Below are 115343 nucleotides of genomic sequence, written 5' to 3'. Positions count from 1 at the left end.
TTCAGCTGTTATGGATAAAAATGATGCGATTCTTTCAGACGAGTTAAACCATGCTTCTATTATTGATGGTAGTCGTCTATCAAAAGCAAAAATTATTGTTTATAAACATTCTGATATGGAAGATTTACGCCAAAAAGCAATCGCAGCGAAAGAATCAGGACTTTACAATAAATTAATGGTAATTACAGACGGTGTCTTTTCAATGGATGGAGATGTTGCAAAACTACCAGAAATTGTTGAGATTGCGGAAGAATTAGATTTAATGACATACGTAGATGATGCACACGGTTCAGGTGTACTTGGTAAAGGGGCAGGAACTGTAAAGCACTTTGGTCTGTCTGATAAAGTTGATTTCCAGATTGGTACATTATCAAAAGCAATTGGGGTAATTGGTGGATATGTAGCAGGGAAACAAAACTTAATTGACTGGTTAAAAGTTCGTTCACGTCCATTCTTATTCTCTACAGCATTAACACCAGCTGATGCTGCAGCTTGCATGAGATCAATTGAAATCTTAATGGAAAGCACAGAGTTGCACGATCGTTTATGGGAAAATGGTCGCTATTTAAAACAAGGGTTAAAAGAACTTGGCTTTAACATCGGAGAAAGTGAAACGCCAATTACACCTTGTATTATTGGTGACGAAGTATTAACACAAGAATTTAGTAAACGTCTAAATGAAGAAGGCGTATATGCAAAATCTATCGTGTTCCCAACTGTAGCTAAAGGAACAGGACGTGTTCGTAATATGCCAACAGCAGCTCATACGAAAGAAATGTTAGATGAAGCAATTCGTAAGTATGAAAAAGTAGGGAAAGAAATGGGCATCATTTAAGTAACGACATCTTTTGAATAGCTTGCAAATGAGGAGTGGGGAAAATGAAAAAAATTCTAGTAACCGGTTCTTTAGGGCAAATTGGTTCTGAACTAGTAATGAAACTTCGTGATGTATACGGCGCATCAAATGTTATTGCAACAGATATTCGTGAAACAGATAGTGAAGTAGTAACGTCTGGTCCATTTGAAACGTTAGATGTAACAGATGGACAAAAACTACATGATATCGCAAAGAGCAATGAAGTAGATACAATTATTCATTTAGCAGCTTTACTTTCAGCAACAGCAGAAAAAAATCCGTTATTTGCATGGAATTTAAATATGGGCGGACTTGTAAATGCATTAGAAGCAGCTCGTGAATTAAACTGTAAGTTTTTCACGCCAAGTTCTATCGGTGCATTCGGTCCATCAACACCGAAAGATAATACACCACAAGATACAATTCAACGTCCTACTACGATGTATGGGGTAAACAAAGTAGCAGGGGAATTATTATGTGATTATTATCATCAAAAATTTGGCGTTGATACGCGCGGTGTCCGTTTCCCAGGTTTAATTTCTTACGTAGCTCCTCCAGGAGGCGGAACAACTGACTATGCAGTTGAAATTTATTATGAGGCGATTAAAAAAGGCACATACACCTCATACATTGCAGAAGGAACATACATGGATATGATGTACATGCCAGATGCTTTACAAGCGATCATTTCATTAATGGAAGCTGATCCAAGTAAGTTAGTGCATAGAAATGCATTTAATATTACAGCAATGAGCTTTGAGCCAGAGCAAATCGCAGCATCAATTCGTAAACACATTCCGACGTTTACAATGGACTACGCTGTAGATCCAGCTCGTCAAACAATCGCTGATAGTTGGCCAAACTCTATTGATGCAACAGCAGCAATGAAAGAGTGGGGCTTTAAAGCAGAATACGATTTAGACAAAATGACAACGGACATGTTGGCTAAGTTAAAAAAAAAGCTCACAGCTGAGTTAGTGATGAATTAATAGGAAGGGTCGATTCTTAGGAATCGACTCTTTTTATTTGTATTTCAGGAATATACAAATAATTACAAGTGTGATAGAATGAGTTAATTTGTGTGTAAAGGGGAGACAGGGAATGGAGAAATGGGAGTTAGCAAAGGAAATTTACAATACGTCACGTTTAACGGGAACATTTAAACTTCGATCAGGACAAGTATCAAATCAATACTTTGATAAGTACTTATTTGAATCTAATCCAGCATTGTTAGTAGAAATTGCTAAGCAATTGAAAGAGCTCATTCCTCCTGAGACAGAAGTGCTGGCAGGTTTAGAGATGGGAGGAATCCCAGTAGCAACAGCATTATCTTTACAAACAGGTATACCAGTTGTATTTGTAAGAAAAGAAGCGAAGAAATACGGTACATGTAAGTTAGCAGAAGGCGTTAATATTGCTGGGAAAAATGTTTGTGTTGTTGAAGATGTTATTACGACAGGTGGTCAAATATTATTAAGCACGAAAGATTTAAGAGAACTAGGTGCGAAGGTACATCATGTTTTAGGCGTAATTGAACGAACAAAAGAGGGAAGAGAAAACTTATTAGAAGATGGCTTACAACTACATTCTTTATTTACAATGGATGAGTTAATTGAAGGAGAAAAGGAACATGCAAAGGGTTGATGTCGTATACGCACTAATACATGACGAAGAAACAGATAAAATATTAATGGTACATAATGTAGAACAAAATGTTTGGTCATTGCCGGGTGGGGCTGTTGAAAAGGGTGAAACGTTAGAGGAAGCTTTAGTAAGGGAAGTAAAAGAAGAGACAGGTTTAACTGCTGTGGCAGGTGGACTTGTTGCGATTAATGAAAAATTCTTTGAAGAGCCAGGGAATCATGCGCTATTATTTACATTTCGAGCGCATGTAGTAAAAGGTGAACTTGTTGCAGCAGATGAAGGAGAAATTTCCGCAATGGAGTGGGTGGACAGAGCAATTGCAAATGAACGATTCCCATTCTACGATGGAGGATTCGATTCATTATTAGAAGTAGCCATTCCATATAAGTTTCAACCAGAAACAAAGTGATTGAATAGAAAAAACAGGAGCGCAAAGCTCCTGTTTTTTCTATTCAATCGTCTTCAGTAATAACTTTTTCAATAGTGGTTTAATCTTCAGACGTAAATCTTCAGCGTGATTTGCAACTAAGAAGTGATGGTTATAAATGTTCTTCATTAATTGATAAGTTGCTTCTTTCGCTTCGCCTTCTTCGATGAAAATTCCGATTACTTCCATACCACTTTTACGAGCAAGTTTGACAGCTTCATGCGTATCTAAAATACCGTCTTGTTGGTAGTCTAGCGCAGAAGGTTCACCGTCTGTGAAGACAAGTAAGAATTTATGTTTTTCTGGTCTTTTTGCAAGCTTTTCAGAAACGATACGAATGATATATCCGTCGCGGTTATCTTCTTCTTCGCGAAGCTGCATAATTTCTGGACCAACGTTTGGTAACGTTGAGTTTTTATACGTTACAACTTCATGGATAACGTTCGGCTTATCTTCAGGTTTAGCACTAGAAGCATCTTCCCAAAATCCGCTAATAGCGTGCGGGATTTTTAAAGATTTTAACGCTTCATGGAATAGGACCACACTCTTTTTCGTTTCTTCCATCTTGTTATACATAGAACCAGAGCAGTCTACTAATAGTTGGAATGCAACGTCGAGCTCTTGTGATTCTTGCCCTTTTTTATAAAACATGCGAGGCTGCTTTTCAGTATAAATACGAAGGAATTTCTTACGAAGTCTTCCGTAATATTTATCACTATTTGCATTCGTTTTATTTTCAATCGTTTTTTCGATAATTTTCTTTAATTCTTTTACATCTTTATTAACGACTGATTTGATAGCTTGGTAATCCTTTTTCTCATCAGGATTTGGTTTACGTGCTTCTTTAAATGTATGAGAAGCGCCAGTGTTATATTTACCATATGCACCATCATTTTGACTAGAAGCGTGAGAAGCTCTTGCTTCTTTTGTGTCAGCACCATCAAAGTTAGATTGTGTACTTTTTTGAGAAGTACCTTGTACAGAGCCAAGTGCTTGGTCGCCATCTTCTGATTCGCGAGCAGTGTCACCCATCATATTTGTTTTTGTTCCGCTTTCTAATTCAAAGCGTAAAAAGTTCTCGTTTTCATTGTTTTTATTTTCACGGTGCCATGTTGAGAAGCTTTCATCCATTTTGTTTTTATTTTCATCGTCATCTATGAGCTGCGTATCATCGTTTGCTAAATCTTCGACGCGACAGTTTTTTTCATCTGCGATGACAGATAAATAAAGCGGTGCATGCCCGAAATAGTTGTTCAGCATATCACTTTCAAGAAGCTCCTCTAAGCGATAGCGAATTTTCTCAACGATATACATAATATCTTCCGTATTACGAGCTTGGAATGTTTCATGCAAAATAGCTTCAATTTGCTCGAAATATTCATTATTAAACATTTCATATTTATCGCTCGTTAATGAAAGATAGCATAGACAAAATAGACGATCACCGTGATAGTTACGAACACGATTGATTTCATTTTGTGAGCTAAAGTAATTGCGATACATTTCTTTTCTTCTTTTAAAAACATGCTTTGTGCCAGGGCGTAAGTTTTTTACGATTTCCTCAACACGTAAATCTTCTAATAGAACAAATAATTGTGTTAAAAACTTTTTTAAGGGTGATTCTTGCAATTCAATTGCATAAGAACGAATTAAAGTCATGTCCGAGTAATGTTTATTACCAAGTGCTTTTAAAAACACTTCGCTTTTTAATCCGATTACTGTATCCTCTTCTTTTCGATCATCCCAAAAGTGACTAATGACAACCTTTTTTTCAATTTCGTCGTAGTATGCTTTATAGCCATACTCAAGGTAGGCATCATCTTCTTTGAGAAGGGCATACATTAAGTTTTCCATTTGTAGAAACAGCGACGCATCAATTTTTTTGTCACTAAAAATTTGTCTCATAAATTATCCCTCAAAGAAATAACTTTCTGCTAATTCACGGACAGTCATTTGTTCTGTTTCATCGTTTAATTTTGCGATAATACTACGTTCAATTGCACGCATAACGGGAATATATACACCTAAATCACATGCATCGATAATGCCACGAATACTTGCTGCTTCTTCACTTATGCGGCCATCACGAGCTAAAGGCATAAGATCGCTTGCAAATGCAACGAACTTTTCAATTGTTGCAGTGTCTTTTAGTTTTGATTCTGCTAATAATAGTTCTTTTAATGTATCACCTTGGATGTAGGGAACTTCAATAATAACGAAACGGTTTTTTAACGCTTCGTTTAGTTCACTTGTTCCAACGTAGCCTTCATTAATTGCTGCGATTACACGATACTCATCATCACCGTATACAACTTCTTGTGTAAACGGGTTTGTAATCATTTTACGGTAATCTAATGCACCGTGAAGAAGTGGTAACGTTTCAGGTTTTGCCATATTGATTTCATCAATATATAGGAAATGGCCGTTCTTCATTGCTTTCATAAGAGGACCGTTAACGAATGTAACTTCAGATGCGCCATCTTTCGTTTGTAGTGTGTTGTATCCTAAAATACCTTCTACATCTAAATCGACAGAACAGTTAATGCTATGCATTGGTTTTTGGAATAAAGAAGAAAGAGTTTCAGCTAGTACGGTTTTACCACTACCAGTCGGCCCTTTTAATAGAATATTTTTGCCAAGAAGAAGTGCTGTAATGGCATCTTCGATAATGCTATTATCAGATGCTTTATATATTTTTGTACCGATTAAATGTGCATTTTCACCAGCTTCTTGTTTATTCTTTTCGTGAATTGTAGAAAGTTGCTGTTTTAAATCAGCATGTATATGAAATTGTTCTAACATGTATGTCCCACCTAACATTATTTTCATAAAGTAATACATCTTATGATAACTTGTTTTAATATGGTATGCAAAGAAAAGGAGAGGGGACAAATATAAAAGAAAAAGCAATCAATAGTACATTGATTGCTTATAGTAAAGGAGAAATGAGCCTCATAAAAGACTCTAATATTCGTTTTTTGATACTTCTCTTTTGGAAAGCGTTCCATTTAATTTCAGTAGAATGCTTAAAGTCATCTTCAAAATCACGTTTAATATCATGAACAGTTTCTGATTCATACAGTACGCTAATAATTTCGTAATTCAATTCAAAGCTGCGTACGTCCATATTTGCTGTTCCGATTGTTGCAATTTTATCATCAACAAGTACAATTTTTGCATGCATAAAGCCATCTTTATAACTATAAATGGAGGCACCAGCTTTTAAAAGTGGAGTGAAGTAGGACTGAGATGCTTGGTCACTAATAATACTATCACTTTTACCAGGATATAAAATGCGTACATCTATGCCAGATATTGCACTTAAACGTAATAATGTTAAAGTTTCTTGATCTGGAATAAAGTATGGTGTAGCAATCCAAATAGATTTTTTTGCCGAGCCCATAACAGCTAATAATGTATTGCGAATGCTCTTATCATCTGAGCTTGGCCCGCTTGCTACAATTTGCACGGCACCTTCTGCACTTGAAATTTCTTTACCTGGGAAGTATTGTCTATTCATAAATTGATCCCAAGAATAGGTTTTCAAACCACTAGATGCATAGAGCCAGTCCTCTAGAAAAATTGCTTGTAATTTATATAACGCTTTTCCTTCGATTTTTAAATGACTATCACGCCAAACGGGAAACTTTTTTGAACGGCCAAGATATTCATCACCGACGTTAAGTCCTCCAGTAAAACCGATTTCTCCATCTACAATGACGATTTTACGGTGGTTACGATAATTGACGGTTTCAAGTAACCAAGCTGAAAAAATAGGATCAAATTCAACAATTTCAATCCCAGCTTCTTTCATAGGTTTTAAAAAGCGTCTTCTTAACGTATTACTTCCTAATCCATCATAAAGGAAGCGTACAATAACACCAGCTTTTGCTTTGTTTATTAAAGCATCCCGAACTTTTGTACCAATCTCATCAGATTTATAAATATAGTATTGAATATGTATATGATGTTTTGCTTGCTCGATCGCTTGCAAAATTGCTGGAAATGTTTGATCTCCGTTTGTTAAAAGTTTTGTAGTTGTTCTATCTGCGGCAGGCCCGCCTCCAAATTTTTGTACAACTTCTGTTAAATGGGTAGAGCGTTCACTTAATGGGACTTTGAGTGATAACTCTAGTCGTTTTCCTTCTAATATTTCACGGAATAATTTTCTTTGTTCTTCTGAACGGTGGAGATGCTTTTTTCTTCTCCAACGGCTACGCCCGAAAATAGAGTATAAAAGTACACCTACAACGGGAAGAAGTGCTAATACTAAAAACCACGCTAAGGTACTTTGAGGAGACCTATTTTCGATAAAAATAACGAATGAAATTCCTACAATTGTGATGGACCAGAGAACGCCGACAAATGTATATAACGAAATATACGATGTATTTAATAGGAAAAGAACGATAGATACAATTGTAAATATTAATAGTAATTGGACAATAGGTTTCTTCATTTCTATATAATTCCTCTAATCTTTCTTCAATATAGACTTCCTAAATAGCGGATGTAATGTGACATTTTTATCCCACTTTAATGGGCAGTAAGCCCCCCACTGATTAAAGTTTCACTTTATTATAAAGTGTTTTCTGTTTTTTACAAAATGTAGGTATTTCCCCATACTTTCCGCATTTGTCCTACATACAGTGTATTGTTACGTTTTTAAAGAGAAAAGGAAGGTGAATAAAATGTATGGTCGTCCAATTGGAGGATTTGGTCACGGTGGTGGTTTCGGTCACGGAGGTTTTCATGGTGGTTTTGGACATTCACCATTTTTTGGTGGAGGTTTCTTCCCAGGTTTTGTAGCCGGTGCATTACTCAGCCCTGGATTTGGTTATGGCGGATATGGTTATCCGTATTACTCGGATTATTCTTATTATACAGGTTACCAACAAGATCCATATTATTCTTACAATACCTATTAAGATGAGAAAATGGAAAAGGAGAGGGGAAATATGAATTATATAGAAAATAACGGATTGTATTATCGTAATCATCATCATGGAGGGCACCATCATAACGGCGGACATCACCACCATGGTGGGCACAATCACCATGATCATCATCACCATCACGGAGGTGGATGGGGCTGGGGTGGCGGCTCATGGGGCGGTGGATTTTTCCCTGGAAGTTTTGCTGGAGGTGTGTTAGGTGGGCTTACAGCTGGCGCATTAACGGGTGCAGCAGGTGGAGGCTACTATCCAGCACCATACCCAGTAACTTATCCAGCGCCATATCCAGCACCATATCCAGCACCGTACCCAGTAACTTATTCAACACCATATCCGTATTAAACAAAAAAAGAGGATATCCTCTTTTTTGTTTAATACAGTATTTATTTATAAAATTCTTCCAAAATCAAGGTGAAAATATGTTAATATTTTGTTATTATAATTCAAAAACTACTATTTATAATCGAAACGGTATTATATTGCTTTTTATTACAAATAATATTATGTTATTTTAATCGACATATTTCAAAACGTGATGTATGTAAAGAACGATTATTAGGAAATGAAATATCTCTATTTCTATGAAAAGAAACAAGTTGTGTTTTAGTCAGATAGGAAGCAAGGAGAGATGCGCATGCTAGAACAAAGAGGTCATGCATTATATGAATCTTCATTGCGAGATTTAAAGTTAGCATTAGATGAGTCTTCAATTGTTGCGATTACAGACCGAAAGGGTCTTATTACATATGTAAATGATAAGTTTTGTGAAATCTCCAAATATACACGAGAAGAGTTAATAGGGAAAGATCATCGTATTTTAAATTCAGGACATCATCCGAAAACATTTTTTCAAATGCTATGGAAGCGTATTTTGAGTGGAAAAGTATGGAGAGGGGAGATTCGAAATCAAGCAAAAGATGGTACATATTATTGGGTTAAAACAACAATTGTTCCATTTTTAAATGAAAAAGGAGAGCCATATCAATTTATTGCGATCCGAAATGATATTAGTAGTAGGAAAGAAGCAGAACAGAGGTTACGGTTAAGCGAAAGTCGTTATAGGGAGCTTGCGTATCATGATGCTTTAACGAGTTTACCGAACCGTTTACAATTAATAACGACTGTTAACGAATTAATTGCAGATAAAAGAGAGTTTGGTATGATTTATTTTGATTTGGATCGTTTTAAATTAGTAAACGATACGCTAGGTCATATGATAGGAGATTTACTTTTAAGCGAAGTTGCTTCACGGTTGCATTATGTGCTAGGAGAGAAAGATGTTCTGGCTAGGCTGGGTGGCGACGAATTTGTGTTGTTAACAAAAAATCATACACAAGATGAGATGAGGCAGCTAGCGACATCTGTGTTGTCATGCTTTCAGGCGCCATTTATACTTGAAGGTCACGAAGTATACATTTCAGCTAGTCTAGGACTGTGCTCATATCCGCAAGATGGACAAGATGTAGAAACTCTATTGAAGAATTCAGATTTAGCTATGTATAGTGCGAAAGAACAGGGAAGAAATGCAGCGTGTTTCTTTACAGATGAGTTACGTGCGAAAATAAATCGTAGAATGAAAATTGAATTTGCTTTGCAAAAGGCAATTCGTGATGAAGAGTTAGATGTGGCACTGCAGCCTATTATTGATTTGAAAACGAAGAAATATACTGGTATTGAAGCTTTAGCGCGTTGTTCGACAGAAGAAGGACCTATTTCACCAAGCGAATTTATCCCAGTAGCTGAAGAATCTGGACTTATTATAAAATTAGGAGACTGGGTATTAGAAAAGTCATGTCGCTTGTTTAAAACATTGCCAGAGTATGAAGAAGGACTAAAGTTATCTGTGAATTTATCCATACAACAATTAATGCAAAAGCGTTTTATTTTATCTGTACGTAGCATTTTAAGGAGAACTGGATTTCCTGCAAATCGTTTAATTTTAGAAATAACGGAAAGCATTGCTGTTCGTCATTTTGATTATATTATTGCTACATTACAAGAATTAAGAAATATGGGTATTTTAATTGCTTTAGATGATTTCGGAACGGGTTATTCTTCCTTATATTATTTAAAACAACTACCGCTGGATATAGTAAAAATTGATCGTAATTTTATTCGTGAATTTCATTATGATCATGCACAGCCAGAGCGAACGATTGTAAAATCTGTTATTGAAATTGCCCATAGCTTACATTTAGCAGTAGTTGCTGAAGGGGTAGAGACAGTAGAGCAAGAAAGCTTATTAAAATCGATGGGCTGTGATTATGTACAAGGATTTTATTATGCAAAACCTTTATCTGTAGCAGAGTTAAAGGAAAAGTTAATTATAGACTTCTAATAAAAAAGAGAAGCCAGAAGCTTCTCCTTTTTTAATTCATTTTTTGTGAGTCTTTCATTAGTACAGGATAAAGAATAAGACCTAATACGAACAATCCGATTCCTAAGAAGAACGTTTTTAAATCAGCAGTTCCCGTTTTGATAACCCAAATAGAATATATGAATGCTAATGTAGTAATGATGCCGTCCTTTATTCGAGAGCCAGGCATTATATCATACGTTTCTCCTGTAATAACTAATTTGAATTGGTACAGCGTAGAAACAAGGTATGGAATTAAATAAGCTAATGTTGCTACAACGATAGCGAAATTATAAGCTTCTGATACGGTACCAGAAATCGTTGAGAATAAGAAAATTTGCGTCATCACATTTGTAATAAATAATGATTTTGAAGGACTACCTTTTTTATTTGTTTTCGCGAAAAATTTAGGGAAAAGCCCATTTTTTGCTGCCTGATAAGGAACCTCTGAACTAACAACGATCCAGCCAACTGTAGATCCAAATAAAGATACAAGTGCAAGTAAAGCCATTATATATGCGCCTTTATTGCCAATTGCTAAATTTAATGCGTCTACTAATGGTTTTTGAGACTCTTTTAAAGCATCTTGCGGGAGAGCGCCCATTGTAAGTAGAGTAATTGACATGTAAATAAGAAGAGCGATAATTAATCCGAAAATAGTCGCTTTTTTTACATCGCGCTGAGATTTTGCACGATTAGAAAGCATGACAGCCGATTCAATACCGATAAATGCCCAAAGTGTTGCAATAGCAGCTGAATTGATTTGTCCACCTAACGAAATTGATTGTCCTGCTTCATTCATAAATGTTTGCCCGTCTCCGAAATTAGAGGCATTGAAAATGAATAATGTGATTACAATAAACATTGTAAATCCGATAATTTTTGCAATAGTAGCAAGAAGATTCATATTTCCAGCACGATCAATATTTTGAGAAAGAATATATTGAATTCCCCATAACATAAGGCTACATACGAGGAACGTTAACCCTTTTCCAAGTTCTAGTGAAAATCCGTTCGTTGAAAAGAGAATTTGCTTACTTTGTAAAACTGGAAAGAATGTTGATAAATATCCAGCAAAGGAAATAATAACAGATGCTGTTGCAGCCCAGTTCGCAGCCCAATATCCCCATGCCATACTATAGCCTGCAACTTTACCCGCTTTTTTTGAAGGGAACATCGCTTGAGCATAGCTTTGTGGTCCCGCTTTTAATTCTGGTTTTCGGATTGCTAAATTTCCAAATACGAGTGCAATCATAAATACGCCAAGTCCTGTAATACTCCATGCAAGTGTAGAACCCATTGGACCTGATACTTGTGCTAAATTTGCTGGGAGCATAAATACGCCACCGCCAACCATATTCCCGATAACAAAAGCTGTTAAAACCCATAATCCCCATTTTTTCGTTTCCATTTTTGTTAACTCCTTTGTAGTAATATTTGCTTAAACATCATTTTTTACTAGCTTTTTGGCAATAAAAAAAGAGCCATGTAGATAAAAAATACCTACATGGCTCTTCGCCAAAGCGTAGGTACAACGGGAATAACCCTTGTACCTACGCGTAATTTTTCCGCTAGGTTTCAAGGGTTACGTATGATGATGATGTTTTTGTGCAAATGTAACTACAATTGTTGTATAAGTAAGCATAGTTCTTTGCTCCCTTTCTCCTCTGATTTTGAAGTTAGTATACTACATGTTTTTTTGAATGAAAAGAAAAATATAAAAATTTTTATAAAAATACGTTTTAGAGATTAAATATTTACCTTTATTTTTCCTATACTGGAAAATAAGTGAGAGATTGGCAGAAGAGTGTAGCATGGTATAATACATATAGAACTAGAAGGTGACAAGGGGCTATTGTAGATGATGAGTAAGTATGAACAAATTTATACAGAAATCAGTAATTCTATTGATAATAGGCAATTAAAAGAGGGATGCAAAATCCCATCAGAAACTGAATTAATGAAGCAATATGAAGCGAGCCGCGGTACTGTAAGAAAAGCTGTAGATTTATTACAAGAACGTGGATATGTTCAAAAAATACACGGAAAAGGTGTTTTTGTTTTAAAGCGAAAAAACATTGAATTCAACTTTGGTGGTATTGTAAGTTTCCAAGAAGAAAATGAACGTTTAGGACGCCATTGTATTACAGAAGTCGTGGAAATGGAGAAAGTAAAAGCGACAAAAGAGGTTGCAAAGCTATTAAATGTGAAAGAGAAAACAGACATAGATCATATTAAACGCGTACGAAATATTGATGGAGAAAAAGTAATTTTGGATATTAATCATTTTGTATCGGAATATATTCCTGGATTAACGAGTGAGATTGCAGCGGGGTCCATTTATAAATATATTGAGAAAGAACTAGGTCTTCATATTAGTTACTCACAGAGAGTAATTGAAGTGCAACCATGTACAGAGGACGATAGAAAGTATTTAGATTTAAATGGAACAGATTATGTTGTTGTCGTGAAAAACTTTACGCATTTGTATGATGGAAGTCAGTTCGAATATACAGAATCCCGCCACCGCTTAGATATTTTTCATTTTTCGGATGTGGCGCGGAGAAAATAAGGAGATGGAACGTAATGTTTCATCTCTTTTTTTATAAAAAAATGACAAACTCGTATATACGAGTGTTGACTAACTTATATATACGAGTTAATATGTAATTGTAAACGGTATCAAAAAAAGAAAAGAGGGACGGGAATATGGGGAAAGACTATCGTAAAACAGCAGAGGAAGTGTTGCAGTATATTGGCGGGAAAGACAATATTGAACAAGCTGCGCACTGTGTAACGAGACTCCGTATCGCTTTAAAGGATGAAAGTAAAATAGATAACGATAAATTGCAGTCTGTTTCATTAGTGAAGGGAGCGTTTCATAACGCTGGGGTATTTCAAATTGTAATTGGTCCAGGAGATGTTGATCGAGTATATGCTGAATTGATAACGCTTGCAGGTATGAAGGAAGCGACAGTAGCTGATGTAAAAGATTCTGGAAACCAAAAGTTAAATCCAGCTCAAAAGTTTGTAAAAGTATTTTCAGATGTATTTATGCCGATATTACCAGCAATCGTAACAGCTGGTTTATTAATGGGTATTAACAATCTATTAGGCGCAAAGGACTTATTTTTTGATGGAAAAAATTTATTAGATGTGTATCCAAACTTAGGCGGGCTTTGGGATTTAATTAATATGATGGCGAATACAGCATTCGTATTCTTACCGGCACTTGTCGGGTGGTCAGCAACAAAACGTTTTGGTGGTAGTCCAATACTAGGGATTGTTATGGGATTAATGCTTGTGCATCCGGCCTTATTAAATGCCTGGGACTATGGAAAAGCAGCGACTGGTTTAGATGGTCAAAAGATTGAGTACTTCAATATTTTAGGGCTGTTCCAAATTGAGAAGGTAGGATATCAAGGACAAATTTTACCTGTTTTAGTAGCAGCATTTGTATTAAGTAAAGTAGAAATCTTTTTAAAGAAACATGTACCAAATGCAATTCAATTATTAGTTGTACCAATTACAACAATCGTTGTGACAGGTGTATTAGCATTAGGGATTATTGGTCCGGTTACACGTCATATTGGAGATTTATTAACAGTAGGATTAGTAGGTGTATATGAAACAGTACCAGTAGTTGGAGCAGTATTATTTGGAGCATTGTATGCACCACTTGTAATTACAGGTATGCATCATATGTTTATTGCTATCGATTTACAATTAATTGCACAACACGGTGGTACATTCATTTGGCCGATGATTGCTCTTTCTAACATTGCGCAAGGTAGTGCGGCACTTGCGATGTTCTGGATTTCTAAAAATCAAAATGATAAAAGTATGGCATCGACATCAGCAATCTCGGCATATTTCGGTATTACAGAGCCAGCTATGTTTGGTGTAAACTTACGAAATAAATTCCCGTTCTATGCAGCGATTATCGGATCGGCTGTGGCGGCGATATTCATTACATTAAATGGTGTATTAGCACCTGCTATCGGAATTGGTGGATTACCAGCATTTATTTCTATCATTCCGAAATCGATTCCAATGTTTATTGTCGGAATGGTTATCGCAATTGTAATTCCATTTACGTTAACGTGGTTATTTGCAAAACGAGTAAAACAGAAGTAGGAGGAAGTTAAACATGAAGGATTGGCATAAAAGTGTAGTTTATCAAATTTATCCGAAGAGCTTTAATAGCTATTACAATAAAGAAACCGGTGATATAAAAGGGGTTACAGAAAAACTAGATTACTTAAAAGAACTCGGAGTAGATTATATTTGGTTAACACCGATATACCAATCGCCACAAAATGATAATGGATACGATGTAAGTGATTACTACAATATTGATCCATCTTACGGAACGATGGAAGAATTTGAAGAGCTTTTAGAAGAAGCAAAAGCACGTAACATTGAAATTATGCTTGATATCGTTGTAAATCATAGTTCGACGGAGCATAAGTGGTTTAAAGAAGCGAAGGAAGATAAAAATAGTCCATATCGTAATTACTATATTTGGCGTGATGAAAAAAATAATTGGCAATCTAAGTTTGGTGGGTCTGCTTGGAAATATGATGAGAAGACAGAGCAATATTATTTACATCTATTTGATGAGACACAAGCAGATTTAAACTGGGAAAATGAAAAACTTCGTGAAGAAGTATATGATATGATGCGCTTTTGGCTTGATAAAGGGGTAACTGGATTCCGATTAGATGTTATTAATTTAATTTCAAAAGATCAACAGTTCTTAAATGATAATGGAAGTACGGCGACAAGCGATGGCCGTAAATATTATACAGATGGCCCACGTGTTCATGAATATTTACAAGAAATGAACCGAAATGTTTTTGAAGGGAAAGATGTAATTACAGTTGGAGAAATGTCATCTACGACAATTGATAATTGTATTAAATATTCAAACCCTGAGCGTAATGAATTAAGTATGACGTTTAGTTTCCATCATTTAAAAGTTGATTATCCGAATGGTGATAAGTGGACGAAGGCTGATTTTGATTTTATTAAATTAAAAGAGATTATGTCTAATTGGCAAATTGAAATGCAAAAGGGCGGGGGATGGAATGCGTTATTCTGGTGTAATCATGACCAGCCTCGTATTGTGTCACGCTTCGGTAATGATGAGAAGTATAGAAATGAATCTGCAAAAATGTTAGCAACGGCTATGCATATGTTGCAAGGAACGCCTTATATTTATCAAGGCGAAGAAATCGGTATGACGAATCCTAATTTTGAGTCTATTGAACAATATCGTGATGTGGAATCGTTAAATATATATGATATAAAGTTGGAAGAAGGATTATCAAAAGAAGAGATTATCGGGATTTTAAAACAAAAATCTCGTGACAACTCCCGTACTCCAATGCAGTGGAATGAAGAGATGAACAGTGGCTTTACAACAAGTACACCTTGGATTTCAGTGGCTGAAAACTTTAAAGAAATAAACGTAGAGAAGGCATTAGAAGATAAAGAGTCTGTATTTTATCATTATAAAGAGTTAATAGAACTTAGAAAAACGTATGATGTAATTACAGAAGGAGAATATGCTATTTTGGATGAAAATGATCCTAAAATTTGGGCATATACTCGTACTACAGAAAGTGAAGTGCTACTTGTTATCAATAACTTCTATGGAGAGGAAATAACGTACTCTGTACCAGCGCACGTTCAATTAGATGGAATGCAACAAGAAGTATTACTGTCGAATTATAAAGATTCCAGCAAGGATATTACAAACCTTGACTTAAGACCATATGAATCAATTGTATATCGATATACGAAATAAAAGGTTGTATGCCTGCGTGGCATACAACCTTTTATTTTAAGACACCACTATACAAAATGCTTACTTCTACCTCAGGCTTAAATTTTACTTTTGCATAATCTTTATTCCAATTTTTTTTCTTCCATAGGTCAGGATGATAAGCGATAAGATGTCTACCAATTCCGAAAGCATCACAATTTGCCTTTTGTAACTTTTTCGTTATTTTTTTCGCTTCTTTCGTGAGCTGTTTGGATAGTTCCTTATTTAGTTTTTTTCTTTCATCCATTTTGTAAAGATTATCTCTCGGAGCTTCAAGGGCTATAACTTTTAATTGAAGCTTAATGTGAGCATAAACATTTCCTTTTTTATCTGTTGTTATTTTTAAGTCTCGTTTTAATTTCCGATTGCTCACTTCCATTGTTAAATAGTCAGATGTCTTCTCGGATTCATCGCTAGTAAGTTTTTGGGTTATACGGGCACTTGTTCCCATTTTTCCAGTTAATAATACGAATAAAACAGATTGTTTTAAAGGTAAATGCCCGGTCAATTTATCATTGTTAAATAAAGCTAATCCGTTTGTAATTACTTCTTTTCCTTTTATTTTTATAGAAGGGAGGGTAAAGTCTTTACCCGGATCTAACATTTTTGTAGCAGCTGTTTCTAAAGTTTCTTTTGGAAATACACTCATATCTTCTAAGCTTTTCACTTTTTTCTTTAGAAAATCTCCAATTAGTAAATTTCCTACTTTCTTTTTTTCTAGTATCTCGGATGTTTCACCATCTACTGCAATAAGTTTTACTAAAGCAGTTGGGTTTGTTGGGTCCCGAAAGCTGACATCTAAATAAGGTAGTATACCTTTTTTTAAAATTTTGGTTCCTAGTAATTGAACACCATATTTAAAATAACGAATATTTCCAGTCACATTTTTTTTCAGTGCATCGCTTGTATCTCTTATGTTATGCCCGGTTGCTGAATGTATTTCATTCTCGAATGAAGATTGTTCGCCGCTTGAACTTTTTACGAGCTCAATTGTTTGCTGGAGTTGATTCTCTTCTGTAATATCAGATCCAATACTATAAGCTAACCTTGCTTCCCTTAATGGTTCTTGATCCCAACAGCCAGCAAGGAATGCACTAGTGCATAATACAAAAAGTAATTTAACTCTTTTTTTGAACATACTGTTCTCCTTTCTTATTTCTTATTACTGAATAAAGTAGAAATAAAAGAGGGAGGACAACGATGAAAATATAGGTGAACTTATCTGTGAAAGTTGCAATCACTTTTAATTCTTCAGGTGTATCGATAAATAGGGCTATACTAAAAGCAATAATACCAACGATTGGGACAGCCTTTTTATGATTACCAAGATTGAATATATGTCCAATTCCTATAGAAGCAGCGCAGTAATAACTAGCGATAGAAGCTACAACTGTTATCATCCAAATTGGTATGAATAGTAAATCAGTTCGGTCTATAATCCCGATATGCAAGGATCGTAATAAGTAAGCAACTGGTTCTGGAATAAGCTCAATTTGTTTTGGACTAAATACGATAAAGCAAATCCAAACAGTAAAAGTATAAAAAAGGGTTACAAATCCATTCGCGATAGAAATTGCCTTTAGTTTTGCGACAGAACTGCCATTTACTTTTGGAAAAGCGATAAGAATGATTTCAAAACCATACATGGCTGTAATTGTTTCCTTGGATGCTTGAATTATATTCCACCATCCGGCTTCTGTAATTGGAAAAATGTAAGAAAAATCAGCCCGTGTAAGCCCCAGTGCAATTAAAAGGGCCATTGGAAAAATGAGAATAGAAGCCATGACATAAAATCGGACGATCACTTTAAACGTATTATAAGCTACATAGCAACAAGCTATTGTAAATAGTATGAGAATTGCGTACCAAGGAGTTGCTTGCAAAATCCATACTTTAATGACATTACAAGCGTTTAACATAACCGTCATACCAATAAGAGTAAAGTAAAAAACATAAGCAAAACCTAATAGTTTTCCAAACTTATTACCAAATAGCATACAAACACTTTCATACATATCTGCATCAGGAAATCGTTTTAAGAAAAGCCACATAAGTAAAATAATAAGCTGAATCGCAAGCCCGGCGATGAGCGCGGAAATCCACCCACCGCCTTTAGCAATCGGGTGAAGGCGATTCGGTAGAGAAAGTATGCCTACTCCGATTTGGCACTGAATAACGAAAAAGGTAAATTGAACTAACGAAATTTTACTTTGCGTGTTTGTCACCGTCCTCATCCTCTCTCGTTACATGTTGGCGCTGCATTTTTTTCGGTTTTGGATCATGTGGTCGTTCCCAAAATGACCAAATTGGTAGTCTGACAAAAGAATCTTTCATATCTTTAATCCGCATTGGTGCAACAGGAGAAAGATATGGTGTATGAAAAGAATGAAGCTGACATAAATGAACGAAAGTTATAATGAGACCGAACGATATTCCTACATATCCGAATAGGGCAGCAAGGAGCATTAATGGAAATCGAAGAATCCGAACTGCTGAACTCATATCGTTTGATGGAACGAGAAAAGATGAGATTGCAGTTAAAGCTACAACGATAATCATTGTGTAAGAAACGAGTCCGGCTTTTACAATTGCATCACCAATTACTAAACCGCCTACAATACCGATTGTTTGTCCAACTCTGCTCGGCAAACGAATACCAGCTTCCCGTAATAACTCGAAAATTAGCTCCATTAAGAGAGCTTCAAAAATAGGAGGAAGTGGTACTTTCTCTAATGAAGCTTTAATTGTATATACAAGTTCGAGCGGCAATACATCAGGATGAAAGGCTACGGTTGCGATATATATAGCTGGTAAGAGAAAAGCAATCAAAAAACTCACTAAGCGAATCATTCGGACGAAAGAACCGACAATCCAGCGGTTATTATAATCATCTGGTGATTGATAGAAAGCGAATAATGTAACAGGAACGATGAGCGCTGTTGGATCTCCATCAGATAAAATAGCAACTCGTCCTTCCATTAAATTTGCTGCGACTCTATCTGGACGCTCTGTATTTAATTGCTGCGGAAATGGTGAGAAAGACGTATCCTCTATAAATTCTTGTATATATCCCGGAGGCATAAGTGCATCTGTCTTAATCGTTTCTAACCTTCTTTTTACTTCTGTAACTAAATCGTCATTCGCTATGTTTTGCATATAAGCAATTGCCACTTTCGTATGCATTTCTTCACCAAGTGTGAAATATTTAACGACGATATTTGGACTTTTTATGAGTTTACGAATGGAAGCTAAATTGGTTGCTAAATCTTCTACAAAACCAGTATGTGGTCCACGTACAATGCCTTCATTATCAGGCTCTGCTATATCTCTCTTTAAAGATAAAGCTGTTTCGAAAATACAAAAACTGTCGACTTGTTCATGAAAATATAATGATTTGCCTTGTAATAAAAGTTGCACACCGTAATTTAAATTTGTTTCTTTCTTCATACTTAATGTGGCAAAAGCTTTATCTAAAGACAAATCCGACCGAGTTAATAAAGGCTCAAGAGCTAATTGGTGAATTAAATTTAAATCTGCTAAAGATTCGATATATAAGATTGTTCCTTTGCCGTTTTGGAAAGGAAGATCTAATTTTTTTATATCGTCTGAATGACAGAGCTTATTTTCGATATAATTAATGTTTTCCGGAAGTGATGGAAACATATGCTTTTGATCCGTACTCTTTTGTTGTTCTTTTTGCTCTGTCATAATTTCCACCTCTTTTAGATAAAGTTACTTCTGTTAATTTTTGCTTTTTGTGAGAAATTTATGCTTGGGTTATATGAGAAAACAAATTCTATTTTATCGGCTATGATTGCCCACGCATTATTCAATTTCATAGCAGTACTTCTCACATTTATGTCGAATTAAGAAGATATATAGGAGGGATACATATGGAAATAGCTGTAGAACGTATTTTTACGAAAGAGATTTTAAAAAGGGCAGCGAGTTTGTTTCATGTAACAGTGGACGAAAAGCCGCTTGGAGATTTTGAGAATTATATTTTTAAGGCGAAGGGTGATAATGATGAAGATTACGTATTACGTTTAACACATTCTTCTCATCGCTCTAAACAAGAGGTAGAGGCTGAACTAGATTTTTTACGATATGTTGCGGAGAATGGGGCAAAGGTAGCAGGCCCCCTTTATTCAGCATCTCAAAATCTTGTAGAAGACATCAGAGCAGAGGATGAAACTTTCTTTTTCGCTTCTTTATTTACATATGCAAAAGGGGAGCAAGTAAAAGGAGCGGAATCGCCTTATTGGGGAGACGCTTACTTTGAAGCATGGGGAAAAGCGATTGGACAACTGCATCGTCTAACAATGAACTATCCTAAAACGGATCATCGTGATACGTGGGAAGAAGATGAGAGTGGGATTGTTAATGAATTAGAAGATGATCAAGTGAAAAAGATTGCTACTGTATTAATGGATGAGATAAAGGCTCTTCCAATTGAAAGAGAAACATTCGGCCTTATGCATGGTGATATTCATCCAGGTAATTTTCATTATGATGGAAAAGAGCTAACAATCTTTGATTTTGATGATGCGGCTTATAATTACTTTATACACGATTTAGCAATGGTTCTTTATTACTCTGTTCTATTTACAACGTGGACAGCGGAAGAGAAGACAGACTTTGCTCGTAAACAGTTACAAGTGTTACGGAAAGGCTATGAGTATGAGCACAGACTGGCGGATAGCTGGTATGAATCATTACCACTATTTTTACGTTTGCGTGACATAGGTCTATACGGCACGCTCCAAAAGAAATTTAAAGGGAAAGATATGCCAGATAATTTCCGAAAGTTATCAGAAGAGCTATACGAAAGAATTATAAAAAAAGAAGCAATTGTGAATATATAATACATTCTGTTCAAAACAAAGTATATAAAACAAATATATACTTTGTTTTTTTATACAAAAATATGTTTGTTTTATTAAAATAATATTGTCATAGATTCGGTATACACTTATAATTTTTATATATTCTGAATATTCTTGATAAAAAGGAGGGGGAATATTGGAAGCTTTCGTAAATTGGTTAAATAATATTGTTTGGAGTCCAGCACTTGTTTATTTATGTTTAGGAGCAGGTTTATATTTTTCTATTCGAACGAGGTTTTTACAAGTAAGGCACGTAGGAGAAATGGTGAAGCTGACATTTAAAGGAGAAAAATCAGAGGCTGGTGTTTCTTCATTCCAAGCGTTAGCACTTTCGTTATCAGGGCGCGTTGGGACAGGGAATATCGCTGGGGTAGCTACAGCGGTTGCCTTCGGTGGACCAGGGGCTGTATTTTGGATGTGGGCAGTAGCCTTTTTAGGAGCAGGATCAGCTTATGTAGAATCAACACTCGCGCAAATCTATAAGACAAAGCATCAAGGACAGTTTCGCGGTGGACCTGCTTATTACATTGAAAAAGGTTTAGGGGTTAAATGGTATGCATTAGTATTCGTTGCAGCGACAATCCTTGCAACTGGGCTTTTATTACCAGGCGTGCAAGCAAATAGTATTGCTGTAAGTTTAGAGACAGCTTTTGGAATTAATACTACTCTATCAGGGGCTTTATTAGTTGTTGTATTGGCTCTTATCATCTTCGGTGGAGTAAAACGAATTGTTAACGTAGCGCAAGTTGTCGTACCGTTTATGGCTGTTGGGTATATTTTAGTAGCTTGTGTTATTGTCGCTATGAATATTGAAAAACTGCCAGAAGCATTTATGTTAATTATAAGAAGTGCGTTTGCATTAGAAGCAGCATTTGGTGGTATTATCGGTTTAGCAATTTCTTGGGGAGTAAAGCGTGGTATTTATTCTAATGAAGCAGGGCAAGGAACTGGACCACATGCAGCAGCAGCAGCAGAAGTATCACATCCAGCTAAGCAAGGCTTAGTGCAAGCATTTTCCGTTTACATTGATACATTATTTGTTTGTTCAGCAACAGCATTTATGATGATTATTACAGGCATGTATAACGTATTTGATGCAAGCGGAAAAAACTTTATCGTAAATAAATTAAATGGTGCACAGCCAGGACCGGGATATACACAGGCAGCAGTAGAATCTGTTTTCCCTGGATTTGGAAACGGTTTCGTTGCAATCTCGTTACTATTCTTTGCATTTACAACAATTATGGCGTATTACTACATTGCAGAAACGAATATCGCGTACTTAAACCGTGATAAAGATCGCCCTTGGCTGTCTATGGTACTAAAGTTTGTCTTTTTAGGAGCTGTATTCTACGGTTGTATCAAAACAGCAGCAACGGCTTGGGCTTTAGGCGATATCGGTGTAGGAATTATGGCATGGGTAAATATCATTGCGATTTTACTATTACAAAAACCTGCATTAGTTGCATTAAAGGATTATGAAAAGCAGAAAAAAGAAGGAAAAGATCCAGTATTCGATCCAGGGCCATTAGGAATTAAAAATGCTGATTTCTGGGAGCATGAATACGGAAAAGATAAGAAAGAAGAAGTATCGTAATGGAATAGAGATGAAAAAGCAAAGGGGAAACCCCTTTGCTTTTTTTATGGGTGAAATGAGGATCAAAGTTATTTTTTTGCTTATTTTTGAATATAAAAAGAATGTACATGCTTTGTTAGGGGAAGGGGGGAGTATGTTGATAGAGTTTCGTAATGTAAATAAATATTATGGTAACTTTCAAGTTTTAAAAGATATTAATGTACAAGTGAAAAAAGGTGAAGTGGTAGTAGTTGTTGGGCCTTCAGGATCAGGAAAAAGCACGTTGCTTCGGTGTATAAACCAGTTAGAGTCAATTACAGATGGAGAGTTAATTGTACAAAATATGGAGGTACACAATGCGAAAACAGATATGAATGAATTACGCCGAAATATCGGAATGGTCTTTCAACATTTTTATTTATATCCACATAAAACGGTTCTTCAAAATATTACACTAGCACCTATTAAAGTAAATAAAATTTCAAAAGAGGAAGCAGAGAAAACGGCGATGTTTTATTTAGGGAAAGTAGGAATTCCGGAGAAGGCCAGTGTATATCCACATCAATTATCTGGTGGACAACAGCAAAGGGTGGCAATTGCTAGAGGACTTGCGATGCAGCCGGAAATTATGCTATTCGATGAGCCTACGTCTGCTCTTGATCCAGAGATGATCGGGGAAGTACTTGATGTTATGAAAACGCTAGCTAAAGAAGGGATGACGATGGTCGTTGTCACGCATGAAATGGGATTCGCGCGGGAGGTAGCCGATCGGATTTTATTTATGGATGATGGCAAAATCATTGAGGATACAACACCGGCGCAATTTTTTGCAAGTCCTGAACAAGAAAGAGCGCGTCTATTTTTAAGCCGAGTGTTAAACCATTAAAGGAGGAGTTTTATGCTTAAAATGAAAAAGTTGTTTACGTTAATCGTATTTTCATGTCTATTCGTACTTGTCGTTGCTGGGTGCGGAAGTAAAAAAGATGAGGCAAAAGAAACGAATACGAAGCAAGGCGGGGCTGTTGAGCAAATTAAGAAGCGCGGGAAATTAGTAGTTGGGGTGAAGAATGATACGAACTTATTTGGATTGAAAAACCCTTCAACAGGGCAGGTAGAAGGATTTGATGTTGATGTTGCAAAGGCGCTTGCGAAAAAGATTCTTGGGGATGAAAAGAAACTAGAGTTGAAAGAGGTAACATCTAAAACGCGTATTCCACTCCTGAAAAATGGTGACATTGATGCAATTATTGCAACAATGACAATTACAGAAGAACGTAAAAAAGAGGTCGATTTTTCAGATGTATATTTTAAAGCAGGGCAATCGTTACTCGTGAAAAAAGGAAGCGATATTAAAAGTATTGATGATGTGAAAAAGGGCGTAAAAGTGTTAGCAGTAAAAGGCTCAACATCGACAAATAACATTCGCCAAAAATCACCAGAAGCGACTGTATTAGAATTTGAAAATTACAGTGAGGCATTTACAGCGTTAAAAGCAGGAAAAGGTGATGTTTTAACGACAGATAATGCAATTCTTTACGGTATGGCAAAACAAGATTCAAATTATGAAGTGGTAGGGAAAATTTTTACGGATGAACCGTACGGAATTGCAGTGCAAAAAGGTGCAGATGATTTAACGAAAGAGATTAATAATTTAATTAAAGACATGAAAGCAAGCGGAGAGTATGACAAATTATATGAGAAATGGATTGGGCAGAAACCAGAGAAGTAAAGTGATAAATAGTAAAAGTGAGAGGATGAGAGTACTCATCCTCTTCTTGTAAAGAAAGAGGGGAGAATATGTGCCTGATTTTTCTATATTAACGAATAACATTGATATGTATTTAGAGGGTTTTAAATATACAGTGTTGTCTAGTGTAATCGCATTAATAGGCAGTTTTATTTTAGGGGTAGTATTGGCGGTAATGCGTATTGCACCAATTCGCATTTTAAATTGGTTGGGAGCTGCTATTGTAGAATTTGTAAGAAATATTCCGCTCGTATTAATTGCATTCATATTCTATTTCGCTTTACCTGTAGTAGGAATTACTTTAAATGGTTTTGTAGCAGGAACAGTTACGCTTACCGTATATACTGCAGCGTTTATTGCGGAAGTCATTCGCGCTGGTATTTTATCCGTTGCAAAAGGTCAAATGGAAGCAGCACGTTCCTCAGGATTAACGTATGTACAGGGAATGTATTATATTGTTTTACCCCAGGCGATGAAAATCGTAATCCCTCCTTTAGGAAATCAATTTCTCAATTTAGTAAAAAACTCTTCTATACTCGGAATTATTGCTGGTGCTGATTTAATGTATCAAGGAGATTTAATTTCAACGAAGACGTTTGTTACGTTCGATGTGTATATATTTGTCGGGATGTTTTATTTAATATTAACAATTCCGCTCAGTATGCTAGTGCGTTATTTAGAAAAACGCTTAGCAAAGGAGGCGGTGTAAATGGATTTTAAGGGAGCAATTACAGGAGATCATATTCTCTTTTTATTAAAAGGATTACTCATCACATTAGAGGTAGCACTCGTAGCGATTGTACTTAGCTTTATTATCGGTAGTGTAATAGGGATTGTACGGTACACAAAAATACCCGTCTTCTCACAAATATTAGGAGTTATCGTTGAAGTAATTCGAAACTTACCACTACTTTTAATTATATTTTTCACATATTTTGCACTTCCAGAAGCAGGCTTGAAATTAGAAATTATAACAGCCGTAATTGTCGCTTTAACAATATTTGAAGCTGCAATGATATCTGAAATTGTTCGAAGTGGCCTATTATCTATTGAAAAAGGACAGATTGAGGCTGCAAGATCTTCAGGATTAACGTATGTGCAAGCACTTTGGCACATTATTTTACCACAAGCATTAAGAAGAATGGTCCCGCCACTTGTCAGTCAGTTTATTTCATTGCTGAAAGATACAGCGCTAGCAGTCGTTATATCACTCCCAGAGCTTATGCATAATGCTCAAATTATTAGCGGACAAAATGTAAATTATATGATTCCAACGTTTATAGTAGTAGCTTGTATGTACTTTATTGTAAACTATAGTTTATCAATTTTATCGAGAAGGTTAGAACTTCGTTAACCCTTACAATATATGTAAGGGTTTTTCCTTGTTTCTCCTTATTTTCCTCTAAATAGAATCTAAATCTTGCAATAATTCAATTTTTTATATTATTTTATCAGAAAAGTTTTAATTTTATATAGAAAATGTAATCGCTTTCGTGTATATTTTTATTATCAGAAAATTTTAACAAGATATAGGGGTATTGGTAGGGGGAGGATTTAGATGCAGCAACCAACGAATGAGAAATTACATCGTACGATGAAGAGTAGACATTTATTTATGATCGCACTAGGTGGTGTAATCGGAACTGGTTTTTTCTTAGGTTCAGGTTACACCATTAATCAGGCTGGACCAGGGGGAGCCATCCTTTCATATTTAGTAGGCGGATTTATTATGTATTTAACAATGCTTTGTCTTGGGGAGTTAACGGTAGCGATGCCAGTTTCAGGTTCTTTCCAAAAGTATGCGACGAAGTTTATTGGACCAGGAACGGGCTTTATGATCGGCTGGCTATATTGGCTTGGCTGGGCAGTAACAGTAGGATTAGAATTAACGTCAATCGGTTTAATGATGAAAAGATGGTTTCCGAATGTTGATGTTTGGGTATGGTGTCTTGTATTCGGTGTTATTTTATATGCTTCAAACGCAATTTCGGCGAAAAGTTATGCTGAATTAGAATTTTGGTTCTCTAGTATTAAAGTAGTTACCATTCTTGCATTTGTTGTTCTTGGTGGTAGTGCATTATTAGGATTTATATCATATGACGGAAAAGAAGCAGCACCTCTTTTCTCTAACTTTGTAAGCGAAGGCGGGTTATTCCCGAATGGACTAGCTGCCGTATTACTTACAATGATTACAGTTAACTTCTCGTTCCAAGGAACAGAGTTAATCGGGATTGCAGCGGGAGAAAGTGAAAATCCAGAAAAAACAATTCCACGTGCAATCCGTAATACAGTATGGCGCATTATGTTATTCTTCATTTTAACAATGACGATTTTAGTAGGATTAATTTCTTGGAAAGAAGCTGGCGTAATTGAAAGTCCGTTCGTAGTTGTATTTGATAAAATCGGTATTCCATATGCAGCTGATATTATGAACTTCGTTATTATTACAGCGTTACTATCTGTAGCGAATTCAGGATTATATGCGGCAACTCGTATACTATGGTCACTTGCAAATGAAGGAATGGCACCAAAGTCTTTCCAGAAAGTAAATAAGCGTGGTATTCCAATTACAGCACTAGTTGTAACAATTGCTGTAGCTGCTTTATCTTTATTAACAAGTTTCCTTGCAGAAGATACAGTATACATGTACTTATTATCTATAGCTGGTTTATCAGCTGTATCAAGTTGGATTATTATTGCCCTGTCGCAACTGCGCTTTAGAAGTCAGTATATAAAAGGCGGAGGAAAGTTAGAGGACTTAAAATATAAAACACCGTTATATCCAATTGTTCCTATTTTAGCTTTAATTACAAATAGTATCGTTGTTATTAGTTTAGCGTTTATTCCAGAACAAAGAATGGCGTTATATTGTGGTATTCCATTTATCATTTTCTGCTACATATATTATTATATAAATAAGAAACGGCAGAAACCGATGAAGGTGGAGACAACAAATGAAACTAACCATCAAACAAGATGATATTGAGGCAGATTTATCGTATGGTCAATTAGCGATTGGAAAAGAAAACGGGTATTCACCGTTACAATTACTTATTTCTTCAATCGCAGGATGTAGTGCAATTGTCTTTCGAACAATTTTAGAAAAGAAACGTATTACATACGATACGTTTACAATTGAAACGGAAATTGGTAGAAGTGATGCTTTATCAAAACCAGTTGAAAGTGTTCATTTGCATTATAAAATTAAAGCACAAAACATTACAGAAGAGCAGTTGGACAAGGCGTTGCAGCTTGCAGTGAAAAATTGCACAATTGTTCAATCTGTAAAGGATAGTATAAAAGTTACGGAAACAATTGAGCTAATAAAGTAAAACAGAAAAACGTGAGAATATGGCTCTCACGTTTTTCTGTTTTAGAGAGGGGGGGAAGTATGATGGAATGTTTAGGATGTAAATTAGCAAACGAAGAGGAAAAAATTTATAGAGTATACGAAGATGAGTATGTAACATGTTTTTTAGATCATGCACCTTTCTATCCAGGACATACTTTAATTGTGCCAAAACAGCATGTTGTAGAAGTAGATGAATTAGATGATGTTGTAGCAAAATCCATTATGGATGCTTCTAAGCTTATTGCAAAAGCGATTAAGGCATTATATAAACCAGATGGAGTTACAGTTTGTCAAAATGGTGGAGTATTTAACGAGTTAACACATTACCATATGCATGTCGTACCAAGATATAAAGAGCGCTCGTTTGCTGAATTTTATACGGTACAATCGGGAGAAAAGCAGAATCATAATTTTGAAGAGACTAAGCGCTTATTAAAAGGGGCGATAGAGCAAATACTGCTTAATGAAAAAGTGTAAGAGGGATGTTTTAAAGAAGTTTTCAGGAAAATTCTAATAAACAAAAGCCCAATTTCTCAGTTAAAATAGAGAAATTGGGCTTTTGTTTATTCTATTATTAAATTTTATCTATAAAAAGATTTTGCAGTGTCACAAAGTATGGTGCTCATTCGTTATATAGAGTGAGAGGAGGAATTATATGAAAGTTACAAACAACGATTATGAAAAGATGGAAGAGCTATATGAGTTGTATGAACAAAAGATTTATTATGTAGCTTATTCTATTTTAAATAATATTCAGCAGGCAGAAGATGCAGTTCAAGAGACGTTTATTACTCTTTATAAGAACTTGGAAAAGCTCCATAGCTTGAGTACTGAAGAGCTTAAACGATACATTTTGAGGGTTGCGAAAAACAAGGCGATTGATAGCTACCGGAAAAATAGACGACATGAAACATTTTTAGAAGAATATGAAAGAGAATCAGCAGAAGCAGTAGATGAAAATATTGAAGAGTGGGAAAAACGTGTAATGTCCGAGGTTCAAATTGATGCATTGTTAAAAGAGTTAAATGAATCTAACAAACAGGTGTTTAAGTATAAAGTCTTCTATAACTTAACGTATCAAGAAATTTCAAGCGTCATGGGGATAACGGAGGCTAATGTCCGAAAGCAGTTTGAGCGTGCTCGAAAAAGAGTCCAAAATATGATAGGAGGTATACAACATGACGAATTCAAAGAACTCCAAAGAAATATATGAACTTGCTGAAAAAATTGCTTTAGATGATTTTGATAAACTCGAAGAACAACATGAATTTTCACATACATATACGCGCAAAAAGAAATTGTTTATGGAAGAAATGAAGCTGAAAGACGAGAAGCCACAGAAAAAGCGTAAAAAACATCGTATGTTAATCGCTGCTGCTTGCTTATTGATTGGTATGCCGACAACCGTTTTTGGTGCAGTGAAAGTCTATAATATGATTGTCCAAAAACAAAATTACGAAGTAAATGTTTCGGTAACAAATAAGGACTCGAAAAAGGCTGATAAGTGGTATAAGCTGAAAATAGGTAAATTGCCAGAAAATATGGAAGCAATCGATGATAGTGCTATGAAATATTCATTTAAAGATAACTACGCAATGGGGGGATTTTCATTCGTTCTTTGGAGAGTAGGAGGGAATTCAGATTTTCCAACTCTGTACTCGAAAAGTTATGAAGAAAAAGAGATAAATGGTAAGAAGGCAGTAATTGTTCATAGAGAAAATGGTAATAAAGATTTAATGTTTAATAGAGTAATTTTTCTCTATTTTGAGGAAGAAGGAATTATGTTACAAAGTTATATTGGAAATGATATAAACGAAGAACAAATGATAGATGTGCTAGGGAGCATTTCACTTGAGCCCACGTCAAAAGAAAAGTCATCATATATAAGCGATTATGATAAAAAGTATTTTAGCCAAGAAAGTAAAACAACTAAGGTAATTCCTTTGAAGAAGGATAGCAAACGACTATTTCATATAGGGCAAAAGGTTCCAGTAACGATATCTATGGATAACAGCCAAATTGAATATGTGATAGAAAAAGTTGAAGTCTTTGATTCAATCAAAGATTTTAAACAAGAGAACTTTAATGAACTTGGCCTAGAGATATTAAGCAAGAATCAAGCTTTGGATCAAGAGGGACAATTGATACCATATAGACGCGATGTATATAAACTTGGAAATGGTAAAGATTCAATTCATAAATTAGTAGAAACAAAATTAGTTAATCCTAAGTTTGTTTACTTAAAAACAACAGTAAAAAATATTGGTAAAAAGTCGACAGAAGAAATCTATATGCATCCATCTATAAAACAGCTTAAATTTGACGGTAATGCATGGAACTACGCTAAAGAAGATGGAATCGCAGAAAAAAATATTATGACAGGCGAAGTTGATTATTTAGAGCCTCATGGAGATGGAAAAAGCTTCTACAATATTGGTAGTATCCGACCAGGAGAAACGGTGAAGGTTAACTTAGGTTATTTTGTAGATGAGGATAAACTAGATTCAATCTTTTTGGATGCTTTCAATTACAGAGGGACTGGCGACACTGAAAATATGAATGCGAAACATCGTTGGTGGATTGATATTCGTCAATAGTAACAAAGAGACTAAAAAGCTGCTTACATCTAGCAGCTTTTTTCGTCTTCATACATATGTAAAATTTCTTTCGCACGTATACGTAAACCATCTATTAATTCTTTCGGTTCTAAAACTCGTGCATCTTTCCCAAGTCTATAAAATAAAGGGGTAATAAAATTAATTTCACCTTTATCAATTGTTGAATGTATATATCCTGTCCCGTCCTCGTTTACTACAACGAATTCTTCAAGGTAAGGCACGCTTTTACATTGGCGCACACCTTCTGTTGTTAGTAAAACATGTAACTGAGTAGGACTATGTATTACGTTAGAGTTAGAGGCAAACCACTCTTCTAAATTCATGAATGTATCTTCATTTTCTTCCGTTGATAATATAGAAAGAATACGATCAACGCGATACAGTAATACTTTTTTTCTACTGAAGTCATAGGATGGTAAGTACCATAGCCCGTCATGAGCATATACACCGATAGGATGAACATGTTTTGTTTTTATCCCCGATTTAGATTCATATTGAAATTGTAAATTTTTATTTTCAATAGCCGCGGTTAATACTTTGTTTAAAAGAGGGGTATCAATTGTACGCTTCGGATTCCAAAAAGCGATATAAGAACGTATTTTATCAACTTTCGTTTTCGCATCATGTTGTAGGGAGCTATACAGTTTATGTGTAACGGAATTGATTTCTGTGTTAAAAGGCAAGTCTCGATAGTAACTTAAAGATTGAAAAGCAAAAAAGATGGAGACTGCTTCTTCTTCCGTAAATAAGATAGGTGGAATGACTCTATTCGTTAATACTTTATAGCCGCCGTTACGACCTTGTTCAGCGTAAATGGGTAATCCCATATCACTCAAGTCTAAAATATATCTATGGACAGTACGAACGGAGATATTAAATTCATCAGCTATTTCTTGCGCTGTAAATGTCTTTTTGGCAGAAGCAAATATAAGAATATCTAATAAGCGTTTAGCTTTTGACAAATGTATCACCTTTTTTCTTTTTAACATGACATAAATTGTCGTGTTTTATTGTTAGTATATTGTTTACATCATATGTTATCAAGATGAGATGCAAGGAGGAAAAGATATGTCACGTGAAATAGTTTTATTTATTGCGGCGAGCTTAGATGGATATATTGCGAAAGAAAATGATGATTTAGAGTGGTTAATGGAAACAGAAGGAGAGGGAGATAACGGTTATACAGAAATGTATGAAACAATTGATACAATAATTATGGGAAAGAAAACGTACGACTATGTAGTAGAGCATACGGAAACATTCCCGTACTTAGATAAATCATGTTATGTTTTTTCTCGTTCAGAAAAAGGTTCAGACGGAAACGTAGAGTTTGTAAATGAAGATGTAGTGGAGTTTACAAAAAGGTTAAAAGCAAAAGAAGGATCTAAAATATGGATGGTTGGTGGAGGGAGTCTACTGAGAGAGTTCTTTAAGAATAATCTAATTGATGAATATGTTGTTACGATTACACCGCATATATTAGGTTCTGGAGTTCCGTTATTTCAAGACAAGAACCCAGAAATTAATTTAACTTTAACGGATACGAAACGTTTTGGGCAATTTGTAAACTTATATTATAAAGTAAAATGATAAAGAAACACGACTACTGATGGTAGTCGTGTTTTTGTATAGATGGCAATGAAATAATAAAGCAAGATCCGTGATCAACTTCGCTCGTTACAATAATATTCCCACCGTGCAGCTCTACAATTTCTTTCACGATAGATAATCCTAAACCAGTTCCGCCTGTAGCTCGTGATCTCGCTTTATCAACTCGATAAAAGCGGTCGAAAATGTGAGGGAGGTCTTCAAGCGGAATACCTTCACCTTCATCTTCAATTGTAATGGAAATACTTTTATGTTCTTCAGTAACAGAAATGTGGATAAGAGAATACTCTTTTGAATGTCTATAAGCGTTATTTAAAATGTTCATCACAACTTGTTCGAATCGTTGTTCATCTAAGTTTACTAGCAGTGTAGGAGGACAAGAGAAAGAAACTTTAATGTATCTTTCTTTATACATGGCGTTTACTTTTTCACATATACGCGTAAGGAAGGTGTGTAAATGCACTTCCTTTACTTGAATAGAAAAGTTATGTTGTTCCATTTGTGCAAGGGAGAACAAATCTTGAACTAAGTTTGTAATGTAATCAGACTCATCTTTTATAATAGATAAATATCGTAAACGTTGCTCAGGAGATGTTGCTTCTTTTGAAGCAATGTCAGCATAACCTCTTACGTATGTTAATGGTGTTCGTAATTCATGAGCAACACTTGCCAGAAATTCACTTCGCTCTGTTTTCATATAATGTAAATCATTTGCGAGTGTTTGAATAGATGATGCTAGTTCACCAATTTCATCATTTCGAGTAGTCGTTAATGAAACTGATAAATCTCCTTTACTCATTTTTTCAGTGGCATGTTTCATGTGTAACAATGGTTTTGTTAATAACCGAGATAAAAGAAAAATGGTAATGACTGTGAGTAGAAACGTGATGGCACCAGCGATAATGAATTGTTTTGTTAATCCATTCACCAACTTTTCAATGGATTCTGTCCCAAGAAACATATACACATACCCCTCATATTTTCCAGCTACTATGATGGGACTAACCGTACATATATAATTAGATGTTTTCCAGTGATTCTCTATAATTGCTCCGTCATGATCTGTCCGCGTTTGCATCTTTTCAATATGCTTTTTTATAGTAGTATTTATTTCATTGGATTTAGCTAGTACTTCCTTATTTGCATTTGTAATAACAACAGTGGTTTCGGCTTCGGATTCCATTAGTGCAACATGGGAGATTGTTTGCTTATCAAAATACTTTTCAAGGACATCTCTGTGACTATTTCCGCGCTTTAATAAAGCTGTCATTTCTTCATTTACTCTATTGTTGACAAGACTATAATAAAGCGAGACAAATAGAACACTTTCGATTAAAAGTGTAACAATTAAAAAATAAAATCCGAGCTGAATAGAAATTCGCTTCATTGCTTTGCTCCTTAATCTAGAGTATCAACCCATCGATAGCCAACTCCGTACACAGTTTTTAAATGATCATCAATAGGGAAATTTACTTTTCGTAATTTATCACGCAAATTACGAATATGTGAATCGACAGTTCTATCTTCTGTATTTGTATTTAATCCCCAAATTCGTTCAATGAGCTGATCACGGCTCAATACGTAGTTCACATGACGTAAAAATAATCCGAGTAAAGAGAATTCAATTGGTGTAAGAAGAAGTTCTTCGTTATAGACAGAAACGAAATGCTTTGCCTCATCCCATAAAATGCCGTGATATTGGATTTGCGTCCGTTGATTCGTTCGCCTTAAAACAGCTTCAATTCTCGCGAAAAGCTCTTCTTCATGGAAAGGTTTCGTTACGTAATCATCTGCTCCGATTTTTAATCCTTGGACAACATCTACCGTTTGATCACGAGCTGTTACCATAATGATAGGAACGTTACTAAATGAGCGGATTTTTTTACACGTTTCCCATCCGTCCATCGTTGGCATCATAATATCGAGTAAAACAAATTTAAAGTTTTGATTTTCTATATGTGAAATCGCTTCTTCTCCGGATCGTGCACATATGCAGTTATATCCAGTGGGAGTAAGATAAAGCGTTAATAATTCAAGCATTCTCGGTTCATCGTCTACGAGCAGTATATCAATCATAGAGAGCCCTCCATATTTATAATCGTTACTTAAATTGTAAGTCAAAATCATGAAGAAATGGTGCAGATTATAATGTGTCTGCATAATTTCTTCAGAATTGCTTGTTATTGTAAAGTTGAAATTCCATTTTAGGTAATGATATTGGCTCGAAAATGATTTATACGGAGGCGGTATAGTGAAAAAAATGACCCGAGTTTTTGGGATAACAATAATTACAGCAGTTGGTCTTGCGGCATGTGGACAAACAAATACAGATCATAAAAATCATGAATCTAAAGAAGAGAAGAAAACAGAGCAGAAGGAAATGAAAATGAATCAGGAGGTAACTGCACCGAAAGAAATGAATCAAGGTGCATCAAATGATTTATTAACAACAAGTTTAAAAAATGTAACGAGATTAAACACAAATGATCCTCTGCAAATGGCAGTATTAACTTCGCAAACGATATGGCCAGCAACGCATAAAGAGAATCAACCCGGTGCTGTTATTTTAGTACCAGTAAATGAGTGGCAATTAGGTATTGCAAGTGCAGACCTTATTCATCATCCGAATAACGGACCGATTCTATTTATAGAAAAAGAAAAGGTACCCGAAATGACATTAAAAGAAATAAAACGATTAAATCCGCTCGGAACGAAAGATGGAACACAAATTATGGTGATGGGGGATGTCGATGCATCTATCCTTGAGCAATTAAAAGAGTATAAAGTAAAGCAAATAAAAGAAACGGATCCATCTACATTTGCAAAAGATGTTGATAAAGAGTATGCGGATATAACAGGTAGTTATCCGAATAGTGTTATTATCGGTTCATCTGAAGAAGAAGGACGTTTATATACAACACCAGCTGTAAACTGGATTTCTCATATGCCAGAACCACTACTTTATACAGACAAGAATAAAGTGCCAAAAGCGACGATAGAGGCATTAAAGATGAGAAAAGATAAAGCGAATATATATGTATTAGGACCAGAAAAAGTTGTTTCAAAAGAAGTGGAAAAAGAGTTAAGCAAATATGGAAAAGTAACGCGTATTAGTGGAGAGAATCCGATAGAGAATTCTATTGCATTTGCGAAATTTAAAGATGAAAGAACAAAATTTGGATGGGGGTTCACGAAACCAGGCCATGGTGTATCATTTGTTTCAAACAAAACACCAGACTTAGCAGTTGCAGGAGCACCATTTTCACATATGGGTAAACATGCCCCCGTTATCTTATTAGAGGAAGGAAAAGCTTCACAACCAGTGTATGATTTCCTTGCTACTATTCAACCGAAGTTTAAAGATGACCCAACACTTGGCCCGTACAATCATGGATTCTTATTAGGGAATACTGAAAATATTTCATTTGAAACGCAAGGAATACTAGATGAGAGGTTAGAAATTGTTCAGGAAAGTGGTCAAGGGCACGGTGGACATTAATGAAATGAGAGAAGACGCTATGAAGGTAGCGTCTTTTTTAGGAAACTTTTACATAGCGCAAAATCCTCTACTCGTTATATAATAGCCTTCGTGCAGTCGGCTAGATTTTCTTATGGAGAAAATCGAATGATAAAGTGAAACTTTAATCAGTGGTTGTTCATCTCCCAATGATTATTAGCCTTCACCAATCGAGCTTTTATGGGCAGTTGATCCCCACCTCACTTCTTTGTTGTCGCTGAATTTTGAGGTAGGGTCTTACTGCCCGGCAAATAGCGGGGTAAAAGAGTAGAGGAGTGGTATTTTGTTTCAGACGATAAAAAATGATTGGTTCTCCAACGTGAAAGGGGATGTGCTATCAGGAATAGTTGTTGCTTTAGCGTTAATCCCTGAAGCAATTGCTTTCTCTGTTATTGCAGGCGTGGATCCGACCGTTGGGTTGTACGCAGCCTTTTGTATTGCCGTTACCATTTCATTTGTTGGTGGACGAACTGGAATGATTTCAGCTGCAACAGGTGCAATGGCATTGTTAATGGTAACGCTTGTTAAAGATCATGGTTTGCAATATTTATTTGCTACAACAATATTAACAGGTATTGTCCAAATTATTTTTGGAGTGTTCAAACTGAGCTCATTTATGAAGTTTGTTCCGAAATCTGTTATGAGTGGTTTTTTAAATTCACTTGGAATTTTAGTTTTTACAGCGCAATTGCCACATTTTAAAAATGCAACTTGGCAAATGTACGCGCTTGTCGCATTAGGACTTGTAATTATATATGTATTTCCACGTATTACGACGGCTGTACCGTCTACACTTATTTCCATTATTATTGTGACAAGTATTGCAATTATGAGCGGATTACAGTTAAAAACAGTAGGGGATATGGGAAGTTTGCCGAAAGAATTACCGTTCTTTAGTATTCCAGACGTGCCTTTTACACTTGAGACATTAGGGATTATTTTACCGTACGCAGTTATGCTTGCAATTATCGGTTTACTAGAGTCTTTATTAACAGCTTCAGTTTTAGATGATATGACGCATACGGAAAGTAATAAACATAAAGAAGCACGTGGGCAAGGTATTGCAAACATTGTTGCTGGTTTCTTCGGAGGAATGGCAGGATGTGCAATGATTGGACAATCTGTTATTAATATTAAATCAGGTGGGCGCGGTCGTTTATCGACGTTTGTAGCGGGCGGATTTTTAATCGTATTACTATTCGTTTTAGGTGACTATGTCGTGCATATTCCGATGGCAGCTTTAGTTGCAGTTATGATTATGGTTTCAATCGGAACATTTGATTGGAACTCTGTAACAACGATTCATAAAGTACCAAAAGGGAATGCATTTGTTATGATCGTAACAGTTGTGATTGTCTTAATTACACATAATTTAGCATTAGGTGTAATTATCGGAACAGTAATTAGTGCGGTTTTATTTGCATTCAATATGGCAAAGATTCACGTGAAACATTTATATATTGAAAATAAGAAAATATACGAAATTCACGGCCAACTTTTCTTTGCATCTACGGCAGATTTTATAAATAATTTTTCATTTGAGGAAGATGTAAAAGACATTGAGTTGAATTTTACTCACGCACACATATGGGATGATTCAGCAGTGGCATCAATTGATAAAGTTATCATGAAGTATGAACAAAGTGGCGTGAAAGTAAGTATAACGGGATTAAATGAACGTAGTGCAAAACTTGTTACTAATTTAGCTACTTATAATAAAAGAATTGCTAGTTAGAAGCCTCCTTTTTAGGGGGCTTTATTATATAATACGAGTAGGATAACGAAAAGGGGATTCAGCATATGTATAAACAAATTATATTAGCATGTGACGGTTCTGAACATGCACTTCGAGCAGCGGAACATGCAACATATATTGCGAAATGTAGCGAAGAAGCAAATGTTGAAGTTGTGTACGTAGTAGATAATAGGACAGCAAAATCAGATATTATACAAGGTCAAACAGATTTAGAAACAATAACGGCTAGTCGAAAAGATAAATTGAAAGAGATTGAAGGTTTATTAAAGAAAGAGAACATTTCTTATAAAATTACGATATTACATGGCGATCCAGGAGATACAATTGTTCAATACGTAAATACAGGAGATATAGATCTTGTTATTGCTGGGAGTAGAGGGTTAAATACATTGCAAGAAATGGTGCTTGGTAGTGTCAGTCATAAAATAGCAAAGCGTGTGAAATGTCCGGTGATGATTATTAAATAAATTGAGTGAAATATTTTGTAGTGTAAGCAAGACCTTGATATAATTCGAGGTCTTTTTTGACGTATAAAAGGGGCGAGTGTGGACATAATAGATACATAAGTTTTAGAAAATATTAACTTACAAATTTGTAAGTTTTTTGTCAGAAAAATCGATGTTATGAAATTTATTCCATTGGTAAAATAAAAATAACGAAGGGGAGATAGGGAGGATGAAAAAGATGAAAGCACTTCAAAATTTATCATATAGCCAAGGTGTCGGTCTTATTTGTTTAGGGGGATTTGCTGCATCTGTTACATTAGCTGTTGTAATAAAGATGATTCATCAAATCTTTTAATTTTAGAGTGGGGAAGGAATTGGTTGTTATTAATAGCACTAAAAAGGTTGTAAATAAAAAATAGCTCCTGGCATGTATGTAGATGCTAGGAGCTATTTTCTTATTTCTCTGTTTCTGCTTTATCGCTTGTTACGCTAACTTTACCCCACTTGTATTGATCTTCTGGTGTGTATTTATAATCTTTTACGCGATTATTTACACCTTTTAAGTCAAATTTATAATGGAGTGGAATTAATGGTACTTCATCATGAACTAATTTTTGCCATTTGTCGTAGACATCTTTACGGTATTTTTCATCAGCAGCTTTTGGAGAAATACCTTGTTTTAATAATTCTGTGTTTTTGTCACTAGCCCAACGTGTATAATTGAACGCTGCATTTTTAGCCCAAATACCAGAAGGATCTGGGTCAGATGCAGTTCCCCAAGCCGCAGAGAAAATATCAACTTTTGGATCATCTTTTTTAATCATATCGTAGAATGAGTTAAATTCATGTAAGCGACCATCAAGAAGTTCTACTTTTAGGCCGATGTCTTTCCAAGATTGGATAAAGAATTTTGCAAGTGGTTCACTTACATCGCTACCACTCATTGATAAGAAATTAGCTTTAAACTCTTTACCACTTGGATCTTCACGGAATCCATCTCCGTTCGTATCTTTATAGCCTGCTTCATCTAATAACTTTTTAGCTTTCTCTACATCTTTATCATAGGAACCAATTTTATTGTTATGATATTTTGGTAGAGATGGTGGGATTGGTGAGTTAGCCGGATAACGTAGACCGTGATATAATTTTTCACCAATTTCTTTTCGATCAATAGCATACGCCATTGCTTGGCGTACACGAACATCTTTAAATTTCTCCTTATCCATTACTACTTCTTCTTTTTCTTTATCCATATGGCCTAATTTAAAACCGATATAACTATAGTATAAATCAGTTTTACCGACTAATTGCGCATTTTTTAATTTACTTACATTTGGATATTGATCTGCACTTACCTCAGCAATGTCAATATCACCATTTTTTAAGGAAGCGTTAACAACGGAAGGGTTAACAACTTTTAAAACCATACTTTTCAGTTTTGGTTTTCCACCGTAATAGTCATCAAAACGTTCAAATTCAACGGATTCTCCTGGTGTGATTTTCTTCACTTTAAAAGGTCCGAAACCAATTGGATTTTTACGGATTTTATCAGATTCTGCTAATTTATCAATTGGTACATCTCCTAAGTATTTCTTATGAAGAGGGTATGCCCAAAGCCCTGTTTTCACTGAAGGATTCGGCTCTTTAAATGTAATCGAAATTGTTTTCGGATCTGTTACCTTAATACCTGAAATTTTTTCGGCTTTTCCATTGTGGTAATCTTCCATACCTTCAATCATTTGCATTTGAGTGTCATAGCGAGAACCGGCATATTGTTTACTACCAATCACTAGATAAGAGTATTCTAAATCCTCAGCAGTAACAGGGTTTCCATCATGCCATTTTACATTATCCTTAATTTTTAGTGTAATTGTCTTTTTATCTTGAGAGATTTCATATGTAGCAGCGCCATCATTCGTATATTCCCAGTTTTCGTCATTTGATAATAAAGATTCATCAAAAATTGTAATGACTTGGTTATCAGGGTCCCCTTCATATACAGCGAAATTTAAAAGTCCTTCAAATGGTGTGTTAGAAACAAGGCCATATGTTAATGAACCATCTTTAATTTCCTTTTTATCATTTTTAACAGATGCACTAAATTTATTTGTATCTACTTTTTTTGTGCTGCTTGTTTTTTCACTACCACCACTGCCCCCACATGCTGAAAGTAGTAATGTTGAAACCGCGAGTGTACTTAATACTTTGAAAAACTTTGGCTTATTTGTCATTTCTTCCACCCCTTATCCTTTTCTTTGTCTTGCGTCGGCCGAACGACGTAGCGCCTGACCAATAAAATTTATACACAGCATCAATGTTAAAATCATGATTGATGCGGGTAACCAAATCCACCACTTCTCTTGTAATACATCTGGATTTCTAGCATAACTGACAAGTGTACCAAGGCTTGGTGTACTCTCTGGTAGACCAAATCCTAAGAAAGTTAGACCAGATTCAATGCCGATGTTTCCAGCAAGATTTAATGTAACGCTAACAATGATAATTGAACTTAAGTTAGGTAGTACTTGGAAAAGAATGATTTTCCAGTTTGGTGTTCCTAAAGTTTTAGATGCAGAGACATAATCTAGTTCTTTTTCAGTTAATACTTTTGAGCGAATTAATCTGGCCTTTCCTGTCCATAAGAACACGCTCATAATTAAAATAAAAGTGAAAATATTGAATGTAGGAACAAGTGTAATAAATACAATTACAAGCATTAAAAATGGTAAAACCATAACAAAGTCGATAACGCGCATAATGATATTATCAATAGTTCCTCCAAAATAACCGGCAATTAATCCAATTGAAAGGCCAATTAAACAAGAAAGAATAGTAATTGCTAATCCAATTGTAAATGAGTTACGTGTACCAATAATAAGTTGACCGAAGATATCGCGTCCTCCGTAATCTGTTCCTAACCAATGTTCAGCAGAGGGAGGGGCATAAATAGCGAATAAATCAACTCGTACAATATCTTCTTGTTTCATAATAAAAGATGTTGCGTAGACTGCTAGCAATAAGATTGCTAGGAAAATAAGTGAAAACATTGCCAATTTATCTTTACGAAGTTCTCGCCACATAATAGAGAAACCAGAAGGGCTTTTTTCGTAATGAATAACTTCCGTTTGTTTTTCAGGGTTTGCTAACATAACGTCATCTCCTTTCTTTAATCAATACGAATACGTGGATCGACGATGCTTAGAATAATATCTGAAAGGAGCGTTCCAAGTAACGTTGCAAATCCAGTAAACATAACGAGTGCAGTTATTACACTAAAATCACGTTGAGAGATAGATTGTATAAATAGTTGTCCAATTCCTGGATAGCTAAAAATACTTTCTAAAAAGATGGCACCGCCAACTAATCCTGTAATTTCATAGCCTAAGAAGGCTGCAATCGGTAAGAATGAATTTCGTAAAATATGTCTAGAATAGATTTTTGACTCTGGAACACCTTTTGCTCGTACTGTACGTACAAAATCTTTATGTTTCGTATCAATAATTTCGCTTCGTAAATATTGAACAGTACCAACTGTTGCAATTAGTGCGCCAGATAAAGCTGGTAGTAGCATGTGATTTAATTTGCTTAAATAGTAAGCGAATGTACCTGTTGCAACTTGAGGATCTACGCTACCACCGGTTGGGAATATTGCAAACTTAAATCCGAATAGGAAGAGCATAATTAATGCAAATATAAATAGTGGTGTAGCAAAACCTAGATAGTTGTAAATGGTAATGAGTCGATCAGACCAGGTATCGTTCCAACGCCCACTTATAACTCCCAGTGGTATTGCAATTAAATAAGTAAGAATAAGAATAACAAGTGCTAAAGATACTGTATTTCCAAGTCGTTCTCCAATTAAATCAGTTACTTTCATTTTATGTGCATAGGAAATACCGAAGTCACCTTGCACTGCATTTTTAATCCAGCGAACATATTGTGTTGTAACTGGGTCATTTAATCCAAGCTTTTCACGTTGTTCTTCAATCACTTTTGGATCCGCTTTTGGATTCATTGCTCTGCCTGTTAAGGCATCGCCTGGCATTGCTTTAGCTAGTAAAAAGACAAGTACACTTAACACGAATAATTGCGGAATCATTACTAAAAATCTCCGTAATATAAACTTCCACATGATTTATCACTCCCTTATGGTAATGCCACCCGGTGAGTTGGCGAGATTGGTTTTAAATCGTAAGCACGTCCATTTTCATTGAAATAATTTTCGTATGATTTTTCGTACTCAGTGCTTACTTCACGACGCAATTTACGCTGTTGTTCGCGGTTTTCCGGACGAATATCAGGAATAGCTGATATTAGGCGCTTCGTATAGATGTGCTGTGGGTTATTATAAATTTCAGCACTAGTTGCTTCTTCCACAATGCGTCCGCGATACATAACACCGATACGGTCACACATATGGCGAATTACACCTAAATCATGACTAATAAATAAGTATGTTAGTCCGAGTTCAGATTGTAAATCTTGTAAGAAGTTTAAAACTTGCGCTTGTACTGACACATCAAGTGCAGATACAGGTTCATCTGCGATAATAAGCTTCGGCTTTAGTGTAAGTGCGCGTGCAATACCAATCCGCTGTCTTTGTCCACCGGAAAATTCATGTGGGTATTTATAAATAGACTCTGGATTTAAGCCAACTTTATCAAGATAATCTTGAACAGCTCTACGCTCTTCATCAGGTGAGAGTTTCTCAAAATTCCGAAGTGGTTCAGCGATAATATCCATAACACGTTTCTTCGGGTTTAAGGATGAATAAGGATCTTGAAAAATCATCTGAATATCTTTTCGCTGTTCTCTTAGTTCTGAGCGACTTAATTTTGTTAAATCTCTATTATTAAAATGAATGCTACCGCCTGTTGCTTTTGTTAAGTGCATAATTGCTTTTCCAGTTGTTGATTTGCCGCTCCCAGATTCCCCAACGATTCCGTACGTTTCGCCAGGTTGTAGTTCGAAGCTTACGCCATCAACAGCACGAACGTAATCTAATGTACGACCGAAAACACCACCTTTAATTGGAAAGTGTACTTTTAAATCTTCTACTTTAAGCAGTGCCATGAGTTACGTCATCTCCTTTCTTATCTTGGAAGTTAAAATGTTTGTAGCAAGTACAACGCACCCAGTGGTCTGGTTTTACTTCATGTAAAATTGGATTTTCCTCGTGCTGATCAGGTCTAATCCATGGAATTCGAGCTTGGAAGCGGCAACCTGTGCGAGGCATCTTCGCTAACGAAGGAACCACCCCTTGAATTACATGCAATTTTTCTTTTTCAGCATACGCAGATGGAATGGAGTTTAATAGAGAACGAGTATATGGGTGAAGAGGGTTGTTAAAAATCTCTTCAACTTTTCCTGTTTCTACAACTTGTCCAGCGTACATAACGACGATACGATCGGCTGTTTCTGCGACAACACTTAAATCGTGAGTAATTAAAATAATGCCCATTTTCGTTTGTTCTTGAATAGATTTTAGTAAGTCTAAAATTTGTGCTTGGATGGTTACGTCAAGAGCCGTTGTTGGCTCATCTGCAATAATAAGTGCTGGGTTACAAGCAATTGCAATTGCGATAACAATTCTTTGTCTCATTCCGCCAGATAATTCGTGTGGGTATTGTTTATATGTAAGTTCTGGTTTTGGAATACCAACTTGATGAAGTAGTTCTAAGGTGCGTTCTTTCTTTTCAACTTTTGAAAGGCTTGTGTGGTAGTCTAAATTTTCTTCGATTTGTTTTCCAACTGTCATAAGAGGATCGAGTGCTGTAAGAGGTTCTTGGAAAATCATACCGATGTTTGATCCGCGTACTTTATTCATCTCTGCGGCTGACATCGTTAGTAAATCCTTATCTCTATAGTTAAGCTGCCCTTGTAATTTTGTATTTGCTTCATTATGCAGTCGCATAATGGAAAGGGCAAGTGCACTTTTTCCGCAACCTGATTCACCAACTATCGCGACAATTTCATTTTCATGGACAGTTAACGAAACATCATCAACTGCGGCATGATATTGATCTTGTATGCGAAAGGAAGTCTGTAAGTTTTCAATGCGAAGAAGTGGATTCTTCATGGCTATCCCTCCATCTTTCTGAAAAGACTAAATATTTTGTATGTTGTTGTTATTTTAATATAAATTGACAATGTTTGACAAGCATAAGTTGAGAAAATATTCAAAAATCTTTTTATATAGAGATTGGATGCATGTATATAAGTAGTTGAAGCGCTTTGAAAACGCTAACATGTATAAGAAAGGGAAATAAATCTTTTGTAAGAAAAAAGTATTATATGTAGAAAAAAGAGAGACATTCTGGAAAGAACAGTCTCTCTTTTTTTGATAAGAATAATATTAGTGCTTAAGCTTGCTTTTGTTTTGGAGATCCTGTCTTTAAAGTAAGAGCAAGGAAGAACATTGCAAGTACACAAGATACAAGTAATAAGATGAATCCGCCATCCCATCCGAATGCATCGACGATAAAGCCCATAGCGGCACTAGCGAAAGCTGCTCCGCCTAAGTAACCGAAGAAGCCAGTTAATCCAGCTGCAGTTCCAGCCGCTTTCTTTGGTGCTAAGTCAAGAGCGTGTAGACCAATTAACATAACAGGTCCGTAAATTAAAAATCCAATTGCAACAAGTGCGATACTATCAACCATTGGATTACCAGGAGGGTTTAGCCAGTACACAAGAACGGCGATAAATACACCAACCATGAATAAAATACCAGCAGGTGCGCGGCGTCCTTTAAATAGTTTATCACTCATCCAGCCGCAAAGAAGTGTACCTGGAATACCAGCCCATTCATATAGAGCATAGGCTGTACGTGAACTACTATGAGTAAAGCTTTTTTCTTCTACTAAATAAGTAGGAGCCCAGTCTACAACACCGTAACGTACGAAATAAACAAAAACGTTCGCAATAGCGATGTACCATAAAAATTTATTGTTTAGTACGTATGTAAATAAAATTTCTTTTACCGAAAGTTCGCGTTCGCGATCTTGTACTTTTTCATCTGGTGGATATTCTCCAGTATGTTCTTCAATAGAAGGTAATCCGCAAGATTGAGGTGTATCTCTCATCGTAATTAATACATAAATACCAACTAAAATTGAAAGAATACCTGGGAAGTAAAAAATACTTTTCCAGTCATTCGCAAAGAAGTATAAGCCTAATGTTACAAGAGAAGGCATAAGCGCTCCGCCGACGTTATGAGCGACGTTCCAAATAGACATTTTTGTACCACGTTCACTAATAGAGAACCAGTGAACCATTGTACGACCACAAGGAGGCCATCCCATACCTTGTACCCATCCATTTAAAAACTGAAGTACAAACATAAGTATAATACTCGTTGTAATGAAAGAAAATGAGCCGAAAATAATATTAATGATACCTGATAAAAATAGCCCAGCTGCTAAAAAGTAGCGAGGATTACAACGATCGGATACGATACCCATAAGAAATTTACTTAATCCGTAAGCGATAGAAACTGCTGAAAGGATAACCCCAAGTTCCCCTTTACTAAAGCCTTGTTCAATTAAGTATGGCATTGCTAGTGAAAAGTTTTTTCGAACAAAGTAATAACCTGCATAGCCGATGAAGATACCTAAAAATACTTGTAAACGTAGTTTACGGTATTCACTATCAACGCGGTCAGCTGGTAAGCGTTCCGCGTGGGGCGCAGGTTTAAAGAATTGTGTAAAAAACATAAAATGAAAATCCTCCCCAAATTAATTCGAAGTGTCGTAAGTCAGAGAGAATATAAAAAGGCCATGAAATATAAAAAAGTTTCCTTTTTTATGATTCATAGCCGTGTACTCCGATTCTCCGTGACTGTCAATATTAACTTCGTCGAAAATTATACAACTTTGTGACAAAAATGTAAACGTTTTTATAAATAAAAACGTTGACGGATTTTATTCGTCGGATTAATATTTAAATACATTAAATATTTTATTGTTTAAATAAGAGGTGGATAACATGCCAAATGATATGATGCATATCGATAAAATTCAAGCTCTTGCCTTTTCGATTGGAAAGAAAATGCAGACAGAGTTATTAGAACAAATGCAAGCAACAGGACTTACACCACCGCAGTTTTATATTTTAAAGATTTTAGATCATTATGGAGCTTCAAGGGCGACAAAATTAGCAAAAAAGATGTATGTAAAGCCTAGTGCAATTACAGTGATGATCGATCGCTTAATTGACCAAGAGCTTGTAGAGCGTTATCACGACAAAGAGGACCGTCGTGTTGTCGTCATTGAGTTAACCAAAAAGGGGAAAGCTAGAGTAGAAGAGGCAATGACCGCTCGTAATGAGCACATTGCAAAATATTTCTCACATTTAGAATTACAAGAAAGAGAAGATTTGTTACGCCTCTTTGAGAAGTTAGAAACAATTATTTGCGGGACACAAGAGAAAAAAGAGAATAACTAAGAGGAATTGAGGAGATTACATGGAGCAACAAGAAAATATAAATAGAAAGTTGTTGTTAATCGGTTTAATCATTGCGATGCTATTTGCTGCCTTAGATGGAACAATCGTTGGTACAGCAATGCCGCGTATCGTCGGTGAACTAGGCGGATTAAGCTTAATGACGTGGTTAACAACAGCTTATATGTTAACATCAACGACAGTTGTACCAATCGCAGGTAAATTAGCGGATTTACTTGGCCGTCGTAACGTATATATAACAGGGCTAGTTATCTTTATGGTTGGCTCAGCATTATGTGGTATGGCAAATGGTATGACAGAATTAATTATTTTCCGTGGTATTCAAGGTCTTGGTGGCGGTATTATGATGCCAATGGCTATGATTATTATCGGAGATATGTTCACGGGGAAAGAACGTGCGAAATGGCAAGGTATTTTTGGTGCGTTATACGGTCTTGCTTCTGTAATTGGACCACAAGTGGGTGGTTGGATTGTAGATGCAGTGAACTGGAGATGGGTATTCTACATTAACTTGCCAGTTGGTATTTTAGCAACAATCTTTATTGCAATGGGATTAAAATCACATAAACAAACAGGACCAATTAAAATTGATATCGCTGGGATCTTTACGATGATTCTCGGTGTTGTAAGTTTATTACTTGCATTAACATTTGGTGGAAAAGATTACGCATGGGATTCTTGGCAAATTATCGGGTTATTTGCATTAGCTTTAATTGGTATCGTTAGCTTTGTTATCGTTGAAACGAAAGCGGAAGAACCCATTTTACCGATGCATTTCTTTAAAAATCGTACATTTACATTACTAAATGCGATTGGATTCTTTATGAGTATTGGAATGTTCGGTGCGATTATGTTCGTACCATTCTTCATGCAAGGAATTGTAGGAGTAAGTGCTGCTGAATCAGGAACAATTATGACGCCAATGATGATTACAATGATTGTGATGAGTATTATTGGCGGGCAACTTGTATTAAAAGTTGGTGTAAAACCACAAATTATTACAGGAATGCTTATAATGGCTGGAGGGTTCTGGTTATTAACAACGATGGATATGCACACAACTAAATTGACTGCTACTTCTTATATGATGGTTATCGGTTTAGGAATGGGTCTTGTAATGCCGACATTAACATTAGCGTTACAAGAAAGCTTCCCGAAAAAAGATCTTGGTGTCGTAACATCATCAAGTCAGTTCTTCCGTCAAATCGGTGGAACATTTGGTATTACAATTTTAGGATCAATCATGAATAACACTTCAGGTACAACGTTAACAAAAAATTTAGTACCTGTATTAGATACATTCCCAAAAGAAGCGGGACAAATGGTAACGAAATTTAAAGATATGATTCATACAGATCCGCAAGGCTTATATTCAATGTTATTTAGTCCAGAGGCATTAAAACAAATGCCAGAAGCATTCGCTAATAGCATTGTACCAATTTTGAAAAACTCTTTAGTAGACTCACTTCATACTGTATTCTTAACAGGATTAGTATTTATCGTAGTAGGCGCTATCTTTACGATTTTCTTACAGAAGATTAAACTGTCAGATCGTAAAAAAGATGCTGAAGAGCCAGCTACAGAGGAAAAAGAACAAACTGTATCCTATTCGTAATGAAAAAGCATCGCCTTATGGCGGTGCTTTTTTGAGTATAACCTTAAAAGCTTTTTCGTGAGAAATGATTGACGTATTTCTAGAAATACGTTATATTATTTTCTGTAAACGGTTACATGAAATGGAGAGGAAAGAAAATGAGTACGATTAAAGACGTTGCAAAATTAGCGGGAGTATCTGTTGCGACCGTTTCCAGAGTGTTAAATAAAAATGGATATGTTCATGAAGATACTTTAAAGAAAGTAGAACGAGCGATTGAGATGCTAGACTATAAGCCTAGTACAGTAGCACGTTCACTGTATAATAAAAAATCTCGTTTAATTGGCTTAGTTGTTCCAAATATCGTGAATCCATTCTTTCCAGAAGTTGCACGTGCCGTAGAAGATGTAGCGCATAAGCAAGGGTATACAGTTGTACTTTGTAACTCTGATGAAAGTTTAGAGAAAGAAAAGCAATATATTGATGTACTTAGGCAAAATAATGTAGATGGATTTATTGTAGCGACAAATCCACAAAATAGTGTGAATTACATGAACTTGTCAGTACCAGTCGTTGCAATTGACCGTATGTTTAATGAGCGTATACCTGCTGTGTATGCAGATAACTATGCGGGAAGTCAGGCAGCGACAAAGTTATTAATAGATAAGGGCTGTAAACATATTGCACATATTCGTGGACCGCGTGACGTAAGCACAGCAAATGAACGTTTTGAAGGCTTTGTAGACGTTATTACGCAAAATAATCTTTCTTATATGATTGCAGAGAGTACATTTAATCCAGCTAATAGTGAGCGTGTAGCGGTGGAACTATTAGAAGAATACCCGCATATTGATGGAATTGTTGCTGGGAATGATTTAATTGCAATAGGTATCGTAAAGGCTGCGCTTCAAAAGGGGATTTCTATTCCGGATGATTTACAAATTATCGGATTCGATGGAATTTCTTTAACAGAGATGATGTATCCATCTATTACAACTGTTGCACAGCCAATTTATGAAATGGGGAAAGTTGCAACAGAACTGCTGTTAGAGCAGATGGAAGGAAACGTATTAGAAGAGAAACACTATCGTTTACCGATTGAAATTATAGAACGAAATACAACGAAATAAGGAGATGAAATAGATGCCAAATATTGCAGTAGTAGGTAGTATTTCAATGGACTTAGTGGCTGTTTCAAAAAAACGTCCGAAAGCAGGAGAAACAGTAATTGGTGAAGCATTTCATACAATTCCAGGAGGAAAAGGAGCTAACCAGGCGGTTGCTGCAGCTAGATTAGGCGCAAATGTAGCGATGGTTGGAGCGGTAGGAGACGATAATTATGGAACTGTAGTGAAGAAAAATTTAGAGAACGAACGCGTTTTTATCGACTATGTGGTACCGGTTACAGATGTAGCGACCGGAATTGCTCATATCGTTTTAGCAGAAGAGGATAACAGTATTGTTGTCGTGCAAGGAGCGAATGCTCTTGTCAATGAGTCGGTTGTAAATCGTTCAAAAGATCTTCTTATAAAAGCTGATATGGTTGTGCTTCAACTAGAGATTCCGCTTGAAACAGTAAAATATGTATTAGCTATTTGTGAGGAACACAAAATCCCGGTTATGTTAAACCCAGCGCCAGCACAAGTGTTATCAGAAGATATTTTAGAAAAGGCAACTTATATTACGCCAAATGAACATGAGTGTCGCATCGTATTAGATGATTTCACATCACCAATTGAAGATTTACTAGCTAAATATCCAAACAAACTATTGATGACAGAAGGTTCTAACGGTGTACGTTTCCATAATGGTACGGAGATTGTACATGTTCCTAGCATTGCTGTTGATGTAGTAGATACGACTGGAGCTGGTGATACATTTAATGGTGCATTAGCAGTTGCGCTTTCTGAAGGAGAAACACTTCAAAAAGCAATTCGTTTTGCGAATATTGCTGGTGGTCTTTCTGTAACGAAACTTGGGGCGCAAGGCGGTATGCCAACGAGAGATAAAGTACGTGAAGTGCAGGTGATTGTCGGATGAAGAAGCACGGCGTATTAAATAGTGAGATTGCATCAATCCTTGCTTCACTTGGGCATACGGATACGATTGTAATTGCTGATTGCGGTTTACCAATTCCTGACGGAGTAAAAAGAATTGATTTAGCTGTTGAAATAGGAAAACCTAGCTTTTTAGATGTATTGCAAGTGGTAGCTGATGATATGGCAATTGAAAAAGTGACGTTAGCAGAAGAGGTTATTAACAATAATGCGGAAATAAATAAAGAGATTGAGCTGAAATTAGTAGAGCCAGCGTTTGAATATGTATCTCATGAACAATTTAAAGAGCATACAAAGAAAGCGAAGGCCATTATTCGTACAGGCGAGGCTACGCCTTATGCCAATGTAATTTTACATGCAGGCGTGATTTTTTAATAAAGGGAAGTGATGGGAATGCGTATTGAAATGAAAAATATTTCAAAGGCGTTCAATGGAAATCCTGTTTTGAAGAATGCACAATTTATGATTGAAACAGGAGAAGTCCATGCATTGATGGGGGAAAATGGAGCGGGTAAATCAACGCTCATGAAGATTTTAACAGGTGTATACAAAAGAGATGGTGGAACGATCACGATTGATGGACAAGAACGAACTTTTAAAAATGCGAAAGAAGCTGAAGAGTACGGTATTGCATTTATACATCAAGAATTGAACATATTACCGAATTTAACAGTAGCTGAAAATATGTTTCTCGGTAAAGAGTTAATGTATGGGAAGACAGGTATTTTACGTACGCGTCAAATGAACGCGATTGCGCAGCAGCAACTAGCAGAGTTAGGATTACATGTAAAAGGCGCTATGTTGGCAGGAGAGTTATCGGTTGGACAACAGCAAATTATCGAAATTGCGAAAGCACTAATGACAAATGCAAGCGTTATTATTATGGATGAGCCTACAGCTGCATTAACAGATCGTGAAATTGAAACGTTGTTTACTGTCATTAATAAATTACGTAAAGAAGGCGTTTCGTTCGTTTATATCTCACATCGAATGGAAGAAATTTTTTCAATATGTGATACCATTACGATTTTACGTGATGGGGAATACGTCGGAAAGAGATCCATTCCGGAAACATCGTTTGATGAAGTAGTGAGTATGATGGTGGGACGCAGCATTGGTGAACGTTACCCAGAACGAAATAGTCAAATTGGCGATGTGATTTTTGAGATGCGTAATGGAACGAAAAAAGGGAAGTTTGAAAATGTATCGTTTCAGGTGAGAAAAGGTGAAATCCTTGGTGTTGCTGGTTTGATGGGAGCTGGCCGTACAGATATTATGAAAGCGATATTTGGATACGAACCTTTAGATTCTGGCCAAATTTTTATAAATGGACAAGAAGTAAAGATTGATAGTCCGATAGATGCGATTAGACAAAGAATCGCTTTCATTACAGAGGATAGAAAATCTGAAGGATTAGTGTTAGATTTCTCAATTCGGGAAAATTTGGCTTTAACGAATTTAGAAAGTCTTTCAAAGGGGAATGTCGTAAGTAACGAACTAGAACAACAGTTTACGGCGGACATGATGAAGCTTCTTAATGTGAAAGCATCTAGTGGAGAGCAAGCGGTAAAATCTCTTTCTGGTGGAAATCAGCAAAAGGTTGTAATTGCAAAATGGCTAGGTATCCACCCGCAGTTACTCATTTTAGATGAGCCAACAAGGGGTGTTGATGTTGGAGCAAAAAAAGAAATTTACTCTATTATGAATAAGCTTACCGAAGAAGGAGATGCCGTTATTATGGTATCATCTGAGCTTCCAGAAGTTTTAGGGATGAGTGATCGCGTTCTTGTTATTCATGAAGGAAAAGTCGGCGGCATTTTAGAGAAAGATGAGGCATCACAAGAGTCTATTATGGCACTAGCTACAGGGGGAGAGTAAGGATGGCTAAGAAGGGGAATGTATTACAACAACTTGGGTCTTTAATTGGACTAGCGCTAATTATTGTAGTAATTACGGCTTTAAATCCAGCGTTTATTGAAATTCCAAATTTATTTAATATACTGCGTCAAGTATCGATTAATGCGCTTATTGCATTCGGAATGACCTTTGTAATTTTAACAGGGGGTATTGACTTATCGGTAGGTTCTATTTTAGCATTATCAAGTGCACTTGTTGCTGGAATGATGGCAAGTGGCATGGACCCGTTCCTTGCGATGGCAGTTGGATTATTAGCTGGTCTTGTAATGGGAATTGTAAACGGTATCATCATAGCGAAGGGAAAAGTAGCTCCATTTATTGCGACTTTAGCAACAATGACTATTTTTCGCGGGTTGACGCTTGTTTATATGGACGGACGTCCGATCACTGGTCTTGGTGATCATTTAATGTTCCAAATGTTTGGCCGCGGTTATTTTCTTGGTATTCCAGTACCAGCTGTTACAATGATGATTGCTTTCGCAGTGCTGTACTTCATTTTGAAGAAAACGACATTTGGTCGCCGTACATTTGCAATTGGTGGAAATGAAGAAGCAGCAGCATTATCAGGTATTAATGTTACGAGAATTAAAGTAATGATTTACGGTCTTTCCGGAATTTTGGCAGCGCTTGCAGGTATTGTCTTAACATCACGACTAGATTCTGCACAGCCGACTGCAGGTACTTCTTACGAATTAGATGCAATTGCAGCAGTTGTATTAGGTGGAACTAGTCTTTCTGGGGGAAGAGGATGGATTGTTGGTACATTCATCGGTGTACTTATTATCGGTGTACTAAATAACGGTTTAAATTTATTAGGTGTATCTTCTTTCTTCCAACAAGTTGTAAAAGGACTTGTAATCTTACTAGCTGTATTAATTGATCGCCGAAAAGAAGCGTAATGGAGGGACAGTTCATGAAGAAATGGTTACTTATACTCGTTGCATGTATTATGGTCATTACTGCTGGTTGTTCAATGGAACCACCAGAATGGGCAAAGGATTCTAGCGATAAAGGTCGAAATAAAACTATTAAAGTTGGATTCTCTGTTTCAACTTTAAATAATCCCTTCTTTGTAACTTTGAAAAAAGGTGCAGAAAAGAAAGCGAAAGATAGTGGCATCGAATTGATTGCTGTTGATGCACAAAATGATGCAGCAAAGCAAACAAATGATGTTGAAGATTTAATTCAAAAAGGTGTCGATGTAGTTGTTATTAATCCAACCGATTCAGATGCTGTTGCTTCAGCAGTAAGTGCAGCAAATGCAGCGAATGTTCCTGTTATTACAGTAGACCGCGTTGCGAATTCAGGTAAGGTTGTTTCTCACATTGCATCTAATAATATCGAAGGTGGTCAAATGGCTAGTGATTACATTCGTGAATTAGTCGGCGAAGGAGCAAATGTTGCTGAGTTAGAAGGAATCCCTGGATCGTCTGCTGCTCGTGAACGTGGGAAAGGATTCCATAACGTAGCCGATAAGTCTTTAAAAGTAGTTGCTAAACAAGCGGCTGATTTTGATAGAGCAAAAGGATTATCTGTTATGGAAAACATTTTGCAAGCAAATGGTGATATTAAAGCGGTGTTTGCGCATAACGACGAGATGGCATTAGGTGCACTTGAAGCATTGAAGTCTGCTGGAAAAACAGATGTAGTCGTCGTTGGATTTGATGCAACTGAAGATGCTGTGAAAGCGGTTAACGATGGGCGTATGGCTGCAACAGTCGCTCAAAAACCGGAATTAATCGGAGAGAAGGCGATGCAAACAGCAAAAGAGATCACGCAAGGTAAAAAAGTGGACAAATCTATTCCGATTGAATTAGAGCTTATTAAGAAAAATAAATATAAAATGAAAATTAGGAAGGAAGAATAACAAATGAAATTCTTTATTGATACAGCAAACATTAACGAAATTAAAGAGGCAAATGCATTAGGCGTATTAGCTGGAGTAACGACAAATCCATCACTTGTAGCAAAAGAAGGCGTAGATTTTCACGAGCGCATTCGTGAAATTTGCAACGTTGTAGAAGGACCTGTAAGTGCAGAAGTAATTAGCTTAGAAGCTGATAAAATGATCGAAGAAGGAAAAGAATTAGCGAAAATTGCTCCAAACGTTGTTGTAAAAGTTCCAATGACAACAGAAGGTTTAAAAGCAGTAAAAGCATTCTCTGACTTAGGAATTCGTACAAACGTTACATTAGTATTCTCAGCAGTTCAAGCATTACTTGCAGCTCGTGCTGGTGCAACATACGTTTCACCATTCTTAGGTCGCTTAGACGATATCGGTCATAACGGTATGGACTTAATTCGCCAAATCGCAGAAATCTTTGCAATTCATGGTATTGAAACAGAAATTATCGCAGCATCTGTACGTCACAGTGTTCACGTAACTGACGCAGCATTAAACGGTGCACATATTGCAACAATCCCAGCAAACGTAATTGCTTCATTAGTGAAGCATCCATTAACAGATCAAGGAATTGAGAAATTCTTAGCTGATTGGGAAAAAACACAAGAGAAATAATAGAAAATCAAGAATCCTAGTTTAATTGACTAGGATTCTTTTTTTATTTAAAAGAATTTTCATGCAATTTTGCATATTGTCTTTTAAATTTGTTATATAAACTATTTAATATATACAAATCACTCTTTATTTTTCATATTTTGATATAGACAGATAGAGAGTCTGACCAGAAAACTGGAGGGCATGATTCTATAACAGAAAGCTTAATGTTTATAGAATTATGCCTTTTTATATAGGGAGGGCAGAAAGTAGAGCTTTTGATTTAAATGTACTTATTTATCCCACTTTATCTGAATTTTAAGTTTTATAAAAGGAGAGAAATGAAATGAGAAGAAAAGCGCCATTTAAAGTGTTATCGTCATTAGCAATTGCGGCAATTATCGGATGCACATCTGTAATGAGTGCCCCATTAGTATACGCAGAAACACCAGCAAAAGAGAAAGAAAATGTGTCTACAACACCAATTGATTACAATTTAATTCAAGAAGATCGTCTAGCGGAAGCTCTGAAAGAAAGAGGAGAAATTAATCCAGCATCTTCTAAAGAAGAGACGAAAAAGGCTGTAGAGAAATATATTGAAAAGAAACAAGGGGACCAGGCAAATAAAGAAATTCTTCCAGCTGATACTGCTAAAGAGGCATCTGATTTCGTGAAAAAAATAAAAGAGAAAAAAATGGAAGAAAAGGAAAAGGTAAAGAAACCTGAAAAAAACGTTAGCCCTGAGCAAAAGCCTGAACCAAATAAAAAACAATTGAATGGGCAAGTTCCAACATCTAAAGCAAAGCAAGCGCCGTATAAGGGATCTGTTCGAACGGATAAGGTATTAGTGTTACTTGTTGAATTTAGTGATTATAAACATAATAATATTGATCAAACACCAGGGTATATGTATTCGAATGACTTTAGTAGAGAGCATTATCAAAAGATGTTATTTGGTAATGAACCATATACGTTATTTGATGGTTCGAAAGTAAAAACATTTAAACAATATTACGAAGAGCAGTCTGGCGGTAGTTATACGACAGATGGATATGTAACGGAGTGGCTAACAGTTCCAGGAAAAGCATCTGATTATGGAGCTGATGGTAGCAGTGGTCATGATAACAAAGGTCCAAAAGGCGCACGTGATTTAGTGAAAGAAGCTTTACATGCAGCTGCTGAGAAAGGGTTAGATTTATCTCAGTTTGATCAGTTTGATAGATATGATACAAACGGGGATGGGAATCAAAATGAACCTGACGGTGTAATTGATCATTTAATGGTAATCCATGCTGGTGTTGGTCAAGAAGCAGGTGGTGGTAAATTAGGTGATGATGCGATCTGGTCACATCGTTCAAAATTAGCAGTAGATCCAGTAGCGATTGAAGGTACAAAATCAAAAGTAGATTACTTTGGTGGAAAAGTAGCAGCACATGATTACACAATTGAACCAGAAGATGGAGCAGTAGGTGTGTTTGCGCATGAATTTGGACATGATCTTGGATTACCAGATGAATATGATACGAAATATACTGGAACTGGTTCACCTGTCGAAGCTTGGTCATTAATGAGTGGAGGTAGTTGGACAGGGAAAATTGCAGGAACAGAGCCAACTAGTTTCTCACCACAAAATAAAGATTTCTTACAAAAGAATATGGGTGGCAACTGGGCAAAAATTTTAGAAGTAGATTACGATAAAATTAAGCGTGGTGTAGGAGTTCCTACATATATTGATCAAAGTGTTACGAAATCAAATCGTCCAGGTGTTGTACGTGTTAACTTACCAGGCAAAAGTGTTGAAACAATTAAACCGGAGTTTGGAAAGCATGCATATTATAGTACAAGAGGCGATGATATGCATACAACATTAGAAACACCGTTCTTTGATTTAACAAAAGGAACAAATGCAAAGTTTGATTATAAAGCAAATTATGAGTTAGAAGCAGAGTGCGATTTTGTTGAAGTGCATGCAGTAACAGAAGATGGAACGAAAACATTAATTGATAGACTTGGAGAAAAAGTAGTCCAAGGAGATAAAGATACAACAGATGGGAAATGGATTGATAAGTCATACGATTTAAGTCAATTTAAAGGGAAAAAGGTAAAACTGCAATTCGATTATATTACAGATCCAGCAGTAACGTATAAAGGTTTCGCGATGGATAATGTAAATGTAACAGTTGATGGACAAGTAGTGTTTTCTGATGATGCAGAAGGAACATCAAAAATGCAGTTAAATGGATTCGTTGTTTCTGATGGAACAGAGAAAAAAGCTCATTATTACTACTTAGAGTGGAGAAACTATGCGGGATCAGATAATGGTTTAAAAGCAGGAAAAGGTCCAGTGTATAATACAGGTCTTGTCGTTTGGTATGCAGATGATAGCTTTAAAGATAACTGGGTTGGGGTGCATCCAGGTGAAGGATTCCTTGGTGTTGTAGATTCGCATCCAGAGGCACTTGTTGGCAATTTAAACGGAAAACCAACTTACGGTAATACAGGTATGCAAATTGCAGACGCTGCATTTTCATTTGATCAAACACCAGCATGGAGTGTAAATTCATTAACACGTGGACAGTTTAACTATTCTGGATTACAAGGTGTTACAACTTTTGATGATTCAAAAGTATATAGTAATAAACAAATTGCAGACGCAGGAAGAAAAGTTCCGAACCTTGGACTTAAATTCCAAGTTGTTGGACAGGCAGAGGATAAATCAGCAGGCGCTGTTTGGATTAAACGTTAATAACAGAAAAGCACATTCTTCATATGAAGAATGTGCTTTTGAATTTGTACAGTAAGTTATTATTTTAGCTTATGTAATACAAGTGTCTGTTTATATGTAGTGTATCAAATTATGTAGGGAAAGGAAATATTTCCGAGGAAATTGTCGAAGTATCGTTGGTATTGATAAACTTTTTTTGTAAAAGAAGAAATGTAGTATTGCCTTTACCATTCAATTTATTTACATTGTTACTTAGCTACACACAAAAGTAATATATTCGGCAATAAAAAAGCGCTATTGGATAGTGCTCTTTTTTATGGATAGAAAGGAGTGAGTTACATGAAAGAAGTAATTGAATGTCCACAGTGTGAAGGGAATATTACTGCACAACATATTATGGAGCTCCCGCATCCTTTTTCATTCAAGTGTCCACACTGTAAGGTGGGGCTAAAAGAAATGAGGATCACACCATGCTTAATATTAGCGGCAATTTGTATCATTCCACTGTTTATTATAATTGGAGAGAGTATTAAGGAATTGCTAGTAAAATATTTTTCTATTATAGACGATGTCCCAACTGTATTTATTTTCTTCTTATTTTGTTATCCATTGTATTATCTCTATGAAAAATATAATGCCATATTGTTTATTAAATACGGCTTATTGAAAGTTAAAAGTTGAATAGAAGTTTATCATTAAAAAAAGACAATGATGGAATTATCCTATCATTGTCTTTTTTACTTTGTCTCTGCCTTTTACTTTGCTTCTTACGTAAATCATTCCGGCAAATGTTAATAAGAATGCAGTTCCGATAACGAAGCTAACGCTAGGGGATGCCCCGATTGCTCCAACTGTAAAGGATCCAGCAACAACGCCTAACGAGAAGAAAGCATAAAACAATCCGAATGCTTTTCCGCGTTTATCATCTGTCGTATTTTCAACAAGTAATGCGTTTATCGATGGGAAAAGGATAGCGAATCCAATGCCATAAATCATCATAACGATAAAGAGCATGCCTTTTGTTGCGAATAATCCAAGTAAAGATAATGCTAATGCCATTACTGCAATACCAATTAACATTAGTTTTGAACGATTAAATCGATCGTAAATACGATTTGTTGGCAGTAAGAAGAAGAGGATAGCGGTAATGCCGAATACACTTAACATCATGCCTGTTGTAGATGCTTTAAGGGCTAATGCTTCAACCTTTACTGGTAACATATAAGTGACAATTCCTTGTGAAAACATGAGTGTGAAAGCACCAATATATGCCTGTAATAACGGTTCTGATTTCAATAGTTCAAACATATCTTCTTTGTTCATCATTTGTGTTCTTGAAGTATCTTTTCTTGATACGTTATTTGGTAAGAAGAAGAGAGATACAATTGTACCAAGAACCATTAAAATAGAAATGGTAATGAACACCCACTCTATACCGGCAGTTGCTTTCATAATTCCGCTAAAAGCAGGTCCTACAATTGCCGCTGTTCCAACTGCAGCCCCAGATAGAGCCATTGCCTTACCTTGCCTTGCTGCATTTGTTTGTTTGGATAAAAACGTAAAGGCAGCAGGAATTAAAAATCCATCACTAAAGCCATGCATAAAGCGCACAACTAATAGTTGTTCACCACTTTGAACAACAGTGTATAACAAGACTATGAAACTCGTAAGTCCCATGCTTATATAAAGTATTTTTTTTGCACCAAATTTATCGACAGCAGCGCCAGCAATAATATTACCGATCATATTAGCGAATGAGTACATGCCGACAACTAGCCCAATAATAAGAGGGGATCCTCCAAGACTTTGAGCGAACGTACTCATAATAGGTAATTGTGAAAACGTATCTAGAAACGCTACGATAACAATAAAGTAAATAAAATATTTCAAGCGATATTCACCTCTCCTATGCTATTATGGCATAATGCGAATTTCAACCGCAATGAAATTGAATTAACAGATGTGGAAAAAAGTACAAAGTGACAAAATATTGAACGTTATTTGTTAAAATTTAGTGGAAATGAGATTGTTTTTTTGAAATATATGGATAGAAGTATTATAATAGATTTGTAAACTTCACCAGGTTAAGTATATACATAGAGAGGGATGTATAAAATGAAAGCATTACTTTGGCATAATCAACGTGATGTAAGAGTAGAAGAAGTACCAGAACCAACTGTAAAACCAGGAGCAGTTAAGATTAAAGTGAAATGGTGTGGTATCTGCGGGACAGACTTGCATGAATATTTAGCAGGACCTATTTTTATTCCGACAGAAGAGCATCCATTAACACATGTAAAAGCACCGGTTATTTTAGGTCATGAGTTTAGCGGTGAGGTAGTTGAAATCGGTGAAGGCGTTACATCTCATAAAGTGGGAGACCGCGTCGTTGTAGAACCAATTTATTCTTGTGGTAAATGTGAAGCTTGTAAACATGGACATTACAATGTTTGTGAACAACTTGTTTTCCACGGTCTTGGCGGAGAAGGCGGCGGTTTCTCTGAATATACAGTAGTACCAGAAGATATGGTTCACCATATTCCAGATGAAATGACGTATGAACAAGGTGCTCTTGTAGAACCAGCAGCAGTAGCGGTTCATGCAGTACGTCAAAGTAAATTAAAAGAAGGGGAAGCAGTAGCAGTCTTTGGTTGTGGTCCAATTGGACTTCTTGTTATCCAAGCAGCTAAAGCAGCAGGAGCAACTCCTGTTATTGCAGTTGAACTTTCTAAAGAACGTCAAGAATTAGCAAAATTAGCAGGTGCGGATTACGTATTGAATCCAGCGACTCAAGATGTATTAGCTGAAATTCGCAACTTAACAAATGGTTTAGGTGTAAATGTAAGCTTTGAAGTAACTGGTGTTGAAGTAGTACTTCGTCAAGCAATTGAAAGTACAAGTTTCGAAGGACAAACTGTAATTGTTAGTGTATGGGAAAAAGACGCAACAATTACTCCAAACAATCTTGTACTAAAAGAAAAAGAAGTGGTTGGTATTTTAGGATACCGTCATATCTTCCCAGCTGTTATTAAATTAATTAGCTCTGGTCAAATTCAAGCAGAGAAATTAATTACGAAAAAAATCACAGTAGATCAAGTTGTTGAAGAAGGATTTGAAGCACTTGTAAAAGATAAAACACAAGTGAAAATTCTTGTTTCACCTAAATAATATAGAATAGTAAAAAGTAGCTCTTTTCTAGAAATAGAAGAGGGCTACTTTTTTTCTGTACAGAAAGGTGATAGACTTTCCTGTAACTACAGGTATTTTGTTTGGAAGGGGAAGTCTCATGCTTTCATTTATGTTGACATTGAAACGAATGCTAAAAGCTTGTTTACGAGCGTGGAAAGATAAAGAATTTCAAGTATTATTCGTATTAACATTTTTAACATTAACATCTGGTACGATTTTTTATAGTACAGTTGAAGAATTACGTCCTCTTGACGCTTTGTATTTTAGCGTTGTGACGCTGACGACTGTCGGTGATGCGAATTTTAGCCCGCAAACTGATTTTGGGAAGATATTTACAATCTTATACATATTTATTGGGATTGGATTAGTATTTGGATTTATTCATAAGTTGGCAGTTAATGTACAACTGCCGAGTATATTATCGAATAGAAAAAAAGAGTAAAGCATGTGGGTGCTTTACTCTTTTTTTACATTAGTTTAGAGAAGCCTTAATAATAGTTTATTAAAATGAAAGTGTATTCATTCATTATATTCACTGTGTATAAAGTTATAATGATATGAACATTTACATATTTTGATTTAGTAATAGAAATTTCATGAAAGGTGGGATATTCTAGTCATAGGTTAACCGGATGACATTATAGGATCCTAACAAAAAGTTTACAATAATTCGATTATAAAATGGAGGATTTCAGATGAAAAAGAAAGTACTTGCTTTAGCAGCAGCTATTACAGTAGTAGCTCCTTTACAAAGCGTTGCATTTGCTCATGAAAACGATGGGGGAAGTAAAATAAAAATAGTTCACCGCTGGTCTGCTGAAGATAAACATAAAGAAGGCGTAAATTCTCATTTATGGATTGTAAACCGTGCGATTGATATTATGTCTCGCAATACAACACTTGTAAAACAAGATCGAGTTGCACAATTAAATGAATGGCGTACGGAGTTAGAGAACGGTATTTATGCTGCTGACTATGAAAATCCTTATTATGATAATAGCACATTTGCTTCACATTTCTATGATCCAGACAATGGAAAAACATATATTCCATTTGCAAAGCAGGCAAAAGAAACTGGCGCTAAATATTTTAAATTAGCTGGTGAATCATATAAAAATAAAGATATGAAACAAGCATTCTTCTATTTAGGATTATCTCTTCATTATTTAGGAGATGTAAACCAACCGATGCATGCAGCAAACTTTACAAATCTTTCGTATCCACAAGGATTCCATTCTAAATATGAAAACTTTGTAGATACGATAAAAGATAATTATAAAGTGACGGATGGAAATGGATATTGGAACTGGAAAGGTACAAATCCAGAAGAGTGGATTCATGGAGCGGCAGTAGTAGCGAAACAAGATTACTCTGGAATTGTAAATGATAATACGAAAGATTGGTTCGTAAAAGCAGCTGTGTCACAAGAATATGCAGATAAATGGCGTGCTGAAGTTACACCGATGACAGGTAAGCGATTAATGGATGCACAACGTGTTACTGCTGGATACATTCAGCTTTGGTTTGATACGTACGGAGATCGTTAAGTATTTAAAAAAGGTCAAATCTCACAATAGAGTATTTGACCTTTTTATCAATTTAGCCAAGAAGACTCCTTCCTCAAGGAGCGTGAAGGGCGTAGCCCAGCGAGTAGGTGGGAGATGAATTGGCTTCGAACAAGAGATGGCAGGAAGTCATCTTAATTGTTCGACATATGTAAAGTGTTACCGGATAATTTGTCATAATCACTTAACTAACTATCGAATGTGCATTTGGTATATAATGGAAATATATCGAAATGGAGGTGAAATGAAGGATGATCAATAAAGCGTATAAATTTCGTATCTATCCAAATAAAGCACAAGCGATCCTGATCAATAAAACGATTGGTTGTTCTCGTTTTGTATTCAATCACTTCCTATCTCTATGGGATAATGCATACAAAGAAACAGGAAAAGGTTTGACATATGGTACATGCTCTGCCAAACTTCCTGCCATGAAGAAAGAGTTTGTTTGGCTAAAAGAAGTGGATAGTATTGCTATTCAATCGTCTGTTCGCAACCTTGTGGATGCTTATACACGCTTTTTTAAAAAACAAAACAGTGCCCCGCGTTTCAAATCTAAAAAGAACAACGTACAATCTTATACCACAAAACAAACAAATGAAAACATTGCTGTTGTCGGAAACAAAATGAAATTGCCGAAACTAGGTCTTGTTCGATTTGCCAAAAGTCGTGAAGTAAAGGGACGTATTTTAAATGCTACGGTTAGACGGAACCCTTCTGGCAGATACTTTGTGTCATTGTTAGTTGAAACAGAAGTGCAAGAACTTCCGAAAACACATTCTTATATTGGAATGGATGTAGGATTAAAAGATTTCGCCATTTTGTCAGATGGAACAACCTATAAAAACCCTAAATTTTTTCGCTCATTGGAAGAGAAGTTGGCAAAAGCACAGCGCGTTCTTTCTAGAAGAATGAAAGGATCTTCTCGCTGGAATAAACAACGAGTAAGGGTAGCTAGAATTCATGAATACATAGCTAATGCTAGAAAAGATTACTTGGACAAAATCTCAACTGAAATCATCAAAAACCACGATGTTATCGGTATAGAAGATTTGCAAGTATCGAATATGTTAAAAAATCATAAGTTAGCAAAAGCGATTAGTGAAGTATCTTGGTCACAATTTAGAACGTTGCTAGAATACAAGGCAAAATGGTATGGAAAACAAGTCATTCTGGTATCCAAAACATTTGCTTCAAGCCAATTATGTTCTTGTTGTGGGTATCAAAATAAAGACGTTAAGAATCTAAATCTTCGTGAATGGGATTGTCCTGAGTGCAATAGTCATCACGACAGAGATATTAACGCAAGTATCAATCTTAAAAATGAAGCTTTAAGGCTTCTAACCGTAGGAACTACGGGGATAGCCTAATGAATTAGAAGCCATTAGGCTTCTGTACTTAGGAATCTCCCACTTCAAACAGTCCGTAAGGACGTTAAGTGGTGAGTAGTTCAATACTATACACATGGAGGTATGGAACGTGAAAGGCAAATTGCTAAAAGGTGTACTTAGCCTTGGGATTGGTTTAGGAGTTTTATACGGAGGATCTTCAGCTCAAGCAGATACGTCTACAGATCAAAACAACATTTTGAAAGTGATGACGCATAACGTGTACATGCTATCAACTAACTTATATCCGAATTGGGGACAAAGTCAGCGTGCTGATTTAATTGGGGCGGCAGATTATATTAAAAATCAAGACGTTGTTATATTAAATGAAGTGTTTGATAATAGTGCTTCAGATCGCCTTTTAGGAAATTTGAAGAAAGAATACCCAAATCAAACAGCTGTATTAGGTCGTAGTAACGGAAATGAATGGGATAAAACGTTAGGTAGTTATTCATCTTCAACGCCTGAAGATGGAGGCGTTGCAATCGTGAGCAAATGGCCGATCGTTGAAAAGGTTCAATATGTATTTGCAAATGGATGCGGGCCGGATAATTTATCGAATAAAGGATTTGTATACACGAAGATTAAGAAAAATGATCGTTTCGTTCATGTAATTGGGACGCATTTGCAGGCAGAAGATAGTATGTGCGGAAAAACTTCACCTGCATCTGTACGTACAAACCAGTTAAAAGAAATTCAAGATTTTATTAAAAATAAAAATATACCAAATGACGAGTACGTCCTATTTGGTGGTGATATGAATGTGAATAAAATAAATGCTGAGAACAATAGTGACTCAGAATACGCATCAATGTTCAAAACATTGCACGCTTCTATTCCATCTTATACGGGACATACAGCAACTTGGGATGCGACGACAAACAGTATTGCAAAATATAATTTCCCTGATAGCCCTGCCGAGTATTTAGATTATATTATTGCAAGTAAAGACCATGCGAACCCGTCATTTGTAGAGAATAAAGTGTTACAACCGAAATCTCCACAGTGGACTGTTACATCATGGCTCAAAAAATATACGTATGATGATTATTCTGATCATTATCCAGTAGCAGCAACTATTTCTATGAAGTAGTCCTAAAAAAGTTTCTTCTTAAATAGGAAGAAACTTTTTTATTTTGTAGAGGAGATTCCAACTTTCTTTCCAATATGTATAAGACATATAGAGAAGAGGAGAGAAAAAATGTGGATCGAGGAATTTTTAAAGAAGTGCCATTACCGTGTGCATTTTTGGATGAAGTAGCTTTAGATAGAAATATTCAATTGATTATAGAATTAAGTGGCAATAAGAAGATTCGTATAGCGAGTAAATCGTTACGTTCTGTTCCGGTTATGCAAAAGATTTTAGCTGCAAATGAACGATTTCAAGGTATTATGTGTTTTTCACCTAGGGAAGCCTTATTTTTAATTGAACAAGGATTCAATGATTTATTGCTCGGATATCCTGCTTATGATGAAAGAGCGTTACATGAAATAAGTTTGCTAACAAAGCAAGGGCTCATTATAACTTGTATGGTGGATTGTGAAGATCATATTGTTTATTTAGAAAAAATTGCTGAGAAGTCTAAAGGATGTTTTCGTGTTTGCTTAGATATTGATATGAGTAGTCGTTTTTTTAAGTTTCATTTTGGGGTCAAAAGATCACCGGTAAAAGATGTGCAAGGTGCTTTGAAAATAGTAAAAAGGTTGAAAGAATCATCATTTTTAATACTAGATGGTGTAATGGGATATGAAGCCCAAATTGCTGGGGGAGGAGATCACATACCGAATCAACGAGCGAAAAGTAAAGTGATTTCATATTTAAAGAAGAAATCAGTGTTAGAAGTTAAAGAAAGAAGAGGACATATCGTAAAAGAAATACAAAATCTGGGTATTGAACTAAGATTCGTAAATGGGGGAGGCACAGGAAGCATAAAAACAACTGAGCAAGATCATTCAGTTTCAGAGATTACAATAGGTTCGGCTTTTTATGCCCCGAAGCTGTTTGATTATTATAAAGAGGTGCAATTTCATCCAGCTGTCGGGTTTGCTTTACCAGTTGTGCGTAAACCAGCCCCAACAATTTACACTTGTCTAGGTGGTGGATATATTGCCTCAGGCGCAATTGGGAAAGATAAAGAACCTGAGATTTGGAGGCCGAATGGTGCAAAACTATTAGCTTTAGAAGGCGCTGGTGAAGTGCAAACACCGATTTTTTATAACGGTGAGGAACGAGTAGAGATAGGAGATTCTATCTTATTTCGTCATAGTAAAGCTGGCGAATTATGTGAGCGGTTTCCATTTTTATATCGTGTGAAAGAAGGAGAGATTGTTGGGGAGTATTCAACATATCGGGGGGATGGCCAATGCTTTCTATAAAGGGACAAAAATGGAGAAATTGGACAGGGAATGTAGAAGGAACACCGCATTATACGATGTATCCAGAAAGTATACAAGATGTAGTAGAAGTTATAGAGCTTGCGCGAAAGAAAGGGAAGAAAATTCGTGTTGTCGGTTCAGGACACTCGTTTACACCTCTTGTGCAAACGGAAGAAATTTTAGTTTCTTTAGATGAATTGAAGGGAATTGTGAATATTGATACGGAAGAAATGGTTGCCGAAGTATGGGCAGGAACAAAGTTACATGAGCTAGGGAAGTTACTTGAGGAAAAAGGTTATGCGCAAGAAAATTTAGGGGATATTGATTCGCAATCTATCGCAGGAGCAATTAGTACGGGGACGCATGGAACGGGTATTACCTTTGGAAGTTTATCAACACAAGTTATAGAGATTACGGCAGTTTTATCTACAGGTGAGACTATAGTTTGTTCGGAAACGGAGAATGTAGAATATTGGAGGGCCTTTCAGTTGTCACTTGGGATGCTAGGTATCATTGTAAGGATAAAATTGAAAGTTATCAGGGCGTATTCACTTGTGTATGAAAGTGAAAAACAAGCATTATCTACTGTAATGAACAAATTAGAAGAATATAAGAAGAATCGCCACTTTGAATTCTTTGTTTTTCCTTATTCAGATGAAGTGCAAGTGAAAATTACAAACGAAACAACGGGTAAAAAAAGTGATTTGAAATGGCATAAACTAAAGGTAGAGTTACTTGAAAATAAGATGTTCTCTTTGTTATCTAAAGGATGCAAATGGTTTCCTTCTATAAGTAAAGGAGTAAGTCGATTATCGGCTAAAGCTGTACCGAATACAAAAATAATTGGCCCGAGTTATGAAGTATTTGCTACATCGCGTGCGGTTCCATTTTATGAAATGGAGTATAGTGTTCCTTCAAAGTATATGCAGGCCGTTGTAGAAGAAATTTCAAACCTTATTGAAAAGAAAAAGTATAAAGTGCACTTCCCAATTGAATGCCGTTATGTGAAAAGGGATGATATATGGCTCAGTCCAGCGTATGGAAGAGATTCTGCGTATATAGCTGTTCATATGTATAAAGGTATGAAGTATGCTGCTTATTTTGGTGAGGTGGAGAAAATTTTTCTAAAGTATGAAGGACGCCCGCATTGGGGAAAAATGCATACGTTAACGTACGAAAAATTACAAAATATATATCCAGAATTGCATTCGTTTCTAAAGGTGAGGAAATTATTAGATGAAGCAGAAATGTTTTCAAATCCTTACACAGAAAAGTTATTTACGATTATGAAAAAAAGCTGACAAAGTATTACTTGTCAGCTTTTTTTAGTACGATCGCATTTCTTGTTTGACTAATTCGCTCGTAAAATAGTAACTTATCACGACTAAATACATGTAATAAAACATGAATAATAAATAGACCGTTAATTACGAGTTGGAATAATAATATAACTATTAATACTAAAGGTTCTTTAAGATTTAAGATAGAGCTACTAGAAAGAATATAATTGATTCCACCTAAAACGAAATAGAATATACCATAACGGATGAATAGTTCCTTCAACGTAATACGATCTGATTGTCCTTTCACGTAAATACGAAGCAATGCTTTACCGATTGTCTTTCCATTCGTAAAGTATGGAATGATAATAAAGTAAATAAAGATCGAACACGTTATGAAAATGAGTTCGTATATGTTCGTGTAAGATTGAATATTAGAAACAAAGAAAGAATTTCCTTTGTTTTTAATGACAGGTACAACGATGGATAAGAAAATCCAATCAATTTGCATCGCGATAAAGCGACGAACGAATCCGACTGGTTTCGTTTCCAAATCAATATGACTATCTAATTCGCTTGCTTTCGGAAGGAAGTACGTAAAAATTGGTGCAATGATAAAGCCGATTACGCCGCCTAATGTATTTAAAAACAGATCATCTATATCAAATAAGCGGTACGCACAATTGTATATACCGTATAGTCCAGTCACTTGTGTTAGCTCGAAAAAGAGTGAAAGACAAAAAGAAATACAAATTGTTTGTAAGAAACTACGTCGGAAATAATACCGTAAGTAAATACCGAATGGAACGGTTAATAGAACGTTAAATGCTACTTGTAAAAACGCAGATTCTTTTAATAGGTAGAAATAAGTAGCTGGTTTCGTTAAAATTGCCGAAGTACGATTACTAATTTCTTGTATGAAATAAAATGGTGATAGTTGCATGTGCTGCGTATTAGCCGGTTGTAGGCTACAAGTATCATATGTTTGTGGCAACGGCAAAATCACAAGAAAATAGGCATTTAATAAGTAAAGCAATAATGAGTATAAAATAAATGAACGCCATTTATTTAAATAACCATACTTTCGATAATTAAATATTAAAAAAGGGATTAATAGAAACATTGCTAAAAAAGGAAATAAAATAAATGCTGTTTTTACAGGGAATAAATATGCAGTCAAAATGAAGCTCCTTTCAATGAAAATTCGTTTACCATTATAACGTTAAAAGAACCTTAAAACAAAATTAAAATATTTTGAAATAGAAAAAATTATAAATTTTAATAGAATTAAGTTATACTAAATTTAATATAAGGATATTATGATTATTATAAGTTGAAAGAGGGAACAAGATATGCGATATGAGCTTTTTTCTGTAAGTGGGAATCATATTACAACTTTTGAAAGTGCGTGGCGTTTTCAAGAGGGAGAACAGATTTTTGTTCATGATGATCAAATAAAACGAAATTTTATTATTATCCGCCTAACGCATGATGTATTTCAACAAAATAAACATGTTATTCGTTTGTATTGTCAAGAAAAGAAAGTATATGCATAAAAAAACGAGTCGTTCTAGTGTAATAGAATGACTCGCTTTTTGATTTGTAAGTTTCACCTTATAAGAAAATAAGAGTAAGTACACCTACGATAATGCAATAGAAAGAGAAATATTTTAAATTTCCTTTTGCCATAATGTTCATAAACCATTTTAATGAAATATACGTCATGATAAATGTTGCGATAAATGCAACGATATATGGTACGAATAGTGTATCTAGATTTGGATCTTTTGCAATGTCTGTAATACTTAGTAATAAACCACCTAAGCTAACAGGGATATATAGTAAGAATGAGAAACGAAGAGCCGTTTCTTGCTTCATACCAAGTAACATCGCTGCTACGATTGTTGCACCTGATCGGCTTATTCCAGGAATTAGTGCGCAAGCTTGTGCTAGGCCGACAATAATTGCGTCTTTCATAGAAAGGTCGCCATCATTTTTACGTCCACGCAAGTTTCTAATAATCCAAAGACCGACAGCGGTAATAAGAAGGGAAATCCCAACCATTTTCACACCTTTTAAGTATTGATCGATGTAATCTTTAAATAAAACACCAATAACACCTGCTGGAATGGTCGCAATAACAAGGTAAATAATAAAGAAGAAATCTGATTTTGCATCTTCTGCTCTTGTAAATATATAAGATAGACCATTCTTCGTTAGACGAATTAAATCATTTCTATAAATAAGTAATACAGCTAATAATGAAGCTGAATTAACAAGTAGTTCAAAGCTAAACCCTTCGATTTTTAGTCCTAGCAAATGCTGTGCTAAAACGAGGTGACCGCTTGAAGAAATCGGAATCGGTTCTGTTAGTCCTTGGAACAGACCAAGAATTAAATATTTTAAAATGTAGTAAAATTGTTCCATAATAACCTCCTTGTTTAATAGTCGAAAGAAACAACTTGTCCATTATAACAAAGATACGGATGAATATTGAGAAGAAATAAATATTCGAAATATAATAAAAATCCCTTATAGCAGTATAAGGGATTTTTATTGTTAACGAGAAACTGCTGTTTCTTCAAGACTTTTCGTTAATTGAACATCGACTTTCTCAGCATCATGAATGTGATTCATAATAGTAGTATTTAACTTTTGGAACATTTGTTGTGTAGTAGCGAATTCTCGTAATATATCATCATTACAAGACTTTTGGTTTTCAATAGCTTTAATAACATTAGTAGCACCGTTTTGTAACGTTTGAATCATAATTAAAATATTTTCAATTCTAGCGTTTGTATCGGCACTCATTTCTACACCTTCATCGACTAAATGCAAATTATCTTTTGTATTATCGTATGCTTTTTCAATTTCTTCTTGAATTTTTTTCGTTAAGTTGCCAATGTTTTTTGTACTTTCAGCTGTACTTTCAGCTAATTTTCTTACTTCATTGGCAACGACAGCGAATCCTTTACCGTGTTCACCAGCACGTGCAGCTTCAATGCTTGCATTTAAAGCAAGTAAATTTGTTTGTGCTGCAATGTTTTGAATGACTTCTACAATTTGCTCGATTTCTTTTGAGCGTTCACTTAAATGATTCATACTATTAGACGTACGTTGAGATTGTTCGCCTAATTTGTTAATTACAATAAGTAAACGGTGAACAGATTCTTTTCCTTCATTAGAGCAGTCAATGATTTCTTCAATAGATTGAATTAAGCTTTGTTCTTTTTGTAACATTTCATTATTTAATTCATTGGAATGTGTCGTGCGTGTTGAAACATTTTCGAAACATGAGCTTAATTGTTGAACTAAATTTTGAAGTGTATTGTGCTGGTTATTTACAAGTTGATGCTCTTGAACAACGCTTTGTACACGATCGTGGATAGAAGAAATAGTCTCTTGTTGTTCGATATCCTTTTGTTTTAATTCTGCTTCTAGTTCTTGTATACGACTTTCTAATTGATCAATTTTATGTTGGAGTGATTTCTTTTGAGTAAACATATATTTATTTCAACCGCCTTTAGAAGTTATATTTTCTCTATATTTGGATTTTAGCATCTTTTATAATTTTTAAATATAGGAATTGTTAAATATTTAAGAATCTATTACATTTTATGCATAATTCCCTTTTTTTCGTCATGAAAAATAAACTGTATTTAATGGTATTGTAAACAAACTGTAAAATAAATCATGTATAACTGTATAAGAAGGGAGTCGGATTATGAACTATTTTAAGCGAATCAGTAGTCTAGTATTAGCAGGAATTATAAGTCTTTCTAGTACAGTCGCTGTTAAAGCAGAGTCAAACGACGAGAAACTTAACAACATGCAACAGCAATTGCAGCAAAACGATGCAGAAATGCAAAAGAAAGAGCAAGAGAAGCAAGCTGTTAGTAAAGAAATTCAAGGTATCGAAAACGAACTACATAATTTAAATAATACAATTGCAAAAAATAAAGAGGATCAAGCTGCTATTCAACGTAAAATTGATGAAACACATAAGCAGATTGAGCAAAAAAAGGAAGAAATTGTCGTTTTAGAGGATAAAGTCCTTGCTCGTAAAGATATTATGAGAAAACGTATGGTTTCTGTTCAAAACAGTTCAAATACAAGTTTAGTAGTAGAAGTTGTAGTAGAGTCAAAAAACTTTGCAGATTTCTTACAACGTATGAACGCAGTTTCTACTATTTTAGAAGCTGATAAAGAAATTTTACGTCTACAGGAACAAGATCTTCGTCAAATTGAAGCAGACAAGAAAACAATTGACGAAAAAGAAGCATCTTTAGTAGTAGACAAACAAAAATTAGCAAAAGCACAAGCTGATTTGCAAGATAACTTGAAAAAGCGTCAAGCTAACTTACAAACAGTTCAAGCTAAATATAATCAGGTTGCAAGCCAACTTAATTTAGCTGCAGAAGAAAAGGCTAAAATCGAATCAAACATGAAGGCAGTACAAGAAACGATTGCTCGTGAGCAAGAAGCAGCAAGAATTGCAGCAGAAGAGCGTGCAAAAGCGGAGGCAGCTGCAAAGGCTGAGCAAGAAGCTTTAGCGAAAGCGCAAGCGGAAATTGCTGAAAAGCAAAAGCAAGCAAAAGCTAGTAAACCAGCTGAACCAGTTACTAATAATAATTCGAAGGTAGAACCTCCACAACCTAAACCATCTCCTAAGCCAACTGCTGGTGGGAAAGAAATTTATGTAGAAGCTACAGCTTATACAGCTGATCCAGGGGAAAATGGTTATGCACCAGGTCAACAAGTATTCTCTGCATGGGGACCAGGTGGTAAAGGTTATAATCTAACTGCAAACCCAGGAATGAAATTAATTGCTGTAGATCCAAATGTTATTCCATTAGGTAAAACTGTAAATGTTGAAGGTTATGGAGTCGCAATTGCAGCAGATACTGGTGGAGCGATTAAAGGTAACAGAATTGATGTGTTAATGCCTGATAAAGGGTCTTCTAGTCAATGGGGAAGAAAAATCGTTAAAGTTACAATTTTAAACTAACACGTAATCCAACTTTACAATACGTAGAGTTGGATTTTTTTATAAAAACAATGTTAAGTTGAGTTTACATTTTGTTAAGGATAGCATACAATGATGGTGAGAGGTGGTAAATTTGACCATTTTAAATAGAGTGAAGGAATTAAGAGCTCGGTTTAATTTTTCGCAAAGTGTATTAGCAGAAAAGGTTGGAGTGACGAGACAAACAATCGCGGCAATTGAAAAAGGGGATTATGTTCCGTCATTGTTATTAGCGCTTACGATTTGCGATGTGTTCGAGCTCAAGATGGAAGATGTGTTTGTTTTAAATAAGGAGGGGGAAGAGGATGAATAGACTTGTATTTTCCTATATGTTGAATGTACTTTTAATGGTATTAGCAGGTTGGGCATTTATTGAGTTGTATTATTTTACTATCGAAGTTGCTAATTTTATTCAAACGAAGAGGGTACCATTTGAAGTTTCGGTGAGTTTAATGCCAATAGGATTGCTTTTAATATTTGGTATTGTATCGACTGTTCTTTATAAAATTCAAAAGAAAAAATATAAAGAGCTATCATATTGGATGTTTCCACTGTTATTTCCTCAAGAAGACGAGCGGGAAAAGGCGATTACAGAAAAGGCTTGTCGTACTACATTTATGTCACTATGGTACGTGTTGCCTTGTGCGGTTGGTTTTTTAACGCTTTCTCCAATTGCTAATCTATATGTTCCTGCATATCCAATATATATTGCATTTAGTATTTTCTTTATTCAAATGACAATTTTCCACGTATCTTTATATCGAAATAAAATCGCTTAAAAAGAAACCTTCTTGCATCAGCAAGAAGGTTTCTTTTCAGCTTACACTTGTACATATAGCAATATTATCTTATCATTTTAAATAGAGTAAGATTTTGTAACGGAAAGGAATTGTATATGAATAAGCAAAGAATTTATAGTATAGTAGCAATCCTCCTATTTGTTGTAGGTGGTGTATTAATCGGCAAACCATTTTATGATGGATATCAAGCTGAAAAGAAACAGACTGAAAATGTACAGGCTGTTCAAAAAATGGATTATGAAAAACATGAGACAGAATTTGTAGATGCTTCGAAAATTAATCAACCAGACTTGGCAGAAGTAGCGAACGCATCTTTAGATAAGAAACAAGTAATTGGTCGTATTTCGATTCCGAGTGTTTCATTAGAACTTCCTGTTTTAAAGTCTTCTACTGAGAAAAACCTATTATCAGGTGCAGCAACAGTAAAAGAAAATCAAGTAATGGGAAAAGGGAATTATGCATTAGCAGGACATAACATGTCTAAAAAAGGTGTTTTATTTAGTGATATAGCGTCTCTAAAAAAAGGCGATAAAATTTATTTGTATGATAATGAAAACGAATATGAATATGCGGTTACTGGTGTATCTGAAGTAACTCCTGATAAATGGGAGGTTGTTGAAGATCATGGGAAAGATGAGATAACACTTATTACATGTGTATCTGTAAAAGATAATTCTAAACGTTATGTTGTTGCTGGTGATTTAGTAGGAACGAAGGCGAAGAAATAAAAAAGAAGGTCAACTCTCTAAAGAGTTGACCTTCTTTTTTACTAATGTTGAGAAATAATAGAATATTTTAGTTGGTATTTAAGTATTTTTCTATTTATGTATAATAAAGTTAGAATTCAAGATTTTGGGAGGAACAAGAGTGAAACAACAGGTGAAGAAACTTCTTTTAACAACAAGTGTAGCGTTATTGGTAGCTCCAATTTCAGCCTATGCGCATCCAGGACGTACAGATGCTAATGGGGGACATACGTGTCGTACAAATTGTGAAAAATGGGGATTGCAGTACGGGGAATATCATTATCACAATAAGCCAGCTTCTAGTAGTGGTGCAACAAGTCCAGCTCCTAGTCAAAATAATAATGGTGCTGTAGAAGCTGAAAGACAAGCAGAAGCACAGCGCAATGCTGAGGCTGAAAAACAACGTGCTGCAGAGGCGCAGCGTAAAGCTGAAGAAGAGAGACAACGTGTAGCGGAGGAACAAAGAAAAGCAGAGGCAGAGAGACAACGTGTAGCTGAAGAACAAAGAAAAGCGGAAGAAGCACGTAAGCAAGAGGAAGCACAACGTCAAGCTGATATGGAAAAAGGACAGCTTGAGGGACAAAAAAATGGAGAGATTGATTTTAAAGCAGGGAAAAATGATGCAGAATCACATTTAGCTGGAAAATCAGATACATATAAAGAAGCATTCAAAATTGCTTATGCTGCATCTTGGTCTTTAGAAGAGCAGAAGAAAACGAATTTTGAAAAAGGAAAAGAGCAAGGTTTAGCACAAGAGACGATGGAAGATAGTCAAATTGCTCCAGAGTTTAAGCCGAATTTTGCAGAAGGTTTCCAAGTAGGGAATAAAGAAAGAACAGAAAAAATTGAAAAAGAGCAAGCTGAACTAGGGGAAAAGGCAGGTAAGGAATTAGCCGGAAAGAACCCCGGAAATAGAGAGAAAGATGTGTACGTGAAGGCGTATGAAACAGCTTATGAAAAGGGTTATAAATCTACAAAAAAAGCAGTAGAAAAGGCTGGCTATAAGTATGCATTTGAAAACTATGATTTGAAAGTTCCTGCTAAATATGAAAAAAATGAATCGTTAAAGAAATGGTTTATTGAAGGATTTAAATCAAATAAAAAAGCAGCAGAAATTAGAGAAGAAGGATATAAAAAAGGAGACAGTTGGCTTGCATTCTTCTATAAGAATTTTGTGCCAAGTGAATATAAAGAACATAAAAATCTGTACGAACAAGCGATAGAAAAAGGTAAGAATGCATAAAAAAGATGAGGGATTTCCCCTCATCTTTTTTAATCCATCCATTTCACTAACTTCTTAGAAATTAGTAATAAAACGCAGCCTAATACAATTGCTACAGCGCCAATTACTGTAAATACTTCAGCATATCCAAGTGAAGTTGTGAAGCTTGCAAGTTGTCCACCTAAAATGTTAGCGATTCCTGAGCTTGCTAACCATACTCCCATTAATAAAGAAGCAAGTTTTACTGGGGCAAGCGCACTAACCATTGATAGTCCAACAGGTGATAAGAATAGCTCACCTAACGTATGGAAAAGATACGTAAAGACGATAAATAGTAAGTTTGCTTTTTCTGTAATGTTATGTTCATCACTACCTGTTTTTAATGTAGCAATAACGAGAATGATATAACCGATACCGAGCAAGATCATACCAAGTCCCATTTTAGTTGGGATTTTTAAATCCCCGCGCTTGCGAGTTGCAAGTTTTGCCCATAATGCCGAAATAACTGGAGCAAGTAAAATAATAAATAATGGATTGACCGATTGGAACCAAGATGTTGGAACTTCCCATCCGAACACAGAGCGGTCTACAAATTTGTTTGTATATAATGTTAATGAACTACCAGCTTGTTCAAAGCCAGCCCAGAAGAAGACAACGAAGCATGTTAAAATGACGATAACTGCAGTACGTTGTTTTTCTTTTTTTGTTAAAGGTGTATCTCCTACTGATGGTTGTCCATCTGTTGTTTGTAAATCGCGAGTTGGTTTTTTACCGATATCACCAAGGAAGCGATTGGATAGTGTTGTAAATAAAATTTGTCCAATGATCATTCCGATTGAAGCGGCTAAGAATCCGTAACGGAATCCGTAATGTACAACGCCATCAACCGTTGTTTTGAATAAATTTTCTGATAAAAATCCGCAAACGAGTGGAGCTAAAAATGATCCGACATTAATACCCATATAGAAAATGGTAAATGCACTATCACGTTTTGGATCGTTCTCTTCGTATAATTCCCCAACCAGTGTAGAGATGTTCGGTTTGAAGAATCCATTACCGATAATAATAAGCGCTAATCCGAGGTATAGGCCGACTTGGTTTTGTAAGGCAAATAGTGTAAGGTTACCGATTGCCATTGTTATACCACCAATTGTGATCGCTTTTCGTCTACCTAGAAAACGGTCTGTTAAGTATCCACCAATCATCGGTGTGAAATAACAGGCTCCAGTGTAAAATCCGTAAATAGAGAGTGCCCATCCAGGACTAAACCCAAGACCACCGCTTACTAAAGCTGTCGTTAAATATAATGTTAATAATCCTCGTAATCCATAGTAACTAAATCTTTCCCACATTTCTGTAAAGAAGAGTAAGTATAAACCTGGAGGATGTTTCTTTTTTCTTTGTTGTTCTCTTTCTAGTTGTATCGCTGATTCCATGTTATTTTCCTCCTGACACAAACAAAAACAAAGTTAATAATTTTGTACATTTAATATTTTACTTTATTAACTATTATAAGTCAATAAAGGTTGATTTTTCAGAAGAAATTGGAAAAGGGATATAGCTATAGAATGAGTGTTTCTTTTATGTTAGACTATGGACTATGTTTTCTTTGTAAAGAAGCGGTTTATTGCACTTTTTTATATGTGAAATTGATTTCATAAAAGATGAAATTAAAGAAGGAGAAAGAAATGAAATTGTTACAGAAAAAAGAAATTTTACTTATTAGTCTTATGTTATTCTCGATGTTCTTTGGAGCGGGGAATCTTATATTTCCACCTTTTCTTGGGTATGAAGCAGGAGAACATGTGTGGATTTCATTAGTAGGGTTTATTATATCAGCAACAGGTCTTCCGATATTGGGAGTTATTGCGATTGCAAAAGCAGGAAGTTTTCAAACGCTAGCGGGTAGAGTTCATTCTTCATTCGCCATTATCTTTCCGTGTATCGTGTATGTATTTATTGGACCAGGCCTTGGTATTCCGCGTGCAGGAAGTCTAGCTTTTGAAATGGGACCGGGTCAGCTATTTCCGGAAGCGGGTAGCGTAGTCTTATTATGTTACACAGTTATTTTCTTTAGTATTGTGTACTGGTTAAGTTTATCACCGTCTAAATTAATGGGGTTGTTCGGAAAAGTTTTAACACCGTTATTATTAGGTATGATTGCTCTTATCTTTATAAAAAGCATGTTTACATCAGTAGGTAGTGTGAAAGAGGCTGCTGGAAATTATGGACAAGCGCCTATGTTCCAAGGGTTTTTAGATGGATATTTAACGATGGATGCATTAGCAGCTTTAATTTTTGGGATTGTGATTGCAAATGCTCTTCGTGCAAAAGGTATTGAAGATGATAAAGGTTTAGCGAAATATATGAGTATTGCTGGAATTGGTGCAGGACTATTATTATCTATTATTTATGTCATACTTGGATATGTCGGTTCAATGAGTGGTTCATTGGGGACATTTGATAATGGCGCGCAAGTGTTAGCGCAAGTGATGACTACATTATTTGGGCAAGGCGGGGTCGTTTTATTAGGTCTTATTTTTACGATCGCGTGTTTATGTGTGTCAATCGGACTTGTTACATCTTGTAGTCAATTTTTCGCAAGTGCATTTCCGAAAGTAGCTTATAAAGTTTGGGCATTTATATTAAGTTTGGTTAGTATGATTTTAGCTAATTTAGGATTAACACAAATTTTAAAAGTATCAGTACCGATTCTTGGATTTATTTATCCAGTTGCATTAACGCTTATTATTTTAGGGCTATTCCATAAGTATATTGAGAAGTATGCATACGTATATACAGTAACTGTTGGAATTGTAGCGGTGTTTAGTGCAGTTGATATTTTCAATAAAAATGTGATGATGAATCAGTGGACATCAGTATTGAAATACATTCCGTTTTATATGGAAGGTGTTGGGTGGATTGTTCCAGCTATTATAGGTGCTTGTATTGGTGTTGTATTAAATAAGAAGAAATAAAAGAAAGGTGTTTTCCTATTTTGGAAAACACCTTTCTTTTTTGAAAAATAGTATTGAAAGTGAATAGCTCGATGTTATTACTATTAAAGCAAAATAACAGGTAAAAGTGTATGTGCGTATAACAATTTACTAGGTTGGAATGATAAAGAAAGCTTTTTCCTGTAGGGTTAATATGCTTTATTGGATGCGTTCTTTTATATTTTATGGAAAAAAACGTAAAAAAACCTTGTAATTAAATCGGAATAGTGGCACAATAGGGGGAACAATTCAATATAATCTTATCGAGAGAAGTGGAGGGAACGGCCCAATGAAGCTTCAGCAACCTGACAAAATAACAAGGTGCTAATTCCGAGTAGATAAGAGGGAGAAAACGACAACCTTCTTATATGTAAGGTTGTTTTTTTATTTAGGAGGGAAAAGAGATGAAACGTTTATTTTTAGCACTTGTAAGTATTGTATGCAGTTTGTTTGTTATTACAGGTTGCACACAAACAACAACGGGGGATCAAAAAGAAATTAGTTTAGGGTTTACACCTGGTCCGTATAGTGATCAGGTGAAAAAAGCAATACAGCCGTACTTAGAGAAGAAGGGATATAAAGTTAAAATTGTTGAGTTTAATTCGCCAAACGAAACAAATCCAGCGTTAACAAGTAAAGATATTGATGCAAACATATTTCAAAGCACTGCCTTTATGGAATCTTACGCAAAAGAAAATAATGCGAAAATTAAAGGGGTAATACAAGTCCCTTCAGCACCCCAAGGTGTATATTCTGAAAAACATAAATCATTAGATGATTTGGAAGATGGTATGAAAATAGGAGTACCCAATGATCCTGTTAACTTAGAGCGTGCATTACGAATTTTAGAAGGAATTGGTTGGGTGAAGTTAAAGGACAATGTAAATATTTTAACGGTTTCTGAAAAAGACGTGACGTATAAAAAGAAAAATTTCAAACTGGTTCCACTTGAATCGCCACAAATCCCGCGAGCTATGAAGGATCTAGATTACGGTATTATTAACGGAAATCTTGTTATTTCATCAGGACATAAATTAAAAGAGGCGCTTGAATTAGAAAAAACACCATCACAACACCGAATCATCGTTACTGTTCGTGATGAAGATAAAGAGAAAGCGTTTGTTAAAGATTTAATTGAGGCATATCATTCACCAGAATTTAAAAAAATGATTGAATCTGAAGAACAGTTTAACGGTTTTGTTTTACCTGATTATTTAAAGTAAAAGGAGGCTTCAATATGGCAATCACGTATGTAGAAACAGAAAAACAACTGCTTGTATTAGAAAAGCTAAAGGAGTTAATTCCACAGTTTGCAGGAAGAGAGCATCAACTAAGTGAGCTTGGTTCTTTTCCTTTTGAAAATATGAAAGATTTACAGGATATTGGCTATACAAAACTAACACTCCCAAAAGATGTTGGAGGAGAATCTATTTCTTTATATGATTTTGTTTTATTTCAAGAAAAGATTGCCGAAGGAGATGGTGCGACAGCTTTATCAATTGGGTGGCATCTTGGAATTATTAAGGAACTTGCTGAAAATCGGTCGTGGAAACCTGACATGTTTTCCTGGCTTTGTGAAGAAGTAAAAAAGGGTGCTCTTTTTAACCGAGCTGCAACAGAGCGAAATACAGGGAGTCCTACGCGTGGTGGAAAACCAGAAACATTAGCTGTTCAAAAGGGTGATAAGTGGCTAATAAACGGGAGAAAAACTTTTACAACGATGGCTCCTGTACTTGATTATTTCATCATATCAGCCAGCATAGAAGGGCGCGAAGAAATTGGAGAATTTGTAATCCCAAGACATGAAAAAGGCGTTTTTATTGAAGAGACATGGGATAGCGTTGCGATGCGTGGAACCGCTAGTCATGATCTTGTATTAAAAAATGTAGAGATTGCTAATAAGTATTTAACCGATATAAAAGATTCAAAGACGAAACCAAAAGGAATTGGATGGTTACTTCATATACCAGCATGCTATTTAGGAATCGCACAGGCCGCAAGAAATTATGCAATTGATTTTGCAAAATCATATCAACCGAATAGTTTAACTCACCCGATTAGTTTGCTTCCTAATGTTAGAAGGTTAGTAGGAGAGTTAGAGCTAGAACTCTTACAAGCTCGTACGTTTGTATATCAAATCGCAAAAAAATATGATGATGTAGAAGATAAACAATCATTACAGGCGGAGCTAGCAGCAGCAAAATATATTGCGACAAATACAGCGATATCAGTTGTTGATAAATCGATGCGAATTGTAGGGGCTAAAAGCTTATCTGAAACCAATCCATTACACCGCTATTATTTGAATGTTCGAGCTGGTTTGCACAACCCTCCAATGGATGATGTAACGCTTTCGTTACTAGCAGAAGATGCTTTTAAATCAAGTGAAAAGGAGTGAGTGAAATGATAACATTACGTGATGTAAATAAGACCTTTCAAACGAAAGAAGGCTTATTTCACGGGGTGAAATCAGTCTCTTTGCAAATTGAAGAATATGATATATACGGGATTGCCGGATTAAGTGGTGCCGGAAAGTCTACATTGTTACGTACAATGAATTTATTGGAAAATCCAGATTCAGGTGCAATCATTGTGAACGGAAATGATTTAACAAAGTTATCTAAGAAAGATTTGCGAACGGCAAGACAATCGATTGGTATGATATTTCAGCATTTTCATCTTCTTCATAATAAAAATGTATTAGATAATGTCGCTTTACCATTAGAGCTAAAATCAGTTTCGAAAGAAGAAAGAGAAAATCGTGTAAGAGAATGTTTAGAGATTGTTGGTTTAAGTGATAAAGTACATCATTTTCCTTCACAATTAAGTGGCGGACAAAAACAACGGGTAGCAATTGCTCGTGCATTAGCAAATAACCCTAAAGTATTACTTTGTGACGAACCAACATCGGCGCTTGATCCGAAAACAACACTTTCTATTTTGCAATTCTTACAAAAAATAAATAGAGAATTAGGCGTTACAATTGTAATCGTAACGCATGAAATGAATGTCATTAAACAAATTTGTAATAAAGTCGCAATTATGGAAGATGGAGAAGTTGTTGAATCATTTGATTTGTATGATCAACAATTAAAACCAACCTCAGAAATTGCGAAACTTTTATTAGGCATAGAGCAAGAAGGGAGCATTGCACATGTTCAATAACATCATCCCATTGCTTCCAGAGATTGGGACATCACTTTTGCAAACATTGTTAATGGTTGGACTTTCTGTTGGAGCAGCAATTATTTTAGGTGTTCCTTTAGGTGTTATTTTATATTTTACAAGTAAAGGACAAATTCTGGAACAGAACATTGTTCATCGTGTTTTAAACGGGATTGTAAACATTATTCGCTCGTTCCCATTTATTATATTATTAGTGGCTCTTGTACCTCTTACACGAGCCATATTAGGAACAACAATTGGTCCAATTGCTGCAACAATTCCTTTGTCAGTAGCAGCAATTCCGTATTTTGCAAGACTTGTAGAACAGGCATTACGTGAAGTGCCAAAAGGAGTAATTGAAGCTGCGGAAGCAATGGGAGCAACGCCGCTTCAAATTGTACGGAAAGTATTACTCGTTGAAGCACGTTCGGGTCTTGTATTAAGCTTAACCGTTTTAACAGTAAGTTTTATTTCTTATTCTGCAATGGCAGGTGTTGTTGGAGGAGGCGGTATTGGTGATTTAGCAATTCGATTTGGATATTATCGTTTCCAAACCGACGTTATGGTGGTTACAGTACTTATGCTTGTTATTCTTGTCCAATCTGTCCAATTCATTGGAAATCGGATTGCAGCAAAAATTGATAAAAGATAAGCGGATAAACAGGCTTTTGTATACATGAAAAGTAATAATTTGTTTTAGCAAGCATTACTTCAGCACTTGTAGGTTTCTGCCTTAGTGTAATTGTTAGTATCATTATAAATAAAAAGAAAGGTGTTTTCCAATTTCGGAAAACACCTTTCTTTTTTGGAAAAATAGTATTGAAAATGAATAGACTAAGAGTATGATAAAGGTAATTGGTAATATATAGGTTTTGAACGGATAAGGGGGGAGCGTATGAAGGAGGATTTGAATAAGAAAATAGAAGCACTCGAAACGGCAATTGAAACGATTCAAGAAGCACTTTTTGAATTGAAAGCCAAACAAAGAGAAATAGAAGCAGAAAATGCTAAGCAACATGTTAGTAAGGAAAAGAAAGAATATATTGAAACGGTGACGGAAGAAAAACAAAAAGAAGAAGTAGTTACAATAAAAGAACCTGTGCAAGAACGTGAGGTAAAACAAGTGGATATATCTGCTTTTAAACGAGAACCATTTAATATTATTAAGTTTTGCCAAACGTGGTTACCGCGCATATTTGTCGGTATTATGTTGCTTGGAGTAATTTGGTTATTTAAAGCAGGGATAGATGCGGGATTATTAACACCAGCAATACGAATTGTGTTTGGTATTGTCCTATCAATCGGTTTTTATTATATAGGGGATATTCAAATTAAACGCGAGCGGCAAGCATTAGGGTTAGTACTAGCAGGAGGAAGTATTACGGGTATAGTTTTAACGACATTTGCGGCACATTATTTATATGGATTTATTCCAGCGAGTGTTGCGTTTGTATGTAATATTGCATGGGTCATTTTAGGTATTTATATAGCGAAGAAGTATCAATCGGAATATCTTACTATATTCGTAGCGGTAGGAGCTTTCTTCGTGCCATTCTTATTAAATAGTACGACTCCTAATCCGTATATTTTCTTTGGATATGAGATGATACTAACGCTCAGCTTATTATGGTATGCGTTGAAAAATCGTTATCAGTATTTATATATGATTTCTTATGTTGTTGCTGCTATTGTTCTTTTTGTCTTCTTTGCTGTTATGTCAATGTTAGTAGAGGATTTGCAAGTCCAGTTAACAGTAGTTTATGGTTTAATTCACTTACTATTATTTTGGCATATGTTTACGGAGAGAAGTTTTATAGTAGAGCCACGCTTGGCGATATTTAGTGCGAATGCCGTCTTTTTTATATTAGCTATTTCAAAAATACATGAATTTACAACATGGGGATTAATGATAAGTGCACTCGTGCACGCTATTATGTTCGTGTTTGAATATAGGAAGAATAGACATTCTACATTTACAAATCTTTTATTTGGTTTCGCAATGGGGGCCTTTAGTTTAGCGATTTTATATGAGTATAGTTTAGTGAATGCAGCGATTGTACTATTATTACAAGGCTTCCTCGGTATGTTTACTTCTATTAAAGGAAAACAACAGATAAAATTGTATGTTAGTGCGACGGTTTACGCAATTGGAATGATACAGACGATTTTTAGCCCGTTTGATCAATTTATTTCAGCAGGCTTTGTTGCTCATCTTATTTTAATAGGAACGTTCTATTATTGCATGAGACAAGCGAAAGAAGTATTAGCGAGCTTTGGCAAGTATATGTATTCTATAGCACTCTATTGGTTTATGGTGATTGTATTTATTACAATTACTAGAATCGGTGAAGTTTTGTCCACAGATGGAAGCATAATAAGTGTATCTGTATCGTTATTATGGATGGTGTATGCATTATTTGCAGTTTGGCTTGGCCGGAATAAAAATATGAATGAAATATTATATGCCGGCTTAGTCGTGTTAGTCGTAACGATAGGAAAGCTATTTCTTCTAGACTTACCAGAAGTTTCAATGATGATTAGGGCAGTGTTATTCTTAATAGTAGGTAGTATAGGTATCGTTATTTCAAGAATGTTTTTTTCAAAAGAAGAGAAATGAGAAGAAGGCAATCCATATCCGGATTGCCTTTTTCATTATTTCTTATTAATCGTTACAGTCTCACTATATTTCGCTGTCGTATTTTGACGTAGACGAAGTGTTGCTTGTCCAGTCGTATTTGGATCGATTTGTACGTTCACAATTTTTTCAGCAGAACCTAAGCTGTTTGTTGTGAAAGAAAATGCACTACTATATCCGAAAGTAGATGGCCAAGTGCCGTTTGTATTTTGAACTTTTGCTACTTGTGTACCGCCAGTAGTGAATATACCTAAAGAATAATTATTGTATGTTGTGTTTGGTAATAAGTTATTTACTTGAATTTTGATTTGGAACACTTCATTGTTTGGTAGAGTGCTAGGGTGTGTAACTACGTAGTCATTTGCTGTTACTGCACCGTTATAGCCATATGAACCAGGTTTAAAAGTATTTGTATTAAACCATTGATAACCTGCATTTGGCGCACTCCAAGGTTCAGGTTGTGGCTCAGTTGATAAGCTTGGTTGTTCAAATGTTTGTAAAGTGGTAGGTAAATCAAGTTGTAAACCATTTACTTGGTCTAAACTTGTAAATGTCTCTTTTTTCGATAGCCAATTTACGATATTTTCTAGTAAAATCGCATCGTTTTCTTCTTTATATCCATCGTAAGTTTTCTTTGTTTGGCCAGAGTCTTCACGAACGTATTTTGGCGTAGCATCTTCAACAGGAGAAGAGTCTCCAATAAAGGCAGCTTTTCCAAGCCCTACTTTTGCGATAGCAGCATAAGGACCTTCTGCAACACCACCGCCGTTATACACACCGCTATCAACAGCGTTATTCCATTTTGTTGGGTTTTCTGGAAGATAAACAAGTCCTTTTGCTAGTTTTGGATTTGTAATTGCTAAAGTAGAACCAGCATGCATTGCTACAGATGAAACCCCTTCTGTAATTCCGAATGATTGTTCAGGTGATACAATATTTTTAGCGGAAACATCACCGATTGCATTATAGCGGAAGCGAATACCGAAGTTGTCAGATAGCCAATCAGAGCTTTCTACTCCTTGCATAGCTTGTGAATTGGCTTCTTCGTTAGACATTCCTTTTGCTGGATTATCCCAAGCACCGCGTCTATATCCGTTAAATACTTCAGAAGAGTCCCAACGATTTTTATTACGATCTGCATTATAATGATCGGCAATGAAGAAGATACTACCGCCATTTTTCACGTATTGTAACATAGCATCTTGTTCAGATTTTTTGTAAGGAATATTTGCTTCTGGAACGATAAACACATTGTAGTCTTTTAAATCTTCGTATGTAATCGGTGTTGATTTACGTAGTTCTTTTACATGATAGCCGTTTTGGGCAATGCCGTTTCCGAAATCAGAAAAGCCACCATCGATAACCCAGTCAGCAGTCCCGGCAGTTTGACCGTGTGTATTATCGAATAATACTTTTTTCCCATTGTTTTGATTTACAACTTTTGCAGCAATTTCAGGAGCTGGGTCTACAGAGCTTTCGGCATAAGTAGATGGTATGAACGAAGCCCCTATGCTTAGTGTAATTGCTGTTGCTAAAGAAAATGTAATCCATTTTTTATTCTTCATAGAAGAATCCCCCTAATAATAAATATATGTGCTTTAATAATGTAATTTATTTTTCTGTAAAAATAAAGACGGAAAACATAAAAAATATTAAAAATTTGTAAAAATACCGTGAAATTTGTTGAGAAATATTTATATAGGCATAAAAATATCCCTTCCAAGTAATAAGGAAGGGATGTTTTGCTTAACCAATTTTTGAATTAGGTGTTTCATCAATTTTATGAAAACCTTTCATGTAATACACGACAGCTAAACCGATAAGCCAAATTGGTCCAACAATTAATGCAATCCTTGTATCTTCTGAATACGCCATTATACATAATACGAGTGCAAGGAAAGCAAGTGAGAAATATGAACTTAATGGGTATAAAGGCATTTTATACGATAACTTTTGTTTGTTTTGCGTCGGCAAACTTTTACGGAACTTAATTTGAGCGACTAATATAATACCCCAAGTCCAAATTGCCCCGAAAGTTGAAATACTAGTGAGCCATGTAAATACTTTTGCGGGCACAAGATAGTTTAATATAACACCAACGAGTAAAACGATTGCTGTTGCTACAATTCCTTGACTTGGAATGCCATTTTTATTTAAACGACCGAATCTTTCCGGAGCTTTTTTCTGTTGAGCTAATGTATACAGCATGCGGCCTGTACTAAATAAACCACCATTACAAGAAGAAAGAGCTGCTGTTAATACGACGAAGTTAATAATTCCTGCTGCTTTTGCGATACCGATTTGCTGGAATGTTAATACAAATGGACTTCCTTTCTCACCAAGTTCGTTCCATGGATAAATTGCCATCATAACGAATAGAGCCCCAACGTAGAACAGTAATATTCTCCAAAATACGTTATCAATTGCTTTTGCGAGTGTTTTTTTCGGGTTTTGCGCTTCACCCGCTGTAACGCCGATTAATTCAACGCCTAAATAAGCGAATAATACCATTTGCATGGAGAGTAATAACCCAGAAAAACCATTTGGGAACCAGCCACCATGTGACCAAAGGTTTGAAATGCCAGTAGCGATACCACCGTTTCCGAAGCCAAATAAAATAATACCAGCCCCAACTACTATCATACAGATAATTGTGACAATTTTAATGAGAGCAAACCAAAATTCAAGTTCTCCAAATACTTTTACAGATAAAAAGTTGAAAGCACTCATTAATAATAGAGCGAGTAAAGCCCAAGTCCAGCGCGGAATATCTGGGAACCAGTACTGCATGTAAATGCCAGCAGCCGTAATTTCAGCCATGCAAGTAACAACCCATAAGAACCAGTAGTTCCAACCGGTAATATAGCCAGCTAGTGGTCCAAGATAATCATATGCATATTTACTAAAAGAGCCAGCAACAGGTTGTTCAATTGCCATTTCTCCGAGTGCTCGCATAATGAAAAAAATAACGAGTCCAGCAATCATATAGCCTAGTAAAATAGAAGGACCAGCTAGTTTAATAGCAGAAGCAGATCCTAAAAATAGTCCAACGCCAATAGCTGAACCGAGTGACATTAAAGTAATATGTCGTTCTTTTAAACCTCGGTTTAAAGTTCCAGATTTGTTTGTGTGCTGCATAAGAAGAATCCCCCTTGTAGAGTGAACGATATTTGAATGCGTTTAATAAATATTTAACTATTTCAAATTATAAAACATTTCCATCTGTTATGCTACAAAAATAATCATTATTAACTGTACTACATCTGTACTTGTCAGAATTAAACTTAAAATTCGAACTATTAGCGAATATATTGACTCTTCTTTTTATTGATTGTTAAGATTAAGTATTATATTTTCTCACATACTAGTAAGAAAAGAATGTGTGATAATAATTCAGATGTAGGAAGGGTACATAACCATGTTTCAATTACAAAAATATAACACTTCTGTGAAGCAAGAGCTTTTAGCTGGCATCACAACTTTTTTTACATTTGCGTATATTCTTGTCATCAATCCGAAAATATTATCTGATGCAGGTGTACCATTTGATCAAGCTTTTACGGCAACTATTATTGCGACTGTTGTAGGGACGCTATGTATGGCGTTTTTAGCTAACTATCCAATTGTTATTGCTCCAGCTATGGGAATGAATGCGTATTTTGCTTATTCTGTCGTTCAACAGGCAGAGGGGATTACATATGTTATTGCGTTTTCAGCAGTATTTGTAACAGGTATCATTTTTCTTTTATTATCTTTCACTTCATTTAGGCAAAAGCTTATTGTCGCAATTCCTGATAGTTTAAAACATGCAATTGCAGGTGGAATTGGGTTATTTATTGCTTTTATTGGATTACGTCTATCTGGAATTATCGTTGATCATCCATCTAACTTAGTTACGATTGGTGATTTCCATTCTCCAGCCGTTATTTTAACTTTAATTGGTTTGATTTTAGCGGCGGTATTAATGACATTGCGTGTGAGCGGTGCATTATTTATTAGTATGATTGTGACAGGAATTATCGCCTTCTTTACAGGGCAGCTGAAGTTTACGGATAAAATTGTTGCGATGCCTCATTTACCAGAGGGGATTATCGTTTCAAATCCAATTAACGCCTTTTCAGATGTAATTGAATACGGATTATATGGCGTTGTATTTTCATTTTTACTTGTACTGTTATTTGATACAACAGGAGCATTACTCGGTTTAATTAAACAAGCAGGCTTAATTACAGATAATACAGAGAAACGTTTTGGTAAAGCATTTATTGCGGATGCAATTGGCGGTACTACAGGCTCTATCTTTGGGACAAGCCCAACAGCAGCGACGATTGAATCTTCAGCTGGTATTGCTGCAGGTGGTAAAACAGGATTAACAGGTATTGTAGTAGTTGGCCTAACGATTATAACAGCATTCTTCAGCCCTGTTATTGCTTCTTTATCAAGTGTAGCCGCTATTACAGCTCCTTCATTAATTATTGTAGGTAGTTTAATGGCACAAAGTATTCGTGATATTAATTGGAATGAATTTGAAGATGCATTACCAGCATTTTTAATTTTCGTTGGTATTCCGTTAACGTCTAGTATTGCGAATGGAATTGCAATTGGATTTTTAGTGTATCCAGTCTTAAAAATTGTGAAAGGGAAAGGGATGGAGGTACATCCGTTACTCTACTTATTTACAATTTTATTTGGATGTCATTTATTCTTATAATATAGGAGAGGGGGCTTCTTATGAGGGGCTCCTTTTTTGTGTATAATAAAGTGAAACTATAATCAGTCACGCAAAATATAAATTACTTAATGGAATATATATGTTACGATATGGATGGAGGGGGAACATGAATGGCTGTAAGTAAAATAAAAGTCGCGCGTGTTCAGTTAGATTTAACACAGCAACAATTAGCAGAAAAAGTAGGCGTTACAAGGCAAACGATTAGTTTAATTGAGAAGGGCAAATACAATCCGTCTTTAGATTTATGTTTGAAAATTTGTTATGCAGTAGATAAAACTTTGAATGATTTGTTTTGGGAGGAAAAGGAGTGATTCGATGAAAATTGTGAAAGATGAACGTTTAATGATTGAGGGGTTAAAACATATTAGATTAGTTTTCATCTTATAAAATATTTTCATACTAGGTATTGTTTTTTATCGCTACGTTTTGCAAGATGCAGGATATGAAAGTGTTTCGGATTTATTAATGGTATTTATGGGTGGGATTGTAGTTATTAACTTTTTAAATCTGAAAAATTCAGTGGAAGTGTATGAGCATACAGGGGGAGTATCACGTAGCTATTTTATGAAACTATTATTCATTCCGGTAAGTATTATTATTGGGATTTTAGCTATTTGTATCGTTGTAACACCAGATATTTCGATAAAGGAAATTAGTATGACAGGACTTATTATGTTTGCTTGTTTTTTAGTTCCTAGTCTGTTTATATACATATATATGAAAAAGATAAAAAGTGAAGATTGAAATATAAGAAAAGCTTTCCCGTATTGCGGAAAGCTTTTCTTATATTCTTTTATACAGTACTTTATGAAGGCCAATTGGTTCAATTTCAAAGATTTCACCATGTTCTTGGAAGCCTAAGCGCTTGTAATAGTCAGCTACAGTAATTCGGCCATTACACCATAATATATTTGCTTGACGCTCTTGTAAGATTTGTTCTGCTTTCTGAATTAAGGAGCTTCCAGCGTGGTTGTTTCGAAACTCAGGCAATGTGGCCATTCCTCGTAGACGATAATGCATACCTGCCTGTAAGTCGGGATGCATTTCCTTTGAGAAAGAAGCGATACTAATAAGTTGATCGTTTATAAATGCGCCTAAGTGAAAGGTATCTGTTTCATAGTCAGAAGGGTATTTACAATCTGCTAATGTTTGATTCGGGCGCAAAATTTTTTGACGTAATACGTAAGTTTCAGATCCATCAATATTTTTCACGGTAATCATATTAACATCCTTTCTTATAAGGCTTTTTCTGTTAATTGTATAAAGAAATAGGCAGGTGCGGCGAAAAGTCCGAGTATACTAGCGGTTCCGAGAAGGAGTGAAAGTAAGAGGCAAGAGTATTTTATTCCATTTGATCTTTTCCATCCGTAACTACAAATTTCAATGCTAACACCGATGAGAATAATGGCAACGAGTATTTCTGCTAATAATAAGAGAGCTAAAGTTATAATAGACATAATGTAATCCATCCTCATAATATGTGATAGTAACATTTTACCATATGCAATGGAAAAAAATGCCCCTTAATTATGTAAGGGGCATTTTTCTATTCTAATATGCTTTTTAGTGTATCGATATGTTCCTTTGAGCCTGTTACAAGTAATGTGTCACCGTGTTGTAGTCTTGTATCACCATGCGGGATTAATGCTTTATTCCCACGATAAATTTGAATGACTAGTACATCACCTAGAAACGGAAGGCGACGAAGTGCAACGCCGTTATATTTATTGCTTCGTAGTTCAACTTCACGGACTGTTTCGTTTGCTGTTGTAATTAAGCGAACGAGACTCGGTTTATCAATTAATGCACGTAATAGAATACGTGTAGAGTTAATGGTTGAGAATACGGCGATATGTTCTTGTGTTGCTTTTTCTTGTAGAAGCGGATCTTCTACACTTGCAATAACATGTTCAACACCTAGTTCTTTTGCATGTTCTGCTAATAGTAAGTTTTGTTCATCATCACTTGTTGCAACAACAACGCGGTCTGCATGAAATGCTGTTTGTTCGGTTAATGATGCAATTGTGATGTCATCTAATTTCACAATAGGGAAGTCGTGCGATTTCGCTTCCTCATCATTTATTTTATTTTGACGCATCATATATAGTGTTACGTCATAATCTTCTCGTTTTAAATCAAGTGATAACGGAAGGGTAATTCTGCTCGCACCAATAATTGAAACTTTTGGTTTTGGTGTTTCCACTTTTGGGAACATCTTTTTAAATAATATAGGTGCGAAAATACAAGTAATAACTGCGCTTAAAATAAGGGAGGCAGATAAACTTGGACTAATGATTCCTAGTTTTTCACCAATTTGTGCAGCTGCAATAACTAAAGAAAGTGTCGATGTTAATAAGATGGCACTCCCCAGTACGATATTACGTGGATACCATTTTCGTAAGACGAGTGATGGTATCAGTTTTGAAATAAAGAGTCCTACAATTAAAATTGGGATCATGAGCATGCTAGAAGGTTCTTTGAAAATAGACCAGACCTCTAAATTTACACCAACCATTACGAAGAAAATAGGAATGAAGAAACCGTATCCGATAGAATCCAGTTTTTCAACCATATCTTCATTTGGTGATAATAATGATACGAGTACACCTGCTAAGAAGGCACCTAAAATATTTTCGGCTCCAACGGATTCAGATAACCCAACTAATATTAAGATGAGTGCAAAAACAGCTCTTGTATCAATTTGTACACTACCAGCTTTTAAGCTATCTAAGTATGGAATGTTTTTAAAACGTTTTGCAACGAAGTAAATAACAATACCAGCGCCGAATAGAAGAAGAAGGAGCCACATGCTTTGGCCGCTTTCGGAATTTAATCCGACGAATACAGCAAGTAAAATCATTGTGACTAAATCGGCAATAACAGCGACTAATAAAATGATTTGTCCGATTGCGGTTTTTCCTAAGTTATTTTCTTTTAATGTTGGTACGACAACACCTAAAGAAATTGTTGAAATAATTAAAGTCATAAACATTGCATTATCTACAAATCCTAGCCATACGAATAGTAGTGATAGGGCATAAGATAAGATGAAAATAAATAAGAAGATAATGCTTGCTGCTTGAAATGTGTTTGGTTCGTTTGTCGTATTCTTTTTCCCTTTTTGTTTAAAGATAGAAAAATCAATTTCTAAACCGCTTAAAAACATAAGAAAGATAAATCCTAGTGTCGATAAGACTTGAAGCCACATATCTGGCTCAATAATATTAAACCCACTTTTACCTACAAAGATTCCTGCGATGATTTCTGCAACGACGACAGGAAGTGCTTTTAATTTAAAGCGTTGTAACAAAAGGGGAACGAAAAACGCGATTGCAACGACAACCATAAGTGATAGAACAGAAGTGTGATGTTCCATTGCGTTCTCTCCCTTCAAATAAATATAGTACTTATTTAGCCATATAATAGGTAGAAAAGCAACGCATATGGATTCGATTTCATAAAGAAAGAGTTTTCTTAACATTTGTCATAATAAGTATATTTTTCATGATTCTGTTGTTAATTCCGTAATGTGGATGTAATAGGGGAGGGAATAAAAAAAGACTGCTGAGATTTCTCAGCAGTCTTTTCATGTACATTACATTGAGAAGAAGATCCATACAGTTAAACCAACTGTTGCAGTTGCAACGAAGAAACTGTAAATCATAGTAAGAACTTGAACTCTTCCTTCTCCTTCTTTTAAATGCATGAACATAATTAATTGTAACAAAGCTTGCGCAACAGCCATTACGATAATAGTTGTTAAGATCGTTGAAAGTGGCAGGTCTGAGTAAAGTGCCACGTATAGAGCTAGAAACGTTAGTGCAAGCGATAAAATAAATCCGAAAACGTGTGACCAAGGGAATCCGCTATGCGCATGCCCGTTTGCTTGATTGTTATTTTGACCCATTTACGCCACCATCCCGTTCAAGTAAACTAGTGTGTAAATAAAGACCCAAACTAAATCAAGGAAATGCCAGTATAAGCTGATAATGAATACTTTACGAGCTGTAACTGGTGTTAAACCTCGTTTTAAAATTTGGATAATAACACAAATTGCCCAAATGATACCGCCTGTTACGTGGGCTCCGTGCGTTCCAAGAAGAACGAAGAATCCAGATAGGAAAGCACTTGTTTGAATTGTTGCGCCTTCACCAATATACATAATGAACTCTTCAATCTCGAAGAATAGGAAGCCTGCACCTAAAAGTAATGTAAGGACGAACCATCCAAGCATTGCTTTTTGGTTGTGCTTACGCATTTCGTGAATCACGATACCACATGTGAAACTACTTGTTAAAAGTAATAATGTTTGAATTAAAAGCGTTTTAAGTTCAAACAGTTGTGCTGGTGTTGGGCCATCTGCCGTACGACCAGCAAGTACTAGATAAGAGGCGAAAAGTGTTGCGAACAGCATAATTTCAGCCCCAAGAAAAATCCAGAATCCTAGGATATTCAATCTGCTTTGTTCGGATTGATATTCCAAAGGTAAGCTTTTGTCTAAAGCCGCCATATCATTTCACCTCTCATGCTACATGTTCTGATTTTTTAATTTCATCAACACTAATATAGTAACCTTCATCGTAATCGAATGAACGATAGATTAAGCAAGCTAAAATACCAATGCCGCCGATTGCTGCAAGCCAGAACCAGCTAAATACTAATGCGAAACCTGCAAGACCGAAGAATCCAGACGCAATAATAGGCACACCAGAGTTACTTGGCATGTGAATTGGTTTAATATCTTCTGCTGCTGGTGTAACTGTTTCTCCGCGTTTTTTCATGTACCAGAAAGCATCAGCTTCTTTGATTTCAGGAAGTTTCGCGAAGTTGTAATGTTGTACAGGAGATTGAGTTGCCCATTCAAGTGTACGGCCGTCCCATGGATCTCCAGTTGTGTCACGTTCACCGTGACGAGCACTCCAAATTACGTTGTAGCAAAGAAGTAGGAAGCCGATACCCATCATTACCGCACCAACAGATGCGATTTGGTTTAGCCATCCCCATCCAAGACTTTCAGAGTAAGTGTACATACGACGAGTCATACCGTCTAAACCTAAGAAGTACATTGGGAAGAAACAGATGTTGAATCCGCTCATAAAGATCCAGAATGTCCATTTACCTAGGCGTTCATTTAACATATGACCAGTCATTTTTGGATACCAGAATGTGAATCCAGCAAGCATAGCGAATACTGTACCTGCGATTAATACGTAGTGGAAGTGAGCGATTAGGAAGTAGCTGTTATGGTACTGATAATCAGCTGCTGCCATACCAAGCATAACCCCTGTAACCCCACCGACTACGAAGTTTGGAATAAATGCCAATGACCAAAGCATTGGAACTGTAAAACGAATACGTCCTTTATACAGTGTAAACAACCAGTTAAAGATCTTAACCCCGGTTGGAATCGAAATCGCCATTGTCGAAATCGAGAAGAATGAGTTAACCGCTGGACCTGCACCCATCGTGAAGAAGTGGTGAAGCCATACGACGAAACTTAGTAAAGAAATTGCAACCATTGAGTATACCATCGCACTGTAACCGAATAGACGTTTACGTGAGAATGTACTAATGATTTCAGAGAAAATACCGAATGCCGGTAAAATAACGATATATACTTCAGGGTGACCCCATACCCAGAATAGGTTGGCCCATAACATTGGCATACCGCCGCTCGCCATCGTAAAGAAGTGAGCATCGAATAGACGGTCAAATGTCATTAATGCAAGAGCAACTGTTAATACTGGGAAAGCGAAAATAATGATAATCGTTGTAATTAAGATTGACCAAGTAAACATTGGCATTCTCATTAAAGTCATACCAGGTGTACGCATTTTTAAGATAGTAACAAGGAAGTTAATACCTGTCATTAACGTACCGAGACCTGAAATCTGTAATGCAATTGCGTAGTAGTTATTTCCTACACCAGAAGTAAACTCTGTACCTGCCATTGGGAAGTAAGAAGTCCACCCAGCGTCTGGAGAACCACCGATTACGAAAGCGATGTTGAATAACATTGCTCCGACAAAGAATAACCAGAAACTTAAAGCATTTAAGAACGGATATGCAACGTCACGAGCACCAATTTGTAATGGTACTACAAGGTTCATTAATCCCATAACGAATGGCATCGCCATGAAAAGAATCATAACTGTACCATGTGTTGTGAAGATTCCGTTATAGTGTTCAGCGTTTAAATAAGTTGTTTCAGGGAATGTTAACTGTGCACGGATCATTAAACCGTCCATACCACCACGGAATAACATAATAACCGCAGAGATAATATACATGGCCCCAATCTTTTTATGGTCAACAGTTGTTAACCATTCGTCCCAAAGCCATTTCCATTTTTTATACTTAGTTAGTACGAAAATGATTGCTAATGTCACAAGAACGATAGAAGCGTCTGCACCGTAAATAATCGGGTCACCTGTGACAAAGAATTCATCAAGCTTCACTGTGTTCACTCCAATCTGTTGGAATTATAGCTATTATTTTTTGTTTTTGTAGTAGTTGTAATCACAATATTCAAGTGATTTTGGATCTACATAACTTAAGTGATGGCTAGAGAATGTCATACGACCAACTACACCAGGTTTAACAATTTCGTTGTACTTATCTTCTGTTAGTTTAGGAGCAGTTTGTTGTACTTCTTTAACCCACTTGTCATATTTCTCTTTAGTTTTTGCTTCAACTTCGAACTCCATGTGAGTAAATCCTTCACCAGAGAAGTTCGCGCTACGACCTAGGTAAGAACCTGGTTTGTCAGCTTGTAAATAAAGGTCCATAATCATGCCATCCATTGTGTACTTCATACCACCAAGTTCTGGTACCCAGAAAGCATTCATTGGGCCGACAGAAGTCAGTTTGAATTGAATTGGTACACCAGCTGGGATGTTTAAATAGTTAACGGTTTCAATTTTTTCCTCTGGGTAACTGAATAACCATTTCCAGTTTGCAGATGTAACATAAATCTCCACTGGTTTAATATGTTTGGACTCTTTCGGAACCTCTTCCGAAGCATAAGTTGCTTTTACTGTTGGAATCGATAATGCGATAACGATAATAACAGGAACAAGCGTCCAAATGATTTCTAATAATGTGTTACCGTGTTGTTCAGGTGGCTCATAGTCCATATTCTCTGGTTTTTCACGATAACGAATCAAGATGACTGTAAACAAGATGAATACAATTGCGATAATTAATGACATAAGCAAGAATGACCAAACAATTAAATCATACTGTGCTTTTGCAACAGGTCCTTGCGGATTTAATACTGCGAGTTTTTTATCACAGCCACCGAGGAACAGAAGTAATGATAACGGAAGAAGCGAAGCCAACTTCCAAAACGCTTTCTTTAGTTGCACGATTGAAAATCTCCTTTCTCCTTGGATTGAAACTATGCCAATAAAACAATATAAACCTATTAATTTATAGAAGGCAATAGTTTTTGAGATATTGTTAAAAAATAGACACAAATGCACACTTTTTAAGGTGAATATCATTTGTAACTTGATTACATTGTAAACTATTTTCCAGAGAAAAATGCGATTGTGAAAATTTTAAGATAAATAAAGTTATACCAGGATACCCAAGAAATAGAAAAAAGCTATCTTATCATAAGAAAGATAGCTGAATATTTCGTATATTTAGTTTATTTATTGTGAAATAGTCTGTTGTTGTTCAAATGTGACAATTTTTTTATATTTCACTTGATATAAAATGTAACAAATGACCATAAATGGAATGCCGCAATAAAGAGCGATTCTCTGATCTGGAATGAAAGCTAAACTAACAAATGTAATAAAATTGAGTGAGAACGCTACGATTGGAACGAGCGGATAAAGTGGTGTGCGATATTTTAAATCATTTATGTCACCACCGTTTTTCACGAAGTTTCTACGGAAGAAAAACTGTGAAGCCGCAATTGACATCCAAACGACAACAGCAGCCATTGCTGCGATAGATGTTAAAACTAAAAAGACAGTATCTGCTGCAAATACACTTGTTAATAGGGATAGACTTGCAAAGATTAGACTGAAAATCAATGCGTTTAGTGGTACACCTTTTTTAGTTAATTTCGTAAATGCTGGACTTGCCATTCCTTGTTTTGCCATCGCCCAAAGCATACGCGAATTTGCGTATAGACCAGAATTGGCTACGGATAATACAGCTGTAATAATAACAAAGTTCATAATGTCTGCTGCATATGGAACACCAGCTACATCAAATACAAGTACAAATGGACTTTCGACTAGATTAGCCTCTTGCCACGGGAGTAAACCTACAACAACTGATATTGCTAGGACGAAGAAGAATAGTGTGCGCCAAATGGTATTTTTGATTGCTTTAGGAATTGTTTTTTCAGGATTTTCACTTTCCCCTGAAGCAATTCCGATTAATTCTGTTCCTTGGAAGGAGTAATTTACTGTAATCATTGTAAGAAGAACAGCTAATGCACCATTTGGAAATAGGCCGCCATTTTCAGTGAAATTGTGAAGCATTGGAGCTGGTTTTCCGTTAAAGTCTAGTAGACCGAACATAACTGCACCACCGAGTACGATGAAAACAACAATAGTTGCGACTTTTACACTTGCGAACCAAAATTCTGCTTCTGCATATGCTTTTGCTGATAAAGCGTTTACAAGAAAGAGTGCTGCCGCAAATGTAACACACCAAATCCACGAAGAAACGTATGGAAACCATCGTTTCATTAAAATACTTACAGTTGTTAACTCTACTCCAACTGTAACAGCCCAATTTAACCAATACATCCAACCGACAACAAAACCAAAACCAGGTGAAATAAATTTGCTTGCATAGCTTTGGAATGAACCTGCTTCTGGCATAGCTACGGATAATTCACCAAGACATAACATCGTTAAATACATAACAAATCCACCGACTAAAAATGCAAGAATAGCACCACCAGGGCCGGCGTTATGGACGATTTGACCAGATCCCATAAATAGGCCAGTTCCGATAACACCACCAAGTGCAATCATAAATAGGTGTCTACTTTTCATTGTACGTTTTAAATCTGTTTGTTCTACTTGTTGATTCATATGCCCCTCACCCCGTTATTTTCTTATATGTGTTAACTGGTTTTCATTCTGAGTTTTTAATCATTAGTGGGGGATGTGACACATACTCAGTTTATTTGCTATGAAATGAATGGAGTATGTAAAAAAACGAACTATGACTAAATACTCTAAGAATGTGTTTATTAACAAGGTGATATCTTCACCATGTTAATAATTTTGATTTTAGCAAAATGTTGCTAAAAAGTATATTGTTTTTTCTTTTTATTAAAAATAATTAGAATTTTATAACGATGTAGTTATGAACAATAATTCACAGAATCTTTCTAGCAAACTAGCAAGAAGAAAGGTACAATGGTAAGAGGTATGTCTGTAAAATAATAATTAATGGAGTTTTGTTTAAAATGAAAAAGTTAAAATATCTTTTTGTTTTTGGAATTATATTTGCTGCAGCGTTTTTTATAGGGAAAGATAAGATTATACAAAAGGCACAAGTGCTACGCTTAGATTTTCTATCTGAAATGAAAGAAGCGGCTATGATTGAAAATGTTCCGTTTATAAAGCAGTTACCAGAATTACCTCGTGGATGTGAAGTGACAAGCTTAGCTATGTTGCTACAATATAAAGGTGTGCAAGTAGATAAGATGCAACTTGCTAGTGAAATTCATCGAGTTCCATTTGAACAAAATGGTTTGCGTGGAAATCCGTATGAGGGATTTGTTGGAAATATTTATACGAAAGCTGAACCAGGATATGGTGTATACAATAAACCAATCTTTAATTTAGCAGAAAAATATGTTTCTGAAAAAGTAATTAATTTAACAGATAGAGATGTGAAAGATCTATATAAGGTAATTAGTTCTGGTTCTCCAGTATGGGTTATTATTAATACAACATTTAAGCCGCTAGCTGAAAGTAGTTTTGAAACATGGAATACAAGTTCTGGGGAAGTGAAAATTACATATTTTGAGCATAGTGTAGTAGTAGTTGGATACGATCAAAACTTTGTATATGTAAATGATCCTCTAAAAAATAATCCACGTTTTGCTGTTCCACGAGCAGAGTTTGAGAAAGCGTGGGAGCAAATGGGGAAACAAGCGATTACTATTTTATAATAATGAAAAGGTCATCATTTCGATGGCTTTTTATTTTTAAATAATTATAATAGAAAATTCAGAAGATTCTTTTAAAAGTTAACAATTCACGTTATAATAACATTTAACTTGGTGAAGAAGGGGAGAAGAGAAATGGATGTAGCGAAGGAACTAGTTGTATCGAAAAATCAATTGATTGAGTGGAGAAGGCATTTTCATAAGTATCCAGAGTTATCTTTTCAAGAAGAGAAAACATCGCAGTTTGTGTTCGATATACTTCGGGAAATCCCATGTTTAGAAGTATCAAGACCTACTAAATATAGTGTAATGGCAAGGCTGATTGGAAAGCAGCCTGGTAAAATAGTTGCGGTTCGAGCTGACATGGATGCTCTTCCTATTCATGAAGAAAATGAGTTTGACTTTATTTCTACATATCCGGGTGTAATGCATGCATGTGGCCATGATGGACATATAGCGATATTACTTGGAGTTGTACATAAGTTAGTAGAAGCAAGAGAGAAGATTAAAGGGGAGATTCGTTTTCTATTCCAACATGCTGAAGAAAACTTTCCTGGCGGTGCAGAGGAAATGGTTGCAGCGGGTGTAATGGAAGGGGTCGATTATATTATTGGTGCTCACCTTTGGGCATCGTTAGAGGTTGGAAAAGTAGGTGTAATTTATGGTCCTGCAATGGCTGCCCCAGATGTTTTTAAAATTACAATAGAAGGAAAAGGTGGACATGCTGGAATCCCTCATGAAACTGTTGATAGTATTGCAATTGGTACACAAGTGGTTTCGCAACTTCAGCAAATTGTCTCTCGCCTCACGAATCCGTTAGATTCTCTTGTAGTATCTGTTACGCAATTTCACGCTGGGACAACTCATAATGTGATTCCAGAACAAGCGGAGATTGAAGGGACAGTGCGGAGTTTAAGACATGAGTTGCGAGAAGAAACAGAGAAAAGAATTGAACAGATTGTAAAGCATGTGACGGAAGCTTATGGAGCGAAATATACGTTTTCTTATGAATATGGATATCGTCCAGTAATAAATGATTATGAAGTGACAGAGATTATTGAGCAAACAGCATTACAGCTTTATGGAAGGGAACGAGTTACTCGTTTACAGCCGACGATGGCTGGAGAAGATTTTTCAGCGTTTTTACAAAAAGCACCAGGGACATTCTTTTTTATCGGAGCAGGAAACAAAGAGAAAGGAATTATATATCCTCACCATCATCCTCGTTTTACGATTGATGAAGATGCATTACCAATTGGCGTGCAAGTCTTTGTATCATCGATTATGAATTTCATAAGTAAAGGAGAATGAGATGAAGAAAATACACGTATTAGCGCTTATTCCAGTTTTTTGTTTAGTTGTTGGCCCCGTATTTGCTAATTCAGTTACTCCTTACATATTAGGGATGCCATTTTTATTATTTTGGATATTATTATCAGTGCTTATTACATCTCTTTGTATGGGGATTGTGTACGTATTTGATCCTGCTAATAAGGGGGATGTAAAATGACCGCATTACTTATCATTATTTTATTTTTGTTTCTCGCACTATTTTTGGGAATTCGGGCGCAACATGGAAAAGATATGAATTTAGAGCAATGGTCAGTTGGAGGAAGAGGCTTTGGTACTATTTTTGTTTTTCTTCTTATGGCAGGTGAAATTTATACGACATTCACATTTTTAGGTGGAAGTGGATGGGCGTATAGTAAAGGAGCACCTACTTTTTATATTTTAGGTTATGGTGCGTTAGCTTATATTTTATCTTATTTTTTATTACCACCAGTTTGGAAGTATGCAAAAGAGCATAATCTAGTTTCGCAGCCAGATTTTTTTGTGAAGAAATATAAGAGTCAGGCACTTGGCCTTATCGTTTCTATCATTGGGGTTATTTCGATTATCCCATACCTTGTTTTACAGTTAAAAGGATTAGGAATTATCGTTTCGGAAGCGTCTTACGGAAGGGTATCACCAGTTATCGCAGTGTGGATTGGCGCAATTGTTATAACAATATATGTAATGGTTTCAGGTATACACGGCTCTGCTTGGACGGCCGCTTTGAAGGATATTATGATCCTGTTTATCGTTATGTTTTTAGGTATATATTTACCGTACCATTATTACGGAGGATTTCAGCCGATGTTTGAAGCTGTAGAAGCAGCAAAACCAGGATTTTTATCTTTACCTGATGAAGGAATGAGCATTTCTTGGTTTGTTTCTACTATTGTATTAACAGCTCTCGGTTTCTATATGTGGCCCCATACATTTGCCTCTGCTTTCTCTGCAAAAAATGAAAAAGTATTTCGTAAAAATGCGGCCATTATGCCACTGTACTCTTTAGTTTTACTTTTCGTGTTCTTTGCAGGGTTCGCAGCTATCTTGCAAGTTCCTGGATTAAAGGGAGGGGATGTAGACCTTTCGTTATTCCGTCTGGCTCTTCAAACTTTTGATCCTTGGTTTATTGGGGTTATTGGTAGTGCTGGAGTTTTAACGGCATTAGTTCCAGGTTCTATGCTTGTCATGGCCGCTTCTACATTATTAGCGAAAAATATTTACCGAACAATGGTCCCATCTGTCTCGGATCGACAAGTGGCAAAAGTAGCGAAATTATTTGTTCCTGTAGTAACGCTTGTAGCTGTTTTGTTTACTTTTAAAGGTGGAGAAACGATAGGGGCACTTCTTTTAATGGGATATAGTATAGTGACACAACTTTTCCCGGCACTTGTATGTAGTTTGTTTCCACGTCAGGTTATTACGAAGCAAGGAGCAATTGCAGGGATGGGGATTGGGTTGTTAGTGGTTGCGTATATTACTTTATCTGGTTCAACTATAGCTACGATGTTTCCGGGTTTCCCTCAATATATAAAAGATTTAAATGTAGGTATAGTCGCGCTGTTAATGAATATGATTGTGATGTTTATCGTTAGCGGATTCACGAAAAATGTGTCTATAAAAGCAGACAATATAATAGTAGAAAAGTAATTCGTATGCTAGAGCTATCTTTGAAAAGAGATAGCTCTTTTTTTGTATATATTTTCTTCTATTAGCGGAATCTAACTAAAAACTTGTTGAAAAGGAAGTTAGGTGGGGGACTTGTTAGAGCTAAAAGGTAACTTATTTGAAGTTATGAAAGAAATTAGAGATGAGTTAGGTTCGCCGAATGATTTAACAATTAGGGAAGTTGCCCTTGCCGGTAGTTTTACACGCTGTGCTGTTGTCTTTTTATGTGGGTTAACAGATAAGGATAATGTTTATAAATATGTAGTTCGTACACTTCAATATGAAGAAATACAAAAAGACGAAGCTGTTGTTCAAACATTATTGGATCGCTTTATTTCTATTGCAGAAGTTGGTAAGAAGACAACGTTGCCGGATATTATAAATGCGATTTTAGCGGGAGATACAGTTATATTAATTGATAATATTCAAACCGCTATCGTAATTAATAGTAGGGCTTGGGAAAAAAGAAGTTTAGAACCGCCAGTAACAGAAGATTTAATACGTGGACCGAGAATTGGATTAAATGAAGATATTAACGTGAATAAAGTATTAATTCGCCGTAGTTTACGTGACCCAAAGCTGAGATTTCAATCTTATATTATGGGAAAGAGATCCCAAAAAGAAGTGACTTTAGTATATATAGAAGACATTATTAATCCTTACATTGTAAAAGAGCTAGATCGGCGTCTTCAATCCATAGTGACAGATGTCGTTTTTGAGACGGGTACAATTGAGCAATTAATTCAAGATAATAATTTGTCGCCGTTTCCGCAGTTTTTGAATACGGAAAGGCCTGATAATATTGTGGCCTCATTAACGAAAGGAAAGGCAGCTATTTTGGTGGATGGATCTCCCTTTGCCCTTATAGCTCCGCTAGTGTTTGTTGATATTTTTCAATCTGTGGAAGATCATTATGAGCGTTGGGTAATAGGGACTTTATTAAGAATTTTGCGGATGGGTTCTGGTATAGTTGCAATTTTAATGCCAGCGATGTATGTAGCGCTCGTCTCGTATCACCAAGGACTTATTCCTTCTAAATTGGCTTATTCGATTGCTGGAGCAAGAGAAGGTGTTCCTTTTCCTGCCTATATTGAAACGTTAATGATGGCATTAACGATGGAGTTAATACGAGAAGCAGGAATTAGGTTGCCGAAACCGATGGGACAAACAATTGGGATTGTAGGTGGTCTTGTAATTGGAGAGGCAGCGGTGAATGCAGGAATTGTAAATCCATTTTTAGTTATCATTATTGCGGTTACAGCTATTGCTACATTTTCACTTCCGGTGTATAGCATCACAATTACGTTTCGGATTTTACTTTTCGTCTTTGTATTAGCAGCAACGGCTTTTGGGTTGTATGGAATCATTCTAGCTCTTATTGCGCTTGCTGTTCATATTACAAATTTAACAAGTGTTGGTGTGCCGTATACAACTCCAATTGCTCCCGCATTCTATAAAGATTGGAAAGAAGAGCTTATTCGTTTGCCGAAATCAATGTTGAAAGAGAGACCGGAATATTTACAAACGAAGGATTCTACAATACGTCCAAAGGAGCGAGAATAATTGAAACCATTTGAGTATGGCGATGAAGAGATTGGATCTCGGGAAATTGGGTTTGCGGTATCTTCGACCATTATTGGTATAGGAGCATTGTCTATGCCAAGAGATATCGCTAACCAAACTTTATTTTCGGACGGTTGGATTATTTTGCTTTTGGGTGGATTGGTGTGTGCAGTTTTAGGTTGGTTTGTAACGAGGGTAGCTATTTTATTCCCGAAACAAAACTTTGTTCAATATACGAGTGCGCATTTGACAAAGCCTGTTGCATACACGATTAGCAGCGTTTTAGTATTAACGTTTGCTGCGTTGACAGCATATGAATCGCGAATGATTTCAATTATTTCCCAAACGTATTTGTTTAGTGATACACCAATACAACTACTGTCTTTCTTCTTCTTATTAGTTGTTATTTATGGAATAGCAGGATCTAGAGCAGCTTTATTAAGGTTAAATGTTCTATTTTTACCTATTGTTTTAATTGCGATAGTGCTTCTTTCTTTATTGAATATAAATTTAATGGAAATAAATAATTTACTACCAGCCTTTCAAACGGAAGTGAGTCAATATGCTGTTGGAGTTAAAAATTCTATTTTTACGTTTATTGGATTTGAAGTAGCTCTGTTTTATGCTGTGTTGCTGAATGATAAGGCGGCAAAAAAAGCACCAATGGCAGTTGCGAAAGCGGTAATGGTAAATGTGTTGTCGTACATTTTAATTTATGTAACTTGTATTAGTGTTTTTACGTATATGACAACTCGTGGATTGACGTACCCAACAATTGAATTAGGGAAAGAAATTGAAATTGGTGGAGGGTTTTTAGAAAGATTTGATGCAATTTTTTTTACAACTTGGATTATTACTATTTATAACACTACGGCCATGTATTATGATGTCGCATCATTATTATTTTGCGCTATGTTTCCCAAAGTGAAGAAACATATTTTCATTTTTGTAAGTGCCCCGATTATTTTTATGGTGAATATGATACCTAGTAGTTTAAATGCTTTATCAAATTATGGAACTTATTTAGCTTGGATAGATATGGGGTTTGTCGTGTTAGCACCTTTGTTAGTTTTTATTGTATATAAAATAAGAAGAAGGAATGGTAGAAATGAAACACCTTCTTAAAATTATAATGCTTATGGTTTTAGTTGGATCTATCAGTGGGTGTTCTGAGCTAGAAGAAATAGAAGAAAGAGGATTTGTAGTAGGTGCAGCCTATGATATCGTGAAAAAAAAGAAATCGAATCCGATTATGAAAGGGACGTATCAGATGGTGCTTCCCAGTAAGCTAGCGCAACAAGGGGGACAAGGTGGTGGAGATAGTGAAAATTATATTAATGTGAGTGCGAAAGCAGATAGTGTCTTTGAGCAAATCCGAATTATTGCTAAAAAAATTAGTCGAACATTATTTTTTCCGCATATACAAGTGATTATTTTTTCGGAAGAATTACTGGCGAATCCGTATGTTTTGCAAAATACGTTAGATGTATATATTCGCGATCATGAAATGAGGAGAAATATTCGTTTGTTTGTTTCGAAGAAGAATGCCGAATCTATTTTAAAACAGAGTGCAAAACCTGAAAATTTACCGGCGCAGTATATTGATATGTTAGCTGAACATCCTCCGAAAAATGCCCAAATGATTGAGGCTGCAAGAATTGGTGAGGTTCAGGAAAAGATGATTGCGAGCCGAAGCTTCGTATTACCTATTCTTGAATTAACAAAGCAAGGTGTACAAATGAACGGGGCAGCGTTGTTTCGTGGGAAGGATAATAAGTGTGTAGGTAGTTTGAATGGGGAAGAAACATTAGGAATGAATTATATAGTAGGTAAAAAAATTGGAGGTTTTTTTACTATCCGCAAAAAGAATCAACTTATTACATATGAAATTCATAAGTTGCGTCGGAAAATTAAAGTATCTACAACAAATGTTATAAAACCAAAGTTTAATATTCACTTATTTTTGGAAGGTACAATAGCTGAGTTACACTTTAGTGATCATAAAAAGGTCTTGAATGAAAAACGTTTAGAGAAGGATATTTCGAAGGAAATGGAGACGCGCATCCGAAAATCCGTTCAGCTTGTTCAAAAAAAATATAAGGTAGATGTATTAGAATTAGGGGAAGTGTATAAGCGGCATAATTATAAAGAGTGGAAAAAAATAAGTAAGAATTGGGATCAAGGTGAAAATTACTTTAGTGATGCTGAGGTTACTGTTCATGTTCATCCAACAATTGAACATACGGGTTCAGCTTTACCAAAAAGAGTAAAGTAAGGTGATGGAAGGTGTTTACTGGATTGGGGATTAGTTGCACAATATTAATGGCAGTTCTTCCAGGAGCTATATACTACATTCATAAAAAAATTACAACGTATGGAGCACAGCCTTGGAATACTGATATACAAAAAAAGAAACCTGAATGATTTCAGGTTTCTTTCGTGCAAAGCATATGTGAAGGGGGATACCTTCTATGTATGCTTTGCTTTATACAAGCCCTAACCAATGTACCAATTGTGTAGAGAGGAATGTCACAACAATGGCGATAACGGTAGGGATTGCAAACGATAAGAATGTCCATTTTGCACTTTTTGTTTCTTTATATATGTTAACCAGTGTCGTTCCGCATGGGAAATGAAGAAGTGAGAACAACATTGTGTTTAACGCTGTTAACCAAGTCCAACCATTTTCTAAGAATAAATTTTTAATTTGATTAAAATCATCTATTTCAGTTAAAGCTCCGGTTGATAAGTAAGACATTAATAAAATCGGGATAACAATTTCATTCGCTGGTAGTCCAAGAATAAACGCAGCTAGAATAAAGCCGTCAAGTCCTAACATTTTAGCAAATGGATCTAGAAAATTTACAAAATACATAAGTAAGCTTGTGTCACCGATGAAAATATTAGCTAGTAACCAAGTTAATGCAGCCGCAGGGGCAGCTACAACAACAGCTCGTTTTAAAACATAAACTGATTTATCGAGTGTTGCGCGTACAATTGTATTCCAAACCTTTGGCTTACGGTACGGCGGTAACTCAAGTGTGTAGTGGGTTGGAACGCCTTTTAAAGCTGTTTTTGATAGTACCCAAGAAACAGTTAATGTCATAACGATACCAATTACAACCATTCCAACTACAACGCCGGCAGTAACAAGTGTTTGCATACTACCTGTATAACCAGCAGCCATAAATAATGAGGCCATTAAAATTAACATAGGCCAGCGACCGTTACAAGGTACGAAGTTATTTGTTAAGATTGCAAGCATACGTTCACGTGGTGATTCAATAATACGTGTTGACATAATAGCTGCAGCGTTACAACCGAATCCCATTGCCATTGTTAAAGATTGTTTACCGTGTGCACCAGAGCGTTTGAATAAGCGGTCCATATTAAACGCAACGCGTGGTAAGTATCCATAGTTTTCTAATAGTGCGAACATAGGGAAAAAGATGGCCATAGGTGGTAACATAACGCTAATAACAGCGCCGATACCACGGAATAAACCAAGTATTAAAATGCCATGTAACCATTCAGGTGCGTGTGCTGCTTGGAACCAAGAAGTTAAATATCCTTCGGCCCATCCGAAAAACTCAGCAATCATATCAGATGGTACGTTAGCACCAGCGATTGTAAGATAAAAAATGATAGATAAAATACCGAGCATAATTGGGAATCCCCATATTGGAGATGTGAAAATTTTATCTAGTTTTTCAGAACGATATAATTTATCCGTATTTGTATATTGAACAGATTCTTTACAGATGCTTGCAGATGTTCGATAAATATCTCCGACAATATCATCTCGTATATCTTCTTTTGAAAGTGTTTGAGCGTGTTGAATAATATAGTCTAATGGAAGAGCTTTACTGGCTGAGTGAGATTCCATTGATTACGACCTCCCTTACAAGTGGTTCGTTATGATGTTTTTCAAGTGCAGTTAAGAAATTTTTATCTCCATCTAATATACGTAATGCAATCCAACGTGCTGGATACGTATCACCGAATACTTTATAAATTTGTGGTTCTAATTCTCGAATCATATTTTCGATTTTTTCACTATAAGTAACTTTAATTGGTGCTGGAATTAGCTTTTTATTTGCTACTTTAGCAATGACATTTAGTAAATGACCGATGCCTACTCGGTTACGAGCGGAAATCTTAACTACAGGTACACCAAGTGATTTTGCTAATTTTTTTTCATCGATAACGATGCCTTTTTTCTCAGCTTCATCAATTAAGTTAATACAAATGACTACGTTACTCGTCATTTCCATCACTTGAAGTGCTAAATTTAAATTTCTTTCCATTGCTGTTGCATCTACAACAACTACAGTTACTTCTGGTTTTTCAAATATAATATAATCCCTTGCTACTTCTTCATCCGCAGAATTTGAATATAGTGAGTAAGTCCCAGGTAAATCTATTAATGTATATTTACTACCGTTATGTTCATATTCTCCTTCAGCTTTTAAAACAGTTTTTCCCGTCCAGTTTCCAGTATGTTGTTTTAAACCTGTTAAAGTATTAAATAATGTACTTTTCCCGGTATTTGGGTTGCCAGCTAAAGCAATGCGATATTTGCTCATCTGAAATCATCTCCTATTAATACCCCGAAAATAAGGGAACTTTCTTCCTTGCGTAGTGCGATAGTTGTGTTGCTTACTTGATAAGCGACCGGATCTCCAAGTGGGCTGCGTTGTAATACTTTAATTGTTGCGCCGGGGATAAATCCTAAATCTAATAAACGTCGTTTCATAGTTCCTTCTAATTGTATCTTCTCAATTTGTACAAACTCTCCAGTCTTAAATTCGGAAAGTGGTTTTTTATTAGCCGATACCATAAAAGTTACCTCATCTCTATATTGTTAGTTTAAGTTTAAAAAGTTTCCTTAGGTAAACTTTTTGTTAGTAATATAGTAGACTACATTGGATGATGCTGTCAATTGGTACTTTAAAAATATTCATTTATTTTTAGAATTGTTCCAATTTATTTAGTTGTACTAAAAAATATTACTGAAATTCTGTGTAATGTACATAAATTAGGCGCGTAAAAGTAACAAAATACAACGGAATTGTAAATGTAACTTTAACTAAAAGGGAAAAAGAGCGAAAAACATTTACATTTAATTTACATTGTTAAGAGTAAATTTACATTACAGCTTAATTAGTGTGGATTTTGTTGGGTTCTTCAACTATAAATGTTGGGATTTCTAGTTTTTAAGGGGTATTATCGTCATTTACTTAAAATTAAAAATTGCTTAACACTCACATAATATTATTGTCCTACAATGAATTTGTGTTCGAAAGAAGTAGATAAATGTGAAAAGTGATAATCCAAATGGGGGTACAAGACATGGTCATGAAAAAGGGTATTAAATTTTCTTTAGCAGCTTTAGTGGTAGCGGGTTCATTAGTGGGATGTGGAAAAGCAGAAGAGACATCAGGTAAAGAGGCTAAAGGAAGCGATAATGCAAAACAAGAATTGTCAGGTACGATAGCAGCTGCAGGCTCTACAGCACTTCAACCTCTTGCAGAGGAAGCTGGAAAGAAATTTATGGAGAAAAATTCAAACGTTTCTATTCAAGTGCAAGGTGGCGGTAGTGGAACTGGAATTAACCAAGTAGCTTCTGGTGCGGTCCAAATTGGTAACTCAGATGTTCCATCTGCAGATAAAATAAAAGATGCTGATAAGGCGAAAGAATTAGTAGATAACAAGGTAGCGGGTATTGCATTCGCACTTGTCGTAAATAAAGATGTAAAAGTTGATAATTTAACAGTACAACAAGTACAAGATATCTTCACTGGAAAAGTAACAAACTGGAAAGAGGTAGGCGGGAAAGATGAAAAAATTAACGTAATTAACCGTCCAGCTTCTTCTGGTACACGTGCTACATTTGAAAAAACAATTATGAAAGACGCGAAAATTAATGATGGAACTGGTACTACACAAGATTCTAACGGTGCAGTAGAACAAGCGATTAACTCTACTCCAGGTTCAGTAAGTTATTTAGCAATGTCTTACATGGTTGGCGAGAAAAAAGGTGCGCTACAAACAGTGAAAATTGATGGTGCTGAACCAAAAGTTGAAAACATTGCGTCTGGTAAATATCCATTCTGGTCTTACGAGTACATGGTAACGAAAGGTGAGGCAAAAGAAGCAACAAAAGCTTACATTGACTATGTAAAAGGTAAAGATTTTGAAAAGCAAGTAGAAGATATGGGTTATATTCCAATGTCTAAATTAAATAAGTAATAAAATTTATGGGGCTGGCTGCAAGGCCAGTCCTGTTCATTTCAATTTATGAAGTGGGGTCTGTCCTGTGATGAAGGGGAAAAAACAAATTAATTACGTGAAAAGTGAATATATAGGAAGATCACTTGTTACGTTTTGTGGTATTTTTATTGTTTTAGTTACATTAGCTATTATTGCATTTATTTGCGGTAAAGGAATTCAATCATTTACGCAAAGTGGTATCTCGTTTACTGAAATGTTAACATCGACAAAATGGAGTCCAAATGCTGATGAGGGAACTTTCGGGGCTGTAATTTTTATTGTAGGTTCAACGGTGGTTTCGTTAGGTGCGGTTATTATTAGTGCGCCAATTGCTATAGCTCTTGCTATATTCATGAATTTAATTTCGCCGAAGTTTGGAAATAAAGTATTGAAGCCTGTTTTAGAATTATTAGTTGGTATTCCTTCGGTTGTATACGGATTATTAGGGGTTACAATCTTAGTACCGCTATTACGTGATTCGTTTGGAGGAGTGGGCTTTAGTTTAATTGCAGGTATTGTTGTATTAAGTATAATGATTTTGCCTACTATTGCTAGTATCGCTTCTGATGCAATACGCTCTGTTCCATTTGATTATTTAGAAGCTTCTTATGGTTTAGGATCAACGAAATGGCAAGCGATTAGCCGAGTGATTGTTCCTGCTGCGAAAAAGGGGATTTTAACAGGTATTGTTTTAGGTTTAGCGCGTGCTTTTGGTGAAGCATTAGCGGTTCAAATGGTAATTGGGAATACGGTTAAATTACCAGAAGGAATATATAGCCCGACAGCAACGTTAACTGGTATTTTGACAATGGACATGACAAATACATTAAACGGAACTGCTTGGAACAATGCGCTATGGACTTTAGCAATGATTTTACTTGTTATTTCATTCCTGTTTATTTTAGTAATTCGAGCAATTGGGCAAAGAGGTGAGCGATAATAATGAATGCAAGAACGGTAAATAAAGTTTGGACAGGTATCTTTTATGCGGTTGCGGCTTTAGTTGTAGCTTTACTAGTGTTCTTAGTGTTTGAGATTTTACAAAAGGGATGGGGTTTTTGGGATCCTAATTTCTTGTTTGGAGAACCAAGTAATACAAGAGCTGGTGGTGGGATTGGTCCGCAGTTATTCAATTCTTTCTATATGCTTGTTATAACGCTTATTATATCTATTCCTCTCGGATTAGGCGCTGGAATATATTTAGCAGAGTATGCAAAACAAGGACGTTTTTTAAACTTTGTCCGTTTATGTATTGAGACAATGGCATCTTTACCTTCTATTGTTGTTGGTTTATTCGGTTTGTTAGTGTTCGTTACAATGACAGGATGGGGATACACAGTAATGGGTGGTGCCCTTGCTTTAACAATTTTAAACTTGCCAGGTTTAACTCGTGTTTGTGAAAATGCGATTTCAGAGGTTCCTTCTAATGTGAAAGAGGCGAGTCTTGGATTAGGTGCAACAAAGTGGCAAACGATCACTCGTATTATTATTCCGTCGTCACTACCACAAATTATTACAGGTGTTATTTTAGCGGCAGGTCGTATATTTGGTGAAGCGGCGGCATTAATTTATACAGCGGGTTTAACATCTCCAATTTTAAATTCAGCAGCGGACTTCTCAAGTCCTGCTCATCCTTTAAACCCATTTAGACCAGCTGAAACGTTAGCGGTTCACATTTGGAAGTTAAATTCTGAAGGAATTATTCCGGATGCGAAGTTAATTGCGACAAAGTCTGCAGCTGTATTAATTATTATGGTATTGCTATTCAATGTTATTTCACGCTTAGTAGCATCTATATTGCACAAACGTTTTACAGGAGCGAAAAGAAAAAGTAAAACGACGAAGAAGGTAAAAGCGGCATAAGTTATAAAGAAGAACTCTCTATTTATAAGTAGGGGGTTCTTTTTGCGTTTTAATATAGAAGGAAAAGGTATAGCGATTGTTGAATTTGTAATTCGTTATATAGATAAAGTGAAATTTTAAACAGTGGGGTTTTACTGCTCACAAATAGTGGGATGAAAAGATGAAAATGAGGGAGTGGGTTTAATTTGTTTTTTCTGCAAATGTCAGGTTTTCCAGGATCGGGAAAATCTACAGTTTCTAAGTATATAGGGGAGTTAACAGGTGCTATAATTGTAGATCATGACGTTTTGAAATCAGCATTGTTAAGATCACTAGAAGTGAAAGGTATTGAATCAACGATTATTGGTGGACTTGCGTATGATGCTGAATGGGCATTGATTGATTCATATTTAGAACAAGGACATAGTGTGATATTGGATAGTCCATGTCTATATAAAGGGATGGTTGAAAAAGGAATTAAGCTGTCTAATAAACATGGTGTGAAATATAAATATATTGAGTGTTATCTGAATGATATGGAAGAGATTAATATGAGACTACAAACACGTAAGCGTCTGGTCAGTCAAATTGAAAAGGTGGAGTCGGAAGTAGCTTTTAAAAAGTGGTTAAATGGTAGTAAAAGACCTCTAAATAGTGAATATCTTATTGTGAATTCTAGTGAACCTCTAGAGCGGTATGCAGAAAAAATGATGAATTATATGAGTAGGTAGAGAAAAAAGCGTTATCTTCATTCGTGAAGATAACGCTTTTTCGTTTAAATATCAGGTGTTTCTGTAGAAGTATTTATTTTTCTACGAGAGCGTCTTTTTCTCCCGATTTTATCTAATAGTTCATACATTACAGGAACGACTACTAATGTAAGGACAGTTGAGACTGCTAAACCGCCGATGACAACGACTGCCAAACTTTTCGATACCATACTTCCTGCTTGTGATTGACCAAATAGGAGTGGTAGCATAGCGACGATTGTTGTAATAGCTGTCATAATAATTGGGCGTAATCTAGTGGAACCTGCTTCAAGTAAGGCCTCTCTCGTTTCCATACCGTGTTCTCGGTTTTGTTGTACTCTTTCTATTAATACGATAGCGTTTGTAACGACAATCCCGATTAACATTAATGCGCCGATCAAGGAATTTACATCAACTGGTGTTCCTGAAATGATTAATCCTAAAATACCGCCGACAGCAGCTAATGGCAAGGAGAACAAGATTGCAAAAGGAGCACGCGCCTGTCCAAAGGTAATAACCATAATTAAATATACAATCCCGATTGCAATCCCCATAATCTTGAATAAATCTGTGAAGTTCTCTTGCATAGATTCAGTGGCGCCTGCGATATTTACTTTGGCTCCGCTAGGTAAATCTAAGTCGGCTATCGCTTTGTTCACTTCTGCGCTTACCTTACTTAAATCTTCATTTGAAGCTTCTGCGGTAATTTGAATGGTTTCTTTTCCATCTTTATGGAAGATTTCTGTTTGAAGTTGCTTTTCTGAAATAGTTGCAATGTCTTTTAAAGGAATTGGTCCATTAATAGGTGATAGTATGTTTGTGTTTAAAATGTCTTCTTGTTTCGTAATGCTTTCTTTTTTATGTTCTATCATAATAGTAGTTTTTTCGTTATTGATTGAAACTTCACCAATAGGTGATTTCTTCATAAGGAATGCTACTTGTTGAGCTGCTAATTCTGGTGTTAATCCTAGTTGTTCGGCCTTTGTTTGATCAACATGGATTTGCCATTCTTTCTTAGAGTCTTCTAAATTCGTTTTTACTTTAGAAAGATCATCCATATCTTTTAGTTTTGTTTCGACGATAGTAGCAGCCTTTTTTAAATTCGTTTCGTTAGTGGCTGTTACGTTGAATTGCAAATTATTGCCGCCGCCAGAGCTTGAATAACTCGTTTTTATATAATCAAGTTCAGCGGGTTCAAAAGCGTTATGTTCTTTTTTTAACTCTTTAATATATTGATCAATATCAGAGCCTTTCTTGAAGACTACAAATATACTGGCAAGATTATTTTTCGTCGTTTGCCCCCATTGTGCATCTTCTGCGCTAGATCCCATTCGTAAAATAACATCCGTTACATCTGAATTGGAAAGTAGCTTCTTTTCGAAATCAAAGGCTTTTTGTTTTTGTGTTTCAGGAGCGTAATCAGCTGGGAAAGTCATATTAATAGATAACATTGTGTCGTCTTCAGATTTTATATTCGCTTTCGGTAGTAATACATATGCAGCAATCGATCCTGCGAATAATAAAAAAGAAGTAAGTAGAATAATGAATTTATGCGAAAGAGCCCACTTTAATGTAGCCGTATATCGTGGTGAAGAACTTGGCTTTTTGTGTTTTGTTTTTTTGAGTAGTAAAAAAGCCATAAGTGGAACAACTGTTAGTGCAACGATTAAGGACGATAGTATAGAATATACGACCGCTAATACCATAGGTAACATTAATTTTCCGATTACTCCTGATACGAGGCCGATAGGTAGAAAAACAGCAACCGTTGTTAAGGTGGAAGAAGTAATTGCGACGGCGACCTCTTTCGTTGCATCGAGAATAATATCTTTAGAGAAAGATTCCTTTTGTAACCGGCGGAAAATATTCTCAATGACAACGATGCTATCATCGACGAGACGTCCAACTGCAACGGCTAAACCACCAAGTGTTAGAGTGTTAAGTGTGATGTTAGATTGGTGTAGTAAAAAGAGTGTTAATAAAATAGATAATGGAATACTGACAACAGCGATGAGTGTCGTTCGGAAATTGCGTAAAAAGATTAAGATAATTAGAGTTGCAGCAATTGCTCCAAGGATTACTTCTTTTCCCATGCTAGTAACAGCATTTTCAACTTGTTCATGAGTTGATGCTAAAAGTTTAATAGAAAACTGATCTTTATATTGTTTACTTATATCTTTAATTTTTTTATCGATTTCTTTTCCAATTGCAACTGCGTTTTTACTTGGCTCTTTCATGATGATTAATCCAGTGCCTTCTTCGCCATTTATATGTGAGATTGTGTCATAGTGTTGTTTAAGTTCAATTTGAGCAACATCTTGTAATTTAACTTGAGGTGCAACAGTGATGTTTTTAATGTCATCTACATTTTTTATATCCCCGATGACACGAAGGTTATATTCTTCTTTATTAACGGTAACAGCTCCAGCTGGAGTGGAAGTTTCTTTTCCTTGTAAAACCTTTAATATTTGTTCCGTTGTTACGTTTTTATCTTTTAATTGGTTTGGGTCTAGTATAATAGATAATTCGGAAGTTGATTTTCCAAAAAACATAACGTTGGCAACGCCATCAATGCTTTCGAGTTGTGGTACGATTTCCTTTTCGATTTGTTTTTCATCTTCTTTTGAAAATCCGTTTTGCTTTTGGATTGCAATTTGAGCGAGTGGAATCATAGAAGTATTTAATTGGCTAACTATCGGTTTCGTTGCATCTTTAGGTAATTTAATTGTATTAATGGCCTTTTCAACTTCACGTGTGGCATCTTTCATATTTGCTTTGGATGTATACGCGATATCGATGCGTGATAATCCTTCGTGAGTAGAAGAGGTGATGTTGTCGATGTGTTCTAAGTTGCGAAATTGTTTTTCAAGGGGATCGGTTACTTCTTTTGTCATTGCTTCAGCGTCGAGTCCTGGAGATAAGGTTGTGACGGTGACTGCGGGATTATCGATGCTAGGTAAAAATTCCATAGGTAATTTAGACCCGGAATAAACACCGAGTATGGAAATGAGAAAAACCATGATGATAACAGCGGCGCGGTTTTTTAATGAAAACTTTGTTAACCTATCCATAAAGTAATTCCTCCATTGGGTTATTTATAGTTGAGTACGTCCTTTCTACTATATAACAAAAAATGGATATTTTTCATTAATTAAATGTAAAAAAATTCTAACAATAACCTTAAGTTGATGTTTTGTTGAAATTTCGTTATCTATCCCGCCGTTGGTCGGACGATAAGATTCTCACCTCGAATTCGGTTGGGGTGGAGCTATCTGCCAACAACCGGTTCTTTCAATTAGTAATGATTTGTGTGGAGGGACAAAAAATCAACATGTGCGCATTATTAGAAAGTGGCGAAGCTATTTTCTTTTTAAATGTGGACTTTAATGTAGAAGAGAACGAAAAGGTGGGAGGGATTATGAAAGGCAGTTTGGTTAATTAGAGTGTATTGGTATAAAATCAAAATACTTATTTTCAGTAGAGAGAATAAAAGGTTTTACTATAGAAGAAAGGAGGATAGATATTTTTTTTGTTTTTTTATAAAAAACACTTGTTATTTAAAAATCATGATGGTATATTAATAAACGTCGCTGATGCGGAAACGTAGAAAACGACAAAAAAGAAATTTTAAAACTTAGTTGACATCGAAAAATGAAGATGTTAATATGATGAGGTCGCTTCTGAAGCGATGGACAAGTTCTTTGAAAACTGAACGAAACAAACAACGTGAAACGTCAATTTTTATTTTAGATGCTAGACAAACTAACTTTATTGGAGAGTTTGATCCTGGCTCAGGATGAACGCTGGCGGCGTGCCTAATAC

At 35.8% G+C, this 115343-nt stretch carries 106 protein-coding genes, 3 pseudogenes and 1 riboswitch (1 of these 110 running past the window's edge); of the genes and pseudogenes, 74 read left to right on the top strand and 35 right to left on the bottom strand.

Annotation, left to right across the window (positions count from 1 at the left end; genetic code table 11):
- The 4 genes from PDQ40_RS20675 to PDQ40_RS20660 form a co-directional block, all read left to right on the top strand.
- Nucleotides 1-835, top strand: the 3' portion of a protein-coding gene (locus PDQ40_RS20675; RefSeq protein ID WP_000095906.1) for a glycine C-acetyltransferase. The gene continues 356 nt to the left of window position 1, outside the view; the window shows 835 of its 1191 coding nt (coding positions 357-1191); its start codon lies beyond the left edge, outside the window; the stop codon is at nt 833-835.
- Between the two features lie 44 nt (nt 836-879).
- Entirely contained in the window at nt 880-1845 is a 966-nt protein-coding gene (locus PDQ40_RS20670) for an L-threonine 3-dehydrogenase (RefSeq protein ID WP_048558066.1), read from the top strand.
- 112 nt (nt 1846-1957) lie between these two features.
- Nucleotides 1958-2500 (top strand): orotate phosphoribosyltransferase, encoded by a 543-nt coding sequence (gene pyrE, locus PDQ40_RS20665; protein ID WP_000417028.1) that lies wholly within the window; start codon nt 1958-1960, stop codon nt 2498-2500.
- Nucleotides 2487-2909, top strand: a complete 423-nt coding sequence (locus tag PDQ40_RS20660) for an NUDIX hydrolase (protein ID WP_001189954.1) — start codon at nt 2487-2489, stop codon at nt 2907-2909. The genes pyrE and PDQ40_RS20660 overlap by 14 nt, the downstream gene beginning before the upstream one ends.
- Before the next feature lie 39 nt (nt 2910-2948).
- Here the strand turns inward: PDQ40_RS20660 and PDQ40_RS20655 are convergent, their stop codons facing one another.
- The 3 genes from PDQ40_RS20655 to PDQ40_RS20645 all read right to left on the bottom strand — a co-directional run bounded on the left by PDQ40_RS20655 (nt 2949) and on the right by PDQ40_RS20645 (nt 7386).
- Nucleotides 2949-4832 (bottom strand): vWA domain-containing protein, encoded by a 1884-nt coding sequence (locus PDQ40_RS20655; protein WP_001248871.1) that lies wholly within the window; start codon nt 4830-4832, stop codon nt 2949-2951.
- A gap of 3 nt (nt 4833-4835) precedes the next feature.
- A complete protein-coding gene (locus tag PDQ40_RS20650; protein ID WP_000892976.1) occupies nt 4836-5729 on the bottom strand; it encodes an ATP-binding protein in 894 nt (297 codons plus the stop codon).
- 127 nt (nt 5730-5856) lie between these two features.
- Nucleotides 5857-7386, bottom strand: coding sequence for a cardiolipin synthase (locus PDQ40_RS20645; protein ID WP_270691614.1), 1530 nt, complete (start codon nt 7384-7386; stop codon nt 5857-5859).
- 232 nt (nt 7387-7618) lie between these two features.
- On the opposite strand from PDQ40_RS20645, the gene PDQ40_RS20640 reads away from it, so the two are divergent.
- From PDQ40_RS20640 to PDQ40_RS20630, 3 genes are all read left to right on the top strand, one after another.
- The gene (locus PDQ40_RS20640; protein WP_000274352.1) at nt 7619-7855 is read left to right on the top strand and encodes a hypothetical protein; all 237 of its coding nucleotides are present in this window, start codon (nt 7619-7621) and stop codon (nt 7853-7855) included.
- A gap of 30 nt (nt 7856-7885) precedes the next feature.
- Nucleotides 7886-8224: a cobalt transporter gene (locus PDQ40_RS20635; protein WP_101218390.1), complete on the top strand. Its 339-nt coding sequence runs from the start codon at nt 7886-7888 to the stop codon at nt 8222-8224.
- 292 nt (nt 8225-8516) lie between these two features.
- On the top strand, nt 8517-10220 hold the full coding sequence (locus PDQ40_RS20630; RefSeq protein ID WP_000893367.1) for a putative bifunctional diguanylate cyclase/phosphodiesterase: 1704 nt from the start codon (nt 8517-8519) through the stop codon (nt 10218-10220).
- 31 nt (nt 10221-10251) lie between these two features.
- Here PDQ40_RS20630 and PDQ40_RS20625 read toward each other — a convergent pair whose 3' ends face one another.
- Nucleotides 10252-11649 carry an amino acid permease gene (locus tag PDQ40_RS20625; RefSeq protein WP_000448454.1) on the bottom strand — a complete coding sequence of 466 codons (1398 nt, stop codon included), beginning with the start codon at nt 11647-11649 and terminating at the stop codon, nt 10252-10254.
- Between the two features lie 450 nt (nt 11650-12099).
- Here PDQ40_RS20625 and treR point away from each other — a divergent pair, with 450 nt between their 5' ends.
- The 3 genes from treR (at nt 12100) to treC (ending at nt 16050) form a co-directional block, all read left to right on the top strand.
- A complete protein-coding gene (treR, locus tag PDQ40_RS20620) occupies nt 12100-12810 on the top strand; it encodes a trehalose operon repressor (protein ID WP_000987250.1) in 711 nt (236 codons plus the stop codon).
- A gap of 137 nt (nt 12811-12947) precedes the next feature.
- Nucleotides 12948-14375, top strand: coding sequence for a PTS system trehalose-specific EIIBC component (gene treP / locus PDQ40_RS20615; RefSeq protein ID WP_000513946.1), 1428 nt, complete (start codon nt 12948-12950; stop codon nt 14373-14375).
- Between the two features lie 13 nt (nt 14376-14388).
- Nucleotides 14389-16050 (top strand): alpha,alpha-phosphotrehalase, encoded by a 1662-nt coding sequence (gene treC, locus PDQ40_RS20610; protein WP_000656099.1) that lies wholly within the window; start codon nt 14389-14391, stop codon nt 16048-16050.
- A gap of 31 nt (nt 16051-16081) precedes the next feature.
- On the opposite strand, the gene gerKC is transcribed toward treC, so the two are convergent.
- The 3 genes from gerKC to gerKA are packed head-to-tail and all read right to left on the bottom strand — an operon-like array spanning nt 16082 to nt 19776.
- The gene (gene gerKC / locus PDQ40_RS20605; RefSeq protein ID WP_000474039.1) at nt 16082-17206 is read right to left on the bottom strand and encodes a spore germination protein GerKC; all 1125 of its coding nucleotides are present in this window, start codon (nt 17204-17206) and stop codon (nt 16082-16084) included.
- Complete coding sequence (locus PDQ40_RS20600; RefSeq protein ID WP_000185777.1) at nt 17187-18293, bottom strand: GerAB/ArcD/ProY family transporter; 1107 nt, start codon at nt 18291-18293, stop codon at nt 17187-17189. Before PDQ40_RS20600 ends, gerKC begins: the two co-directional genes overlap by 20 nt.
- Nucleotides 18274-19776 (bottom strand): spore germination protein GerKA, encoded by a 1503-nt coding sequence (gene gerKA / locus PDQ40_RS20595; RefSeq protein ID WP_000139270.1) that lies wholly within the window; start codon nt 19774-19776, stop codon nt 18274-18276. The genes PDQ40_RS20600 and gerKA overlap by 20 nt, the downstream gene beginning before the upstream one ends.
- A 69-nt stretch (nt 19777-19845) precedes the next feature.
- Here gerKA and PDQ40_RS28240 point away from each other — a divergent pair.
- The 12 genes and pseudogenes from PDQ40_RS28240 to PDQ40_RS20535 all read left to right on the top strand — a co-directional run.
- Nucleotides 19846-19938: pseudogene (locus PDQ40_RS28240) on the top strand (CPBP family intramembrane glutamate endopeptidase); the annotation flags it as partial.
- Nucleotides 19939-19961: 23 nt separating this feature from the next.
- Nucleotides 19962-20933 (top strand): phosphotransferase enzyme family protein, encoded by a 972-nt coding sequence (locus PDQ40_RS20585; protein ID WP_103141306.1) that lies wholly within the window; start codon nt 19962-19964, stop codon nt 20931-20933.
- Nucleotides 20934-21090: 157 nt separating this feature from the next.
- Entirely contained in the window at nt 21091-22551 is a 1461-nt protein-coding gene (locus PDQ40_RS20580; protein WP_000387151.1) for an alanine/glycine:cation symporter family protein, read from the top strand.
- Nucleotides 22496-23416, top strand: a complete 921-nt coding sequence (locus PDQ40_RS20575) for an amino acid ABC transporter ATP-binding protein (protein ID WP_270691613.1) — start codon at nt 22496-22498, stop codon at nt 23414-23416. Before PDQ40_RS20580 ends, PDQ40_RS20575 begins: the two co-directional genes overlap by 56 nt.
- Before the next feature lie 12 nt (nt 23417-23428).
- A complete protein-coding gene (gene glnH, locus PDQ40_RS20570; RefSeq protein ID WP_000916479.1) occupies nt 23429-24259 on the top strand; it encodes a glutamine ABC transporter substrate-binding protein GlnH in 831 nt (276 codons plus the stop codon).
- A gap of 70 nt (nt 24260-24329) precedes the next feature.
- A complete protein-coding gene (locus tag PDQ40_RS20565; protein ID WP_001112659.1) occupies nt 24330-24986 on the top strand; it encodes an amino acid ABC transporter permease in 657 nt (218 codons plus the stop codon).
- Nucleotides 24987-25631 carry an amino acid ABC transporter permease gene (locus tag PDQ40_RS20560; protein ID WP_000345989.1) on the top strand — a complete coding sequence of 215 codons (645 nt, stop codon included), beginning with the start codon at nt 24987-24989 and terminating at the stop codon, nt 25629-25631.
- A 204-nt stretch (nt 25632-25835) separates the two neighbouring features.
- The gene (locus tag PDQ40_RS20555) at nt 25836-27257 is read left to right on the top strand and encodes an amino acid permease (RefSeq protein ID WP_001187115.1); all 1422 of its coding nucleotides are present in this window, start codon (nt 25836-25838) and stop codon (nt 27255-27257) included.
- The gene (locus PDQ40_RS20550; RefSeq protein ID WP_000778860.1) at nt 27232-27609 is read left to right on the top strand and encodes an OsmC family protein; all 378 of its coding nucleotides are present in this window, start codon (nt 27232-27234) and stop codon (nt 27607-27609) included. The genes PDQ40_RS20555 and PDQ40_RS20550 overlap by 26 nt, the downstream gene beginning before the upstream one ends.
- 59 nt (nt 27610-27668) lie before the next feature.
- Entirely contained in the window at nt 27669-28106 is a 438-nt protein-coding gene (locus PDQ40_RS20545) for an HIT family protein (protein ID WP_000969618.1), read from the top strand.
- Between the two features lie 178 nt (nt 28107-28284).
- Nucleotides 28285-28842, top strand: a complete 558-nt coding sequence (locus PDQ40_RS20540) for an RNA polymerase sigma factor (protein WP_000869279.1) — start codon at nt 28285-28287, stop codon at nt 28840-28842.
- Nucleotides 28808-30226, top strand: a complete 1419-nt coding sequence (locus PDQ40_RS20535) for an anti-sigma factor (RefSeq protein WP_270691612.1) — start codon at nt 28808-28810, stop codon at nt 30224-30226. The genes PDQ40_RS20540 and PDQ40_RS20535 overlap by 35 nt, the downstream gene beginning before the upstream one ends.
- A 29-nt stretch (nt 30227-30255) precedes the next feature.
- Here PDQ40_RS20535 and PDQ40_RS20530 read toward each other — a convergent pair whose 3' ends face one another.
- Nucleotides 30256-31236 carry a helix-turn-helix transcriptional regulator gene (locus PDQ40_RS20530; RefSeq protein ID WP_270691611.1) on the bottom strand — a complete coding sequence of 327 codons (981 nt, stop codon included), beginning with the start codon at nt 31234-31236 and terminating at the stop codon, nt 30256-30258.
- A gap of 79 nt (nt 31237-31315) precedes the next feature.
- Here PDQ40_RS20530 and PDQ40_RS20525 point away from each other — a divergent pair, with 79 nt between their 5' ends.
- On the top strand, nt 31316-31837 hold the full coding sequence (locus PDQ40_RS20525; protein ID WP_270691610.1) for a dihydrofolate reductase family protein: 522 nt from the start codon (nt 31316-31318) through the stop codon (nt 31835-31837).
- Nucleotides 31838-31850: 13 nt separating this feature from the next.
- On the opposite strand, the gene PDQ40_RS20520 is transcribed toward PDQ40_RS20525, so the two are convergent.
- Nucleotides 31851-33242 (bottom strand): sensor histidine kinase, encoded by a 1392-nt coding sequence (locus tag PDQ40_RS20520; protein WP_270691609.1) that lies wholly within the window; start codon nt 33240-33242, stop codon nt 31851-31853.
- Between the two features lie 11 nt (nt 33243-33253).
- Nucleotides 33254-33931 carry a response regulator transcription factor gene (locus PDQ40_RS20515; RefSeq protein ID WP_001976233.1) on the bottom strand — a complete coding sequence of 226 codons (678 nt, stop codon included), beginning with the start codon at nt 33929-33931 and terminating at the stop codon, nt 33254-33256.
- 175 nt (nt 33932-34106) lie between these two features.
- Between PDQ40_RS20515 and PDQ40_RS20510 the strand changes: the two genes are divergently transcribed.
- From PDQ40_RS20510 to PDQ40_RS20495, 4 genes are all read left to right on the top strand, one after another.
- The gene (locus PDQ40_RS20510; protein ID WP_270691608.1) at nt 34107-35354 is read left to right on the top strand and encodes a cell wall-binding repeat-containing protein; all 1248 of its coding nucleotides are present in this window, start codon (nt 34107-34109) and stop codon (nt 35352-35354) included.
- 301 nt (nt 35355-35655) lie between these two features.
- Entirely contained in the window at nt 35656-37107 is a 1452-nt protein-coding gene (locus PDQ40_RS20505) for a SulP family inorganic anion transporter (protein ID WP_240814461.1), read from the top strand.
- Nucleotides 37108-37172: 65 nt separating this feature from the next.
- Entirely contained in the window at nt 37173-37595 is a 423-nt protein-coding gene (locus PDQ40_RS20500) for a universal stress protein (protein ID WP_000277994.1), read from the top strand.
- 208 nt (nt 37596-37803) lie between these two features.
- Nucleotides 37804-37929 (top strand): DUF4027 family protein, encoded by a 126-nt coding sequence (locus PDQ40_RS20495; protein ID WP_000738299.1) that lies wholly within the window; start codon nt 37804-37806, stop codon nt 37927-37929.
- Between the two features lie 100 nt (nt 37930-38029).
- Here PDQ40_RS20495 and opp4A read toward each other — a convergent pair whose 3' ends face one another.
- The 6 genes from opp4A to glpT form a co-directional block, all read right to left on the bottom strand.
- Complete coding sequence (gene opp4A / locus PDQ40_RS20490) at nt 38030-39805, bottom strand: oligopeptide ABC transporter substrate-binding protein (protein WP_270691607.1); 1776 nt, start codon at nt 39803-39805, stop codon at nt 38030-38032.
- 12 nt (nt 39806-39817) lie between these two features.
- Entirely contained in the window at nt 39818-40723 is a 906-nt protein-coding gene (locus PDQ40_RS20485) for an ABC transporter permease (RefSeq protein ID WP_270691606.1), read from the bottom strand.
- Nucleotides 40724-40740: 17 nt separating this feature from the next.
- Nucleotides 40741-41706 (bottom strand): oligopeptide ABC transporter permease, encoded by a 966-nt coding sequence (gene opp4B / locus PDQ40_RS20480; RefSeq protein ID WP_270691605.1) that lies wholly within the window; start codon nt 41704-41706, stop codon nt 40741-40743.
- Nucleotides 41707-41720: 14 nt separating this feature from the next.
- Nucleotides 41721-42647, bottom strand: a complete 927-nt coding sequence (locus PDQ40_RS20475) for an ABC transporter ATP-binding protein (protein WP_001196380.1) — start codon at nt 42645-42647, stop codon at nt 41721-41723.
- The gene (locus PDQ40_RS20470; RefSeq protein ID WP_000795374.1) at nt 42634-43653 is read right to left on the bottom strand and encodes an ABC transporter ATP-binding protein; all 1020 of its coding nucleotides are present in this window, start codon (nt 43651-43653) and stop codon (nt 42634-42636) included. The genes PDQ40_RS20475 and PDQ40_RS20470 overlap by 14 nt, the downstream gene beginning before the upstream one ends.
- 283 nt (nt 43654-43936) lie before the next feature.
- A complete protein-coding gene (gene glpT, locus PDQ40_RS20465) occupies nt 43937-45286 on the bottom strand; it encodes a glycerol-3-phosphate transporter (RefSeq protein ID WP_000466372.1) in 1350 nt (449 codons plus the stop codon).
- Nucleotides 45287-45557: 271 nt separating this feature from the next.
- Here glpT and PDQ40_RS20460 point away from each other — a divergent pair, with 271 nt between their 5' ends.
- The 11 genes from PDQ40_RS20460 (at nt 45558) to PDQ40_RS20410 (ending at nt 57505) form a co-directional block, all read left to right on the top strand.
- A complete protein-coding gene (locus PDQ40_RS20460) occupies nt 45558-46016 on the top strand; it encodes a MarR family winged helix-turn-helix transcriptional regulator (RefSeq protein ID WP_001132356.1) in 459 nt (152 codons plus the stop codon).
- A 19-nt stretch (nt 46017-46035) separates the two neighbouring features.
- The gene (locus PDQ40_RS20455) at nt 46036-47649 is read left to right on the top strand and encodes an MDR family MFS transporter (protein WP_000437635.1); all 1614 of its coding nucleotides are present in this window, start codon (nt 46036-46038) and stop codon (nt 47647-47649) included.
- Nucleotides 47650-47786: 137 nt separating this feature from the next.
- The gene (gene rbsR / locus PDQ40_RS20450; protein WP_080489211.1) at nt 47787-48758 is read left to right on the top strand and encodes a ribose operon transcriptional repressor RbsR; all 972 of its coding nucleotides are present in this window, start codon (nt 47787-47789) and stop codon (nt 48756-48758) included.
- A gap of 13 nt (nt 48759-48771) precedes the next feature.
- Complete coding sequence (rbsK, locus tag PDQ40_RS20445; protein ID WP_270691604.1) at nt 48772-49668, top strand: ribokinase; 897 nt, start codon at nt 48772-48774, stop codon at nt 49666-49668.
- The gene (gene rbsD / locus PDQ40_RS20440; protein WP_000716155.1) at nt 49665-50060 is read left to right on the top strand and encodes a D-ribose pyranase; all 396 of its coding nucleotides are present in this window, start codon (nt 49665-49667) and stop codon (nt 50058-50060) included. Before rbsK ends, rbsD begins: the two co-directional genes overlap by 4 nt.
- Nucleotides 50061-50078: 18 nt before the next feature.
- On the top strand, nt 50079-51563 hold the full coding sequence (rbsA, locus tag PDQ40_RS20435) for a ribose ABC transporter ATP-binding protein RbsA (protein WP_270691603.1): 1485 nt from the start codon (nt 50079-50081) through the stop codon (nt 51561-51563).
- A 2-nt stretch (nt 51564-51565) separates the two neighbouring features.
- Nucleotides 51566-52501 (top strand): ABC transporter permease subunit, encoded by a 936-nt coding sequence (locus PDQ40_RS20430; RefSeq protein ID WP_001074633.1) that lies wholly within the window; start codon nt 51566-51568, stop codon nt 52499-52501.
- Between the two features lie 14 nt (nt 52502-52515).
- On the top strand, nt 52516-53469 hold the full coding sequence (gene rbsB / locus PDQ40_RS20425; protein WP_270691602.1) for a ribose ABC transporter substrate-binding protein RbsB: 954 nt from the start codon (nt 52516-52518) through the stop codon (nt 53467-53469).
- Between the two features lie 3 nt (nt 53470-53472).
- Nucleotides 53473-54120 carry a fructose-6-phosphate aldolase gene (gene fsa, locus PDQ40_RS20420; RefSeq protein ID WP_000667661.1) on the top strand — a complete coding sequence of 216 codons (648 nt, stop codon included), beginning with the start codon at nt 53473-53475 and terminating at the stop codon, nt 54118-54120.
- A gap of 325 nt (nt 54121-54445) precedes the next feature.
- Nucleotides 54446-56845: a M6 family metalloprotease immune inhibitor InhA2 gene (inhA2, locus tag PDQ40_RS20415; protein ID WP_001252994.1), complete on the top strand. Its 2400-nt coding sequence runs from the start codon at nt 54446-54448 to the stop codon at nt 56843-56845.
- Between the two features lie 318 nt (nt 56846-57163).
- Complete coding sequence (locus tag PDQ40_RS20410) at nt 57164-57505, top strand: hypothetical protein (protein ID WP_000665758.1); 342 nt, start codon at nt 57164-57166, stop codon at nt 57503-57505.
- A gap of 36 nt (nt 57506-57541) precedes the next feature.
- Here PDQ40_RS20410 and PDQ40_RS20405 read toward each other — a convergent pair whose 3' ends face one another.
- The gene (locus PDQ40_RS20405) at nt 57542-58714 is read right to left on the bottom strand and encodes an MFS transporter (RefSeq protein WP_000873241.1); all 1173 of its coding nucleotides are present in this window, start codon (nt 58712-58714) and stop codon (nt 57542-57544) included.
- 225 nt (nt 58715-58939) lie between these two features.
- Here PDQ40_RS20405 and bdhA point away from each other — a divergent pair, with 225 nt between their 5' ends.
- The 7 genes from bdhA to PDQ40_RS20370 all read left to right on the top strand — a co-directional run bounded on the left by bdhA (nt 58940) and on the right by PDQ40_RS20370 (nt 66643).
- Nucleotides 58940-59992, top strand: coding sequence for a (R,R)-butanediol dehydrogenase (gene bdhA, locus PDQ40_RS20400; protein WP_000645822.1), 1053 nt, complete (start codon nt 58940-58942; stop codon nt 59990-59992).
- A 118-nt stretch (nt 59993-60110) separates the two neighbouring features.
- Nucleotides 60111-60455: a potassium channel family protein gene (locus PDQ40_RS20395; protein WP_000948232.1), complete on the top strand. Its 345-nt coding sequence runs from the start codon at nt 60111-60113 to the stop codon at nt 60453-60455.
- A 253-nt stretch (nt 60456-60708) separates the two neighbouring features.
- Entirely contained in the window at nt 60709-61560 is an 852-nt protein-coding gene (cerA, locus tag PDQ40_RS20390; protein ID WP_000731014.1) for a phospholipase CerA, read from the top strand.
- A 269-nt stretch (nt 61561-61829) separates the two neighbouring features.
- The gene (gene tnpB, locus PDQ40_RS20385) at nt 61830-62948 is read left to right on the top strand and encodes an IS200/IS605 family element RNA-guided endonuclease TnpB (protein WP_000608415.1); all 1119 of its coding nucleotides are present in this window, start codon (nt 61830-61832) and stop codon (nt 62946-62948) included.
- Nucleotides 62949-63042: 94 nt separating this feature from the next.
- Entirely contained in the window at nt 63043-64059 is a 1017-nt protein-coding gene (sph, locus tag PDQ40_RS20380) for a sphingomyelinase C (RefSeq protein WP_012644199.1), read from the top strand.
- A gap of 110 nt (nt 64060-64169) precedes the next feature.
- Nucleotides 64170-65342, top strand: coding sequence for an amino acid deaminase/aldolase (locus tag PDQ40_RS20375; protein ID WP_000373740.1), 1173 nt, complete (start codon nt 64170-64172; stop codon nt 65340-65342).
- On the top strand, nt 65330-66643 hold the full coding sequence (locus PDQ40_RS20370) for a D-arabinono-1,4-lactone oxidase (RefSeq protein WP_000948916.1): 1314 nt from the start codon (nt 65330-65332) through the stop codon (nt 66641-66643). Before PDQ40_RS20375 ends, PDQ40_RS20370 begins: the two co-directional genes overlap by 13 nt.
- Before the next feature lie 7 nt (nt 66644-66650).
- Here the strand turns inward: PDQ40_RS20370 and PDQ40_RS20365 are convergent, their stop codons facing one another.
- Nucleotides 66651-67802: a VanZ family protein gene (locus PDQ40_RS20365; RefSeq protein WP_000128043.1), complete on the bottom strand. Its 1152-nt coding sequence runs from the start codon at nt 67800-67802 to the stop codon at nt 66651-66653.
- A gap of 172 nt (nt 67803-67974) precedes the next feature.
- Here PDQ40_RS20365 and PDQ40_RS20360 point away from each other — a divergent pair, with 172 nt between their 5' ends.
- Nucleotides 67975-68178 carry a hypothetical protein gene (locus tag PDQ40_RS20360; RefSeq protein ID WP_001268337.1) on the top strand — a complete coding sequence of 68 codons (204 nt, stop codon included), beginning with the start codon at nt 67975-67977 and terminating at the stop codon, nt 68176-68178.
- 58 nt (nt 68179-68236) lie between these two features.
- On the opposite strand, the gene PDQ40_RS20355 is transcribed toward PDQ40_RS20360, so the two are convergent.
- Both PDQ40_RS20355 and PDQ40_RS28235 read right to left on the bottom strand, forming a co-directional pair.
- On the bottom strand, nt 68237-69049 hold the full coding sequence (locus tag PDQ40_RS20355; protein WP_000434782.1) for an undecaprenyl-diphosphate phosphatase: 813 nt from the start codon (nt 69047-69049) through the stop codon (nt 68237-68239).
- A gap of 132 nt (nt 69050-69181) precedes the next feature.
- Nucleotides 69182-69715: pseudogene (locus PDQ40_RS28235) on the bottom strand (methyl-accepting chemotaxis protein); the annotation flags it as partial.
- A gap of 631 nt (nt 69716-70346) precedes the next feature.
- On the opposite strand from PDQ40_RS28235, the gene PDQ40_RS20345 reads away from it, so the two are divergent.
- The 5 genes from PDQ40_RS20345 to PDQ40_RS20325 all read left to right on the top strand — a co-directional run bounded on the left by PDQ40_RS20345 (nt 70347) and on the right by PDQ40_RS20325 (nt 74437).
- Complete coding sequence (locus PDQ40_RS20345; protein ID WP_001105826.1) at nt 70347-71630, top strand: 3D domain-containing protein; 1284 nt, start codon at nt 70347-70349, stop codon at nt 71628-71630.
- Between the two features lie 112 nt (nt 71631-71742).
- Nucleotides 71743-71961, top strand: a complete 219-nt coding sequence (locus PDQ40_RS20340; protein WP_000154009.1) for a helix-turn-helix transcriptional regulator — start codon at nt 71743-71745, stop codon at nt 71959-71961.
- Nucleotides 71954-72427, top strand: a complete 474-nt coding sequence (locus PDQ40_RS20335; RefSeq protein WP_001081111.1) for a hypothetical protein — start codon at nt 71954-71956, stop codon at nt 72425-72427. Before PDQ40_RS20340 ends, PDQ40_RS20335 begins: the two co-directional genes overlap by 8 nt.
- A 116-nt stretch (nt 72428-72543) precedes the next feature.
- The gene (locus PDQ40_RS20330; RefSeq protein ID WP_001041721.1) at nt 72544-73176 is read left to right on the top strand and encodes a class A sortase; all 633 of its coding nucleotides are present in this window, start codon (nt 72544-72546) and stop codon (nt 73174-73176) included.
- A 139-nt stretch (nt 73177-73315) separates the two neighbouring features.
- Entirely contained in the window at nt 73316-74437 is a 1122-nt protein-coding gene (locus tag PDQ40_RS20325) for a YHYH domain-containing protein (RefSeq protein ID WP_000813414.1), read from the top strand.
- A 29-nt stretch (nt 74438-74466) separates the two neighbouring features.
- On the opposite strand, the gene PDQ40_RS20320 is transcribed toward PDQ40_RS20325, so the two are convergent.
- On the bottom strand, nt 74467-75852 hold the full coding sequence (locus PDQ40_RS20320) for a peptide MFS transporter (RefSeq protein WP_000443153.1): 1386 nt from the start codon (nt 75850-75852) through the stop codon (nt 74467-74469).
- A 252-nt stretch (nt 75853-76104) separates the two neighbouring features.
- On the opposite strand from PDQ40_RS20320, the gene brnQ1 reads away from it, so the two are divergent.
- The 6 genes from brnQ1 to PDQ40_RS20290 all read left to right on the top strand — a co-directional run bounded on the left by brnQ1 (nt 76105) and on the right by PDQ40_RS20290 (nt 83194).
- Complete coding sequence (gene brnQ1 / locus PDQ40_RS20315) at nt 76105-77394, top strand: branched-chain amino acid transport system II carrier protein BrnQ1 (protein WP_000771680.1); 1290 nt, start codon at nt 76105-76107, stop codon at nt 77392-77394.
- A 275-nt stretch (nt 77395-77669) separates the two neighbouring features.
- Nucleotides 77670-77757, top strand: a riboswitch (SAM riboswitch).
- A gap of 59 nt (nt 77758-77816) precedes the next feature.
- Complete coding sequence (locus tag PDQ40_RS20310; protein WP_000825291.1) at nt 77817-78635, top strand: MetQ/NlpA family ABC transporter substrate-binding protein; 819 nt, start codon at nt 77817-77819, stop codon at nt 78633-78635.
- A 14-nt stretch (nt 78636-78649) separates the two neighbouring features.
- Nucleotides 78650-79810 (top strand): acyl-CoA dehydrogenase family protein, encoded by a 1161-nt coding sequence (locus PDQ40_RS20305; RefSeq protein WP_001018851.1) that lies wholly within the window; start codon nt 78650-78652, stop codon nt 79808-79810.
- Nucleotides 79811-79815: 5 nt separating this feature from the next.
- The gene (locus tag PDQ40_RS20300; protein ID WP_002170327.1) at nt 79816-80577 is read left to right on the top strand and encodes a methionine ABC transporter ATP-binding protein; all 762 of its coding nucleotides are present in this window, start codon (nt 79816-79818) and stop codon (nt 80575-80577) included.
- Nucleotides 80567-81229, top strand: a complete 663-nt coding sequence (locus PDQ40_RS20295) for a methionine ABC transporter permease (protein ID WP_000482880.1) — start codon at nt 80567-80569, stop codon at nt 81227-81229. Before PDQ40_RS20300 ends, PDQ40_RS20295 begins: the two co-directional genes overlap by 11 nt.
- 243 nt (nt 81230-81472) lie before the next feature.
- A complete protein-coding gene (locus PDQ40_RS20290; RefSeq protein ID WP_000656719.1) occupies nt 81473-83194 on the top strand; it encodes a DUF2339 domain-containing protein in 1722 nt (573 codons plus the stop codon).
- Nucleotides 83195-83229: 35 nt separating this feature from the next.
- On the opposite strand, the gene PDQ40_RS20285 is transcribed toward PDQ40_RS20290, so the two are convergent.
- Nucleotides 83230-84777 (bottom strand): DNA-binding protein, encoded by a 1548-nt coding sequence (locus PDQ40_RS20285; RefSeq protein WP_076855565.1) that lies wholly within the window; start codon nt 84775-84777, stop codon nt 83230-83232.
- A gap of 181 nt (nt 84778-84958) precedes the next feature.
- Nucleotides 84959-86350, bottom strand: coding sequence for an amino acid permease (locus tag PDQ40_RS20280; RefSeq protein WP_001164905.1), 1392 nt, complete (start codon nt 86348-86350; stop codon nt 84959-84961).
- A 280-nt stretch (nt 86351-86630) separates the two neighbouring features.
- Between PDQ40_RS20280 and PDQ40_RS20275 the strand changes: the two genes are divergently transcribed.
- The 3 genes and pseudogenes from PDQ40_RS20275 to PDQ40_RS20265 all read left to right on the top strand — a co-directional run bounded on the left by PDQ40_RS20275 (nt 86631) and on the right by PDQ40_RS20265 (nt 88688).
- Entirely contained in the window at nt 86631-87923 is a 1293-nt protein-coding gene (locus PDQ40_RS20275) for an NCS2 family permease (RefSeq protein WP_000487209.1), read from the top strand.
- A gap of 131 nt (nt 87924-88054) precedes the next feature.
- Nucleotides 88055-88255: a helix-turn-helix transcriptional regulator gene (locus PDQ40_RS20270; protein ID WP_000301182.1), complete on the top strand. Its 201-nt coding sequence runs from the start codon at nt 88055-88057 to the stop codon at nt 88253-88255.
- Nucleotides 88256-88259: 4 nt separating this feature from the next.
- A pseudogene (locus tag PDQ40_RS20265) lies at nt 88260-88688 on the top strand (hypothetical protein).
- A 39-nt stretch (nt 88689-88727) separates the two neighbouring features.
- Here PDQ40_RS20265 and PDQ40_RS20260 read toward each other — a convergent pair.
- The 8 genes from PDQ40_RS20260 to PDQ40_RS20225 form a co-directional block, all read right to left on the bottom strand.
- On the bottom strand, nt 88728-89165 hold the full coding sequence (locus PDQ40_RS20260) for a GNAT family N-acetyltransferase (protein ID WP_214328595.1): 438 nt from the start codon (nt 89163-89165) through the stop codon (nt 88728-88730).
- 14 nt (nt 89166-89179) lie between these two features.
- A complete protein-coding gene (locus PDQ40_RS20255) occupies nt 89180-89437 on the bottom strand; it encodes a DUF4022 family protein (protein ID WP_001996702.1) in 258 nt (85 codons plus the stop codon).
- A 53-nt stretch (nt 89438-89490) separates the two neighbouring features.
- On the bottom strand, nt 89491-91320 hold the full coding sequence (locus tag PDQ40_RS20250) for a monovalent cation:proton antiporter family protein (RefSeq protein WP_000399983.1): 1830 nt from the start codon (nt 91318-91320) through the stop codon (nt 89491-89493).
- 219 nt (nt 91321-91539) lie between these two features.
- Entirely contained in the window at nt 91540-91851 is a 312-nt protein-coding gene (qoxD, locus tag PDQ40_RS20245) for a cytochrome aa3 quinol oxidase subunit IV (RefSeq protein ID WP_000531376.1), read from the bottom strand.
- A complete protein-coding gene (gene qoxC, locus PDQ40_RS20240) occupies nt 91852-92454 on the bottom strand; it encodes a cytochrome aa3 quinol oxidase subunit III (RefSeq protein WP_000729317.1) in 603 nt (200 codons plus the stop codon).
- 13 nt (nt 92455-92467) lie between these two features.
- Nucleotides 92468-94402 carry a cytochrome aa3 quinol oxidase subunit I gene (gene qoxB / locus PDQ40_RS20235; RefSeq protein WP_000762372.1) on the bottom strand — a complete coding sequence of 645 codons (1935 nt, stop codon included), beginning with the start codon at nt 94400-94402 and terminating at the stop codon, nt 92468-92470.
- A 33-nt stretch (nt 94403-94435) separates the two neighbouring features.
- A complete protein-coding gene (locus PDQ40_RS20230; RefSeq protein WP_001176167.1) occupies nt 94436-95311 on the bottom strand; it encodes a cytochrome aa3 quinol oxidase subunit II in 876 nt (291 codons plus the stop codon).
- A 291-nt stretch (nt 95312-95602) separates the two neighbouring features.
- Nucleotides 95603-97009, bottom strand: a complete 1407-nt coding sequence (locus PDQ40_RS20225) for an amino acid permease (protein WP_076868095.1) — start codon at nt 97007-97009, stop codon at nt 95603-95605.
- A 380-nt stretch (nt 97010-97389) separates the two neighbouring features.
- Here PDQ40_RS20225 and PDQ40_RS20220 point away from each other — a divergent pair, with 380 nt between their 5' ends.
- The 8 genes from PDQ40_RS20220 (at nt 97390) to PDQ40_RS20185 (ending at nt 105081) form a co-directional block, all read left to right on the top strand.
- Nucleotides 97390-98100, top strand: coding sequence for a C39 family peptidase (locus tag PDQ40_RS20220; RefSeq protein ID WP_000734470.1), 711 nt, complete (start codon nt 97390-97392; stop codon nt 98098-98100).
- Nucleotides 98101-98232: 132 nt separating this feature from the next.
- Nucleotides 98233-99408, top strand: coding sequence for an amidohydrolase (locus PDQ40_RS20215; RefSeq protein WP_270691601.1), 1176 nt, complete (start codon nt 98233-98235; stop codon nt 99406-99408).
- A gap of 1 nt (nt 99409) precedes the next feature.
- Nucleotides 99410-99607, top strand: a complete 198-nt coding sequence (locus PDQ40_RS20210) for a DUF3311 domain-containing protein (RefSeq protein ID WP_000719858.1) — start codon at nt 99410-99412, stop codon at nt 99605-99607.
- Nucleotides 99604-101076: a sodium:solute symporter family protein gene (locus tag PDQ40_RS20205; protein ID WP_000125922.1), complete on the top strand. Its 1473-nt coding sequence runs from the start codon at nt 99604-99606 to the stop codon at nt 101074-101076. Before PDQ40_RS20210 ends, PDQ40_RS20205 begins: the two co-directional genes overlap by 4 nt.
- Before the next feature lie 102 nt (nt 101077-101178).
- A complete protein-coding gene (gene gerLA, locus PDQ40_RS20200; RefSeq protein ID WP_001996708.1) occupies nt 101179-102657 on the top strand; it encodes a spore germination protein GerLA in 1479 nt (492 codons plus the stop codon).
- On the top strand, nt 102658-103782 hold the full coding sequence (gene gerLB / locus PDQ40_RS20195; protein WP_000802024.1) for a spore germination protein GerLB: 1125 nt from the start codon (nt 102658-102660) through the stop codon (nt 103780-103782).
- Complete coding sequence (locus PDQ40_RS20190; protein ID WP_002193871.1) at nt 103766-104932, top strand: Ger(x)C family spore germination protein; 1167 nt, start codon at nt 103766-103768, stop codon at nt 104930-104932. Before gerLB ends, PDQ40_RS20190 begins: the two co-directional genes overlap by 17 nt.
- Before the next feature lie 11 nt (nt 104933-104943).
- Nucleotides 104944-105081, top strand: a complete 138-nt coding sequence (locus PDQ40_RS20185) for a hypothetical protein (RefSeq protein WP_000493994.1) — start codon at nt 104944-104946, stop codon at nt 105079-105081.
- Between the two features lie 61 nt (nt 105082-105142).
- Here PDQ40_RS20185 and PDQ40_RS20180 read toward each other — a convergent pair whose 3' ends face one another.
- The 3 genes from PDQ40_RS20180 to PDQ40_RS20170 are packed head-to-tail and all read right to left on the bottom strand — an operon-like array spanning nt 105143 to nt 107497.
- Entirely contained in the window at nt 105143-106543 is a 1401-nt protein-coding gene (locus PDQ40_RS20180; protein WP_000443601.1) for a nucleoside recognition domain-containing protein, read from the bottom strand.
- Complete coding sequence (locus tag PDQ40_RS20175) at nt 106521-107243, bottom strand: FeoB small GTPase domain-containing protein (protein WP_000049870.1); 723 nt, start codon at nt 107241-107243, stop codon at nt 106521-106523. The genes PDQ40_RS20180 and PDQ40_RS20175 overlap by 23 nt, the downstream gene beginning before the upstream one ends.
- Nucleotides 107240-107497 (bottom strand): FeoA family protein, encoded by a 258-nt coding sequence (locus PDQ40_RS20170; protein WP_000252986.1) that lies wholly within the window; start codon nt 107495-107497, stop codon nt 107240-107242. The genes PDQ40_RS20175 and PDQ40_RS20170 overlap by 4 nt, the downstream gene beginning before the upstream one ends.
- Nucleotides 107498-108009: 512 nt before the next feature.
- Here PDQ40_RS20170 and PDQ40_RS20165 point away from each other — a divergent pair.
- From PDQ40_RS20165 to PDQ40_RS20150, 4 genes are all read left to right on the top strand, one after another.
- Nucleotides 108010-108909, top strand: a complete 900-nt coding sequence (locus tag PDQ40_RS20165; protein ID WP_000245122.1) for a phosphate ABC transporter substrate-binding protein PstS — start codon at nt 108010-108012, stop codon at nt 108907-108909.
- Between the two features lie 70 nt (nt 108910-108979).
- Entirely contained in the window at nt 108980-109870 is an 891-nt protein-coding gene (gene pstC / locus PDQ40_RS20160; RefSeq protein ID WP_000676680.1) for a phosphate ABC transporter permease subunit PstC, read from the top strand.
- 2 nt (nt 109871-109872) lie between these two features.
- A complete protein-coding gene (gene pstA, locus PDQ40_RS20155; protein WP_000994142.1) occupies nt 109873-110793 on the top strand; it encodes a phosphate ABC transporter permease PstA in 921 nt (306 codons plus the stop codon).
- 185 nt (nt 110794-110978) lie between these two features.
- Complete coding sequence (locus tag PDQ40_RS20150; protein WP_000465771.1) at nt 110979-111503, top strand: AAA family ATPase; 525 nt, start codon at nt 110979-110981, stop codon at nt 111501-111503.
- A 44-nt stretch (nt 111504-111547) separates the two neighbouring features.
- Here the strand turns inward: PDQ40_RS20150 and PDQ40_RS20145 are convergent, their stop codons facing one another.
- A complete protein-coding gene (locus PDQ40_RS20145) occupies nt 111548-114592 on the bottom strand; it encodes an efflux RND transporter permease subunit (RefSeq protein ID WP_214328598.1) in 3045 nt (1014 codons plus the stop codon).
- Nucleotides 114593-114717: 125 nt separating this feature from the next.
- Between PDQ40_RS20145 and PDQ40_RS20140 the strand changes: the two genes are divergently transcribed.
- Complete coding sequence (locus tag PDQ40_RS20140) at nt 114718-114963, top strand: hypothetical protein (protein WP_142945526.1); 246 nt, start codon at nt 114718-114720, stop codon at nt 114961-114963.
- A 196-nt stretch (nt 114964-115159) separates the two neighbouring features.
- Nucleotides 115160-115321, top strand: a complete 162-nt coding sequence (locus PDQ40_RS20135; RefSeq protein WP_157829314.1) for a hypothetical protein — start codon at nt 115160-115162, stop codon at nt 115319-115321.
- Nucleotides 115322-115343: the final 22 nt, after the last annotated feature.

Source organism: Bacillus cereus group sp. Bc061, assembly GCF_027715825.1.
Classification (GTDB): domain Bacteria; phylum Bacillota; class Bacilli; order Bacillales; family Bacillaceae_G; genus Bacillus_A; species Bacillus_A paranthracis.
The sequence above is the reverse complement of the archived record's forward strand: the minus strand, read 5'-3'. Positions and strand labels throughout refer to the sequence as shown.

Coding starts and splice junctions, on each gene's coding strand:
- PDQ40_RS20670 (WP_048558066.1), top strand. CDS start 880: ATGAAAAAAATTCTAGTAACCGGTTCTTTAGGGCAAATTGGTTCTGAA.
- pyrE (WP_000417028.1), top strand. CDS start 1,958: ATGGAGAAATGGGAGTTAGCAAAGGAAATTTACAATACGTCACGTTTA.
- PDQ40_RS20660 (WP_001189954.1), top strand. CDS start 2,487: ATGCAAAGGGTTGATGTCGTATACGCACTAATACATGACGAAGAAACA.
- PDQ40_RS20655 (WP_001248871.1), bottom strand. CDS start 4,832: ATGAGACAAATTTTTAGTGACAAAAAAATTGATGCGTCGCTGTTTCTA.
- PDQ40_RS20650 (WP_000892976.1), bottom strand. CDS start 5,729: ATGTTAGAACAATTTCATATACATGCTGATTTAAAACAGCAACTTTCT.
- PDQ40_RS20645 (WP_270691614.1), bottom strand. CDS start 7,386: ATGAAGAAACCTATTGTCCAATTACTATTAATATTTACAATTGTATCT.
- PDQ40_RS20640 (WP_000274352.1), top strand. CDS start 7,619: ATGTATGGTCGTCCAATTGGAGGATTTGGTCACGGTGGTGGTTTCGGT.
- PDQ40_RS20635 (WP_101218390.1), top strand. CDS start 7,886: ATGAATTATATAGAAAATAACGGATTGTATTATCGTAATCATCATCAT.
- PDQ40_RS20630 (WP_000893367.1), top strand. CDS start 8,517: ATGCTAGAACAAAGAGGTCATGCATTATATGAATCTTCATTGCGAGAT.
- PDQ40_RS20625 (WP_000448454.1), bottom strand. CDS start 11,649: ATGGAAACGAAAAAATGGGGATTATGGGTTTTAACAGCTTTTGTTATC.
- treR (WP_000987250.1), top strand. CDS start 12,100: ATGATGAGTAAGTATGAACAAATTTATACAGAAATCAGTAATTCTATT.
- treP (WP_000513946.1), top strand. CDS start 12,948: ATGGGGAAAGACTATCGTAAAACAGCAGAGGAAGTGTTGCAGTATATT.
- treC (WP_000656099.1), top strand. CDS start 14,389: ATGAAGGATTGGCATAAAAGTGTAGTTTATCAAATTTATCCGAAGAGC.
- gerKC (WP_000474039.1), bottom strand. CDS start 17,206: ATGTTCAAAAAAAGAGTTAAATTACTTTTTGTATTATGCACTAGTGCA.
- gerKA (WP_000139270.1), bottom strand. CDS start 19,776: ATGACAGAGCAAAAAGAACAACAAAAGAGTACGGATCAAAAGCATATG.
- PDQ40_RS20585 (WP_103141306.1), top strand. CDS start 19,962: ATGGAAATAGCTGTAGAACGTATTTTTACGAAAGAGATTTTAAAAAGG.
- PDQ40_RS20575 (WP_270691613.1), top strand. CDS start 22,496: ATGCTGATTTCTGGGAGCATGAATACGGAAAAGATAAGAAAGAAGAAG.
- glnH (WP_000916479.1), top strand. CDS start 23,429: ATGCTTAAAATGAAAAAGTTGTTTACGTTAATCGTATTTTCATGTCTA.
- PDQ40_RS20560 (WP_000345989.1), top strand. CDS start 24,987: ATGGATTTTAAGGGAGCAATTACAGGAGATCATATTCTCTTTTTATTA.
- PDQ40_RS20555 (WP_001187115.1), top strand. CDS start 25,836: ATGCAGCAACCAACGAATGAGAAATTACATCGTACGATGAAGAGTAGA.
- PDQ40_RS20550 (WP_000778860.1), top strand. CDS start 27,232: ATGAAACTAACCATCAAACAAGATGATATTGAGGCAGATTTATCGTAT.
- PDQ40_RS20545 (WP_000969618.1), top strand. CDS start 27,669: ATGATGGAATGTTTAGGATGTAAATTAGCAAACGAAGAGGAAAAAATT.
- PDQ40_RS20540 (WP_000869279.1), top strand. CDS start 28,285: ATGAAAGTTACAAACAACGATTATGAAAAGATGGAAGAGCTATATGAG.
- PDQ40_RS20535 (WP_270691612.1), top strand. CDS start 28,808: ATGACGAATTCAAAGAACTCCAAAGAAATATATGAACTTGCTGAAAAA.
- PDQ40_RS20530 (WP_270691611.1), bottom strand. CDS start 31,236: ATGTTAAAAAGAAAAAAGGTGATACATTTGTCAAAAGCTAAACGCTTA.
- PDQ40_RS20525 (WP_270691610.1), top strand. CDS start 31,316: ATGTCACGTGAAATAGTTTTATTTATTGCGGCGAGCTTAGATGGATAT.
- PDQ40_RS20520 (WP_270691609.1), bottom strand. CDS start 33,242: ATGAAGCGAATTTCTATTCAGCTCGGATTTTATTTTTTAATTGTTACA.
- PDQ40_RS20515 (WP_001976233.1), bottom strand. CDS start 33,931: ATGATTGATATACTGCTCGTAGACGATGAACCGAGAATGCTTGAATTA.
- PDQ40_RS20500 (WP_000277994.1), top strand. CDS start 37,173: ATGTATAAACAAATTATATTAGCATGTGACGGTTCTGAACATGCACTT.
- PDQ40_RS20495 (WP_000738299.1), top strand. CDS start 37,804: ATGAAAAAGATGAAAGCACTTCAAAATTTATCATATAGCCAAGGTGTC.
- opp4A (WP_270691607.1), bottom strand. CDS start 39,805: ATGACAAATAAGCCAAAGTTTTTCAAAGTATTAAGTACACTCGCGGTT.
- PDQ40_RS20485 (WP_270691606.1), bottom strand. CDS start 40,723: ATGTTAGCAAACCCTGAAAAACAAACGGAAGTTATTCATTACGAAAAA.
- opp4B (WP_270691605.1), bottom strand. CDS start 41,706: ATGTGGAAGTTTATATTACGGAGATTTTTAGTAATGATTCCGCAATTA.
- PDQ40_RS20475 (WP_001196380.1), bottom strand. CDS start 42,647: ATGGCACTGCTTAAAGTAGAAGATTTAAAAGTACACTTTCCAATTAAA.
- PDQ40_RS20470 (WP_000795374.1), bottom strand. CDS start 43,653: ATGAAGAATCCACTTCTTCGCATTGAAAACTTACAGACTTCCTTTCGC.
- glpT (WP_000466372.1), bottom strand. CDS start 45,286: ATGTTTTTTACACAATTCTTTAAACCTGCGCCCCACGCGGAACGCTTA.
- PDQ40_RS20460 (WP_001132356.1), top strand. CDS start 45,558: ATGCCAAATGATATGATGCATATCGATAAAATTCAAGCTCTTGCCTTT.
- PDQ40_RS20455 (WP_000437635.1), top strand. CDS start 46,036: ATGGAGCAACAAGAAAATATAAATAGAAAGTTGTTGTTAATCGGTTTA.
- rbsR (WP_080489211.1), top strand. CDS start 47,787: ATGAGTACGATTAAAGACGTTGCAAAATTAGCGGGAGTATCTGTTGCG.
- rbsK (WP_270691604.1), top strand. CDS start 48,772: ATGCCAAATATTGCAGTAGTAGGTAGTATTTCAATGGACTTAGTGGCT.
- rbsD (WP_000716155.1), top strand. CDS start 49,665: ATGAAGAAGCACGGCGTATTAAATAGTGAGATTGCATCAATCCTTGCT.
- rbsA (WP_270691603.1), top strand. CDS start 50,079: ATGCGTATTGAAATGAAAAATATTTCAAAGGCGTTCAATGGAAATCCT.
- PDQ40_RS20430 (WP_001074633.1), top strand. CDS start 51,566: ATGGCTAAGAAGGGGAATGTATTACAACAACTTGGGTCTTTAATTGGA.
- rbsB (WP_270691602.1), top strand. CDS start 52,516: ATGAAGAAATGGTTACTTATACTCGTTGCATGTATTATGGTCATTACT.
- fsa (WP_000667661.1), top strand. CDS start 53,473: ATGAAATTCTTTATTGATACAGCAAACATTAACGAAATTAAAGAGGCA.
- inhA2 (WP_001252994.1), top strand. CDS start 54,446: ATGAGAAGAAAAGCGCCATTTAAAGTGTTATCGTCATTAGCAATTGCG.
- PDQ40_RS20410 (WP_000665758.1), top strand. CDS start 57,164: ATGAAAGAAGTAATTGAATGTCCACAGTGTGAAGGGAATATTACTGCA.
- bdhA (WP_000645822.1), top strand. CDS start 58,940: ATGAAAGCATTACTTTGGCATAATCAACGTGATGTAAGAGTAGAAGAA.
- PDQ40_RS20395 (WP_000948232.1), top strand. CDS start 60,111: ATGCTTTCATTTATGTTGACATTGAAACGAATGCTAAAAGCTTGTTTA.
- cerA (WP_000731014.1), top strand. CDS start 60,709: ATGAAAAAGAAAGTACTTGCTTTAGCAGCAGCTATTACAGTAGTAGCT.
- tnpB (WP_000608415.1), top strand. CDS start 61,830: ATGATCAATAAAGCGTATAAATTTCGTATCTATCCAAATAAAGCACAA.
- sph (WP_012644199.1), top strand. CDS start 63,043: ATGGAGGTATGGAACGTGAAAGGCAAATTGCTAAAAGGTGTACTTAGC.
- PDQ40_RS20370 (WP_000948916.1), top strand. CDS start 65,330: ATGCTTTCTATAAAGGGACAAAAATGGAGAAATTGGACAGGGAATGTA.
- PDQ40_RS20360 (WP_001268337.1), top strand. CDS start 67,975: ATGCGATATGAGCTTTTTTCTGTAAGTGGGAATCATATTACAACTTTT.
- PDQ40_RS20355 (WP_000434782.1), bottom strand. CDS start 69,049: ATGGAACAATTTTACTACATTTTAAAATATTTAATTCTTGGTCTGTTC.
- PDQ40_RS20345 (WP_001105826.1), top strand. CDS start 70,347: ATGAACTATTTTAAGCGAATCAGTAGTCTAGTATTAGCAGGAATTATA.
- PDQ40_RS20335 (WP_001081111.1), top strand. CDS start 71,954: ATGAATAGACTTGTATTTTCCTATATGTTGAATGTACTTTTAATGGTA.
- PDQ40_RS20330 (WP_001041721.1), top strand. CDS start 72,544: ATGAATAAGCAAAGAATTTATAGTATAGTAGCAATCCTCCTATTTGTT.
- PDQ40_RS20320 (WP_000443153.1), bottom strand. CDS start 75,852: ATGGAATCAGCGATACAACTAGAAAGAGAACAACAAAGAAAAAAGAAA.
- brnQ1 (WP_000771680.1), top strand. CDS start 76,105: ATGAAATTGTTACAGAAAAAAGAAATTTTACTTATTAGTCTTATGTTA.
- PDQ40_RS20310 (WP_000825291.1), top strand. CDS start 77,817: ATGAAACGTTTATTTTTAGCACTTGTAAGTATTGTATGCAGTTTGTTT.
- PDQ40_RS20305 (WP_001018851.1), top strand. CDS start 78,650: ATGGCAATCACGTATGTAGAAACAGAAAAACAACTGCTTGTATTAGAA.
- PDQ40_RS20300 (WP_002170327.1), top strand. CDS start 79,816: ATGATAACATTACGTGATGTAAATAAGACCTTTCAAACGAAAGAAGGC.
- PDQ40_RS20295 (WP_000482880.1), top strand. CDS start 80,567: ATGTTCAATAACATCATCCCATTGCTTCCAGAGATTGGGACATCACTT.
- PDQ40_RS20290 (WP_000656719.1), top strand. CDS start 81,473: ATGAAGGAGGATTTGAATAAGAAAATAGAAGCACTCGAAACGGCAATT.
- PDQ40_RS20285 (WP_076855565.1), bottom strand. CDS start 84,777: ATGAAGAATAAAAAATGGATTACATTTTCTTTAGCAACAGCAATTACA.
- PDQ40_RS20280 (WP_001164905.1), bottom strand. CDS start 86,350: ATGCAGCACACAAACAAATCTGGAACTTTAAACCGAGGTTTAAAAGAA.
- PDQ40_RS20275 (WP_000487209.1), top strand. CDS start 86,631: ATGTTTCAATTACAAAAATATAACACTTCTGTGAAGCAAGAGCTTTTA.
- PDQ40_RS20270 (WP_000301182.1), top strand. CDS start 88,055: ATGGCTGTAAGTAAAATAAAAGTCGCGCGTGTTCAGTTAGATTTAACA.
- PDQ40_RS20260 (WP_214328595.1), bottom strand. CDS start 89,165: ATGATTACCGTGAAAAATATTGATGGATCTGAAACTTACGTATTACGT.
- PDQ40_RS20255 (WP_001996702.1), bottom strand. CDS start 89,437: ATGTTACTATCACATATTATGAGGATGGATTACATTATGTCTATTATA.
- PDQ40_RS20250 (WP_000399983.1), bottom strand. CDS start 91,320: ATGGAACATCACACTTCTGTTCTATCACTTATGGTTGTCGTTGCAATC.
- qoxD (WP_000531376.1), bottom strand. CDS start 91,851: ATGGGTCAAAATAACAATCAAGCAAACGGGCATGCGCATAGCGGATTC.
- qoxC (WP_000729317.1), bottom strand. CDS start 92,454: ATGGCGGCTTTAGACAAAAGCTTACCTTTGGAATATCAATCCGAACAA.
- PDQ40_RS20225 (WP_076868095.1), bottom strand. CDS start 97,009: ATGAATCAACAAGTAGAACAAACAGATTTAAAACGTACAATGAAAAGT.
- PDQ40_RS20220 (WP_000734470.1), top strand. CDS start 97,390: ATGAAAAAGTTAAAATATCTTTTTGTTTTTGGAATTATATTTGCTGCA.
- PDQ40_RS20215 (WP_270691601.1), top strand. CDS start 98,233: ATGGATGTAGCGAAGGAACTAGTTGTATCGAAAAATCAATTGATTGAG.
- PDQ40_RS20210 (WP_000719858.1), top strand. CDS start 99,410: ATGAAGAAAATACACGTATTAGCGCTTATTCCAGTTTTTTGTTTAGTT.
- PDQ40_RS20205 (WP_000125922.1), top strand. CDS start 99,604: ATGACCGCATTACTTATCATTATTTTATTTTTGTTTCTCGCACTATTT.
- PDQ40_RS20190 (WP_002193871.1), top strand. CDS start 103,766: ATGAAACACCTTCTTAAAATTATAATGCTTATGGTTTTAGTTGGATCT.
- PDQ40_RS20180 (WP_000443601.1), bottom strand. CDS start 106,543: ATGGAATCTCACTCAGCCAGTAAAGCTCTTCCATTAGACTATATTATT.
- PDQ40_RS20175 (WP_000049870.1), bottom strand. CDS start 107,243: ATGAGCAAATATCGCATTGCTTTAGCTGGCAACCCAAATACCGGGAAA.
- PDQ40_RS20170 (WP_000252986.1), bottom strand. CDS start 107,497: ATGGTATCGGCTAATAAAAAACCACTTTCCGAATTTAAGACTGGAGAG.
- PDQ40_RS20165 (WP_000245122.1), top strand. CDS start 108,010: ATGGTCATGAAAAAGGGTATTAAATTTTCTTTAGCAGCTTTAGTGGTA.
- pstC (WP_000676680.1), top strand. CDS start 108,980: ATGAAGGGGAAAAAACAAATTAATTACGTGAAAAGTGAATATATAGGA.
- pstA (WP_000994142.1), top strand. CDS start 109,873: ATGAATGCAAGAACGGTAAATAAAGTTTGGACAGGTATCTTTTATGCG.
- PDQ40_RS20145 (WP_214328598.1), bottom strand. CDS start 114,592: ATGGATAGGTTAACAAAGTTTTCATTAAAAAACCGCGCCGCTGTTATC.